Origin of the sequence: Flavobacterium sp. JAS, assembly GCF_020991455.1 — a bacterium.
GTDB lineage: Bacteria > Bacteroidota > Bacteroidia > Flavobacteriales > Flavobacteriaceae > Flavobacterium.
In genome coordinates, this window is sequence record NZ_JAJMOX010000002.1 from 346030 (window position 1) to 461372 (window position 115343).

The window sequence follows — 115343 nt, forward strand, 5'->3', positions numbered from 1 at the left end:
AAAACCGGGTTATATTAAAAATGTATCCATTAAAAACGTAAAAGCACAAATCCCTTTTGGGCGTCCGGATATTGATTATGATTTACGCGGCCCGGAAGTAGATTATTTTCATAATCCTTTTCCAGCGTCGATTGCCGGAATTCCGGGACATTCTATCGAAAATGTAACGTTAGAAAACATTGAAATTACGTATCCCGGAAGAGCCTCTAAAGGAATGGCATATTTGCCTTTAAGCAGATTAAAAGACATACTCGAAAATATAAAAGGATATCCGGAATTTACCATGTTTGGAGAACTGCCTTCCTGGGGATTTTATGTTCGTCACGTAAACGGAATCGAAATGAAGAATATAAAACTAATTCTTGAAAAAGAAGATTTTCGTCCGGCCTTTGTTTTTGATGATGTAACCAAATTAGTTATGAAAGACATTGATGTTCCATCAGATAAAACAAATCAAATTATTTTTAAAGACGTCCCATCACCCAATCTTGATTCAGCAGCTTTAAAAAGAAAGAACGAACCACAACAAAACACATTTGAACTGCCCGTTAAGTAATTGATATTCGAAGCAGATTTATTAAAATTTTAAATAAAAAAAGAAAATCAATGATGAAGAAGCCTATACTTACTTTGATTATTTTTTGCCTGTCACTTAGTGTAGCAGCGCAAAAAATATATGACGTTAAAAAATATGGTGCTAAAGGAGACGGAAAAACCAATGATGCTATTGCGATTCAAAAAGCAATCGATGCTTGCAGTATTACTGGCGGGCAAGTACTAATACCAGCGCCCTTTACATTTCTCACGGGACCTTTTAATGTAAAATCGAATGTGGATTTGCACATTGAAGGCGGTGCCAGAATTTTAGCAAGTCCAGATGAAAAATTATATGCAGAAAGTGCTTTTCGTGAAAATAAAGGAGAAGGTACAATCTGGATTGGAGGTAAAAATATTGAGAATTTTACTATCAGTGGAAATGGTAAAATTGACGGAAACGGTATTTCGTTTATGGGAGCCGAAGAAGAAGATGCTTATGTGTTAAAACCCTTTAATGTATTAGATCCGCGTCCGCATGTTTTAACTATTATAGGAGGAAAAAATATCCGAATAAAAGATGTTCATATCGGGAATTCGGCCTATTGGACCATTCATCTGGTGGGTTGTAATGATGTTGTCATTAGCGGAATTACATTGTTAAACAGCTTAAAAGTTCGTAACAGCGATGGTATTGACTTAGATCATTCAAAAAATGTTCGTATAAGCGACTGTTATATCGAAAGTGGAGACGATTGCATTTGTCTAAAAAACAGACGAGAATTTGAAGAGTTTGGCGCCTGCGAAAACATAACTGTTACAAATTGCACCATGACCAGCAGCAGTTGCGCCATCAAGATTGGTTCAGAAAACATGGATGCAATCAGGCAAGTGGTATTCAATAATTGTATTATTAAAAATAGCAATCGTGGGGTAGGAATTCAAAATAGGGATGAAGGAACGGTGAGCGACGTTATTTTTTCTAACATGATTATCGAAGGACGTTTGACATCTGATACCTGGTGGGGAAAAGCTGAACCTATTTATGTAACGGCTTATAGTCGTGCAAGCGGAAACCATAAAGATGCAAACTGGCGTTTTCCAAAAGGAGCAACCGAAGGGAAAGTGGGCGCAATAAGTAATATTTATTTTTCTAATATTCAATGTACGAGTGAAAATGGAGTATATGTTAGTGCAGAATCAAAAGATAAAATAAACAACGTTGTCTTTGATAATGTTAGTGTTTTTATTGATAAAACAACCAGCAATCAGGGAGGTGTTTATGATCGACGTCCGTCTAAATTAGAAGGTTTTGTTAAAGGAAGTACTTCAGGCTTTTATTTTGATAATGCGCAACGAATAAAAGTACAAAGCTGTTCAGTGTTATGGGGAAAAAACAAACCAGATTATTTTGCCTACGCCATAGAAAGTAAAAACGTAGATGCATTGATAATAAGTAATTTGGAAGGGCAATCGGCTTTTCCGGATGAATTAGAAGCAGTAAAAAAATGATATTGATATGAAAAACAAACCGGTTTCTATTAAGAATATTGCTGATGAACTAAAGATTTCCATAACAACGGTTTCTTTTGTATTGAATGGAAAAGCAAAAGAAAAACACATTTCTAAAGAGTTAACGCAAAGGGTTTTAGATTATGCAAAACAAATAAACTACAGACCAAATCAAATTGCACAAAGCCTTAGAACAGGGAAATCAAAAATTTTGGTTTTTATGGTAGAAGATATTTCAAATAGTTTCTTTTCTAAATTAGCTCGAATTTTTGAAGATATTTCATTTGATAAAGGATATAAAGTCATTTTTTGCAGCAACGAAAATAACGATGAAAAATCAAAAGAATTGATTGAATTATTTAATTTTCGTCAAGTTGATGGGTTTATTATTGTCCCTTCTTCAGGAATAAAGGAAACTATAGAAAGCTTAATAAAAGATAATAAACCGGTTATTTTATTAGATCGTTTTTTTGAAGGTTTAGATTGTAATAGTGTTAGTATAGATAATCAACAGGCTTCTTATGATGCAACCTTACATTTGGTAAATAATCAATTTAAGAATATTGGTTTTGTGACTACAGATTCCAATCAAACGCAAATGAAAGATCGATTGTCAGGATATCATAGAGCAATTGATGATAGAGGTTTGAAATCAAACGTTTTACAAATCCCTTACAATGAAATTTTTAAAGGAAAAGGAAAAAAGCATATTGAAAAATTTCTGAATGATCATAATCACTTGGATGCTATTTTTTTTGGAACCAATTATCTTGCACAAAACGGATTAGAAGTTTTTAAAGAAAGTAGTCGTAATTTATTAAATGAATTTGGCATTGTTGCATTCGATGATAATGATATGTTTAAGCTATGTTCAACTTCAATTAGTTGTGTTGCCCAGCCGCTATTCGAAATTAGTTCTAAACTAATGGAATTGATGTTTCTGCTTTTGAAGAAAAATGAGATTGGAGAAAATACTCAAAAAATAGTGCTAAAAACAGAACTTATTATTCGGGAGTCTTCATTAAGGAGACAGCCTTAACTTATTGTGGCAAATAAAAGAGCAACTCCATGATAATTTGTGCACCGATTCTGCCACTGTAACTTTGGGCGTTTTTATAAAGATTGAAAAATGCCTTAAAAGCAAAAAACCTGCGAATCCTAGGATTTGCAGGTTTTACCACGTTTTTTGCGGGTTTTTGAAAAGATTGAAAAAGTGACCTTTTTACTTCTTTTACCCTTTTGGTGGGGAGAGCAGGATTCGAACCTTAAGCTGGGAACCTGCATATTTCCTACGTTTTTATTTTTTTCGACCTAGTGTGCCCCGATGTTGCCACAAAACTTGAAACGCTAATTTGTAGTTTCTTCTGAGTGACTAACTTGTTTAAAATGAATGTTATAATTCGTGTTTTTAAAAACCAAAAGTATGCAATTCTTTTTGTAAAAGGAAAAAAATTAACAGCCTTAAGTTTTTGTGACAAAAAAGGTATCCATTCCATTATTGAAAATAAATTTAACAGCGTCAAATTTTTGCTATTGGAGATTAAGGATTTTTTTTACTTTTTTCGATGCATTTCTAGAGAAAGAACTTAACTTCTATGGCAAAAAAGGTAGCAACTTTAATAAATCATTTTAAGTACTTAAAATCTTATAATATGAGGTTATTTTAATAAATCAGAAGGATAATAATAATTACTCACTTTTATTGGAAATTCATCATTTTTCAGCATTTGTGTATATACCCTCCCTGCAGCTACTGTAGCTCCGGTATTTTCCTTGCTCGGATAAGTCATACTGGAACTATGAGAAAAACCTACCATATGGGCCATTTCGTGTATGGTGATAAAAGAAGGATCCACAGTTAAATAATCATGTAAAACATGATTGGCCACACCATAGGTAGAACCACCTCCTAATCCTGAAACATTAACAACAACTCCACAATTCATCATAGGCATATCAATCATTTTCTGTAGAGCCGCCTTTTTTTGATCCACAGTCATTAGCATACCATCATTATCGTAAATGGGTTCATCAGCAAATGCCTTCATTGTATTATCTGAGACGATAAGGTAAGCCATATTAATTATAAAACCTGAAAATCTCCTGATGTCTTTTGCATCAATATTTTCTTTCCAGTTGTTATTTGGGTCATCACTTGGATCAAAGTCATGGTATTTTATTTTCCATTTTAATTTAGCCAACGATTTAAGTTTTTTTATCAATTCCGTTTCACCAGTAAAATCAAATGATACTTTACTAATGGGAATTCCAGTTACTTTATACTGGGTAAGATTAACTTCATTATTGTTGGTATCAAGGAAAGCTGTGGTACCCTCCATAAAAGGATACTTTATCTCCTGTACAGCATGAGCCCTGATTTTATTTATTTTCAAAAGTTTTATAGGCTTTGCCTGACCTTCAATTGTTAATAGAATAGTTGCACTTTCTATATCAACAGGTGCAAAGTTGGCTATTTCTATCGTCGTTTCATTAATCGCCTTTACTCGTAACACTTTTCCTACCTCATAACGTCTGGATTCAGATGTCATTGTTTCGAGTGGCTCGCCGTCCTTAAACATGAGCTTTGAGTTACTGTCGCTGTCAAATGAATAGGCAACTGTTGAAACAGAAGAAATATTATCTTTTTCACAACTAAAAAATACAATGCAAAGTGTAAGCATTAATAAGACATTTTTTTTCATAGTAATAAATTTGGGTTTAAATAATTATTTTTTACTCTTTTAAAGTTAAGATTCCGAAAGATGAAGCAATATGAAAATTTGGTGTTTCCGTATTAGGATTTACCCACGTTATCCAGACCGGTTCATAGCTGTCGTTTTTGTTAGGAGAATATTTTGCTCGAAAAATTCCTGTTTCTATTTTGTTGTTTTTGATTAATTTAAAATCTTTTAAGGATTGAATAGAAATTGAACCTTCGACGGTGAAAGAATCCTCATTTACAGAAGATTTAACCAGTATGTCACCTTTTGGCCAATTCCAGTTAAAATCGAAATTCTTGTTTGGATAAGCAATAAAATCCATTATTCGGGCCTCCGAATCTATTTCCAGACAATAGTAGGGATTTAGGGTATTGTCAGGTCTAAAAAAAAGCTCGACTCTGTCTGAATTATTAATGCTCTCAAAGCTGTCATTCTGTTTTTCTATGTGAATTGATGTGTCAAAAACAGTAAAGGAAAAAAATAATTTTTCAGTATCCCAAAGCGCCTTGAATGTGATTTTTGATGATTTTTCACTATCCCATGGAGAAGAGAAATCAGTTAATGTTAGAGCCTTATTCCATAAATTATCATCTTCTTTTCCAGTGATAATCAATTGATTTTTTTCGATTAAATTTACCGTGTATTCTTTTGTTTCAGGAATCATTCTATCTTGTATTTATTATTCGTTTACTACTGGTTTACATTTTTTTACTTTGCGATTTTAAAACTTTTGTATTAAAAAAAGATCTTATTTTAAACCAGTGATTTTTTGGGTCACACTACTTCCTGTATTGACTCCGGTTGGCATTTGAAAAGTCATTTGAGATATTTTATGGTGTTTTGATACATTCACATTAATTTCTTTCGGATTCTCTGACTCGCAGTACGGATTGGCAACTGAAATTTCGTTTGTTTTTTCTTTCCAAATTAAAGCGCAAGGTTTATCTACAGTAATTGATTCTCCTTCTGAAATTTTAAGTGTTCCCGGTTGATAAAACATTATCTCAACAATATTCAGGTTTTGGTGTCTGATAGCCTGAATTTGTTCATTGTTTGATAGAACCGAAACAGGAATTTTTTTTGAATATTTCGCGGCCTCTTTAGACGATTGAAGACTCGGTTTTACAAGGTAAGCGTAACTTTTATTCGCTGGATTAATCCCATGATTTATATTAGCGCTAAACAAATTCGAATCATTTGCCAAAATATAATTTGAATTGGGTTCGAGATTAAAATACCCAATGTTTCCATTCAATATCCAATCCGGATCTATGATTGTTGTTGAAGTATTTAGATCTGCAATTTCTCCCTTTACAGAATATTGTGCTTTACCACTTGAATTGCATTGATTTAAAGTAGTATAAACGGGAGCTTTTCCATTAGTTTGATTAATTCCTGCACCCAGACAAACGAACTCGTCATCGAAGTAAAACCATGATTTATGGGCCGTAATTCCGTGACGTTCCAGGATCATTCCACACGCTCCATAAGTATTGTCGCTTACTCCACCAGCATATGAATTTCCGTTTCCGGCATTTTCACCCCAATTCGGAATAGGCAAGGGAGCAATATCTTGTTCGGCAGTGATTCCGGGAAATTGTCTGTTGTTAAAAACTTTAAAGTATTGACCATTGTATTCTTTTCCTGTTACGAAAATATAATTTGTACCATTGCCAGAATAATAATTATACTCTCCATCACCGTTTCCTGCTTCGGCACCTACAGTTCGGGTAGAGGACATGCGGGTGCTGGACATGTAATTTTCGCGGCGATTTATCATGTAGTCAAAGCGCCAGAACATTCGGTTTCCGCTTAAACTGTTTTCGCCTTTTATTCTGTCGTAAACCTTTTTTATTTCGGCTTTTCGTGGCGTATTGAGATTTAAAAATCGTTTGGTCATACTTTCAAATTGAGCACAGTACTTGTCAGAACTATTGAATCTTCCAGCCTGATTTGGGTCGTAATTCTTGCTAAAAAAAATCCACTGTATTCCTTTAATATAAAAGTCCTCAAGCAACGAAATGCCTGGAGAATTGTATGCTGTATTATTGCAGAATTCAAGATAATAAAGTGCAGAATTTATATACTCTTTACCGTAATTGCCTAAATACAATTGTCTTCCATTTCCGGAATGCTGCCCATACATATAATCTGCCTCAATGCCCTCTTGTTTGTGCATAGAAAGTAGATTTGTCATTTTTGCTTTATAATCAAGCATTTGTTCCTTGTTTTCTGTCATTACTGAGGCTGCCATTGCGCCCATAATGATGTCACATCCGTTTGCTCCGGTCATCCTTTCGGCATTGGCATTTTCATAACTCCAGCGCAGGTATTTTATAGTATTGTCAAACAGGATTTTGTCTGCTTTTAGCTCATCACGCATTAGTATTACACTTTTAGTAACTTCTTTAGGATAAGCGATGTATCGAAACCACCAGTTACTTGGGCTTTGGTTTGTTTCTATCCAAAATTTTAGACCTAAAAGATATTTTGCTTTGACATCGGGGTTGCTAAAATACTTGTTTTGAGGATTTTTATAGGCTGCCGCCAAAGTTGCCAGCATGATTGGATGGCTTCTTGGAGAGTCATCTTTTGTTTTATAATCGATACCGTCGAAACTTCCATCCGAAGTCATTTTTTTTAATATTGTTTCGACAGAACTTGCACTGGGATTTGACAAATACTCGTTATACATTCGGTTGTAAATTGTAATAAAATCGGATGTATTAGCGGCAACAGTATTTGTAAAAACGATAAAGAAAATGAGCCACAGTTTGATTTTTTTCATAAAATTAGATGTGTATATTTTAATTTATTCATTAGTAATATATTGTAAAAAAACGTTGAAAAGGATTTATAGTCTAAATTAACTTATAAAATGGTTTAAATTTTAGGTAAAATAGTTTAAGAATATCTGTTTTCAAAAATGATTTTTAAAACTTCACAATCGGATTGACGAAGAAAAGTTCCTTATTAATAGAGCAATGATTAAGTAAAATAGTTGTACTTAACCATTGCTTTAATTTATTTATAAAAATCAATTTTTCAATTGCAATTGTTACTTTATTTCTTGATGAATTTATAAGTTTTATTTACTCTGTTTATCTGTAAAAGGTAGGTGCCAGTAGGTAAAGTACCCACATAAATTGTACTTGTTACATTCTTAAATTCCCGAACAATTTCTCCTGCTAAATTTAGGATAAGAATGTTTAGTTTCTCATTTTGCTCGGGAGTTATAATATTCAAATAATCTGTTGCAGGATTTGGATACAAACGAATTTCTTCCGTATTAAATTCAGGTAAATCATTTGTTTTTGTATTTAAAGTGCTTGCGTTATCATTAATAGTTGATTTTTGCTCATTCAGTCCAACAGCAGTAGTTGACCAGGTACCAATTTCTTGATACGTTGCAGTAGTTGTACGTGCAACATTAGTTCCTGCATTACCTGCAGATGGATCAAGTAAAAAGCCACTACGGAGATTGAAAAAGCTTCCGGCAGGTCCTTCAGGTGTTGATTTGGACATTCTGCTAAAGCCTTTAGTGGTGCTATTCACTGAATCTGCATTATACCAGAACTTTACTCCAAAGTCACTACCACTTCCTGCACGACGAACAGAAATTTTTAATTGTAATAAATCATTTGGTGTATAAACAACATTGCTAACATTCAATGGTACAAGAAATTTTGTGCTATTGTTCATTGTGTTTCCTGAAACTTGTTGTGCTAATAATGTCCCGGATCCAATTAAAGAACCATTGAGATACAATTCTGCAAGCAGGTCAATTTTACGGCCATTATTGTCACTATTGGTCACTCCTACAAAAAGGGTTATATCTCCAAATGAACTTGTACGATATTGTACTGTCATTGTTTGATCTACAGCTGAGGCAGCATCATAAATGTTGTTTCCTTCTTGTGCAGCTGTAATTGTGCTAGTACCTTTACCGACAATAGTTACTGTGCTGCCGCTAATTGTTGCCACGGCAGTATTAGAACTGGTATAAGTAATGGGTAAACCAGATGAAGCTGTAGCTGTTAAATCAAATGCAGAATCGCTGGCCGTTTTTGTTGGTATTGCATCAAAACTAATAGTTTGGGAGACAGGGTTTACGGTTAGTATTTGTTCGACGACTGGTGCAACGCCATAAATGTCATTACCCACTTGAGAAGCCTTTATAGTACTGGTGCCCTTACCAACAATAGTTACGGTATTACCACTTATTGTTGCCACGGCAGTATTAGAACTGGTATAACTAACCAATAAGCCAGATGAAGCGGCAGCTGTTAAATCAAATGCTGAATTATTAGCTGTTTTTGTAGGGATTGCATCAAAACTAATGGTTTGTGGGGTAAGCTCCACGGTTAATGTTTGTTCTACCGTTGTCGCAGCGGCATAAGTATCATCACCAACTTGAGAAGCTGCGATAATACTGGTTCCTTTACCAACAATAGTTACGGTATTACCACTTATTGTAGCCACGGAAGTATTAGAACTGACATAGCTCACTGGTAAACCTGATGAAGCTGCAGCAGTTAAATTAAATGCCGGATCAGAAGTTGTTTTTGTCGGTATTGTATCAAACGTAATGGTCTGTGGAGTGAGAACGCGTGATAACGAAATTTCTACCGGTAATCCATCTACAGTTGTAAAAGTAATTGTGGTTTGGCCGTTTGCTGTACCTGTAATACTTGCATTAGCATTAGGTTGTGAAATTTGCCAGTTTGTGCCTTTTATTGTAATATTTATTTGTTTGCTTACAGATGGAGTATATTCTCTATAAGCAAATCCCAAATTAGGATTGTTTACTGCTATTTTAAGGTTTTTTTGTGTCGAATCATATTGTGACATCACTAAACAAGGATAATCTGCACCTGTTAATTGACCCGAATTGTCAATTCCTGAAAGTGCTTCAAAGAAAGCATACCCAAAAATAGAATTCGAAGTTGGGGTTGGTTTGTATTCTACGATGTGAGCACTATTATCTTTGCGGTGTACCGTATAAGGTTTGTTACCAGCAGTTATCTGACTGTCTAAATTGGTCATGTCTGTGCTTGTGGCTTGAGGTATACAAACATATTCGTATCCTTTGTTTGAAGGAGCAGTTCCATGATCAATATATCCTATAGCATAGTTTCCTATTGGATTAGAAGAGATATTTTGTGAAGCGATTGGTATATTGTGTTGTGGAGTTTGTTGGTCTGCTCTTGTTAATTTAATAGTTCCGCTTCCTGCTAATACATAAAAACCGGTACTGAAGTTGTCCACAATCCAGTGGTTGTTAGTGTCTGCATAGGAATTGTCATAGGAGCTTCCCTGCAATAAATTGCTATCTACGTTTACGTCTTCTTTTCCTGTTGTTGCCTTACGTTGATACAAGGTTGTCAATGTGTTATTTGTTGCATCGTTATTACCGATATTAGAACCAAGACAAATCAACATGTTGTCAAATGTAAATACGGATTTTTTGAAAATAAAAGTTGGGTTATGGTTATCTACAGCTGAATAGGTATTGGGACCCCACGCTCTACCTTGTGCCTCCTGAAAATCCATGGCAAACATTCCGTAAGTACCATGAATTGCTTTTAGATAGTTACTGTTTTTATTTATAAAACTCAAAGAGCCCACAAATTTTTTCTGTTGTCTTTCGTCTATACTGGTTTTCTCGGCATGAAGTTTATCCCATGGAAGTCTGATAACCGTGGTACCAGGGGTATAATTCCAGTTCCAGGTAGTTACATCATATCCGTTTCCTGTGAGGGCATCCCCAGGATAAACAATATTAACGGCGCCGTAACTTTGATAACGTCCAAAACGGTTTGCATCTGCATAAGTCTCTGTGCCAAACATATTGTCATTGAATCCCTTACATATTGCCAGCCATCCGTTTTTACGGTAAATGCCTGCCATACTATGATTGAACTGGAAATATCCTTCGTTGAATGGAGCTACAGTACTATTGTCAAATTGTGATGTATAGTTATTGGTTGGTCCCCATACGCGATTATAAAAGGTAGCCATAACAGGATCTGATTTACCAGTTCCCAGAATACTTCCTCCCGCCACCGCCATATTACGGAAATCATATCTGCTAATGGTGGTAGCGACTTCTTCGGGTTTTCTTCCTGTCATAGTCAGGAATCGGGTAGTTGCATCATTGGTAAACATAAGTTGGGACATAAGTGCGTCTCTATAGCGTAGATAACCTGCAGTACTTACTTCAAAGGAAGTTCCTTTCAAATCATATATTATATTTGCTGCATAGCTAAAATCATACGTATAGGATGGATAGGATGCCCAATGATGAAATCCTGAACCGTCCGGTTTCATCCCATCATAAGTTCCTGGGGTATAGGTAGTAAAATTATCCATCATACGTTTAAATGCCGTCATGTAACGGAAACGCTCATCGGCAGAGTCTATCCATTTTACATAGGCCATAGTAACAACTCCAGAGTTTCCTACGTGATCTATATTAATGCCTCCCACATAGTTTGATTCCCAAATGTGGTCAAAATCATTTTGTTGATACAGTACGTTTTCGAACAAGCTTTTTACGTATGAGTTGTCTTTGATACTAGGTATAAGTATGGCAGGTTGTGCAAAATTTCTATAGGAATATTGGTTAAGGTCTATAGGTAATGTTCCTTTACATACACGGTCTGATACCAGCCACACCGTGTTAAGGGCTTTGGTGTATATATTGTTTGTGTCTTCTGGATGGAACTTAAGATATTGAGCAAAGGTTTTTAAAAATGACACCTGATCATAGCTAGTAACATTTACCGTCGAAGTGATGTTATATCCGTTTACTGTGATACCAAGTGCATTATAACTTGCGATGGCGCTGTTAAGTGCAGTAGTTGTTGGTTCTGTAGTACCCAGATAAGAATCGGAATAACGTTGGTATATGGTTTCTATTTCTGTTTCTACCGTTTCGTTAGAGGGAACCAGTGGCAGGTCAGGAGTTAGGTTAAGAGAGCATTGAGGTGTTGGTGGCGGTGATGTTAATACCTGATATTGTACTTTCCCGGTAGGATAGCTCACAGCAGCGGTATAGCCATTTGGAGTTTGAATTGTAGAAAAGCTTCCAGTAAAGCTTCCGGTATATGTTTCAAAATAAAATGAATCATTAGCAGAAGGACCATACGAGTTTGTGAGATCAACTTTTAGTGTTGTTGAGGTTCCTATATTAGTGTTTCCAGTTACGCTTAATTGATCATAATCGGTACCGGGAGTTGTTGCTCCTTTAGTTTGTACACGCATAGTTCCATTGTCATTCAATGTAAAATTAGCGCTTATCGATAGGATTCTCGTGGTTTTATCACCGGTGTTAGTGCCAAATTGCAATGAATTTACTGTAAGATTTCCGTTTACATATACGTTTCCTGCCGCTGTTGCTAAGAAAGCGTTATCAATATTAAGTTGATTAAGTACCGCCGCGGAAGGGTCAAAATTAATTACAGTTGTATTGTTTGCATCGCTAGAAAGTAATCCTGTAGTTCCCGATATAGTAAGAGTAGAGGAGGTAGCACCTTTTAGTAAATTGTATAGATTTACTCCTCCTTGCTTGATGGAAGATACCTGAAGGTTAAAACCGGCAAGATCAAGGATAACAGGATTGGCTTGTGTGGCATTTACGAATAAAACAGGACTGTAGAACTTGCAGTTTCCTGACAATGCACGACTTTTCGAAAGTACGAGACCAATACTTTGACTGGCTTTATTGATGACACCTGTATTGAGTTGGGTTAGATTGATGGTTTTTCCAATGCCTCCCAAATATACGCCTCTAGTACTGGCATTATCATGAATTGCTGTTGTTCCAACGACATCTCCGTTTGCGTTGAAAAAATTACTTCCAGATGTTGGTTGTAATGTTTTTATCGTTCCGTTCCAGGTAAGGAGGCCGTTAATATTGATCGTACTAGCCGTCGCATTATTGTTATGGATGATTTTTCCTCCTGTATTAATGGTTAAAGCAGTAATGTTTATACTAGCAGTAATGGTGGCTGTACCGCCATTTAAAACAATGAGGTTGTCTGTTGCGGCAATGGTTACTGTTGTTAATCCGGTAATTCCGTCCGGATTGGTAGTCCAGTTGGCATTAACCGCTCCAGTATTTCCTGCCAGTGTTGCGGCTGCCGATGCGGTGTAATAATCCGTAGCAAAGGCTCTTGGAATGAAGCTGCAGAAAAGCAGCAACATACAAAAGAGATGTAGTTTTGTTTTCATAATTATTTTGTTAGATAGTTAATTGTGGTTTTATACAAAGCTATTTTTATATAGATTCTTATAGGGGAATAATATTCCTTTTTTAGGTTAAAAACTTCCTTATTTAGCTGGTTTATAGCTGGTTTTTCTGTTTTATTTATTTTTGTGAGGTTCGCTTCTCATCAAAAAACGGAGATTAATTTTTAATCTTATTATAATTTCAAGTAGAGGAATTATAAATGACAGAAAAACAAAAAAACCGTCTCAGTTTGAAACGGTTTTTTTGGGTATCAGGGAATTGCTTTAGGAGATAACTTAAAAATGAAAGTTGTTTTAAAGCAAATACTCTAATAAAATCAATGTCTTCCTAAAAAGATAATATTTAAATTACAATTCTATTTTCTTAAACGTAGGAACTAAAAAGTGCATAATACTCCATCCTAATAAGTATGCAGCGCCACAAATAATAAACATGATAAAATAACCTGTTCCTATTTGACCGATACTTTCATAATATACAAATAGTTTTTTCTGAACCAATGCCGATAATAAGATACCGCCCAAACCTCCAAACATTCCTCCAATTCCTGTTACTGAGCCAATAGCTCTATTAGGAAACATATCAGATACAGTGGTAAAAATATTAGCACTCCATGCCTGATGTGCAGCAGCAGCTATTCCGATAACAATTATGGCATACCACATATTGATGTTGCCTAAATACTGTGAAAAAATCACAGGAGTTACACAAAAAGCGTAGATTAACATACTGGTTTTTCGTGCTTTAAATACTGGCATTCCTTTGTTTATTAAATTCATAGGTAACCATCCTCCACAAATACTGCCAAAACTCGCAATTGCATATACCAGGGCAACCGGTAAAGCAACCTGAGTACCTTTTAAACCGTATTGTTTATCAAGGAAATCAGGCAGCCAAAATAAGTAAAACCACCAAATAGGGTCGGTTAATAGTTTTCCTATTGCAAACGCCCAAGTTTGTTTGTATTGGATTAAAACTTTCCAGGAGATTGGTTCTAATACTTCTTTTTCTGCAGAATCTACTTCTTTTGTTGTACCGGATTCTCCTGTTTCAGGTTGTGTTATATAATTGTATTCTGCCTGAGCAAGTCTTTTTTGTTTTGAGGGAATTTCATAATAAATAAACCATAGGACCAGCCACACAAAACCGATGGCTCCAGTGATGACAAAAGCCCATTGCCAACCCCAGTTTTCAGCAATAAAAGGTACCGAAATAGGCGCAACAATTGCTCCAATATTACTGCCAGAGTTAAAAATTCCAGTAGCAAGAGCACGTTCTTTTTTAGGAAACCACTCTGCCACAGTTTTAATCGCTGCCGGGAAGTTACCTGCTTCAGTTACCCCAAGAAAGATTCGGGCAACGCTGAAACCCATTGTGCCTGTTGCCAAAGCGTGTGCAATTGCCGAGATACTCCATAAGCATGTTGATAATGCGTAACCAATTTTTGTCCCTAATTTATCAATAACTTTTCCGGCGAAAAGCATACCAAAGGCGTACGAAAATTTAAAGGCAATTTCAATATTGGTATAATTTATTACAGCGTCTTCATCACTCCATTGAAATGCAGCCGTGAGATACGGTTTAAGTAAGCTAATAACTGCTCTGTCTAAATAATTTACAGTAGTTGCAAAAAAGATTAAGGCACAAATAGTCCATCTGTATTTGCCTATGTTTTGATTAGTCATTATTTTTTTATTTAATTTATTCTTAGCTGTTTTGGAATAAAGAAATTGCTGTTTAATTTATCTGCAAGATTGAATTAGCAGATTGGCTTTCTTTATATAATCTGTCAGGGCTTCAAAATTGCCTTCATTAATTAAGTTGGTTTGCAATAGTTTGCTTCCCATACCTACAGCAACAACTCCGGCTCCAAACCAGGATTTTAGATTTTTTTCTTCAGGTTCAACACCTCCGGTTGGCATAAAGAGCAGATCAGGAAAAATGTCTTTTATCGTTTGAATATAAGAAGGTCCCACCAGGTTTCCCGGGAAAATTTTCACTAAAGAGGCTCCCAAAAGTTCGGCCTCATGAATTTCAGTTGGCGTTAGACAACCAGGTATCCAAGCTAGATTTTGTTCCCGAACGATTGCAGCTACTTCGGCAGAAACAATAGGGCTAACGATAAAATCAGCTCCCGCATCCAGGAATCTTTTTGCAGTTTCAGCCGTTTTTATGGTGCCGATACCCAATAATAAATCAGGCATTTCTTGTTGCGTTACTGTTTTTAATGCCTGAAAGTTAATTAAAGCATTTTCTCCGCGATTGGTATATTCCAAAATACGAACTCCGGCTGAATACAAAGAGCGCAAAATAGCTATACTTACCTCTTTATCTTCATGGTAGTACAAAGGCAATAATCCCGACTCTGTGATTTGTTTAATGACATTTTCTTTTTTATTCATTTTGATCTATTAATTGTTGGATTTCTTCTACGCTGGATGTAGTGGCATCGCCCATTATAAATAATTTTTGGTAGGCTGCTCTTGCAGCAAATTCAACTATTTGTTGGGGTTTGTTTTTTTGCAATATTCCATAAATAAGCCCTGCCATAAAACAATCACCAGTTCCCACTTTGTCTACCGTTTTTGCTGCAAACAAAGTTTCACTTTTATAGATGTTTTTTTCTTGATATAAAGTCGTAAAATATTTTACACCTTCAAGTTTATTAAAACGAAAAGTGTTGGCAATGGTATGACAATTAGGATATTTTGCCGAGATTTCTTTTGAAGTGTTTTTGGCTTGCTCCACTAAATCAGTGTCGCTTCCCGAAGCTATTAATTGTTGGTTTATGGTAATGCCTAACATCTTTTCGGCAGCCCAGATATTACCCATTATAACATGGGCATAAGTTGCCAGTTTAGGAATTACTGCTATAGGTTCGACACCATATTTCCATAGTTTTTCCCTGAAATTTAAATCCAAAGAAATTGTTATTCCTTTTTTAGAAGCTACAATCAACGCTTCCTCACAAAGTTTTGCAATGTCAGGATTTAGCGCAGGTGATATGGCGGTAAAATGAAACCATGACACACCTTCAAAAATTTCTTCCCAATTGATGGTGGATGGTTTTAATTCTGAAAATGAAGAATATTTCCGGTCATATATCACACCAGCATTTTTTACATCCGAACCCTGACTCAAATAATAGGACCCAATTCTTTCTCCGGATTTAATAACAGAACTTGTGTCTACTCCCATTTTTTTATAATAATCCAAAATTGTATTCGATAAAAAGTTATCGGGCAAGGCGGTGCAGTAGGCTACAGGCGTATTCCATTTGGCTAAAGCCAAAGCTACATTACTTTCTGCGCCTCCAATGTAGGCGCTCATATCCTGTTGATGCGGGAAATTTTCCCCCATGCTATATCTCAAAAGTATTTCTCCAAAACAAAGTACTTTTCCCATAATCAAAACATTTTTAATTAAAGACCGCCAAACTATCGAGTTTGGCGGTCTTGTTTTTTATAAGATATTAATCCTCGTTTGATGGTTTTCCAATTGTAGCAAGTATTCCTCCATCAACATAAAGAATATGTCCGTTTACAAAATCACTGGCTTTTGAAGACAAGAAGATTGCCGCACCTTGCAAATCATTTGGATCACCCCAACGAGCTGCAGGAGTTCTGCTGATAATAAAATCATTAAACGGATGTCCATCTACTCTAATAGGAGCCGTTTGGCTGGTAGCAAAATATCCAGGACCAATTCCGTTAGTCTGAATGTTAAATTTAGCCCACTCAGTAGCCATATTTTTAGTTAGCATTTTAAGTCCTCCTTTTGCGGCAGCATAAGCACTTACAGAATCTCTACCCAATTCGCTCATCATAGAGCAAATGTTTATGATTTTTCCTCCGCCACGCTGAATCATTCCTTTGGCAACATTTTTTGAAACAATAAAAGGACTAATTAAGTCTACATTTATTACCGCTGCAAAATCTTCAACTTCCATTTCAATAATTGGAGTTCTTTTTATAATTCCGGCGTTGTTAATTAGAATATCGATTGGACCAACTTCGGCTTCGATTTTGTTTATGTTTTCAATTACAGCAGCTTCATCGGTTACATCAAATATGTATCCATAGGCTTGAATTCCTTCCGCTTTATATTCTGCGACAGCATTGGCAACCGCCTCTGTTGATGAACGATCATTTACTACAATTTTGGCACCTGCATGCCCAAGTCCTTTAGCCATCGCCATTCCCAGACCGTGTACTCCGCCTGTTACAAGCGCTGTTTTTCCAGTTAAATCAAATAAGTTTATTGACATTTTTTTTGTTTTTATTAATAGTTATTCTATTTTTTTAAAAAATTGTTTTATTTCTTGCTACTACCCAAAATTTAAAATAATGAGTATTATTTTACCGTTACAACTAAAGGCTCGTTTATCTGCTGATAAAAATTATTCAAATAGTCCTGCCATTGTTTTGCATTGGTAATTTTTCCTGCTTTATCCCAGGCTGCACCGGCGTAATAAAGGATTGGAACATTATTTCTCACTTGGGTTTTGGCCAAAATTTGCATGTTGTTTACCATCATATTGCTTACAGGTGTGGTTAATATGATTCCAACACCAGTTGTGCCGTCCTGACCATGAGTTGGCTCCCAGTAACTCGTAATACCTTGTTGTTCGTTTAATGTGATAGTACCGTTTTCAGGTCTTTTGATTATTCCTACGACAACCGGTAATGGTTTTTCGCTGTCAAAAGAATAAACATTCTCGATTCTGTTAAGTTGAGAACCAGCATCCAGAGAAATTGTTTTTGTGGCTTTAACGTTTATTCCCCCTGCATTCCAGGTAACAAATGTTAATTGAAAAGTGCTGCGTAAAGGCCCGTTGTCAAGAACTTTCCATTCACGATAATTTGCAGAATAATAAATAGAATCGTTTACATAAGGCGCCATATTTCCTGCGCCCAATGAAAAACCTACGTGATAATAATCCATTCCATCTCCGTGATCTATATGATATTCATTTCGCTTATATCTTTCGTTGATTATGAGTTTATCGGTACGTTTAACCCACACATCCAAACCATAGGCATCCTCTTTTGATTTTTCTATTGCTTTACCGTAAGTACGAAAAGCAATTTTGTCATTTTCCCACGCAAAATCATCTTTGCGTTCCGGCACATAACGGCAATACGTTTTTGCAGCGAAAGCTTCTGGTTTTCCTTTTTGTATTAGAAGATTCAACGATGATTTGGCTTTGACATCAACTTGTACCAGCAAATTTTGAATTGTAGGAAGTCCGCAATGTTCTAATTGAAAAGGAATTTGCTTTTTGGTCGCGGCATTAAGAACTACAAAATTGGAAGTATCTATTTGAGGAAAATTTGATAGAACAGTTTTCCACGAAATAGCTACTACAGCTGCTTTTCGTTCTAGAGCAGAATTGTTTTGGATGGAAAAAGTTACTTTTGTTTGTGCTAAAATGCTTAATGGTAATAAAATAACAAGACAAATAAAGCGTTTTATAGTTTTCATGATGATTTTATTTTAAGTCGTTAATTGCACAATGATCCATATCTCCGTAATCTAAATTTTCGCCCGCCATACCCCAAATAAAAGTATAGTTAGAAGTTCCTGCGCCCGAGTGGATAGACCAATTTGGAGAGATTACAGCCTGTTCGTCCTGCATCCAAATGTGTCTGGTTTCCTGTGGTTCTCCCATGAAGTGACAAACACTCTGATTTTCAGGAATCTCAAAATAGAAATAAGCTTCCATGCGTCTGTCGTGGGTATGAGCCGGCATGGTGTTCCATACGCTGCCTATTTTTAGTTCGGTCATTCCCATTTGAACCTGACAAGTATGTACAACACTGTTGACAATTAATTTGTTAATGATACGATGATTGGCTGTTTCTAATGATCCTAGTTCAACAACTTCTGCATCAGCTTTTGTTATTTTTTTTGATGGGTAAGCACAGTGAGCAGGTGCAGAGTTTAAATAGAATTTTGCAGGATTGTTACTGTCTGTCGATTCAAAGAAAATTTCTTTAATTCCTTTTCCAAGATACAAGGCTTCTTTATATCCAATTTCAAATTTTTCACTATCAGCGATTACAATTCCTTTTCCACCTACATTTATAATACCGATTTCTCTTCTTTCGAGGAAATATTTGGCTTTAAGATTCTCAGGATTGGGCATTGCTAATTTGTGTTGTACTGGCATTGCTCCACCAACTATAAATCGGTCAAAATGAGATAAGGTGAGATTAACCTGATCGCTAGTAAAAAGGTTTTCTATTAAAAAATTTTCGCGTAATGTTTCAGTATTCATTTGTTTTGCTTCATTTGGACTTACTGCAAAACGGCTTTCAAAATTAGAGTTCATAAATTTATTTTTTATATTTTTAGTGTTTCAGTTTAGGCTATTAACATTCCTAAAACCTTTGAAACATAAGTTTTTTGAATCCTCATCTGGATAATTCCAGGTATTACTTCTGCCTGCTTTTATTGATCAATTGGTAGGTACTTCTGGATCTTGCCAATCTCTCCCCAAAGAGTAGTAAAGACCCAGTTTTATACCCCCATTTTTACATGCTGCGGCTAATTCTTTGATTGGGTCACGGGCAAATTTTGTTTTCTGTACAATATTATAATCACTGATCTATTTCAGTCTTTTTATCTTGAGGATACAGAATAATAGAACATAAAAGAAAAAGAGTGACAATGATTTTTCTTTTTTCATTTGTAAAGTTTTATTGTTTAGTCTAGTATAAATTTGTCTCCGGTTTTTTGTAACCATTGATTTAAAACAGGCTTTAACTTTATTACCATTTCATGGTTTGGATTGTAAATGTTATGCATTTCAAAAGGGTCTGCTTTCAAATCAAACAGAACATATTCTGCTTTTTCTTTTTTTCTCACATAAGCAAATTTGTAATCAGTGGTGCGAATCCCTCTAAACCCGGAATTAATTTTTGCATTATTACTTAAAATTGCACCCAGTATAAATTGCTCTGAAGGTTTTGCTCCAGTTCCATTAAGGTAATATTGGGCGTAACTTTTGCCGTCTATTTCTTTTGGAGTTTTGTCTTTTAGTCCCATTAAATCCAAAAGAGTAGGGTAGATGTCCGGAATGCTTCCTAAAAATTGATTGTCTTTGCGGGGTAAAATATGCCCTTTCCAATACACGATAAACGGAATTCTTAAAGACTCTTCGTAAATATTATTTTTTGAAGTTTCATTGTGTTTACCTAAACAGTTTCCGTGATCAGACATGATAAGTACAATGGTGTTGTCGTCTAATTTTTGATCTTTTAGTCCTTGAATGATTCTGCCAATTTGATCATCGACTCCAGTTACATTGGCATAATAGTAACGAACGTCTTTTCTGTAATCATCTCCATATTTTGTTCCCGCAGCCGGAATGTTCGGATCTTTTATCAACGATTCCAAAGGCACATCTTTGTATAAATCATAATAATTTTGAGGAACCAATTGATATTCGGAGTGGGGTGGATTCATCGAAACAACCAATGAAAAAGGAGCACCTGCCTTGCGAAGTTTTCCATCTTGATTTTTCAGGTAAGCCAAAGCTTTGTCGGCTTCGTGTATAGGTCCCCATTGGTTTACATATTGAAAATTATCTCTTGTGGCATTGGTGTCCCAATACATAGGTTTATTGTGTACATCGTAGGTTCCGTAAGCATACCAATAATCAAAACCATGTCTTCTCTCTGGCGAAGTCCATTCGTTCCATGCCATATCTCCAATGTTGTTTGAAGTTGGAACATAAGGTTTATATGGAGAATCCAGATGCCATTTTCCAATGTAACCATTAGAATATCCGTTGGCTTTTAAAACATCCGACCAGCAAACGGCCTCTTTTTGTAATTCTACACCATCCGGCGCTGACTTTGAATTGACATTGCTGTAAACATGATTTTTAATTGGGTATTGTCCTGTCATAAGCATGGCTCTTGCCGGAGAACACACAGGAAAATTACTTACCATTTGTTCCAGAACTAAGCTCTCTTTGGCAAATTTGTCCAGCTGAGGTGTTTTTACAGGTTCTTTCCCTTCAAAACCAACTGCCTGACCTCGCCATTGATCTGCTATGATAACCAATAAATTGGGTTTTGTTTTTTGTTTAAGTGCAGTTTGGGCATTGGTTAAAGTACCTATTATTAGTACTCCAAACACCATTATTGAGCGGTTAAATGTAGTTTTCATTTTAATGGTTTTATCTATTTGAAAATTAGCATTAAAGTGTTTTAAGCCATTCAGGTAGTTTTTTTAGTCTTAGCTGTAATTGAGCTTCATAAAGAGAAACGGGTTCTACAGATTGACCAAAAGATTCTGACTGACCTAACTGCTCCATTTTAAAAGTTGTACCCTTGCTTGTATAGCCCACAATTATGGGATTAGGCATTTTAAACCATTCGTACACTTTTGATGGAGGCCAAAATTCGAAATCTTTTTTAGGTTCGTTGGTTTGTTTATAATTCCAAAGTACTAAACCCTGCATGTGATTGGGCATGTTTTCTAATGCTCCGCCCGCTCGGTCATTGAGCAAACCGCCTTCAACGCCATCAAGCAATGTATTTCTTGGCTGGCTTGAATGTGATTCAAAACATGTCGTAGACGGATAAGTACATTTCCAAATTACAGTATTCATAGATCCGTGTGAAGAACCAAAGGAATGCCATTGTGACGCCTCGTCTACACAATTAGCAATGAGCACATTGGTAGAGCCGTTAGAGTTTATAGCCTGATGTCCTGCATTACCGTCAATTTTACAATTTAAGACTGATATGTTAGCACTTTGCGCAATTGTTGCCGCGGAACTGCAATCTGTAAAACGACAATTTTTCATCCATGAATTGGTACTTCTTCTAAAATTAAACATGCTAAAACCGCTATCGTCTTTCCAGGAACGATGATGCACAAATTTTTCTTTCCAGTTACCAACAAATGCGATATCTTCTATTCCAACTTCTTCACTGTTGGCGAATTTATAAACGTCCCATTTGTATTTTGGATCTACTCTATAAGAGATCGGTGCGTACAGAATTAGTTTCTTGTTTTTTATCTTTTTAATTTGATAAAAAACTTTAACATCAATTCCTTTCTCAAGAAGATAAGTCCATTCGGGTTCAACTTTATTATCTTTTAATTCTGATGCAATTAAGTCTTTATCGTTGTTTAATAATCTTAAAACAATCCAATCTCCTTCGTTTAGTCCTTCAGTTGTATTTAATTTTAAGGTAAAATCACCAATAGCTGCTGCTGCAGTAACTTGTCCTATTTTTTTATCAGAACCGCCGCTGTCAAAAATAAATAATGGTGGAACAGTCCACATTTTAGCAGGATCAGCAGGCGGAAGGACGTTTTTCATATATAGCTCAGTTCCATTTGAATCAGAGCCGCTTCCTCTGAAAACAATGTGCCCCTTTTTTGAAATTATAGAAGTAGGGGCATCATCATTTTCATTCACCAAAAACCTCCCTTTCGGGAAAAAAACAATTCCGGAACCATTTTCATTTGCTGCTTCAATGGCTTTTTGTATGGCTATTTTATCTGAAATAGTATCATTGGGCTTTGCGCCAAAAGAAGTAACATCAAAAACTTTATAATTAGTAACATTAGGAATTCCTTTTTCTCCCTGATGATAACCAACATAAGAGAAATCAGGCAGGGCTTTCCTGTTTTTTTTATAGTCCTGAAATATTTTGGATTCTTTTTGAGCAGAAACAGACGTAATAGCCAACAAAATCAAAATAATAATTAACCCTTTTTGAAGCTGTATTTTATTGTAATTGTTCATTTTAATAGATTTTAATTAAGATATCAAACATTACTTTTATCTTTTAACAAAAATGTATTTAACACATAGAAACCTAAAGTTAGAGAATATGTTTCTATGTGTTGAAAATCAATATGCTATAAGTTTATAAATACCATTTCTTGTATCGTAATAATGCCTCTAAAAAATAATAATCAGCATAAGTAAGGGGTACATCTATCTCGCTGTCATGTGGAATTGATCCCACACTATGCATTAAAATATAGCCGCCATTAGTTCCTGCTTCAGCTCTGTATTTGGGAGTTGATAATGATTTTAAAATAGTTTCGGCCACACTTACATATTCCTTTTTTTCTTTTCCGGACGTATATTGTCCAAGTTCTAATAATGCTGATGCATATACTGAGGCTGCCGAAACATCTCGCAATGCATTTGGGATTCCTGGTGCATCAAAGTCCCAATATGGAATCTTGTCACTGGGTAAATTTGGATTGTTCAATATAAATTTAGCAACACCTTGCGCTTGTTTTAAATAAGTTGGATTTTTAGTAAATCGATACATCATGGTATAACCATATAGAGCCCATCCTTGCCCGCGGCTCCAGGCACTTTCATCTGCAGCTCCCTGAGCAGTAACTTTTTTAAGAACTTCTCCTGTGTCCAGATTGTAATCCAGTACATGATAACTGCTGTAATCAGGTCTGAAATGATTTTTGATAGTAGTGTTGGCGTGGGCTTCTGCAATATTGGCAAAAGACTTATCGTGGCTGTTTTTACTAGACCATTCCAACATTTCAAGATTCATCATATTGTCGATGATTACCGGTCCCATGAAATTTTTCTTTTTTAATCCGCCATCTGTAATTTCCCATGATTGAATTACTTTGGCATTTGGACGGTAACGCGTCGACAATGATTTTGATGACTCAATAATTACATCTTTATAGGCAGGATCTTTTAAAAGACGATAAGCATTACCATAACTGCAATACATCATAAAGCCTAAATCATGGTTTTTAGTGAATGTTTTAACCGGTTCCAAAATCGCAAGACGTTTTTTTGCAGTGCTTAAAATTATTGGGTCCTTGGTGTATTCATAGATATATAATAAAGTTCCCGGATAAAAACCGCTGCACCACCAGTAAACATCACTGCTAACATTATGATTTTTCTCAAATGTTTTTGGCATAGAGTCCAAAGGAGTGTTTTTTTCTAAAAGCTGATATTGTTTTTGGGCAAATTCAAAGTTTTCTGAAATTAATTTTTTCATGGCTGTATTATTCTTTGATTTTTGAGCCAAAGCATAAAGACTAGAAAAGCATAGGAAGATAAGAATGAGTTTTTTCATTTTTTAAGGCATTAGATTGTATTTCGCCGAAAGTATATTGTTTCGAACGAGAGAGAAAAAATTATAAATAACCCGGGTAAGGGAGGTGTTACCCGGGCTTTTTTGAGGATTACCAACCTTTATTCTGTACCATCAGGGTGTTTGATGCTATTTCTAAAGAAGGAATAGGATATAGCACATTTTTTTCAGAAACGTTTTTTCCTCCTAAGCCTCCATACTGCTGATTTCCAGAAGTCAATGGGCCGGTTGTAGGAGCTGCTGCCATATCTGTAGCTACTGCATTCATAGTAGTAACAAATTTATTCCAGCGGATTAAATCTGAACGACGTGTTCCTTCAAAACATAATTCACGCATACGCTCATCTTCAATAAACAACTGAAAAGAAGCCTTAGAAGCTGCTGCTGTTGTTGTTGCTGCATCTGATAATGGATAAGGTGCTGAAACATTAGTTTGTCCGTAACCTCTGCGGCGTACTTTGTTGACAGCCTCAACAGCATTAGGAGTTGGTCCGTTTACCTGATTTTCAGCTTCTGCATACATTAAGAGCACATCGGCATATCTCAAAACCGGATAATTGATTGTTGTATAATTTTTATTTTTTGGAGTCAGCGTTTCATATTCTCTTCTCCATTTTGCACAATCTCTGCCATATTGAATTGTTTTGGCAAGTGCGGCTCTGGCTCCGGTACTGTTATTAAGGGTATAAGTTGTTAATACCCAGTCACGACGCAAGTCATTTCCTGTTGGGTCATAACTTCTGAATAATTTTCCTGTTCCTTTTAAGAAACCATAACAATGTCCCATTGAAGCTACCAGAGGACTGGTAGCAGCTGGTGAAAATGTAATACCAATATCATTTCCTAAACGACCACCTTCAACATTCCCATCAGTACGATTTCCTGTAAACTCAATTTCCCACATAGACTCGTTTGTGTCATAAGCATCCTCACCTGCATTTATAAATATTTGACGGTATGCATTATTACTAACATTAGTAGCAATTGATGGGTTAAAAGTATTATAGTAAGTTGCAGGTTGTCCAGTTGGTGCAGTAGTCTTAAAACTAACATTTAATTGATGTTGTCCTGAATCGATTACTTTCTTAGACCAGGCTAATGCATCTGCATATTTTGGAGTATCCATCAAAGGATAACCTGCCATTTGCAAACATACCCTTGCAAGGATTCCCTGAACTACTGTTTTATAAATACGGCTTGCAGTTAATGGTTTAGTTGGACTAACTTTTGCTTCGGCCTCTGTCATATCTTTCAATATTTGAGCATAAATCTCAGCAGAAGGTGTTTTGGCTAACGATGCCTGATTTGGGCTTGTGGTTGGTGTCAATCTTAATGGCACATCACCAAATTTGCTTACCAATAAAAAGTAATAATACCCTCTTAAAAACAATGCTTCACCTAATATAACTTGTCGTTTATCCTGGTCCATTTTTGGCAAATCGATATGTGCTATCAAATCATTAGCCCTGTTAATTCCGTTATAGAGTTCGTACCACATATTCGAAACGTTTGCATCAGTGGCATCAAAGCTATAAACAGATGCTCCTGATACTTGAGTGTTTCGGGCATAATATCCTTCATCTGTACAAACTTCTAAGTTGAAAAATAGCTGATTGCCATATAAAGTTTCCTGACCTAATGGATCATATACTCCGGCTAAAGCCGAAGTTAAACCTGCTTCATCAGTATAATATTGCTCGATAGCAATTTTCTGAATAGGTTCTGTATCTAAAAAATTCTCACAAGAACTGGTGGTAAAGGCCGCCAATACTAATAATATATATATCTTTTTCATTTTTAAAGTAAATTAATGTTGTTAAAAAGTAATGTTTGTAGCAAAAAATACAGTACGAGCACGAGGATAAGCAGAGAAATCGAACCCTGGAGTTAGTGCAGAGTTGTAAGTGTTTACCTCTGGATCTGTTCCGGAATATTTCGTCCAAGTGAATATATTCTGTGCTGACAGTGCAAATCTTAATGATTTAAGGTGCATTTTTTTAACAAACTTTTGGTCGAAATTATAACCTATCGCAGCTGATTTTAATCTCAAATAAGAGCCATCTTCAACATAATAAGAGGAGTATCCAACTGCAGATCCAACCAAACCTCTTGTTCTGAAAACATCCGAATTTGGATTTGATGCAGACCAACGATCTTCATAGCTTGCAAATTGGTTTAAACCTTCCTGACCTTTTTGATTTCCTTCAAATAGAATGCGATTTGCATTTAAAATATCGTTACCATACGACCATTGGAAAAAGATGTTTAAGTCAAAATTTTTGTAAGTGAAATTATTGCTAAATCCACCCGTATGAACCGGCAAACCATTCCCAATTTTAGTATAATCACTTTTGTTTATAGTTCCGTCACCATTTTGATCTTTGTATTTAACATCACCTGGCTGAATATTTGCTCTTGTATTTCCATTAGTGGCGATTTCCGGTTTTAAAGCATAAACAGTTGCACCACTGCCATTAACTGAAGTATTAAAATCATCATATTTATAAGTTCCTGAATATTCAAAACCATACATATCACCTAAAGATTCTCCTTTTTTTGCAACATAAGTACTAACAGTATTCCAGTTAAAATCCCAAGGAATAATAGTTTCTAATTTGTCTTGTCCTTCGGCTAAGGCTAAGAGTTCATTTTTATTGAAAGCAATATTAAAACTGCTGGTCCATGTAAAATTATCAGTAACAATATTTTTAGTTACTAAACTTAATTCCAAACCTCTATTTCGTACACTACCAATGTTTTTATATGCTGTAGTGAATCCTGTAGATAAAGGAAGTTGTGCTTTAAGTAATAAATCTTTAGTTGTTTTTTGATAAACATCTGCAGTGAAAGTAATTCTTTGATTAAAGAAACCTAAATCAATACCTGCATCAACCTGCTCTGTAGTTTCCCACTTCAGGTCAGAGTTTCCAAGTTTTGTAGCTGCAACTCCAACAACATAATTCTTGTCAAAAGTATAGGTGCCAAATAAAGGATTTGCCGGATTGTAGTAGGTGGTAAGATAATCAAAATCTCCTACACGGTTGTTACCGGTTTGTCCATAACTCAAACGTATTTTACCCTCTGATAATTTTTTAAAATTTTTCAGGAATTTTTCTTCATTAAATTTCCAGGAAACTGCAGCCGACGGGAAATATCCCCAATGGTTTTTAGAAGGAAATTTAGAAGATCCATCTGCTCTGAAAGAAGCTGTAACCATATATTTAGAATCATAATTATAATTTACTCTGCCTAAAAATGAGCTCATTGTCCAAACTGATTCACTTGGATCTATCCTTAGTTGAGTCCCCTGATCGAACCCATCAAACATCAAGTCTTCGTTTGTTAACTGATTGGCAGCTCTACCGTTAGACCAGGTTTTTTGTTTTTGAGCAGTAAATCCTCCTAAAGCAGTAAGTTTCGATTTTGCCCCCAATTGTTTATCCCAGGTAAGGGTATTTTCATTCAGCCAATTGTTGTAATTGTTGTGCATCATTTTTCCGTTTACCCCATTTGGATTACCAGGACGTCCGTAAGCTGTTTTTGAGTTATAGAACTCATCTTTATTGGAATGATTTTCAATAAAACCATATGTAGTTCTAAATTTTAAATCTTTGGTAAATTGATATTCAAGATATCCATTGGCAGCAATATTTTTAGTAGTGGTTACATTATAAGTATTCTCAAGATTTAAAACAGGATTTACTCTGTAATCATTAGCTGTATCAATATTTGGATCCATAAAAATATCCTCAGGATTCCCAACGTTAGGTGTGTACGGACGAGATCCCCAAACAGAAGTCATAAGGTTAGAAGTACCACTACCACCAGAAATTGTTTGGGTAGGATCAAGACCTGTTTGTTTCAGGTAGCTATAATTTGAGTTAACCCCGATTTTTAACTTATTAGTAATTTTATAATCAACATTTGCACGACCTTGGTATCTTAAGTAATTTGAATTTAATAATATACCATCCTGATCAGTATATGATCCGGATAATGAGTATCTTAATTTCTTGGTTCCTCCGGAAACAGAAATATCATTATTTTGAAACAAAGCAGTACGGGTAACCAAATCCTGCCAATCTGTACTTCCTACATTTCTATAATCTTCAAGTGTTTTTCCCGGACCGGTAAGATAAATTTCAGTTGGAGTTTTTGTTTGTCCTTGTGCGCTGGTAAGATTAGGATTGTTTTCTAATTGATATTTTACGAATTCATACGTATTCATTACATCCATTTTGTTAGCAACATGCTGAATACCAATGGAGCTTGAAAAAGCAAAAACAGGTTTTCCTTCTTTACCTTTTTTAGTTTGAATAACAATAACACCATTTGCTCCTCTGGAACCATAAATAGCGGTAGCCGATGCATCTTTTAAAACCTCAATAGACTCTATATCACTTGGATTGATTATGTTATTATTTGGATCTTCAATTAAGAAACCATCAATCACATACAATGGGCTATTTGCTTGTGTAACAGAGTTGTTTCCTCTAATTACGATATTAGTGCCAGAACCTGGTCTACCATCTGATGAGGTTACCTGAACTCCGGCAACACGACCCGCTAAAGCTTCGTCGAAAGAACGAACAGGAGATTTCTTAAAATCAGACATAGATACACTTGAAACAGATCCGGTTAAATCTTTTCTTTTTACAGATCCGTATCCTATGACAACAATCTCATCCAGATTACTGGTTGTAGACTTTAAAGTAACATTTAATGAGGTTTTATTTCCCACTGTAACTGTAGCTGTTTCAAAACCCATATAAGAAAAAGTTAATTGATCTTTTGAATCGGCTTTGATTTTATATTGACCGCTATAATCAGTTACTGTGGCTTCCTTGGTTCCTTTTACAAGGATAGTAACACCAGGAAGGGGATCTTTTTTATCATCCTGTACAATACCGGATATCATTTTGCTTTGCGCCTGAGCAAAAACTGGAGCTATTAGTACGAACATACCAACAAATAAATGTCTAAGCGCTTTATTAAAAGGCTGGTATTTCAAATTCAGTTTTTTCATAATTAATTCTGAGTTATTGGTTAAAAGTTAGTTTAGTTTACACACATTTAAAAAATTATAAAAACAGAAAAAAGGCAACAAATGAAATATCAATTATTAAAAAGTACACTATAATTGTATACAAGTTATAGAAAAACTGCTTAAGTTGTTTAATAAAATGTTAACGGTAGTGTTTTGCTAAATCACTTAATTACTGCTGTTTATTGATTTCAAATTTATTTCGAAATCGTTTTCTTTAAGGAGATAATCCTCCTTTTGATGAGGAAAATATTCCTTTTAGTACCTTTTTCGGCTTAAAAAGCCTTTATTGTTTTGTTTTTAATATCTTTTGTTTATTGACTTATTATTTTTGTTTCCTTTCCGGAGTTTTTGTTATTTGTAACAACTTCGAAGCCAGCATTTCTGTCTTTACAGGTATATAGTTTGCTAAATTGTTTTCTTCTTTTGGATCTTTGCTTAAATCATAGAGTTGAGGCGTTTGTTGCAGCCCCGATGCTACATTTTTATTAACCAGCCATTGCGGAGCGATTTTGCTTTGTGGCGCAATGTATTTCCAATTATCTTCTCTAATACTCATGGTAAAAGCTTCTTCTATCATATAGGTGCGTCCTTTATTGCTTTTTCCCATTAATACATCAAGCATATCGAAACTATCTACGGCTGTCTCTTTATTTTGGATTTTTACCCCAATTAATTTTGCAAATGAGGCAAATAAATCCACCTGACTCAATAACGCCTCGCTTTTAGCAGGCTTTATTTTATTTGGCCAATACATGATCGTTGGTACGCGTGTACCTGCTTCGTAAGCACTGTATTTTCCTCCTTTAAATTGTCCCGAAGGTTTGTGACTGCCTATATTTGTGACTGATTTATCTGCATAGCCATCATCTAAAACAGGTCCGTTATCACTACTAAAAAAGATAATAGTGTTTTTTTCTATGCTTAATTCTTTGAGTTTTTTTACAATCTGACCCGTCATCCAATCCATTTGTACAATTGCATCACCGCGAGGGCCCATATTTGTTTTACCCACAAATCTTGCATTTGGAGCTCTGGGTACATGAATATCAGGTAAAGAAAAATATAGAAAAAATGATTTATCCCTTTGTTTGCTTATAAAATCCGTAGCTTTTTTGGCTAACACATTTGCAAACTCTTCGTCTTTCCAATACGCTTTATGTCCACCGCTCATAAAACCAATTCGGCTTATTCCATTTATTAAAGTGCCGCTGTGTTGAGGATCAGCCCATAATTTTAAAATCTCTTCATTTTCTAAACCAATAGGATCGGTTCCAATTCTCTTATCATAACTAACTGTTATAGGATCATTTGGATCCAGATTAGCAACTTTATGGTTTTCAACAAATACGGTAGGTACTCTGTCTGGAGTTGCCGGAATTATGAAACTATAATCGAATCCAAGTTCTAATGGTCCGGGTTTAATCTCCGTATTCCAGTCCAGATTGCCATTTCCCAGGCCTAAATTCCATTTGCCGATAACTGCTGTGGTATAACCACCCTTTTTAAAGATATCAGCTATGGTTTCTTGTTCTGGTTTTATAATTAAGGGTGCATCTCCGTTTAGTATATTAACATTGTTTCTAAAAGCATAACTTCCTGTAAGTAGAGCAAACCTTGATGAGGTACAGGTCGAAGCAGCACAATGTGCATCCGTAAACTGTATACCACCAGTAGCTAAAGAATCTACATTTGGGGTTGTTACTGCTGTTGCTCCATAACAGCTTAAATCACCATAACCTAAATCGTCAACATAAATAAAAACGACATTAGGTTTTTTAGCAGTTTCATTTTTCTTTACATGCGAACATGAGGAGAATGCCATTACCGATAATGTATAATATGTAAGATATATTCTTCTCATGTTGCACTTTCTATATGGACTTGCCAATATTCAAAAATCTATACTTGTCACTGTTTCTGATTTCAAATCTAGTACGACATCGTTTTCGGAAGAGGTAATTTTCTCCTTTTTTAGGTTAAAATCTTCCTTTTGACTTGATTTAGGGCTTCTGAGGCTGTTTTTTCATGAATTCTCTTGTTTAATTTTGCATCATAAAAAGAGAAGGAGTAAATTTGTACTTGTTAAAATTTATTCTTTCTCAAAATTATTTGAGAATATCATATTTATAAAGTCTTAAAAAAACACATAAAACAATTAAAATATTAATTAAATAAATTTTATTGTTTCCAGACTTGCAGATTTTCTATTACTTTTGACAGCCATTTATAATCAAATTGATGAATTTGTAATGGTATTATTTAACAATTACCCCGCACTTCGTAATTGCAAATTTGGTCACTACAGCAGTATCTTAGGTACTACATTTTATAAACCTTAAAAATCATTTAATGACTTTTAGAAATCGTAACCTGGTGTTTCTGTTTTTGGGGATTTGTTTCCTGAGTTTATTGTTTTCCGCTTCAAAAGGCTTTGCGCAATCTAAGCCATTATCATTTAATCGCCTGGATGTTAGTAATGGTCTTTCTAATAACTCGGTTTTATCTATCAACCAAGATTCAACAGGATACATCTGGTTGGGAACGAAATATGGTTTAAACCGTTTTGATGGCCGAACATTTAAAATTTTCAAAAAGGATCCTGAAAGCAAAACCAGTATATCTTCAAATGGTTTTATCAGAAAGCTAACATTAGATAACCATAATAATTTGTGGGTTGCATCTAGCGGATTGGATTTGTACCATCCCGAAGATAATTCCTTTGAATCTTTTATACCACAAGGCGAAGATATTTTAAAGGTATTACAAGACGCTAAGGGTAATTTATGGATAGGGTCGTTAACACAGCTTAAATTTAAAGCTGCAAATAGTAAAAAAATCATTCCTATTCAAATAGCAAAAGGCACTAGCTTACAAGTTTCCGAACTTTTTGAAGACAATAAAAAGCATATTTGGGTTGGAACCTCTGCGGGTTTATTTGAATTATTCTTCGCACACAAAAAACTAGTTGTAAAAAGACATTTTGGCTCCTTGTTTAAAAATGGTGCTACTGCCGATCAAATTACCAGTATTGTACAGGATGAAAGTTTAAAATACTGGATTGGTACAAAAAGCAACGGTATTTATGTTTTTGATAAAAAAACATCAGAGCTAAGTCATTTTATAAAAAATAGTAATGACAAAAATTCATTGGTAAATAATAATGTCCGTAAAATTATATGCCATAAAAATGGATCACTCTGGATAGGAACTCAGGATGGTTTGTCTATTTTGAATCCCTACACTCATCTCTTTATCAATTACCAACACGATTCTACAAATCCACACAGCTTAAGCCAAAACTCGATTCATGACATTTTTCAGGATAAAGATGGTTCTGTTTGGATAGGTACATTTTTTGGAGGAGTTAATGTGGTTTATTCTGTAAATACACCTTTCACTATTTACCAAAATAATACCGAAAAAAACAGTATCAGCAGCAATGTAATTAGTGCAATTCTTGAAGACAACAAAAATAATTTGTGGTTAGGTACAGAAGCTGGAGGATTAAATTATTTTAACAGGAGTAACCAACAATTTAGCTCCTATAAAAACAGTATTACCAATAAAAATAGTTTAAGCTCTAATTTAGTTAAAGCCATTGCCATTGATAAAGACCAAAACTTATGGATAGGTACGGCTTTAGGAGGTTTAAATTTTTTTAACCCCAAAACTTCCGATTTTACGGTTTATAAACGGAATACCAAGAGCAGCAATAGTATCGCTTCAGATAATATTAACTGCTTAATGCTTAGTAAGCAAAATAAATTATTTATAGGAACAGAAATAGGCCTTAATATTTATGATATTGCGCTGCAAAAATTTAGCTTTTACGCCACTAATGCAAATAAAGTATTTGTGGAAAAACAAATTACCACATTATTTGAAGACAAAAAAGGTATTGTTTGGATAGGCACACCTATTGGGATTCATATTTACAAAGGCTCAAAACTGCTTTATAAAAAAATCAAAGACAGCACAAACAAACCATTTAATTACAATGTTAACTGCTTTCATGAAGATAGTCAGGGTAATATGTGGGTTGGCACTTATCATAGCGGTTTAGCGATACTTAATTTAAAAGATAATACTTTTAAAATTTTCAATATTAGTGATGGCTTACCCAGCGATAATATATTGGGTATTACAGAAGATAACGATACCAATTTATGGATAAGCACCGATAATGGTCTGGTAAAATACAATCGTGGTTTAAATGCTTTCAGAAGTTTTAATATTCTAGATGGACTACCTGATATTCAGTTTAATACCAATTCTTTTTTAAAAGACAGTCAGGGAAGAATGTTTTTTGGAACCTATAATGGCTTAGTTAGTTTTTTGCCTAATAACATAGAGAAAAATACTGCAGCACCGGATGTCGTGCTGTCAAACCTTAAATTATTTAATATACCTGTTAGAATTAATGATGAAACGGGGCTTTTAAACCAAGATATTAATGTTACCAATACCTTAACTTTTAATCATAATCAAAATATTTTTACCATTGAATTTTCGGCATTAAACTTCATAAAATCAAGTAAAAATAAGTACGCATACAAACTTGATGGTTTTGAAAAAAGCTGGAATTATGTAGATATTCCAACAGCAACCTATACTAATTTACCAGCGGGGAAATATCAATTTATGATCAAAGCCGCTAATAATGATGGTATTTGGAACAAGAATTCAAAGAAAATTAATATAGAGGTGCTTCCACCGCTCTGGAAAACCTGGTGGGCTTATTTAATCTATTTTATAACAACTTCTGTAATAGCTTACTATATCATTCAGTTTTTTAATGCCAGAGCAACCCTTAAGCAAGAGCTTTATTTAGAGCAATTAGAAGCTGAGCATCAGCAAAAAAGCTATCAAATGAAGTTGGATTTTTTTACTAATGTGTCGCATGAAATCAGGACACCATTAACCCTTATTTTAGGGCCTATTGAAAAATTAGAGCAACTAACAACAACAAACACACCAGCTAATAAATATGCGCTGAGTATAAAAAAGAATACAGAACGCCTGTATCGATTGGTAAATGAATTATTAGATTTCAGAAAAGCAGATTCAGGGAACTTACGCATGTATTTCTTCGAAGAAAATATTGTGAGTTCTTTAAAAGAAATCTTTGATTATTTTCAAACGCTTGCCGAATCAAAAAATATTCAATACACTTTTAAAAGCAGTCATCCTCAAATTTTGGTTTATTTTGATAAGGACCAAATGGAAAAAGTGTTTTTTAACTTGCTTTCAAATGCTTTCAAGTTTACTCAAAACCAAGGTAAAATATCCTTGGAAATTGTCTTAAAAAACCAACAGGTAAAGATTACTGTAACAGATAACGGCAAAGGAATCGCAATCGATAATATTGACGATATTTTCAATAACTTTTATCAGGCAGATCAAAGTATGGGTACAGGTATTGGTTTGGCACTTTCAAAAAACTTGATAGAACTTCATAAAGGTAAAATAAAAGTAAAAAGTAAACCAAGTAAAGCAAACAAAACAGGAAAAACCACTTTTACAGTAGCATTGCCACTGGGGAAAAAACATTTAAATGAGATTGATATTGTTTCTGCGTCAGAGATTGAAAGCCCAATTTATCAGGAAGTTGACGATTATACACCTGAAGGTTTAATTGACAACCCTGAAGTTATTAGTAATAAAAACAAAGAGGCGCATATTTTAATTGTGGAAGATAACGATGAAGTTAGGGATTTTATCAAGCAATCTTTAGAAAATCAATATAATGTTCATGTAAGTGAAAATGGGTTAGAGGGTTGGAAAAATGCTATTCAGACCCTTCCGGATTTAATTATTAGCGATGTAATGATGCCTATAATGGATGGTTTGGAACTTTGCAGAAAATTAAAAACAGATGTCCGTACTTCTCATATACCTGTAATTATGCTGACAGCTAAGTCGGCTCCAATACATCAGATACATGGTCTGCAACATGGTGCTGATGCCTATGTTACCAAACCTTTTAGTGATCAGATTTTGCAATTGAATATACGTAACCTCTTGTCTTTAAAAGGGGCAATGCAAAAAAAGTACAGCGAACAATTACTAAAATTACCGATTATAACAAGTACAGAAGCATCGCAGGATGAAAAATTCTTGCAGAAACTGCATCAGATCATCGAAAACAATATTGCCAATACCAATTTAGATCTAGCCTTTATTACTTCGGAAATTGGAATGAGTAAATCTGTTTTGTACAAGAAATTTAGTGCTCTTACTAACTTGTCCTTAAATGAATTTATTAAAACGCAACGTTTAAAACATGCTGTCGAGTTTTTTCAAAAAGGAGAAACTTCTATTGTATCGGTTGCTATACAAGTTGGTTTTAATGATGCCAAATATTTTAGTCGCGAATTCAAAAAGATGTATGGCATTACTCCTAATGATTATATTAAAAATAAAGGGGAGGGTTTAATTTAATCCTCCTGTGTTGTGCATTGACGGTTTTGCCACAAAACTTTTGAGTGTTTTTACAAAGATTGAAAAGTGTCTTAAAAATAAAAAAACTGCCGATCTTAGGATTTGCAGGTTTACGGGTTTTTGAAAATAAAAAAAAGTCCTAATTTTCATTAGGACTTTTAGTGGGGAGAGCAGGATTCGAACCTGCGAAGTTCACACAGCAGATTTACAGTCTGCCCTCGTTGGCCGCTTGAGTATCTCCCCGATCTCAGCATTGATGCGCTTTGTTGTTCTAAGCGGTTGCAAATATAGGAACGTTTTTCATGTTTACAAACAAAAAAGGAACTTAATTTTAAGTTATTTTTAAATTAATTTTTAATTCGTTGGAATTGAATAAAATAAAAAATACCCAATTGAAATGTTTTTTCAATTTATTTTAAAATATAAGATTATTCTTAGGCGCGTTGTTCGATTTTTGTTTTCTGTTTTTAGCCTCTTGCGCCTTGAAGAGCCAATTTTACTGATGTATTACGCATAAAGTTTATTCGATATATTTCAAGGTCGTTTTGAAATATATAAGCTTCTCTAAAAAAAATAATTTAGAGGCTTGTATTGAGAATGTATGTTATGGTGTAAAACAAAAAAAATCTCCACTAGGGAGATTTTTTGTTTTATTCTGAAAATTGGTCTTATTTGGCCAAAAGTTCTAATATTTTTGCTCTTAATTCAGGGCCTCTTAAGTCTTGTGCAACTACTTTTCCTGTTGCATCAAGTATAAAGGTTGCTGGAATAGATTGAACACCGTATTGAGCCGCAATTGGCTCTTCCCAAAATTTTAGGTTTGAAACTTGTGTCCAGGTTAAACCATCTTTAGCGATAGCTTCTTTCCAGGCTGCTGCTTCTTTATCTAAAGAAACACCAACAATATTTAATCCTTTTGAGTGTAGTTCTTTATAAATGGCTACAACATTAGGATTTTCCTTTCTGCATGGTCCGCACCATGAAGCCCAAAAGTCTACAATAGTTACTTTACCTAAACTTTCTTTAAGTGAAACTACTTTTCCTTGTGGATTAGGAGCTGAAAAATCTGATCTTCATTTAGCGCTACCAACAGGAGGAGCTGACGCACCAACTGCAGGCATTTTTGCTTGACCTATTTTAGTTTTAATGTCTTTTCCAGGAGTAGTATTTTTTACAGACTCATCTAAAGCATTGTATAAACTTTCAGTTTTTTTGATATCAGCACTTGGATCAGCTATCATACTTTGAATAATCAAAGCAGAGATATATGATTTTGGGTGACTTTCAGCATAAGCTAAATATTTCTTTTTAGAGTTTGCCTGAACTTCAGTTTGAATTTCCATGTATTGTTTCATCAAACCATTGATAACTGCTGTATCTTGAGCTTGTTGAGCAGCTTGCATTTTTTGAGTATTTTTTTTCTGGAAATCAATTAAACTTTTTTGAGTTTTTGTTAGATCTTCATTGAATTTTACATACTCATCATTGTTGTAAGTTCCAGAAACTTTAGATTTATGGATACTGTCTTTATCAATTGCAACGGTGATTTCTCCAGTTTCTAAGATAAAAGGTAGAGGTGCATTAGAACCTTGAACAATTAATGCGTGAAAAGCTGGTTCAGTTACTTTTCCTTTTATTTCGAATTTTCCGTTTTCAACTTTTACTGTATCAAGAGCTACCGTCATTTTTGTTGTTGGATCTTGACCTTGAAGAATGATAGTTTTTCCGTTTTCGATTCCTTTAGCAGTTCCGGTAATTAGATATTCTCCGTCTTTAACTTTGCTGCATGACATAATCGCTACAGAAGCGGTAAGTAAAAAAAGTATTTTTTTCATTTATAAAATAATTAGTTAATTGATTTGTGCAACAAAAGTATCTAAAAATCTAAAACTTAAAGAATTTTGTAACCTAAAATTTTGTTATAGTTTTTTTGGCTCTAATAAGCCTGTAGTCAGCGTGTTTACTGGCTTATTTTGGTTTAAAACTCTCACTTGTATTATTATTATGAATCTAAATAATCATTTTTTTAATTTTTAGGCATAAAAAAAGCACTCTGTTTCCAGAATGCTTGTAAGTATATTATAGTATAAAACTATTCTTGATTTGTTTTCTTTCTCCAAGTAAAAGAGTTCAAAATGTGTCTTTTTGCGAATCTTCCAGGAGAGTCAGCATTTACCATTTTCACGTAAGTAGCTTTAGGAACACTAATGTATTCGTAAACACTTCCGTTAGAGAAATCAATAATTAAACGACCTTCAACAAATTTATAATCAGTAATTGTTGCAGTTGAGATAGTCTCAGTATATTCAGGTAAATTAGCTTTAATTGTTTCAGGATTAATACTTACCAAAAAGTGATAAGCCTCAATAATAGCTTTACTTTTTTCTTCTGCAGCTTTTAAACCAGCATCATCACCTTGAAATTTATCAGGATGAGATTCTTTCATCGCATTACGGTAAATGGTTTTTAAATCTTTTAACTCTGCGGTTTTCTCTACGTTTAGTAACTTACGGTATTCAACTATTTTTTTCATAAATAAAAGGTAACTTCTTGTCTATTAGTTTGAAATGAGTGTTTTTTACTTCAAAACGACAATTTTTTTGCAAAGGTACACTTTTTTTTAACTTTTTACTTTTGATAGAAAAAATATTCGGAAAATTTGTAAAATGTTAGAAGTTAGATCTTAAAGGTTTAAAAATTCTATCTGGATTGTAGCGAACTAATTTAACGGCAAAGCGCGCAAAGTTTTTCACCTATTAAGTAATTCATAAAAACGCAAAGCTCGCAAAGCTTAGTATTGAACCAGCTTTGCGAACTTTGTAGAAAAACTTTCGCTCATTTCAACCTGAGACAAAGAAAATCTGAAACAAACCTTACTTATCCTCAGGTTTCTGATTCGCTTTATGAAAGTTTTTTGATTTTTTTGGATATTTATCGTAGCTAATATCGCTTGGATTCTCAATTACAGATTTAATGGTAATTAATTCGCCTACAGTATGGTTTGTATGTGCGATTTTATAATCTAAAAGATACTCACCACAGAAATAATTATTGTTTTCATCCTTCTCCATGATCCCGGTATAAACTCCTTTTTGCAGCATTTTTTCTTGTGAACCTTTAGACATGACTTTATTTATTTAAAATTGATGGTACAAAGTTAATCAATTTATCTTTGTTTTAGGGAGTTCGGGACAATCTCAGTATATTTGCACATGCAAAAAAACTTCAAACCACATCCTAATTCGTTCAAAAATACTTTTTGTGTATTTCATGAAGTACTCTCAAATGAGATTGAAGGTTTAAAGAAACAGTTTGAAAGCAAAGCCGGAAGTACTTATTATTATACAGAAGCGGGAATGTACAGGGTTTCGAATCATTGGGGAAGATTAGCCAATAGCAAATGGCGTTTAGTAACAATGGAACCCGAAACTCCGTCAAAAACAAAAACAGGTTTTGCTCCCTGGAATGAATTTTACCCTGATAATGCCGAAGAAAAACTATATTATATAGAAGCCGATTTTGACAGAAATATGGTAACGTATCAGCACAAAAAAAATCCGAATTACGATCAGAAAGCAATTCTAAGAACTAGTTTTGAAACCACAAAACGGATTAAACAAATCAGGAATTTGCAACAATTGACTTCCTGGGCAAAACATTTTGATTATGATGATATTGCCGATTTGCGAAAGCAGATTATTACTGAATTGATTTACACAGAGAAAACTTTAGACGAAATTAAAAGAGAAATATAATGGGACGCAACAACGAGAGGAATATCAAAAAGCACAACGACAAATTGCACAAAGCCCAAAATAAAGTAAAGCAGGCTGAAATTGCACGTAAAGAAAAGCTAAAAGAAATTATCAAGAAGTTTAACGAGGACAAAGCGCAGGAATAAAAAGATTTCAAGTTTTTTTAGTTTCATGTTTCAAGTTATGCTCAGCAACTTGAAACCTGAAACTTGAAACAAAAATAACAATACATATAGATATGAAATTCGAAGATTTAAAAGTAAGTGTGCAGGAAATTATTGATCTAATTGCTGCAAAAAACGACAGAGAAGCCAATAATAAATTGCTTGAAGTAAATGAAATATTAGACGAGATGCTGGATCACGCCGAAGAAGATGAAGATTTAAGAGAAATTAGTCGTTATCAGGTATTATTGAATCAATTGCATGTTAAGATTAATGGCGAAGAGCAAGTAGATGGAGAGTAAAAAATGCTTTTGCGATACGGGTTTATTGTTTGAAAATTGCTGCGGATTGTATCTTAAAAACAATCAAAAAGCGCCAACAGCATTGGCTTTGATGCGTTCGAGATATTCGGCATACGCCACTTATAATGCTGATTATCTTTTGCAAACGACTCATGTTTCTGAAAGGCAATATTATTCAAAAGCCGAAATCCTGAAATGGGCAACAAGCAATAAATGGCAAAAATTAGAGATTTTGAGTTTTACCGAAAATACGGTAGAATTTAAAGCCCATTTTTTAGATGCAAATCAAAAACCGCAAACGCATTACGAATTTTCTACTTTTAAATTCGAAGATAATGCGTGGTACTATCTTGATGGAAAGTTTGAATAATTGATAGGTTTTTTCGCTAATTCAACTCTTTTTGTTTCAATATTTTAACTAAAAATTAATAAACGTTTCTTTTTTCGTAATTCTAAAATAGTGTAATTTTAGAATTATGAAAAACGAATTTAAAAAAGGTTTTTATTTTAAGTCGTACGAAGCCCCATTTCAGTCTCCGTTTGAAAAACTTTTTGGCATTTTTAAAGAGTTAATCACCCATACTTCGGGTGATTTTGATGAAGCTATAGACTGGCTTCGGGAGTTAGATAAAGAATATAAACTTACGGATGAGAACTACACAATCGATGATTTTATCGAAGATTTAAAAAAGAAAGGTTACATAAAAGACGAAGTCAAACCCGATGGAAGCGGAGGCTTTGGAATCACTGCTAAAACAGAACGTGCCATCAGGCAGCAAGCTTTAGATCAAATTTTCGGAAATTTAAAACGTTCGGGAAACGGAAATCACAAAATCAAACATGCCGGAAATGGCGATGAACACACAGGAGAATTCCGCGAGTTTAATTTTGGAGACGGTTTAGAACGAATTTCGCTGACAGAAAGTTTACGAAATGCACAAATCAATAACGGTGTAGAGAGTTTCATGCTCACCGAAAATGATTTGGTTGTCGAAGAAACACAATACAAAGCTCAAATGAGTACTGTTTTGATGATCGACATCAGTCATAGTATGATTTTATACGGCGAAGACCGAATCACGCCTGCCAAAAAAGTTGCAATGGCTTTGGCCGAATTAATCACAACTCGTTATCCAAAAGACACACTTGATATTTTAGTTTTCGGAAACGATGCCTGGACGATCCCAATTAAGGATTTGCCGTATTTGCAAGTTGGTCCATATCATACCAATACAGTTGCGGGACTTCAATTAGCAATGGATATTTTGCGTAGAAAGCGAAATACCAACAAGCAAATTTTCATGATTACCGACGGAAAACCGAGTTGCGTTCGCGAGCGTGACGGTTCCTATTATATGAATAGTAACGGACTTGATGAATATATCGTTGATAAATGTTATACACAAGCACAACAAGCCAGAAAATTACACATTCCGATAACGACATTTATGATTGCAAATGACCCTTATTTGCAACGTTTTGTCAATCATTTTACAGAAGCAAATCAAGGAAAAGCATTTTATACCGGACTTAAAGGTTTGGGTGAAATGATTTTTGAAGATTATGAAACGAATAGGAAGAAGAGGGTTCGTTAATTTAGGTTCAAAGTTGCAAAGGTTCATAGGGACAAAGGTTTTTACGTTATGTCCCGTGGATGAATTTTATACATAATGTATATTGTAGAGACACACAGCAGTGCGCCTCCCGCAAAGAAATGACACAATCATTGTCATTAAAAACAAATTAAATAATAAAACAGCTATTTCAATAAAAATGGAAATAAATACTATAAAAACATTAGGTCAATTAAAAGCCTCGGGATATAAAAGCATCAGTATCAAGGACGAATTACGAAATAACCTTCGTGAGAAAATCAAATCGGGAAAACCTGTTTTTGAAGGTGTTCATGGTTTCGAAAATACCGTGATTCCAGAATTAGAACGTGCTATTTTATCGCGTCATAACATCAATTTATTAGGACTTCGCGGACAGGCAAAAACACGTTTGGCGCGCAAAATGGTCGAATTATTAGACGAATATATTCCGTTTGTAACCGATTCTGAGATTAATGACGATCCGTTAAATCCGATTTCGCGTTTTGCCAGAGATATTATTGCCGAAAAAGGTGATGAAACTCCAATTTCATGGTTGCACAGAAACGAGCGTTTCTTCGAGAAATTAGCAACGCCAGATGTAACCGTTGCCGATTTAATCGGAGACGTTGATCCAATAAAAGCCGCAAATCTAAAATTATCTTACGCTGATGATCGTGTAATTCACTTTGGGATGATTCCAAGAGCGAACCGTTCTATTTTTGTCATCAACGAATTGCCGGATTTACAAGCCAGAATTCAGGTGGCGTTGTTTAATATTTTGCAGGAAGGGGATATTCAAATTAGAGGATTTAAATTGAGAATGCCACTAGATATGCAATTTATATTTACGGCAAATCCAGAAGATTATACCAATCGTGGTAGTATTGTAACGCCATTAAAAGACAGAATTGGTTCTCAAATCCTGACACATTATCCTCAGAGTGTTGCTATTGCCAGAACAATTACAGAGCAAGAAGCAAAACTGGATGAAACACAACACAAACTCGTTCATGTGCCAAGTTTGGCTAAAGATATCTTAGAGCAAATAAGTTTTGAAGCCCGTGAGAGCGAGTACATCGATAATAAAAGCGGTGTGAGTGCCAGAATGAGTATTACCGCTTTTGAGAATTTAATGAGCACCGCTGAACGCCGTGCTTTGAAAGCCGGAGTTGATAAAACTACTTTGCGTTTGTCTGATTTCATTGGAATCATTCCGGCCATTACCGGAAAAGTAGAATTGGTTTACGAAGGAGAGCAGGAGGGAGCCGCTGCAGTGGCGCAGAACTTAATTGGTTCAGCAATCAGAACTTTATTTCCAACGCTTTTGCCTAAGATTGAAAAATTGGAAAAACCAGGAGAAAAAACACCATATTCAGATTTGATTGAATGGTTTTTTGCCGAAAGCGGTTTCGAATTATTAGACGACGCTTCAGACGCTGAATACAAAAGCATTCTGGATGAAGTAACTCCGTTAGATGTTTTGTTAAAGAAATACCAGCCACAATTGGATAAAAACGACCAATATTTCTTCAAAGAATTTGTTTTATGGGGATTGGTTGAATATAAAAAACTAAGCAAAGATCGCTTTGCACAAGGGCATCAGTTTAAAGATATGTACGGAAGTTATATTAGTAAATTGTAATTTAAACGCCTTTTATGTCAAAACCCGACAGGTTTTTAAAATCTGTCGGGTTTTTTATTTATTGAAAACAAACCCATTACCATTTTAATTTCATCTACCTTGCTCCGTTGGCTGTATTTGCAGTTTTCCCAAACAAAAAATGGAAGATGGTTTCGAAGATTTGATTGCGAGTTATATTGAGAACAAAGTAGGAATATCAGAACATTTTTTAACCCCTGAATTGGCCAATCATTTAAAGCAGAATTTACTCGATTTAAACCAGAAAAGTTTATTGATGGCTGCCGGAATTGGTAATTCGGAGAAACTCAGTTATGATGGCGCGATTAGAAGTGATTCTATCTATTGGCTGGATAAAAAGCACAACAATGTCTTTGAAAATAAGTTTTTCGATAAAATCGATGCTTTTATATTGTATCTCAATGAAAGTTGTTACACCGGAATTACTGGTTATGAATTTCATTATTCCTTATACGAAACGGGTGATTTTTATTTGAAACATTTAGATCAGTTCAAAAATAATCCAAGCCGAAAGTATTCAATGATTAGTTATCTCAATAGTAATTGGAAAGAATCTGATGGAGGAGAACTTATGATTCATCAGGAAAACAACAATCAAAAAATCTCTCCAACACAGGGGAAAACGGTATTCTTTAAAAGTAATGAATTAGTTCATGAGGTTTTGGTTACACAAAATACCCGAATGAGTATTACAGGTTGGCTTAAGAGTGATTAAAATGTTTTTTTTGAAAGTGTAAAACGGATAAAGCTTATTTTTGCATTCAAAATTTAAACCTATGCTGTTTCTTGTTTTAAGTATTCTCTGTAGTGTAATTGTTGGCGTAATTTTCAAAATAACCCGAAAATATAACGGGAATCCAACTCAAATAGTCACCTTCAATTATGTATTTGCACTAACACTTTGCTATTTTACTTTTAGCCCGGATTTAACCCAAGTTAACCAGAAAGCACCTTGGAATTTATATATTGCAATTGGCGTTTTATTGCCTATAGTTTTTCTGTTTTTAGTAGCTTCTATAAAACATATGGGAATCGTAAAAACGGACGCAGCTCAACGATTATCCTTATTTATCCCAATTTTGGCGGCTTGGTTCATCTTCAAAGAAGAATTCAACTCTTATAAAGTAATCGGACTTGTAATTGGTTTTCTGGCGCTTTTATTGATCTTAAGAAAACAATCTGAAAACGCAGAGAACAAATGGATTTATCCTGCAGTGGTTTTACTGGGTTTTGGAATTATTGATATCCTTTTCAAGCAAATTGCTTTATATACTACTTTGCCTTATACGACATCTTTGTTTGTAGTTTTTTGTATTTCCTTGGGAGTTGCAGCTCTGATAAGTATTTATGAAATTGGAATTAAAAACGTCAAATTAGAGCCTAAAAATATTCTTTTTGGAGCTTTAGTCGGAATTTTTAATTTCGGAAATATTCTGTTTTACTTAAAAGCACATAAGGCTTTCGCCGAAAATCCATCGACTGTTTTTGCCGGAATGAACATGGGAGTTATTATCTTGGGAAGTCTTGTTGGATTACTTTTTTTTAAAGAAAAACTGTCCAAAATCAACTTTGCAGGTATCTTTTTAGCCTTAATTTCTATTATTTTGATTGTTATTTCACAATTTAACTAATTTTTTTTAGAAGCTTAAATCCTTAATTTACAGTTCTTTTTAGAATATGTTTGTATTCTTTGTAAAATAAACTCGACTAATTCTATAGAATTTATAAATATATTTATAAATTTGCAATAACAATGGAAAACTGTAGTCGATATATCATCCCGTTTATGTACAGCACAAAGATGTGCTGCATGATGAATCATGTGATGAAATGGCGTTAATAGAGAAAGTACACTTGTTAGTTATTTTTTTTTTAGCCTTTCATGCACCATGAAAGGCTTTTTTTAGAATTAGTAAAAAATTGAGGATATGAGATCAAATAGAAATACCAATATAATGATGCAATGTTGTCTAATTAAAATTCCATGTTGGCGAATGCAATAATTATGGATAAATAAATACTTTTTGAAAACGATTCTAAAAGTGTTTTAAATAGACAAAATTCTTAATCACACAAACCCAAATTAAAAGATATATATTATGAGTGCAGAAATTATAAAACAGAATCCCTTTCAATCTATGATTGATCGTTTTAATATCGCAGCGGATATTCTGAACCTTGATGAATCCATCAGGCAAAAATTGCAACGTCCGGAAAAACAAATCGTTGTTAATTTTGCCATTACTTTAGATAATGGAACAATTCAAAACTTTGAAGGATATCGCGTGATTCACAATACAGCATTAGGACCATCAAAAGGAGGAATCCGTTATGATACCTCGGTAAATCTGGATGAAGTAAAAGCCTTAGCAGCCTGGATGACCTGGAAATCAGCGGTAACAGGAATTCCCTTTGGAGGAGCAAAAGGCGGAATCATTTGTGACCCAAGAACACTTTCTAAAACAGAATTAGAAAAAATTACCAGAGCTTATACCAAAACATTAGCGGATATTTTTGGACCTGAAAAAGACGTTCCGGCGCCGGATATGGGAACAGGCCCAGATGAGATGGGATGGTTAATGGATGAGTTTTCAATAGTTCACGGCAAAACAATTCATGCCGTAGTGACTGGAAAACATTTACATTCCGGAGGCTCTTTAGGCAGAGTAGAAGCAACAGGAAGAGGCGTAAGTATTATTACATTACTGGCACTTCAAAAATTAAGACTAAGACCTGCCAGATCTACGGTGGCTATTCAGGGATTTGGAAATGTTGGATTGCATTCGGCTTTATTTTTATTCGAAAAAGGATTAAAAGTTGTGGCCGTAAGTGATGTTTCGGAAGCTTTCTATAATCCGGAAGGACTTAATATTCCGGAGTTGATTTTGTATTATAATCTCAATAATAAAAGCATAAAAGGATATCCGAACTCGGTTGCTATAAAACACGAAGATTTATTGCTTTTGGATGTTGATGTATTAATTCCTGCTGCAAAAGAAGATGTAATTACGCAAAAGAACGCAAATGATATTCGTGCCAAAATTATAGTTGAAGGTGCAAACGGACCAGTTTCATCAGATGCTGATAAAATATTGCATGATAATAATGTTTTGGTTATTCCTGATATTTTAGCAAATGCCGGGGGTGTTACCGTTTCGTATTTCGAATGGCTTCAGAATTCACTTTTAGAATCGTGGAGAATTCACCAAATCAATACACGTTTGGAAGATATTTTAGAAAAAGGTTTCGAAACCGTTTTTAGAATTGCACTTAAGCATAATGTGACGCCACGAATTGCAGCTTATATTATTGCTTTACAAAAAGTAGCCGATACGCAATCTGTTAAAGAAGTGGCATTGGAAGCTCCAAAGTACAGACAAAATTAGAATTGGCTTTCTAAAGGGATGAAGATAATTTTCATTGGTTATTATTCTGAAAAGATAAACGATAAGCAATGGAAATGTCTTTTTCTTAGTTTTAAAATGAATCGAATAAAAGTTTTTTAGAAATCAAAAAAAGTAATTTTTAAAAATGGAACATATTAATTTTCTTGCCTTTGCAATGCCTGCTTTTTTCTTGTTTTTATTTCTGGAATATAAATTGGCTCAACGAAAAGAAAGACCGGAAATTTTCAATTACGAAAGTTCTGTTTCAAATATTAGTATTGGTATTGCCGAAAGATTAATCAACTTATTTATTGCGGCCAGTTTTTATCAATTGTATTATTTTATATATAACAATTATCGAATTTTTGACATCCCAAGTAATGCTTTTGTGTGGATTGGATTAATTCTCGCCACAGATTTTGTTTGGTATTGGTACCACAGATTGGGGCACGAAGTCAATTTTTTCTGGGCAGCGCATATTGTGCATCATCATAGCGAAGAATTTAATTTTACGGCAGCAGCCAGAATTACGACTTTTCAGGCGATTGTCAGAACCGGATTTTGGTGTGTCTTGCCTTTTGTAGGTTTTCATCCCGCGATGGTAATTACAATGCTCATTGTTCATGGTGCGTATTCTTTTTTTACGCATACACAGCTTATAGGAAAGATAAAATGGTTGGAATATGTTTTTGTAACGCCCTCGGTTCATGGAATTCATCATGCTTCTGATGAGAAATATTTAGATAAAAACTACGGTGATATGTTCACTTTTTGGGATCGTATTTTTGGAACTTTCCAGGAAGAAGAAGAAAGACCCAAATATGGATTAACGCATCCGCTAAAAAGCTATAGTTTTTTGTGGCAACACTTTCATTATTACTTTGAAATTTATGAATTATGGAAACGCTCAAAAGGTTTTAAAGCCAGATGGAAAGCTGTTTTTGGAAGTCCCGCGCATATGGATCAGGATATTCGTCCAACATTAGAAAAACGCTTTTTACAGGATAAAGCTAATCCCCATCAAAGATTGAGGTTTAGGAATTACCTTTATATACAATTGGGAATCTCTACTTTGGTGTTAACTATTTTTACCTATTATTTTGACCTTTTAAGTGTTTTGGATAAGGTTTTTGTGCTTTCTATAATTTTGATAACACTTATTAATTGCGGCGCTTTATTAGAACAACGAAAATGGATGTATTATCTCGAGTATGCTCGTATTTTTATGATCACAACTTATTTTTTATACGAAGAAAATATGATAACATTTTTCTTTGTTCCGTTGGCAATTATGATTTTTGCCGAGCAATTATTCTCCCTGGGAAAAAGATATCAAAACGTGATACTTCAATTAGAAACTTCAGAATAAACTATAAAAAGAAAGCGCCACGAATTCACGAATTTTTCTTCATGCAGATGCAAAAATAATTCGTGAATTCGTGGCGTTTTTTTTCTTTTTTGCCATAGATTAAAATGATTTTTCTAATCTGTGTCAATCTGTTTTAACCCGTCCAATTCGTGGGCAAAAAATCATATAGTTTTAATTGCCATAATCTTCTCTTCAAAAGTATCTTTAAAATCTGATTTGCTTTTGATTCTGGTTTTATACGTATAAATTGTAGCTACAGAAAGTTCCAGAAATTCTGCCATTTGGCTGCTGTCCTGAATTCCTAATCGGTATAAAGCAAAAATGCGGAGTTCAGTATTTAAAAGTTCTCCTTTTTTGACAATACATTTGTGATCGTTCGGGAATAAATGGTTAAAATCATTCACAAAAGTAGGGAATAGCTTCAGGAAGATTTCATCAAATTGATGGAAAAGATTCTCGCGTTCTTCCTTTACATTATAACGTTTCAAACTTGCAATAACTTCATCTGTTTTCTTGGTGATGATTTTATGCAGCGTACTTTTCTGAATATGATCGATTTTATTAATAAAGGCCGAAGTTGCCTTGATAAAATACGTAATATATTCTTCTTTAATAGCATTTGCTTCGCTCAAACTGATATTCATTTCCTGAAGTTGTGCATAAGACGAAGCCATTATTTTTCGGGCTTTATTTCTTTCTTTTAATTGTTTGAAAATAATAATCGAAAACAAAACAATAATTAACGTCAAGATTGTTAATAGAATAATGATCTTTTCGAGTTTATCATTTTTGTCTTTTACATTATTCAGCTGTGCTTTTTCGATAATGGGTAATATAGAAGAGATTTCAATTTTACGATGTCTTGCATTATAAAACGTTGCATCATCCATAGCAATATTAATATACTCATTTGCTTTGTCGAGATAACCCATTTTAAAGAGTTCATTGGCAAGATTTCTAAGGGCAACGGTTTCTTTTGTCGCATTTTTAACATCGGCAATAGCGGCGAGTGCCAGATATTGAATGGCTTTTTTGGTATAACCTCTTTCGGAATAAATATAACCCAGACTAGAAGTTGCAATACCATAATAATCCGGCGGCAAATCATAATTATTAATCCAATAGCTAAACGCAAATTCGGCGCCACGCCAATCCTGCTGTTTTAAACGTTTTAAACTTTCGGCTGCCCAGTATTCATTGGTATTGGTACCGATGAGCTCCAATGCTTTTTTCAGGAAATGATTTCCTTGCTGTACATAATGGATATTAAAACGCTTATCACCATTATAATCGGACAGATCGTAATAGGCGCGGGCTTTGATGGAATAATATTCAAATTTGTGCTTTTGATCGAGTTTTTTGTCGTCAATGATATTTAAGGTATCTATAGCTTCTTTAAAAAGGCCCGAAGAAAGCAGTACAAAACCTTCTTTAATTCGGCTTTTGGCCAAATATTGTGGGTTTTTTAAAACGATGGCTTTTATTTTAGCTTCTTCAAGATAGTAATAAGCAGAGTCATATTTAAAGGATTTATACTCTTCAAATAATGCCATATAGGTATTGTACAACTGCTCGTTGTTTTGACTTACCGTAAATTTTGAAACATTTCTTTTTAATGCTTCAATTTTATGATATTTCTGTTTTAAGTACACCTCTTTTTTGAGTAGTACTTTATCTAATTCTTCTAGAACAGGATTTGTCTCTTTGGCTGTTAGAGAAAAACCCGCAATGAAAAAATATAGAATTAATATTCTTTGCATGGTTTGGGTTGGTTTAGGGGAATTTTTGGATTCTTTTTGAGCTAGTTCGTTTTTAATTCAAATTTAGTTTAAGAGTTGATGATTAGCAACTTTTAAAATGAGCAACTTCTTCTTAAAATACATCTAAAAAGGAAGTTAAGCACGAGAAAATGGTTTTGAAATGTTAAAAGCGGTTTAATAACTTGCAATTATACAATAAAAAGCTAATAAATATATGTATAGTTGAAAAAATATATAATTTAATTTCCATATTGTCATTTTTGCCATTGATTTTGTGCTTTTTTCATCTATACAGCATCTTGATTTTTGTAAATCTATTTAAAATTTAATCTATTGATTTTTAATAAGTTAGTATTTGTTTTCTCTGAATTTTATCTTGATTTTTCACGGATTTTTTTTTTTAGATTTATTTAACATCTAGTTTCGTGCTGTCCTTTTAAAGGGATAAAAAACTAACAAAAACCACAATTGTATGAGATGTAAAAGTATTTATTGGTTAGCTGTTATTATGTGTTTATTTGCCATTGGCTGTGACAATACAGATGACGGAAGCTACGTTGACCCGATTACCATTTATGAGAAAGTAAATGGAAACTGGGGATTAACAAATTTGAAAATGGTTGATGAATTTGCCAAGGCAAATAAGATCGAACCAAACGAACAAAACTTGAGTACCTGGTTTAACTACGAAGATTTTAAAATCAAATTTAACGTAGATGAAAATGAAAATCCTACAAGTTATGAAGTTACAGGCAATGTTCCTCCATTATTTGCTGCAAAAGGATTTTGGCAATTAAGCACAGCTTTTCAACAAACAACCGGAGGTGGTCCTGCAAAAATCTATTTGTATAGTGATGCTGGAAAAACTCAAAAAACAGATGAACTTGTATTGACTTCTGTTCCGGGTAAAAATGGAGAAATGGAGTTTCAATTGATACACTCCTCAGGAGGTAGCCCGTTCGTTTCTTATGTATTCAAATTAAATGCTATTAATTAAAAAGTAATATGAAAAAAATTATATATACAATTTTACTTGCCCTTTTGATGGCCCCTAATTTTATCAAAGCGCAAGAAGCTGCGGGATCTGTAGGTGCAATGTCATCGTTTCCGGTAGTGTACAAATATGATGAAAAAGTTACCTGGTATTTTGATCTTTCAGGAACCACATTTGCAGAAACCGAAGATCTTTATATCTGGATTTGGTCACCTTCTGAGCCAGATGCAGGAAACTGGGAAAACTCTTCAGATTTTGCAAAACTGCATTATGAAGGCAACAAAGTTTGGAGTTTTACTTTAACTCCAACAACCTATTTTTCTAAAACCCCGGATGAAATTGCAGCAAGCGCCGGATTTTGGTTTCGTTTAAAAAACAAAAATGGATCGAAACAAAGCGAGGTGGCAAATGTGCCATACACTGATTTTTCATCATTTTACACCGCAAATGAGCTGATCAGAGCTTATCCAACAAAACCAACACTTGATAAAGGAGTAAGTATTTTGTTTAATGCTAATCTGGCTCCGGGATTTGCAGGGGCAACAAGTGTACACATGCATAGCGGATTGAACGACTGGGATCTTAAACAAGAATACCAATCATGGTTACCGGATATTGTTGAAAAAACAAAACTGAAAGATCTAGGAAACGGTTTTTATAAAATGGATTTGGTTCCAAAAACATATTACAATGCGCCGGATGGTTACGAGATGAAAAATTTAGTTTTTCTGATGGTAAAAGACGATTGGGCAGGAACAATTCCGGATCAGGTTTTATACGCAGGAGCTTATGTACCACCACCGCCACCGGTTTTTGGATTTTTTCCATTACAAATCAGTCAGAAAGATTTTCTGGGTATGTCAAGAAAAAATAATGAATCTGGTGTAAACAAATTAATCTACACCATTACTGCCGGAAGTAAAATAATTACCGGAGAATTTACAGGTGGAACGGCTGAGATAAAGGGATTTGTCAATTTGGTTACAGAACTTAATGGTATTGCGAATTTAACTGAGATTCATGTTTTGGTAAAAGACAATAAAGACAAAACGATTTCGGATACGACGATGCCTCTTAAAACTTTAGACAAATAATTCACTATCAAATTAAAACATCAATTCTAATGAAGAATAGTAAAAATAAAAAAATAGTCCTACAGCAAATGTGGACTACTAAATCGCTGGTATTCATGATTTTCATGCTTTTTCTTTCGGCAGGAATGTTTGCTCAGGGAAAAAAACATGTGTCAGGAACCGTTTATGACAATACTGGAAATGTATTGCCTGGAGCTTCAGTTTTAGAAACTGGAACCAGAAATGCCACTACTACAGATTTTGACGGAAAATTTGTGCTGGATATAGCCCTAGGAGGTTCTATTGAAGTTTCTTTTATTGGATCAACCACTCAAAAAGTTCAAATTACTGAAACTACAAAAGCAAACATAGAGGTTCGTTTACAAAACGATGGTTATCAGCTTGCAGAGGTTCAGGTAGTTTCTGTTGGATATGGAACTCAAAAGAAATCAGATTTAACGGGTGCTATTTCTTCGCTTAAAGCGGATGATTTAGTAAAAGGAACAATCTCTTCTACAGAACAGGTTTTACAGGGAAAAGTTGCAGGATTGGCTATAATTCGTCCTTCGGGAGATCCTGCTGCGGGTTCTACAATACGATTGCGTGGAGGAACTTCGCTTACAGCAAGCAACAGCCCACTTATTGTTGTTGACGGTATTGCAGGTGTAGATATCAATGTGGTTCAACCATCAGATATTAAATCTATAGACGTATTAAAAGATGCTTCGGCGACAGCCATCTACGGATCAAGAGGAGCAAATGGAGTTATTATCATTACAACAAAATCAGGAACAAAAGGTGTTTCTGTAGTTTACGGCGGTTTATCAAGCATTGGGTATGTGGCAGACAATTTAGATCTTTTATCAGCAAATCAATGGAGAGGCTATGTTCGCAGTACTGGAAACAAAGATGCAATTGATTATGGCGGAAATACAAACTGGCAAAAAGCAATTGAGCAAACGGCAATTTCGCAATCACATACTTTGAGTATTAATTCAGGAAAAGCAGATAGCGGTTTTAGAACTTCACTTTCGTACTTGAACAATGAAGGAGTTATCAAAACTACAGGATTGGAAAGATTAAGCGGAAACGTAAGTGCTTACCAATATCTTGGAGATAACAAAGACGTGAAATTTGACATGGGTTTATTTGCCAATGTTGACAAATGGCATCCTTTGGATTATAGAATTTTTGAACGCTCTTATAATTTAAATCCAACAATTCCCGTATATGATGCTAACGGAAAGTTTACATCTGTAGCGGGAACTATCTACGAGAATCCTGTTGAGATTTTAACCAATAGAACAGTTGACAATGAAAGACACAGATTGTTAGGGTATTTTAAAACGGAGATTAAATTCCTGAATGATTTTACCGCTGTAGGTAATATTTCATACGAACATAACGCCGTAAAAGGAAGTACTTATAAACCAAGCTACGCCGTTATGGAAGGTATAACTGAAGATGGTTATGCTCAAAAAACATATGCAGAATATGCCAATGCGCAAGGTGAACTTTATGTGAATTACAATAAAGTAATTGACAAACACATCATTGGAGCTCTTGCAGGATATTCGTATTTAGAGAATATTTATGAAGGTTTTGGAGCGCAACGCAGCGGTTTTGTTACAGATGCTTTTAGCTACAACAATTTAGGAGCAGGTTACAATTATCGTTTGGGAGATGTGTATTCTTATAAAGGAAAATCAAATTTAGTGTCGTTTTACGCTCGTGCAAATTATTCTTATGACAGCAAATATTTGTTGACTGCAACAGTAAGACGTGATGGTTCAAGCCGTTTTGGAGACAACAATAAATGGGGAACTTTCCCATCTGCATCTGCGGCATGGAAAATTTCCAGCGAAGAGTTTATGAGTTCTACAAAAGGTTGGTTAGACAATTTGAAACTAAGAGTTGGTTATGGAGTTACGGGTAATCAGGACGGGATTGGTGAGTACAAGTCGCTTTCTATTTTAGGAGTTGGAAACGACAGTTACTACGATCCGGTTACAGGAACCTGGAGTTTGGCTTATTCTCCAAAACAAAACCCAAATCCTGATTTGAAATGGGAATCTACAAAACAATTAAACATTGGTATAGACTTTAGTTTATTTAATAGAATTACAGGCTCATTGGAATATTATTCTAAAAACACAGACGATTTATTATACACTTACGAAGTGCCGCAACCTCCTTATTTAGTGGGAACAATGCTAGCAAACGTTGGAGAGATGTCTAATAAAGGAGTGGAACTTACTTTGAATGCAGATATCATTAAAGGAGATAAATTTTCTTGGAATGCTAATTTAACATTAGGACACAACGTTCAGAAAATCGAAAAATTATCAAATCCAACGTATAAAACAGATGTTATCTACAGCGGATCATTACACGGATTAGCAGGTATGTCAGGACAATATTCTCAAATTATTGCCGAAAGGTATCCAGTTGGAACTTTCTGGGGATTCAGAAATGCGGGACTTGATGAAAATGGTAAAATTCAGTACTATAATGCAGCGGGAGCTGTAGTTGCTGAAAGTGCTTTGGTAGATGCTGATAAAACAGATTTAGGAAATATTCAACCGGATTTGACTATGGGTATTGGAATGAATTTTACTTACGGAAATTTTGATCTTGGTATTTCAGGATACGGAATGTTCGGTCAAAAAGCATTAAACGCTACAAACATGATGCTCAACGATCCTAACAGATTACCAACTTTCAACGTGCCGGATGATTTCTTAAACACAGGAATTACATCAGCTCCAAAATATTCAGATTACTGGATCGAAGATGCTTCATTCTTTAGACTTCAGACACTTTCAGTTGGCTATACAATGCCATTAAGATCTAAATCTTCGAAATTGAGAGTGTATCTTATGGGAGAAAATCTTTTTGTAATTACTAGTTACAAAGGAGTTGATCCCGAGATTGGTTTAAACGCTCAGGATGGCGCTGATCAAACAGGTTTAGCAGCGCCGGGAATCGATAAGTATAACAACTACCCGAGACCAACGACGATTTCTGTAGGATTAAATTTCACGTTTAATAATTAAGCGAATTAACTCAAAAATATAAAAAATGAAAATCAAAATAACAGCAGCACTATTCATTAGCATGCTTTTTACGATATCATGTACCAATTTAAATGAGGATTTATATGATAAGGTAGAAGATGGGAATTTTGGAAATACTCCAAAAGAAGTAGATGCATTAGTTGGTGGAGCCTATTCTTCATTAAGAGGATTTGCCGATGGAATATCCAATAACTATCCAACTTCTGAGTACGTATTTTTTTTAGAAGAAACGGTTTCAGATGAAGCTACAATTCCAACAAGAGGTACAAACTGGTATGATGGCGGGCAATATCAGGAAGCTCAAAAACATACCTGGAAACCGGACAATCGTTTGATTCTTTCGGCTTGGCGTTACAATTACACCGGAATCGCTAAAATCAATTCGATTATTTATCAGGTTGATAAATCGGCATTGACAGCTGCGGCGAAAGCTCCGATTTATGCCGAATTAAAAGCATTAAGAGCCTATTACTATTATAATCTTTTGGATTTATTTGGAAATGTACCAATTGTGACGGATTTTCAAGATACTTCTCTGCCATCAAATTCAACTAGAAAACAAGTATATGATTTCGTTGAAAAAGAATTGACAGATGCAATTCCGCATTTAACCGGAAATGTAGTGTATTCTAAAATGACAAAAAATGTTGCTTATTCTATATTGGCCAGATTGTATCTTAACTCTGAAGCTTTTATTGGAACAGCACGTTGGCAAGATTGTATCAGCATGTGTCAGAAGATTACAGGTTATACATTAACACCTGATTTCTTTGCCAATTTTGCTACAGAAAATCAAAAATCAACAGAGATTATTTTTGCTATTCCTTACGATTCAAAAGCAGGAACAGTAGGTAATTATATGAACTCAATGTCTTGTCATTACTTGCATAAATTGACAATCTCAGCATCAGGAAATGATTATCCATGGAGCGCAAACGGAATGTGTGCACAACCGGGAGTTTACTCCGCTTTTGCAGATACAGACAAAAGAAAGAAATGTATGGTTGCAGGCGATCAGATTAGTGTAGCAACAGGACAAGTTATTTTAATGGATAATGGAGAGCCATTAACCTACACAGAAGAAGTTACAAGTGTTGCCGATGCTAAAGAAAATCAAGGAGTCCGTTTAGGAAAATACGAAATGAAAGCTGGAGAACAATGGGAGCGCGATCATGATTTTGTTTTAATTCGTTATGCCGAAATCTTAATGATGCAAGCCGAATGTTACGTTCGTTTAGGATCTCCGGATTTAGCAAAACCATTTTTACAACAAGTAACAGCGCGTGCCGGAGAAGAAATGCCTGCAACAATAGATCTTCACTTTATCGATCAGGAATTGCTTAAGGAATTCACTTTTGAAGGAAGAAGAAGAACAGACAATATTCGTTTTGGAACATTCTTCGATCCATGGTGGGAAAAAGGACCAACGGAGAAATACAGAGCAATATTTCCAATTCCCAGTACGGTGATGACAACAAACAAAAACCTGGTTCAGAACCCTGGGTATCCTGTAAATTAGGTTCTGGAATGTCAGTCTTCCATGTTGGTTAGTCGTGGAAGGCTGACATATTCATATTTTTTTTAGCCAAAGACTTCAAAATCAAAGGCAAAAAAAAATAACCACAACAATCATAAAACAAATATTATCTCAATATGAAAAGATATATCACATTATTGTTTTTTGGGATCATGAACATTTTGGTTACCAGTTGCAGCAGCGGCGATGACAAAGGTCCAGATAAACCTACAGAACCAGAAACACTTGCACCTGTTGCCATTGAAAAAACAAACAGCACCAAAATTTACGTTCATTATATGCCTTGGTTTGAAACCAATGAAAGTAGTGCCGATAAAAAATGGGGATATCACTGGACAATGGCAAACAAAAATCCAAACATAGTAGGAGCAAACGGCCGCAGAGAAATCGCATCCTATTATTATCCACTAATTGGTCCATACCATTCGGGTGATAAAAATGTGATTGAAAATCATTTATTATTGATGAAATATTCTGGAATTGACGGAGTTTTGATCGATTGGTATGGTACTTATGATGTCAATGATTATAGAATGGTTAAAGAAAACACAGAGCAATTAATTGCAATGTTAAGCAAAGTTGGTCTGGAATACGCCATTGTTTATGAAGACAGAGTTACAAAAAATGTGGTTGATGCCGGAAAAGCAATCTCTGTAACCGCTGCCGCAAAAACCGACTTGGCGTACATGCAAAACAATTATTTTGACGATAAAAATTATATCAAAATAAACACAAAACCATTGTTGCTTAATTTTGGTCCAATAATATTGCAAACACCGGCCGAGTGGACAAACGTTTTTAATACCTTAACTACAAAACCTACTTTTTTAACCCTTTGGGATCAATCTGTAGATGCTGGAGACAATGCTTCGGGCGAATATGCGTGGGTATTTAAAAACAGCACTTATTTGACCAATTTTTATACCAATACAAAACCAAAACTTTCTGTTGCAATGGGAAGTGCTTATCCCGGTTTTAAAGATTTTTATGCCGAAGGTGGTGGTGGTTCCGCCATTGGCTGGACAATAGAACCAAACAATGGAGCCACACTTGATGAAACACTTTCTTTGGCTAAAAATGCAAACTTAAACTACCTGCAACTCATTACATGGAATGACTTTGGAGAAGGAACAATGTTCGAACCAACAGTAGAATTTGGATACAGTTATATCGAAAAAGTAAAAACATTTACCGGTGTAAAAAATACCCAAACGGTTTTTCCCGATATCAGTAAACTTTACAACCTGCGAGTAGAAAAAAAGGGTAGTGCCGATGCCCAGAAAAAATTAGATCAGGCTTTTAATTACTTTGTTTCAATGCAGCCCGCAAAAGCAAAAGAGTTAATAAATGAAATTAAATAAGAGTTGTAATTAATACAATTAAATAATGAAAAACATAAAATATAGATACTGTCTAATTGCTTTAGCGTCAATATTAATTTACGCTTGCACGGCTGGTACTAAAAAAACATACAAAATAAGTTCTCCGGGAAAAAACACCGAATTAGTTTTCGAATTAACCGCTTCAGGTCAGCCTGAATATCGTTTTACCTCTGGTGGAAAATCCGTAATAGAACCTTCTTTAATGGGATTTGAATTTCAGGGAGTCCCAAAAATGACCGAAGGTTTTGAAGTGGTTTCCACCCAAGAAAAAACGTCAGACGAAACTTGGGAACAACCTTGGGGAGAATTCAGAAAAGTAAGAGATCACCACAACGAGTTAATTGTTCATCTCAAAGAATCAAAAGGCGAGGAGCGTTTAGTAGATATTATTTTCAGGGTTTTTGACGATGGAGTTGGTTTTAGATACTTTTTTCCAAAACAGTCCCATTTAGGAAAAGTGAAAATCACTAATGAAATTACGCAATTCACCTTCAAATCTGAGAATGACGTTTGGTGGATTCCCGTGCACCGTGAAAACAGCTATTATGAAAGCACGTATCGCAAAACAGCAGTGAGCAAAACAGATACGATAAACACACCTGCAACTTTTGAAACAAAAGAGAAGTTGTATGTAGCCATTCACGAAGCCAATTTGACTGATTTTGCCTCAATGACACTTTTAAAAACAAATAATAAACAATACAAAAGCGAATTGGTGCCTTGGGCTGATGGTGTAAAAGTATATGCCCAAACTCCTTTTAATACACCTTGGAGAACTATTGTTGTGGGTAAAACTCCGGGAGAAGTGGCAACTTCGACTATTATGCTGAATTTGAATGATCCTTCAAAAGTTGAAGATCTTTCTTGGATTACACCTTCAAAATATATTGGAATCTGGTGGGGAATGCACCTAGAGAAATATACTTGGGGACAAGGACCAAAACATGGGGCGACAACTAAGAATACAAAAGAATACATTGATTTTGCTGCGAAAAACAATTTTGACGGCGTTCTGGTGGAAGGCTGGAATGAGGGCTGGGACGGCGACTGGACTGCCGATGGAGCTGCCTTTAGTTATACTAAAGCATATCCCGATTTTAATTTGGATGAAATTACAAAGTATGCCGCTATTAAAAATGTTCGTTTAATAGGACATCATGAAACGGCAGGTGCCACAAAAAATTATGAAAGCCAATTGGAAGATGCTTTTAAACTGTATCACAAAATGGGCGTGAATACCGTAAAAACGGGCTATGTAAATAAATATTTAGACAAAAAAGAATGGCACGACAGCCAGTACGGAGCGCGTCATTACAGAAAAGTAATGGAAACGGCTGCGAAATATCATATCATGATCGACAATCACGAACCTATAAAAGGAACGGGATTACAGCGTACATACCCGAACTTTATGTCTCAGGAAGGCGGACGTGGACAGGAATACAACGCTTGGTCTGTTGATGGCGGAAATACTCCGGAACATTTAACAACTTTACCTTTTACAAGAATGCTTTCTGGACCCTTTGATTACACACCAGGTAATTTCAATTTTGATTATAAAACGCCTTCAAGAGCGAGAGTTTTAACAACTTTGGCAAACCAATTAGCTTTATATGTAATCATTTACAGTCCGTTGCAAATGGCGTCTGACTTGCCTGAAAACTACGAAGGAAAACCTGAATTTGAGTTTGTAAAAGAAGTGCCTTGCAATTGGTCAGATACCAAAGTTCTGGATTCTAAAATTGGAGAATACACCACAATTGCCCGTAAAGACTGGGACGGCAAAAACTGGTATTTGGGATCTATCACCAATAGCGATTCCAGAGATCTTAAAGTTGGTTTATCTTTCCTGGATGCCGCAAAAGACTACGAAGCCGAAATTTATGCAGATGGAGCAGGAGCAAACTATAAAACAAATCCTTATCCGGTTGCAATTTCAAAACAAAAAGTAAATAGTAAAACAATACTGAATATTAAATTGGCAGCTGGAGGAGGAACAGCTATAAAATTTTCTCCAATCGAGAAATAAGTTAGTAAGGTTTATTTTGAATTAAGTTTGGTTTTGAGCAATGAACCCGATATCTTTTTGAAGGTATCGGGTTTGTTATTTTGGTTTTTTGCCATGTAAGTTCATGGGATGACAAGATTGTGGAAATTAAAAACTTATGATTTCCTATGGGAACTTATATGGTTTAATTATTTTTTAATGTTTATAAAACTTAACATGATTACCAAAAGCATAAACAGCGGTAATAGTTGGCCCGTTGTAGCCCCATTTCAGGTATCCGTTTAATCTTTCTCTGACGGTGTCTACTTTAAAGTTTAGACCAGTATAGCCTGCTGTTAAGCTGAAGTTTTTATGGACATTATAAGAAAGAGCTAAATTATAACTTACTATTCGGCCATCGATGTTGTCAATTTGTACTGCCAGATAATTTGCATTTACATACAAGCCAAAACGTTTTGCTAAAACAAATTCTCCCCAAATTCCAATATCTGGTAGCGGAGCAGTGAAATTGAAACTATCGTTATATTCTAAAACAGCCTGATTGGCGTCTACTCTCATACCTAAATCAGCAAAAAGTACGTGCGCACCAATTAATAAACCGGCTTCGTATTTTGGCTTAGACAAAAAAGCATAACCGTATGCAATTCTTGCAATCTGAACATCAAAAAGAGCAGTTACTCTTGTATTGATATTATAAGTATGCTCACCAAAATCAATTTGTCTTTCAAGAGTTTTAGTAGAACTTCTGTTCAAAGCAAAGAATTCAAAACCTAATCTGGATCTTCTGGAAATACGCCATTCAAATGTTCCCATAAAAGAAGAACTTGATTTTGAGAAACCTAAATCATCTTCGAGATCTATTTCTGTTCCGCGATTTCCGTTATTGGTTCCAACCTGAATTTGTGTATTATTAACAGGAAAAAAGGCTCCCGCAGTTACTTTAAAACGTCTACCGTGCCAAGGCAAATCTTCAGGGTCAGAGTTCTGGAATTCATCTGAATTACTGTTTTGTAAAACAGGCAAAGTGGTCTCTGCAGAGATTTCACCAGTATTTTGTGCATGAGCTGAAAACCAAAAAAGGAAAATAATCAATAAAGAAAATAATTTTTTCATGAGATTTATTATTAAATTTTGGTAGTTAATTTTAACACTTAAAGTTAACAAAAAAAATCATTCATTTTATTTTTTTGATTTTATTATTTTAATAATTCATCTGACAGTCAGTGTAGTATGTGTTTTTTAAAGCATAGAGGTACGTAGGGTCAGAGGTACAAAGGGACAAAAGTTTAATGTTTTTTAACATAATGATGCACAGCAGTGTCTCTAATTGGTGGCATGCCCAAATTATTGTTATAAAGGGGCATAGGTTTAAAGAGTTTTGCGTCTTGAAAAAGATTAAATGGCAGTTTAGACGCACAGCAGAGCACCTTTAGGGAAATGAAACTTAGAACCTTAGCAACTCAGAATCTTAGAATCTAAAAAATCTAAACTCTGTTATAATCTGCTTTCCAGTGTATGATTGCTTTTTTTATGGAGTCACCTGAGAGGTTGTTTTTGAGCGCATCTTCCAGAAGTGGTAAAAACTCATTGTCGGGGGCAAATCTAAAGGCAAATATTTGGTCGTCAGTGAATTTATATTCGATTTCTTCAAATCGTTTTCCGGTTAAGGTGAAGTAGCGATAACGGATTTCTAATTTGATAATTCGGTTTTGCAAAGTGAGTGCATAATGTTGGCGCAGCATATAGGCCAAGCAGAATAAAAACGCAAAACCAACACTAATAAACGACCAAATAAGACTGTCGTTTGTTGTAATTGCAAAATAAATACTGGCAATTAAAAACAAGGCCAGAGCTGGATAATAGACAAAATGATGTGGGGTGTAAAACCGTATATGATTGTAATAGGTTTGAATTTTCATAATTACTATGTTTTTGGTTTATACTTAAAAAAACAAAGCTACCCTAAAATAGAATAGCTTTCCTCAAAAATAAACTAACATAACCAATGTTTCCTCTATAATTAAACTTTTTACAGTTTTCTTAGTAATATCCGTATTTTGAAAGCCTCATTTTTCTCCTAAATTCATTCTTAACTGGCTTTTGTTTTGTTAGGGTAAAATTATTTTAGAAGAGGAAGTTTGGTGTTATATTTTAAGTCAGAAATGTTATATGATTTCAACTATGATTTATTGGCTATTTTAAAGTGAGGAAATAATCTTCCATTGGTCTAGTTTAGACTCAAATGTTATACTGGCGTTTGCCGGACTTGTAGAAGGCAGGGTGATAAGCTGATATGATTTTTCTAAAGACACATACTTTTTGAAGAAAGCCGCGGCTTTTTGTCCGTTGAATATAATGGCTTTTATGTTAGAATGTTGCTTTAAAAACGTTTCGAAATCATTTGCGATTTCGTTCTTGATTGCGCTGTCAAGGCTTCCAACTCGTTCACAATATTGAAGAACATCCCACAAGGCGATATTGTTTTTCTGCAAAAGTGCTTTTCTCATTTCATAATCTCTCGAGAAATCTTCTTGCAGAATTGTAAACATAAATTTCCAGAAATTATTTTGATTGTGTCCGTAATACTGATTTATTTCTAATGATTTTGTTCCAGGCATTGTACCTAGAATTAAAATCTTAGCATCATTATTAGTTATAGGCTGGAAAGAGAAACTTTTCATGTTTTTGAGTTAAAAAATATTTTGTTTGAGTTAAAGTAATCATTTATAGGTAATTATAAAACAAAAGCAGAGAATTATATAACATTTTTAAGGTAGGTAAGATCGAACTTTGAAATATGATTTTTGAATACAAGAATACTACTTCCTGAGCAAAAAACATCATGAGCGATTATAGAATTTTAAATATAGACAAAATGAAAATAGTTACTATACATACAGAGAAAATTCAAAATATATTTGAAGAATTAAATAACAGCTTTGACGGAAATATGACTTATGATTTAGAGGAATATAGGATTGAAGTGGACAGTCATTTTGCAAAAGGAACAATTATAGGCGCTTCTTTCAATGACACTATTTCATATATGCAATTTGATATGATCTTTTTGAAGAATGTTTGCATAGATTTTTTAAAGATTAAATCTTCGCCGGTTTATTTTGCTTATTGTTCAGAGGGAAATCTCTCGCATAGTTTTGGATTTATGGGCGATGAGAGAAAATTTAAAACTTTTCAAACTGCGATTGTAACTTCGAAACAAAATCAGGATAATGTTTTGTTTTTTGAAAAGGAAAAAAAAACAAGATTTACTTTAATCATTGTTGGAACTCGGGTTGGGGAACAAAATAAAATGAATTCTTTGAATCAAAAAGTCAAAGATATTTTTTTTGGGAATCACACTGCCAGGGATTTCTTTTATATCGGGACGTACAATTTAAAAATTGCCGAAAAAATTGAACAATTAAACGCTATCACACAAACCGGAATTGTTAGAAATTTACTAAAAGAAGGAATTTTAAGAATCATTCTGGCAATGGAGATTCAGCAATATATAGACGATTTAGGCGCTTTATCAAAAGATACAAATGGTTTGTCTCAAAAAGAAATGGAAGAAATCAAAGAACTTTCAGAAACCATAAAAGCCAATCCCGAGGAAACCTTTACGATTAAATCGTTGAGCAAAATGGCTGGATTATCTCCAAATAAACTACAAGAAGGTTTTAAAATGATTCACAACAGAACTGTAAACGATTACATCACGCACATGCGGGTTCTTAAAGCCGAAATTCTCATCAGAACCTCAGACCTGAATATTTCCGAAATTGTGTATTGCATTGGCTTCACAAGCAGAAGTTATTTCTCTAAAATCTTCAAGCAAAAATTCAATTGCAGTCCAAAAGAATATAAATTCAATCTGAATCCGCTTACTATTACGGCTTAGTTAAGTCTCTGAGTTGCTGAGGTTCTGAGTTGCTAAGTTTTTTTGATGTAAATATTTTTTAACAAAGTCCCCAGTACATAAGATAATTAAACAGTTTCAAAAAAAAACTTAGATTCTTAGTGACTTAGAACCTTAGTTTCTAAAAAATAACTATATTTGCATAACTGATTATGTAATTAATTATATATGGAATTTTTTGACAAAGTAGGTAAGGTGGCTTTAGGAAGCCGATTACGTTTAATGACAGCAATGATAACCGATGATGCTGCTAAAATATATGAATCGTATGGTATGAATTTTATGCCAAAATGGTTTCCGGTTTTTTATACACTTATAGAAGAAAGGGAAATAACCATTACAGAAATTGCTAACGAAATAGGACATTCGCAGCCATCAGTGAGCAAAATTATTCAGGAAATGATTGTTGCTGGTTTGGTCGAAGAGAATTTAAAAAGCAATGATAAACGTAGGAATATTGTTGATCTGACTAAACAGGGAAGGGAATTTTCGAAAGAATTAAAACTCCAACTCAAAGATGTCGAAGCTGCCGTTGATGGTTTAATTGCCGAATCAAGTCATAACCTTTGGGCTGCACTTGAGGAATGGGAATTTTTACTGAATCAGAAAAGTTTGTTTAAACGAGTAAACGAACAAAAAAAGTTACGTGAAAGCCAGGATGTGAAAATCGTACCATTTGAACCTAAGTATCAGGAAGCTTTCAGGGAATTAAATGTTGAATGGATTTCGACTTATTTCGAAATGGAAGAGGCTGACTATAAAGCTTTGGATAATCCGCAGGAATATATCCTGAATAAAGGCGGCAAAATTTATGTGGCTTTGTATCGTAACGAACCTGTTGGTGTTTGTGCATTGATAAAAACCAAGGATTCAGATTATGATTTTGAAATGGCAAAAATGGCTGTTTCACCAAAAGCACAAGGCAAAAACATTGGCTTCTTACTTGGTCAGGCAATTGTAAACGGTGCCAGAGAAGAAGGAGCAAAAAAAATATATCTGGAAAGTAATACAATCTTAAAACCGGCAATTAATTTATATTATAAACTGGGCTTCCAGAAAGTTTATGGCCTGGCAACACCTTATAAACGTTGTAATATTCAGATGGAGTTGGTTTTGAATTAAGCTGCTAAGGTTCTAAGTTGCTAAGGCGCTAAGAAAAAAACTTAGTAACTTAGAACCTCAAAAAAGAATCATCTCCCAAACCTATAATACTCCAAATCCTGATTTTTTTTATCGTCTATAGAATCAAGAATAGAATTCATTCCTAAAACACTAAAGGTGATTCCATTTCCTCCAAAACCCAGAACGTAATGTTCATTTTTTCTTGGATCCGGTTTTCCAAAATAAGGTAAACCATCTTTTGTTTCTCCAAAAGTTCCCGCCCAGGAATAATCTATCTTGAAATTGATAAGTGGAAATTTTCTTTTAAATTGTTTTAGCAAATACTGCTCTTTTTTAGGCAATAATTTATCGCGTTTATTGGCATCTTTAAATTCTTCATCACCCCCGCCAATGATAATGCGGTTGTCGGCCGTTGCCCTAAAATACAGATAAGGGTTTGAGGTATTCCAAAATATAGCATTTTTAAAAGCCGTTGGTAAATCAGGCAGACTCTCGGAGGTAATTACGTAAGTGCTTTTTAGATCTACTACTTTTTCAGTGAGTGTTTCGGTGCTTTCGTAACCGCTGCAATGTATGATGTGATCTGTTGTAATGGTAAATTTGTTTTCGGTACGAGCAACACATTTTTCTTTTTGATGTTCAATGCCAATAATATTGGTTCGGTCAAAAATCTGCATTCCGTTTTGGTGGCAGAAGTGCAATAAATCGTGTGCGAGTTTATACGGATCCATTACTGCGGCCGTTTTTGATTCAATTGCAGCCAGAGCATTTAATCCCATTTCTTTCAAATTAAATCGGCTTAACCAGGTCACGTCAAATTCGGATTGCTGGCGCGCTTCAAATTCGTGTTTCAGGAACGAAATGTCTTTTTTAAGCGAAGTAAAGTAGATACTTTTTTTGAATTCAAATTGGCAATCACTTTTTATGGTATCAATTATATTTCTTAAATCAAAAATGGCTTTTTTTCCATTTTTATAACTGTCAACAGCACAACCTTTCCCTCTTAATTCAATGAGTTTATGCAGTGCGACATCAATTTCATATTGAAGCAAAGCTGTACTTGCAGCAGTACTTCCGTTACAAATGTCACGACGATCAACAAGCACTATCTTTTTTCCTTCGTTAATTAATTTATAGGCAATTAAAGCTCCCGTTATTCCTCCGCCAATGATTAAAATCTCCGTATCAATATCTTTGTCAATTGACGGATAACTATTTAACATGGCGTTTTTTAAAGGCCAGAAAGTTTCGGTAGAGCGTAGTTTCATTTTTTAGTGATATTTCTGGTACGTGATTTAGTTCTGTTTTTGTCCTTACGCTCATGTTGTTCATGTGCTTCAGCGATAGAATGCGAATTTCTGATACTTTCGTCTTTTTTGGCAAGTTCACTCAGTCTGTGATAATACTTCTGAACGATAATCATTTCTTCCTCAGTCATACTTTCAATATCGACCAGGCTATTACTAGAATACTCGTTTGAGGCAACTAATTCATTTAGCTTTAGTTGAATAGCAAGAGAATCTTTGTTTTGTGCTTTCTGAATCAAAAAAACCATCAAAAAAGTAATAATTGTAGTTCCTGTATTAATAACCAATTGCCAGGTTTCGGAGTAATCAAAGAAAGGACCGGAAATTGCCCAGACTATAACGATCAAAAAAGCGCCAATAAAAGCAGGAGTGCTTCCGGCAGCTTTAGAAACGTTAGTAGCAAATCTTTCGAAAGCACTACTTTGTTTTGTTTTTTTAGTTTTCATTTGAGTTTAACTTTTTGTTTGCTTACTTTTTCTTCCCGAATAACTTTATTGTTTTTTTCGTCATACAGGGCATCATCAATTTTTTGGCCTGTTTTACTGAAAATTTTAATTTTTGGATCTTCATGTGTTCCGGTAATAACGATAGGAAAACCAATAATGCCAAATGGCGGCAATCCTAATCGCATTCGTAAATCTAAAAGCCCATCAAAACTTGTTGTTCCTTTTATCGTTGGCTTGAAACTAGCGACACTAAAGGTGAAAGGTTCTATATGAATTAAATTATTATCGATAGTTGAATTTATTTGAATTCCTTTCAGGTTAGGATCGTCCAGAGTTTTTTGTCCGGTTTTGGAACTAATTCCGTCAAATAATTTTAATCCTTTAACTTTTACATCACGAAGGTTTAATGTTCCCCCACCTTCAAGAGATTCATAAATTGGTCCCATATTTCCGTTTAAATCACCTTTGACTTTATAATCTACAGAAATAATTCCCTGTGCTTTTTCAGCGACAGTTACCATATTATGAAACATAGGAATTTCTTTGTAAGCTCTTTGAACGCTGAAGTCTTTGGCTGTAAAATGAGCATCAAAATGTGCGGATGTTGGCGATTCATCTTTATAAGAAGCATTGATTCCTAAGAGACAATCGATGATATTAAAAGTGGCATTTTCTAAATAAAAACCTTCTTTTGTAATGCCAACTTTACCATTAAGATTGTTTAAAACTAATCCGTTATATTCAACTTTGTCTGCATTTGCGGTTAGTGCTACATTTAAGTTTTTGGGCACAATGACAACACCGCTCATTTTTGGATGATCTTCTTTGGCGTATTCTACTTCCAGATTTCGATTGGTATTTTCGCCTTTTTTAAGGGCCATAAATTCATCAACATTTATCAGTTTAGATTTCATGTTGAAATTTCCACTCAAAGTTCCGTGTGATTCCAGGAAATAATTAATAGTATTTAGTAAATATCCGTTTATGGCAAAATCAGATTTTCCATAAGAAGCATCAAATTTTTCAAACCACATTTTCTCATTCTGAAAACGGAAATTTCCTTGTTTGATAAAGAAGGATTTGGGAAAAAGTTCTGAGGTTGCTTTGATGTTTTTTAATACAATTGTGCCTTTATTATCGAGTTTATCGTATTGTCCTTTTGTGGCATAATTTTGTTTTCCCTTAAGGGAAAGATCTGCTTTTGCATAACCGGTCACATCAAGTCCTTTTTTGGAGAAAACCTGATAAATACGACCAATATTCAATTCGCCTTTTATTTTTGCATTGTAAGCCAAATCACTAAAATCTGATAAAGTGGCGTTTACATACATCGGATTTCCTTCAAAAACAAAAGAAGCAGGAGCAACGGCAACAATCAAATCCTTAAATGTTCCGGCTTTGTTTAACACATTGGCAACAAAAGTAATATCGGTAATTGGGTTAGGATATGAGTCCGTTTTTAACCAGCCGTTATGCAGTGCAATTCCGCCAATCGTTTTAGGAAAAAGTTTTTTTGAAGTACTAAAAACACCTCTTGCCTGAATATTTATTTTCAGGATTCCTTTTAATTCAATAGTACTCAAACCTAATGCAGCGTCAACTGTTGCAAGATCTAATGCACCTTTTACACTGGCATCGACCGTCATTTCGTTAAAACCTTTACTATGTAAATAAGCGATAAAATAATCTTTTTCGCCTACTTTAAATTTAAAAGTTTTAAGATTAATTAAAAGTTTTTCGACGTCAAGCGAAGGTAAAATTGCATTGAGATTCATCTGAAAACCTGTTAATGGAGCAGGAGCATTTTGATAATTTATGGCACCTTTATCAATTTTCAGATTAAAAGCCAAATCCGGTTTTTGATTTTTGGCGACATTATAATCGCCTTTAAAAGTAAAAAGCAAATCACTATTTCCGGAGATTTCAGTTTCATCCATCCACGTTAAATATTCAGGAGGCATTACTGATAATAAATCTTTTACGGTTGTATTTTCAGATGCTGCTTTGATATTTATTTTATATCCGTCTCTTAAAATGGTAAGTAAACCCGTAAATTTTAGCGGAAGTTTATTGATTCTCAACTCATTTTTTTGAAGAATAAACGAAAGCGCATGTGTATTAATTCGGGTAATCAAATCAGCACGAACTTCTTTTTTTCTAAGATATGCCGTTCTATTATAATAAAAATCGACATTATCGATTCGGGCATCTGTATTTAAGTCAAAAATATCTTCGCTTAGATTTCCTCTTCCGACATAATTAAAGCCTTTTGCATCGATAAGAATTTTAGCGGATCGATCGTTGTATTTTACATGACAATCTTCTAAGTCTATTCGCTCTAACCGAATTGCAGTTCCTTGGTCAGGTTGATTTGGATCGTTTGGTTTTTTATCGCGATCTTCGGGAGCAACATAAATATTGTAATTGGCTTCTCCCTTTTGACTGACCATTATATTGATTAAAGCTTTAGAAACATATAGTTTATTAATCTTTACTTCGTTGTCAAAAATTAGCCTTTTAAGATTAATTCCAAAAGCAACTTGTTCTGCTTTTAGCAAAGTATCATTTCGAAATGGTGCCGAACCTGTAAGGGATAAATTGTCAAGCGAAACTGTTAGTGAAGGAAAATGTGTAAAAAATGATAATCTCGATTTCGAAAAGTCCATTTTGGTATCTAATCTTTCATTGGCAATTTTCTTTACTTCAGACGCAACAGTTCCTGGAAATAACAATGGAATCAAAAATAGTAATAGTAAGATACTCGCCACTGTGATTGCGGTTATTTTTAGAGTTCTAAGGGCTATATTTTTATAAGATACTGGCATATAGAAATCTTTTTAATTTTTGTAGTAATTTATTTATATAGATATATTATTTTAACAAATAGAATCATAGTTATGTAAAGGGATAAAGGCGTTTCACTCAATTATAAAGCACATAGCGTAACCACCATGTATTGAGTAATATTTTACATCTTACAATTCACATTTCACTAATTGCATTTCACGATTTAGCTTTTTCTGCGTCTTCTTCTTTTTGTTTTTCCTGTTTTTTATCGTCTTCTTTGGCTTTGTTTTCCTTAGCTTTTGCGTCTTTCTCTTCCTTTTTCTCTTCTTTAGCTTTTTGCTGTTCTTCTTTTTTTCTTTCCTTTTCTTTCTCTTTTTTCTTGAAGTATCCTCTAAACAAAAAGTTACTTTTGGCGGCTTGCATATTATCACTAAAACCTTTGGTTCCGCTTTCTAGATTTGATAACGTGTTCGTAACGCTGTTTGCCATTTTATCATCACGAACCAATCTTGCTAAAGCCCCGTTTCCGTTATTCATAGAATGACTAAAAATGGCCAGCTCTTGAGAAATTACCCCTACATTGTCGACGCTTTTTTTGATGCTTTTCATAAGATCTTGCATTTCAATTCCGTCAGCAGAAGCGATGGCTCCATTATCTTGGATGATTTTTTGGGATTTTACGCCGGGAGAAATAGTCAAAACTTTGTCACCCATTAATCCGTCAGAACCAATGCTGGCGCGTGCATCTGTTTTAATAAATTCGCGAACTTCATCTTTCAATACCATCGAAACCACAACCGATGAATCGTTTATTAACCTGATTTCTTCGATCGTTCCGACATTAATTCCTGAAAAACGAACTTTATTGCCCACTTCTAAACCACTAACGGTTTTAAATCGTGACGAGATGTGAAAGGTTGACCCAAATAGATTTTTTTGCTTTCCGATGAAGTAAAATGCCGTAATGAAAAGCAGTAAACCTACTGATACAAACATTCCTAATTTCCAAGTATATCCAGATTGCTTCTCCATGATTTCTAATATTTATTTTGCTTTATTTAAAAAATGAGCGTACCCATTGGTCTTCGTCTTTTTCCAGTTCTTGATAGGTTCCTTCGGCGTGTATTACGCCATCTTTCAAAACCATTATTCGATCGGCAGTTAATTTGGCGCAGGCCATATCATGGGTGATAATGATCGAAGTTGTTTTGCGTTTGTGTTTGATATCGAGAATCAATTCGCTTATTTCCCGAGAGGTTATTGTGTCTAATCCTGTGGTTGGTTCATCGTAGAGAATGATTTCGGGTTTAAGTATTAAAGTTCTGGCTAAGCCAATTCTTTTTTTCATTCCGCCCGAGAGTTCAGAGGGCATTTTGTCAATTGCGTCGCTCAATCCCACATTATCCAAGGCTTCAATTATTTCATTTTCGACTTCTCCAGGTGTCAAATCTCGTTTGTGTTTCTTTAAGGTAAATGCCAAATTTTCTCTCACCGACATTGAATCGTACAAAGCGCCACTTTGGAACAAAAATCCAATTCGGACTCTGATTTGATTCAGTTCAGATTTTTTTAGATTCAATATATTTTCGCCAAAAACTTTTATCTCGCCTTTGTCCGGTTCGATCAGACCCACAATACATTTTATCGCTACAGATTTTCCTGATCCGGAACGTCCTAAAATCACTAAATCTTCTCCTTTATTTACGGTAAGGTTTACGCCTTTTAAAACTTCATTATCAGCACCAAAAGTTTTGTGCAAATCTTTAATCTCAATGATCGCAGTTTTGCTTTTCTCTTTTGTTTTAAGTTCTATATTTTCTTTTTCTTTAATCATCTTAGAAGAATAAATCGGTTATTTGAACAGCGACCATATCCAGAATAAAAATGGCTAAAGATGCTGTTACAACTGCAGAGTTTGCTGCTTTACCCACGCTTTCGGTTCCGTTTGAGGCATTAAAACCTTTATAACATCCAATCATTCCAATAAAAAAACCAAAGAAGAATGTTTTAATGGTAGCGGGAATCAGATCCAGAAATTCTAATTTTTGCAGGATCTGGGTCAGATAACGATAAAAGTTTATATCACCATGAATATTAATACCAACATATCCGCCAATTATTCCAACGGCATCAGCAAAAAATACTAAAAGAGGAACCATTAAAGTACAGGCTAAAATGCGTGTTACAACTAAATAGTTATAGGGATTTATAGCCGAGACTTCCATGGCATCAATTTGCTCAGTTACTTTCATCGAACCTAATTCGGCGCCAATTCCGGACGAAATTTTTCCCGCACAAATCAAAGCTGTAATTACCGGTGCAATTTCTCTAATTAAAGAAAGTGCCACCATTCCAGGCAGCCACGATTCAGCCCCAAATTTGACTAAAGTTGGTCGTGATTGCAACGTCAATACCAAACCCATAATAAAACCGGTTATAGCCACAAGTGGGAGCGATTTATAACCTATCACATAACATTGTTTCAAGAACTCTTTTGCCTCGTAAGGAGGTATAAAAACTTCCTTAAAAAACTGCTTTGCAAACAAGGTTGCATTTCCAATTTCTGTGAATGTATTTTTTAGAGTGAGAATCAAAATACTATATTTTAAGTTAAATCTATTCCTTGAAAACCAGTTGTTTACTAAGTATTATTTCTTCTGATTGTTAAGTATAAATGTACTCAGGAAGTACGGAAAAAATCTTACACAACTTTTTTTGAAGTTTATATAATTAACATAGTAAGTACACAATAATCAGGATATTGTAACGTTTGGCGAAAAATGTTAAAAAAACAAGATTTGGTAAGATGACACACGGATGAGGCAGATTTAAACAGGTTTGGACTGATTTTGTTTTTTTGTGATTTCTGTTTACGGAAATTGATCGGAAAGGATAAAAACAAAAAATCCCTTCGTTAAAAGGGATTTTCTGGGTTTAATAGTATTTTGGTCAGTCTATTATCGTTTGATTCTTTATGAATTTATGGCAACACCACTTCTGTTTTTTAGTAACGGAATCACTTTAGATTCTGATAGTTTGAAGTTTTCCATTAATAATCGGGCCGTTAAGTAACATATTGTAGATTCGGCACCTTGATTTAAGTTTACATTTTCTTTTTCAAGTCCGTCATAACCTCCGCCACTTACCGGATTATACATGATCTGATTCAAATGATTTTTTCCTAAAAACCAGTTAAAGGCAATCTTCATTTTGTTTTTATATTCCGGAGTATGAAAAGCATTATAGAATGAATTTAAGGTTTGAATGGTATAAGAAACATCGATTGGCTGTTCTCCAAATTGATGCGGTTCTGAGTCTTTATGATACCAGCCATTATTTGAGATGACTTTGAAATCTTTATCGATGAACATTTTCGACATTAAGAAATCCAATGAATCTAAAGCTACTTTTTTATAAACAGGTTTGTTAGTCACTAAATAGGCATACAACATTGATTCGGGCAAAATACCGTTTGCGTAGGTTAGGTAATTTTCAAACCATTTCCAGTTTTCAGAAGCATGAGCTTCATAATTTGCAAGCAGTTTAGCATTGAGTTTATTGATAATTGCCGCTACATACAAATTGGGTACGGCCGAATGATAGAGATACAAACCTTTTGTTGCAAACCCAATAGAACGTGGCGATTGAATGTTTTCGGCCCATTTTAAGGAGTTTAATAAACATTTTGTAGCTTTTTTTGAAATTGTGTCCGGAAGAATAGCTGCATTTGAGATTACGGTTCCTAAAGCCCAAATTGCTCTTGCGTTTGAATCTTCGAGATTTACTTCGGCATTTTGCTCTATATGTTCACGATTTTCCTGATCGACATAATTGATAAAATTGCCTTTTGGTTTTTGACATCGCTCAATAAAATCCAAATAAATTAAAATATATGGAAGATCATCTTTGTCCTGCGTTAGTTTATAATGCATGCAAAAAGCAATCAATGCTCTGGCATTATCGTCTAATGTATAACCGGACGCAAGATCAGGAACTGAGATTTTGCTGAATTGAATAATACCCAAATCAGTTGTTAGTTTTTTGATATGTTTTAATTGAATTGCAGGATAGCTGAATTTAATTTCTGCGGGTTTTTCAATAAGATTTTTATATGTATTGATATGAATAATGGCTACGTTTTCCCAAGATGAAGCTCTGGTTTTTCTAAAGGCATTGATTCCCATTTCGTGTCTTAAATTCTCATCAGAGATTAATTTAAGTGTAGCTTTGGCAAATTGATCTGCGTTTCCAATATCAACCAGAAAGCCGCAATCTGAAGTTAAAACTTCCCGAGTATGCGGAATTTTTGAAGCTACCATTGGACAAGCACAGCTCATTGCATACGAAAATGTGCCGCTTACAGCCTGATTTGGATCTTTAGAGGTAAATAAATAAATATCAGTTGCTTTTAAATAATCCAGAAGTTCATTGGTATCAAGATATTGGTTTATAAATTGAACGTTGTCTTTTAGATTCAAATCTTTAACCATAGTTTCTAATTTGTCACGATAAGCATCAACACCGTCAACGATAAGATTTGGATGTGTTTTTCCGATAATTAAATACAAAACAGTCGGTTCTTTTTTGATGATTTTGGATAGTGCCTGTAAGCCGGTTTCGATATTTTTACCTTCACCCAAAAGTCCAAAAGTTGAAAGTACAAGACGATCCTGAAAACCAAATTTTTCTTTGGCCTGCGCCGGTGTCTCATAAATAACAATATGGGTACCGTGCGGAACACAGGTAATAATAGATTCCTGAATTCCATAATCGTTTGTGAGAATTTCTTTTGACTGATTGGTCATTACAAAAACCGAGTTGCTGTAGGATAAAAGCAATTTTACAAAAGTTCTTAATTCATTATTAGGATTGGGAATAACGCTGTGAAAAGTAAAGGTCACAGGTTTTTTTATTGCATTTAAAAACCCTAATAAATAGTCTCCATAATTTCCTTCAAATAAGCCAAATTCGTGTTGAATGTGAACTAATTTTACAGCAATATCTTTATTGATTTGTTCAGCAACACGAGCATATTCCTCTTTATTTGTAGTATTTAAAGTATAGGCTTGTGTTGGTTTTTCTTTAGGTTTATTAACCAATTCGCAAATTTCGCAAGTAATTGATTTACCATAAACATCAGTAATTCCTTTAACTGTATCTTGAGTATAAGTTGCTATACCACATTGAGTTGGTGGAAATGTAGATAGAAAAACTATTTTTGATTTATTTGATATCATTTTCATGGGGTACTGTTTTAGTTCGTTTAGTTAAAGTTCAATAAAACCACCACAATTTTTTTATCGGCGGTACCGTAATAAATTTTTTAAAAGATTCTTAAAAATAGCTGATCTCATATAATCATAGTTTTCATTATATATTTAGCTGGCTTATAATAGGTTTTGATAGGCTTTAAATTTTTTATCTAAAATTACTTTATCAATCAAATGACGATTAATCCAATCGATCAAAAAGTTAACTCAAAAGGATTTATATGGAAATTTTGAAACAAAAAGAGGGAATTATAAAATTAGTTTAAAAATTTGATTTATAGTTTATTGCGATAAAAATTTAACGTTTTGAGTTAAAAATTGTGATAAGGATAAAGGAACTTTGAGTAACAAACAAATTAGGCTTTAAGGAAGTCTTTATTATAAATTTAAAATTCAATATCATGTTACGTTGGACAGTCACATTTATAATTTTGGCTATAGTAGCCGGAATTTTTGGTTTTGGCGGAATTGCTGCCGGAGCCGCTAGTATTGCAAAAGTTTTATTCTTTATATTTTTGGTATTATTTGTTATTTCATTAGTAAGAGGAAGAACAAAAGTTTAGCAATAAGTTTTAATCAGGTAAAAAAAAAGCGAAACCAAATATCATGGTTTCGCTTTTTGGTTTCATGTTTTCTTTGTTTCAAGTTTTAAACTCTTGACAGAGGCCGAAACCTGAAAATACTATTTCTGCAAAGAATAATGTTTTCTGGTTATAAAAGCAATCGGAATTCCGATACAGAAAATCAGAATTAAGATCGATAGTATTAAAGGAAAATCTAAATGTTTTTCAGGCAATACCGGAAACACAACGGGCAAGACAACCAGATTCATAGCAATCCAGACAAAAATGCCGTAAAAGATTCCTGATAATAAGGTATTCTTTTTTAAGGAGGAGAAGTATGGATAAATTGTAAAATAGAATGCGGCAAAAATAAAAGCTATAAAGTAGTGCAATAACAATCCGTATAAGGCCATTTGTGCACCGCCACTGTAGGCTTCTTTTTTAAAGATTCCGCTTGCAATAGATTGCAGAATTTTTATTGGTGTTGTTTTTTGAAATAACAGGGCATAGAAAAAAAATGCAGCAAGAATATCCAATGTTCCAGCAATTAAACCCGATAAAAATATAGTTCCTGATTTTGATGTCATATATATGTTTTATGATTTGGCTACCTGTTTAAAAATATTGTTTAATTGTTTAGTATGTCTTTGAATATGAATAAGAGCAAAACTAATCCATTCGAAGATAGTAAATTTACCAAACCCAGGCAATTCAAAATCAAGACAAGTTAGGGTTAAATCCATAGTTTCTGCTGCATGTAACAAATCAGATTCTATATGATGGAAAGTCGAACTTAAAGAATCTTTATTATAATCAATGGCAGCAGGTTTTAAGAAATCAGGGGAATCCATTTTAATATCAAAATTCAAAAATAATGCCTTAATATCTTTGACTTTTTCATCGTATTTTCTATCAGTTTCTTGAGTTCTTCCCGAGAATAATTTGGGATAACCAGAGCAGGCAAGAATAAGATGCTGGGCAGTTTGTCCGGCGCTCCAACAATCATTGCCCGGAATAATATTAAATTCTTCCTGCGAAAATAAAAAGAGTATCGCATTTAGATTTTTAAATGTTTCAATTATATCTTTTTGAATTGCTTCTTTCATTTTTTTGATTTAGAAATTAGATTTGTTATTCGACAACAGATGTTATCCACCAAACATTTCCACAAGGATCTGTTACCCCGCATGTTCTTCCATAATCCTGAGTACTTAACCCCATTAAACTTATGGCCCCATTATCTAATGCTTTTTGATAGGTTTTGTCTGCATTAGGAACATAAACAAATAAGTTAGAGGTCTGTTCACTCCAGTCTTTAGTTTGATCAGTAACCATAATAGTACTTCCGTTAATGATAATTTCGGCATGCATAATGGTGCCGTCTTCGCGTAAAACTTCTGTACTTGTCTTTTCTGAATCGAAGACTCTCTGGGTAAATTCAATAAATTTTGAAGCTCCATTTAGAATTAAATAGGGCATTATAGTTTGATGATTAGCCGGTAAATTCATTTTGTAAAATTTGAGATTGATAGTATTTCAAAAATACAATAAAATATTTAAAATTTTGATAATCAATTATTTGTGTTCTTTGAGAAAGATTATAAAAGTACTTCGCAATGATAACCGTAAGAGTCAAGAAGTTCTATTATTTTTTGATTTGAAAAAGAAGAAGCATTAATTCGTAGAATTTTATCGCAATCTTCCAGATCAAAATTGATCACGCTATTAGGGAAATGCTCAAGAAGTTTCCCCACAATCATTTTAGATTGTTCCACTTCCTGAACATTTGTTTTAAAAACTTCTATCATCACTGTGAAAGTTTATAGGGCGATATTTTTATATCGCTCAATTTTATGATAATATATATAGGAAATCGCCAGAATCACTAAAAATATTAGTGGAAAAAACGATTGAAAATTAACTCCGTCAATTGCAAAATGGCTGATTGATGCAAATATAAAATCGAAACCAAATCCGGCGTAAGCCCATTCTTTTACGTTTTTTGGAATTGATGGAATCACCAAGACTAAAACTCCAAGAATTTTAAAAACAACCAAGGCATTTCCAAAATATTCAGGGTATCCTAAATGTCTGATTCCTTCTTTTGCCTCCTGACTTTGTGAAAATAATGCCGGCATTACGCCTTCGAACAAGAAAATAATAATTGTAGTAATCCAAAAAATGATTTTTGCTTTTTTCATGATTTTGTTATTTTTAAATAGTTATTAGTTAATGTATTACAAACTTACTAATCTTATTTTTCTGATAGAATACTTATTTACGACTATTTTAGGGGCATTTTGGACAAGATTGGGGGATTTTGGAATTTAGACTTTAGATTGGAGATTATAGAAGAAAGATTATAGAAGAAAGATTTTTTTTGCGATAAAGTAATCTCAAAGTACGTCCTTGCGAGGAACGAAGCAATCTCACTACTAAAAGTAACCAGTTGTCTGATCCAACAAGTGAAATTGCTTCGTTCCTCGCAAGGACAGAAATGCGTGAAAAACAAAAAAGGAAGAAAAATAAAAGAAATAATCAGCGAAAACCCGTTTAACCCGCGTCATCCGCGTGCCATAACTAAGCCTTTAAAATATAATTTTTAATCACAAACAAATCTTCAAAACCCAATCTGGTATAAATGTCCTTTCCCATTACTGAGGCTTGTAGTAAAGCATAATTAGCATTTAGATCTATAGAAAGATTAAGCGCAAATTTCATGATTTCTTCGGCGAAACCTTTTCTGCGCATTTCCGGGATTACACCAACGCCGTGAATTCCGATAGTATTCTGAGTTTGGAAAAGCATAAAAGTTCCTATTGGCTGATTTTCTAAAGAAACCAAATAGAAATGAACATCATTATGATTTTGAATCAGGATTTCTTTGCTAATCACGTAACCAAAAGCATTTGGATATAAATCTGTCCAAATTTTGGCATCTTGTTCTGTAGAAACTCTTTTAAAAGTAAGATTATGTTCAAGGGTGAATTTTGGATCTAATTTTAGCGCCATTGCTACTTGTTCGGTCTTAATTTCAAAACCATAAGCGTCTAAAATTTCATAAGATTTTGTTCCGAAGATATTCCAATACGGTAAAACCAAACCTGAATTATTCTGCATAGTTTTTATAATATCTGGTAAATCTTTTTTAGAAATATCACTGCGAAACCATAATTTATTAGGCCAGCCCGAATTTTCGATTTTACAATATTCTAGAGTTTCATTTTTATGATAAGATAGAAAAGGAGCGCCAACGGTTTTCCATAAACCGGTAAGATTGTTTATGTTGTCTTCGATTAAGTTTATATTTTTCATTTGGATATTAATTATGAGAATATAACACAAAGGTAGTTTTAGCTTTTATCAGAAACCTTTACATATGTTGATTTACAAATCTTTTTGAAGATCTTTTCTAATTCTACTTAATTGGGTTGGAGTAATCCCTAAATGTGAAGCAATATGCAACAGCGGAATTCTCTCTGAAATATCAGGATGTTTCGATAAAAGATGCAAATATCTTTCGGTCGCATTTTCCATAACTAATGAAATTTCGCGCTGTTCTTTTTCGATTACCCAGTTTTTCTCTAAATAGGCGATATAATAGTTTTTAAGATCATTGTTTTGGTCAATGAGTGTTCTGTATTTTTTGTAGTTAAGATTAATTAAAACAGCATCTTCGAGCGCTTCAATTGTAAAATTAGAAGGAGTTTGTTGCAATAAAGAAGCTTTTGAGCCTGCAAAATCCCCATCTAGAAAGATATTCTTGTTATAAATATTCCCGGCAGCATCCGTTATAAAAGCTCGCAAAGCACCTTTGGCTATAAAATGAATTTCTTTCGCAATTTGTCCGTTTCTCAAAAGTATTTCCCCTTTTTTGATCGATTGAAATTCGGCTATATTTTCGATTAATTGCCAGGAAGCTTCTGAAATAGGAGCATAGCTTTCGAATTTTAGTTTTAAATCGTTGAGGTATTTGGTTTGATTGATTGACATTTTATTCAAAGCTAATTCTTAAACTATTTTGTATTCTGGCTTTATAGCCTTTATAAGTTCCAGGTTTCCAATTATTATAATCTTTTTTTAAGGTTTTCAAAGCTAGATTAATTAAATCGTTTTTGTACTTCTCGTTGATGCCATTTTCATTTACCCAGTTAGATGCTTCTAAGTGAGTTATTGTTCCATCTTTTTCAACGATAAAACCAATGTCAATAAATAGATAATGGCTACTTTTTTTATTTACTGGTAAATCAGTTTTTATTGTTGTATCACTATCATTTTCTATTATAATATTTTGAGTCAATATTCTTGGTTTTTCTATATCTTTTAAATCATAAATACTTATGATTTTATTATTTAAGTTAATATTTTTAATTAATATTTTTTCGGCATCATTTTCTATTTCTGATTTATAATTTTCACCATATTTTGCTTTCATTTTTAAATCGATATATTCACGATAACATCCTTCTGTTTGTCCTTCATATTTTACACAACTAATATCCTGAATTCCTAATTTAAATTTTTTCTTTTTTAGAACTTCTTTAATTTCTTCTTCATAAGGTTTAAAATCACATCCAAAACAAATGGTTTGCACATAAACACCATCATATTTTGCGAGATCACTTTTTGCTCTATCAATTTCATTATTGCATAGACTATCAGATTTTGGTACATTCTGAATGTATTTGGTATAATCTAATCTTGGTGGTAGTCTGACTATGGTTGTATCTAAATTTAATTTATTAGTTGCTTCTTCATTTGATTTTTTCTCACAGCCAATTGCGAAGAGTAAAATGACAAAAAAAATGAAGTTGTATTTTTTCATAAAAGCTATTAATAAGAGAGTAATTCTTGTTAGTAAATATATGAAATTATAGAAACGATTTAAATAAAGAAATTCTCTATGTGGAGTTTCTGTACGTTTCTTCGACTTCGCTCAGGATGACATAAATTATGAGTAAAAAAATGAGAGCAATAAAACCCGTATAAATCCGCATTTTCGCATAGCGAATCCGTGTTATCCGCGTGCCATAATAAATAGTATAAAAAAAACGCTGCAAAACCTAAGTCTCACAGCGTTTTCATCTCAAAAAATAAATAATTAACGGGTATTATTTCCAACCACCGCCCAATGCACGATATAACTCGGTATTGGCAGAAAGTTGGGCTCTTTTTATGTCTGCCAGTTCTAACTCGCTTTGCAATAAATTGGATTGCGCAGATAGAACTTCAAGGTATTCAGCCATACCATTTTTGAATAACAAATTGGCATTTTTAATGGCTTGTTGCAACGTTTTTACACGTTCTTTCAAGAAAGATTCCTGTTGTTGTAATTTCTCTACTTTTACCAAAGCATCCGAAACTTCGCTAACGGCAACCAAAACAGATTGTCTGAAACTTAAAACCGCTTTTTCTCTTTCAGCAACAGCGATATTGTATTGTGTTCTTACTTTTTTATTGTTTAATAAAGGCTGAGTCAAACCTCCGGCAACGGTCCCGAACAATGAAGCCGGAATGTTAAACCAATTGCTTGTTTCGAAGGAGTTTACTCCGCCTTGAGCGGTAATTCTAAGGGCTGGATACAAATCAGCTTTTGAGATTCCTACGTTTGCGTTGGCAACTTTAAGGGCTAATTCGGCACTTTTTACATCTGGTCTTCTGCTTACTAATGAAGACGGAATCCCGATTGCACTGTTGTTTTTAACTTCAAGTGTGCTTAAACGAACGCTTCTTGTTTTTGAATTTGGAAAAGATCCTGTCAAAACGCTCAAAGCATTTTCCTGAATAGCAATATTTTGTTCTAACAACGGAATCAATTGCGCCGCGTTTAATTTCTGTGCTTCAGATTGTTGAATCGCTAATGAAGTTACCTGACCTGCATCGTATTTTAATTTGATAATGTTGGTTGTACTATCGTTGAGTTTCAAGTTTTGTTTTGCAATTTCTAATTGTGCATCCAACATCAAAAGATTATAATATCCTTTTGAAACATTAGCTACTATTGTAGTTTGCAATGCTTTTTTAACTTCTTCTGATTGAAGATAACCTGCAAAAGCTCCTTTTTTCTGATTTTTGATTTTCCCCCAAATGTCTGCTTCCCAAGAAAGTGTTGCTCCGGCAGAGTAATCGTCAATATGATTTTGACCTAAAGCCTGACCTAAATTCTTTCCTGTAAAACTATTGTCTGACGGATTGCTGCTACTTGCAGTTACTAATAAATTAACCTGAGGTACATTTCCCCATTTTGATTGTGTGAATCTGTATTGTGCAATTTCGATGTTTTTTTCGGCAATCTGCAAATCATTGTTCCTTGCTACCGCGCTATCGATGAGTTGAATAATATCTTTTTCGGTATAGAAGTTTTTCCACTCCACATCAGCAATACTCGTAGTATCTTTTGAAACCGATACACTCCTGAAATTTTCAGGAAATGCATCTTTTGGAGTTTCAATATCCTTGGAAACCTTACAGGATATTATTGTGGTGATCAAAATAGCGACCATCACGATTTTGGTTATATAATTTTTCATTTTATGTTTTGTCATTAAATTTCTGTACAAGTATCTTTTCTATTATCAAGATCTTTTGAGATTTTATAGGATATGTATCCAATGCCGGCAATAATGGCTATAAGGATTGTCGTTATATAATTTTCCATTCTTATTTTTCTTCGTTATGAATTACGGCTACTGGTTTTCCAGAAACCTTTTCTTGTAAATATTGGAATACGATAAATAAAACCGGGATGATTAACAACCCTAGAATTACTCCTGAAACCATACCTCCGGCGGCACCAATACTAATAGAGTGGTTACCTTGTGCTGAGGGTCCTGTGGCGCTCATCATCGGGATTAATCCCACAACAAAGGCTAGTGAGGTCATAATAATTGGTCTTAAACGTAGTTTGGCTGCATCTATCGATGCTTTGGCTAACGCCTGACCTGATTTTCGTTTTTGGACGGCAAACTCGACAATCAAAATCGCGTTCTTGGCGAGTAGTCCAATCAACATTACCAGTGCAACTTGTACATAAATGTTGTTTTCGATTCCGGTAAGGCCGATGGCAACAAATACTCCAAAAATACCTGCAGGAATTGATAAGATTACGGCCAATGGCAAAATGTAACTTTCATACTGTGCAGCAAGTAAGAAATAGACGAATATCAAACACAGTAAGAAAATCGTTGCTGATTGACCTCCAGAAGAAATCTCTTCGCGAGTTTGTCCTGAAAATTCAAAACTATAACCTGCAGGCAATTGTTGTGCAGCAACTTCTTCGATTGCTTTAATGGCATCTCCGGAACTGAATCCAGGTTTTGGAATTGCATTAATCGAAATCGAATTAAACAAGTTGTATCTCGAAGCGGTTTCTGAACCATAAATACGGCTTAGTTTTACCAGGGTATTTATTGGCACCATTTCGCCTGTTTTGTTTTTTACAAAAACTCTGTCAATTGATGACGGATCAGCTCTGTCAGCAATATCTGCCTGAACAACAACTCTGTAATATTTACCAAATCTATTAAAGTCTGACGCTTGTGCACTACCAAAATAGGTTTGCATGGTTTGTAAAATGTCTTTTACATTCACTCCTAATTGATTTGCTTTTTCATCGTTGATATCCAATTGTAATTGAGGATAATCGGCTTTGAAAGAGGTAAATGCTACTGCAATTTCCGGACGTTTCATCAATTCTCCGATGAAGTTTTGTGAAATTCCACTAAACTTATCCAGTTTTCCTCCTGTTTTATCCTGTAGCACTAAATCTAATGCTTCAACGTTACTAAATCCGGGAACGGTTGGGAAACTAAATACGAAGAAACTTCCGCCTGTAATAGCGCCTAATTTTCCTTGAACATCAGCCATTATTTTGTTGATGTCTTTAATTTCTCCACGCTCTTCATTTGGCTTAAGCAATACAAAGACAACTGCAGAAGAAGGACTTGTAGAGTTGGTCAATAAGTTGAAACCTGAAATTGCGGTTACAAATCGTGATGCATCTAAACCTCTTAAAGTATTTTCTGCCTGAGTCATTACTTTTTGAGTTCCGTCAAGAGATGTTCCTGAAGGAGTGTTTACTGCAATTGCAATAAATCCTTGATCTTCAGTTGGAATAAATCCTGCAGGAGTTGTTTTAACCATCACAATTGTTGCGAAAGTAATTAAAGCCAATCCACCTAAACTAACCCATTTGTTACGGATTAAGAATTTTAAACCTCCAACGTAACGGTTGGTTAAGGAATCAAAACTTTTATTGAATCCGTTGAAGAATTTTTCTTTAAACCCTTTTTTCTCATGAGAAGTATCTCCCTGATCACCGTGATTATCTTTTAAGAATAAGGCGGCTAGGGCAGGGCTTAATGTTAAGGCATTTACTGCCGAAATTACAATTGCAATTGCCATTGTAAAGGCAAACTGACGATAGAAAACTCCCGTAGAGCCTTCCATAAAACCAACCGGCAGGAATACAGCAGCCATTACCAGCGTAATCGAGATAATAGCACCCGTTATTTCGTGCATTGCTTCATGGGTTGCTACTTTTGGAGACAAGTGTTTATGCTCCATTTTAGCATGCACGGCCTCGACGACCACAATCGCATCATCTACCACAATACCAATCGCCAGAATTAATGCGAAAAGTGTTAGAAGGTTGATCGAGAATCCGAATAACTGCATGAAGAAGAACGTTCCTAAAATTGCTACAGGTACAGCAATAGCCGGGATTAATGTTGATCTGAAATCTTGCAGGAATATAAATACTACGATAAATACTAATATAAATGCTTCGATTAAAGTATGCTCAACTTGTTCTATAGATTGATCCAGAGATACTTTTGTACTATAGAAAATGTTATGTTTAATTCCTTTAGGGAAATCTTTTGAGGCTTTCACCATCAATTTGTTGATCGCAATCTGAATATCATTGGAGTTAGAACCTGCTAACTGAATTACACCAATTACAACTCCTTTTTTACCATTTAAACGTGTTAAACTGTTGTAGGAGTAAGCGCCAAGTTCGACTCTCGCAACATCTTTTAGGCGAAGTACTGAACCATCTGCATTAGAACGTATAGCAATATTTTCATATTCTTCTGGTTTGGTTAATTTTCCTTTGTATTTAATTACATATTCAAAAACTTCTGTACTTCTTTCTCCAAATTTACCCGGAGCAGCTTCCAAACTTTTGTCCTGGATCGCACTCATGATTTCGTTTGGCGTTATTTTGTAAGTCGACATTTGTGTTGGATTCAACCAAACACGCATAGAGTAATCTTTTACACCTCCAAAAATACTTGCCGATCCAACTCCGGGAATACGTTTGATCTCCGGAATAATATTGATCTGAGCATAATTGGCAACAAAAGTCTGATCGTATTTTGACTCATCATCGGTATACATACCAATGGCCATGATAAAACTATTTTGTTGTTTTGCAGTAGTTACACCTTGTTGTACAACCTCTGCCGGTAATTGGCTTGTTGCCTGAGCAACTCTGTTTTGAACGTTAACGGCCGCCTGATCTGCATTAGTTCCTAATTTAAAGAAAACTGTAATGGCAAGCGATCCGTCGTTACTGGCTGTAGAGCTCATGTAAGTCATGTTCTCAACACCGTTTATTGACTCTTCTAGTGATGGTGCCACAGAACGTAAAACCGTTTCTGCGTTTGCTCCCGGATAAACCGCCGTTACCAAAACCGATGGCGGCGCAATATCAGGAAACTGTTGTAAGGGCAACTTCGTAAGACCAAGTATACCTAATATTACCAATAAAATGGAAATAACGGTTGCCAGTACAGGTCTTTGTATAAATATTTTGAACATTTTCGTAAAAATTATTTTTTAGTAATTATTTGGGCAACTTTTGTATTTGATGCTTTTTCAGGCTGAATTACTTGTCCTTCCTGAAGTTTATCGATACCGCTTAATACAATTTGGTCACCAGATTTTACACCATCTTTAATTAAGTAGTTTGTACCACTTTTTCCAATAACGGTAATTGGCATTTTGTTTACTTTATTTTCTTTACCAACGGTGAAAACAAAAACTTTATCTTGCATTTCAACCGTAGCCGATTGTGGAACTAAAATCGCATCGTCATGTTGAAGACCTAAACGAATTTTTCCTGTGTTTCCTGAACGTAAAGTTCCGCCAGCATTTGGGAAAGTAGCTCTTAAAGTAATCGCTCCGGTAGTTTTATCAAATTGACCGTCTACCATATCAATTTTTCCAGTTTGAGTATAAGCGTTATTGTCTGCAAGGATTAAAGTTACTGGAGGTAATTTTTTTAGTTTATCACCAAGACTGCTTCCTGCATATTGTGCTTTAAAGTTGATAAAGTCAGTTTCACTTAAAGAGAAATAAGCAAAAACTTCATGAACATCAGATAAGTTAGTCAAAGGCTCAAGATCTGTAGCAGAAACTAAACTTCCTTGTTTTTTAGGCAATCTTCCAATGTAACCACTAACAGGGGCTGTTACATTTGTATATCCTAAATTAATTTTAGCAGATCCTACCATTGCTTTTGCTTGTTCGATATTTGCAGCAGCAATTTTTTGAGAAGCTTTAGCCGTTTTTAATTGATAATCAGAAACTACTTTGTTTTGTACAAGAGGCGTTAATTTATCAACTTCTAACTGAGCGTTAATTAAAGCTGCTTCGTAAGCATGAAGACTTGCCAAAGCATTGTTTAATTGCTCACGGAAAGGACGTTCGTTTATTTTAAATAAAGTTTGACCTTTAGATACGTAAGCACCTTCGTCTACAAAAACTCTTTCAAGGTTTCCACTTACCTGAGGGCGAATTTCAACATCAACTGTTCCTTGTATAGAGGCAGGATATTCAGCATCTGTAGTAGTGTTTTCGCTTGTGATGGCTAAAACAGGTAATAATGGCGGAGCCGGAGCTGCCGGAGCTTGTGATTTATCTGCACAACTGCTTAGCACGAGTGCCAGAATAAAACTGGTTATAATTACATTTTTCATCTTAATATTGGTTTTAATTTGTTGGACATTCTTTTGTATTAATTTCTGTGGTATTGTGGCATTTCCGGTGTTCATATTTAATTATATTAAATTATCTAACATTGTTAAGCTTTTAAGCGCAAAATTCTAAATAATGAGTTGTCCAATTCTATTTCAAAAATTGGCATTAAACTATTTATCACTGTTAAGTAAAATGAGAAAAAAAGACTTTCTAAAATTACTCTATTAAATTATTTATCACTGTTAAGTAAAACAATGTAAAAATACTTTATTATTAGCTATTAAATCATTTATCACTGTTAAGTAATAATGAAATTTTTTTATTGTATTGATTTTATGATACCACCAATGGCATCTTTCAGAATTTGTGCATTTATGGTTTCCATAATATCACTTTTGTTTATGATATTAATAGCAATCAAGCCGTGAATAACAGAAAAGAAAGTAAAATATTTTTGTTTTATTATATCTTCACTTGGGTTACTGTTTTTCATAATTTCAGCAATCACTGCAGTGAATAGTTTATAAGGTGCTTCGGCAGCAGAACATTTTTGAGAGCAGCAGTTCATTTGCACACCAAACATCACCTGATACATTTCGGTATCCGTAAAGGCAAAATCCCAATAAGCCATCCACATGGCTTCTAATTGATCTTCTGGTTTTTCAAATTTCGCTTTGGCAGCCTGAAGCTCTTTGGCTAATTTTAGAAAACCTTTACCAGTCAATTCATTTAAAATAGCATCTTTGTTCGAGAAGTATTCATAAATAATGGGAGCGGTGTATTCAATCTTATCAGCAATTTTTCGCATACTCAGACCTTGCCATCCTTCTTCTTTAACGATAGTATAAGCAGCCTCAAGAATGTTACTTCTTGTCTCTTCTTTTTGTCTTAAAATACGATCTTTACTTGCCATTTTTAATAAGTATTAAATAATCTAACACTGTTAGGCAAATGTATGGCGGTTTTTCTGATTATGAAATATTTTTGCCATAATATTTTCTTATTGTTGTATAGACAAGTGTTGAAAACCGTTGAAAGCCCTTATTTGTCTGGCACTTTAGTAGCTATTTATTTTTTAAGAAGCAGATCATTTTCGTGTTTCAAGACCATTTGTCCCGCTGTCCAATATATCTTTTATGGCAAACCCTGCCATAAAAGGATGCCATTTCCATCTGGGCTAAGCGATAAAATCTATTTTTCATTAGATTTTAAAACAAAAAATGTAAAATCCATCTTATTGATTATATTAAACCACGCGTTAAACCGGATTAAAATCCGGCCCTACAATATTGATCAAGCTTCCAGCTCTTTTTCAAAGCATTTAATGATCACGCAAATAGATTTTAAAATTCCGAAGGAATGACAAATATTGTAGAGCTGGACTTTAGTCCAGTTTAAATTAAATAATTTTTGCGTTTACACCATTATAAAACGGAGTTTCAATTCCGAATTTATTTGCATTTTCAATAACATAATCGACCAAGAATTTTTTCTCGGTTTGATTGTTGTTTTCAAAATCCAATTGTAAAGAGGATTTCGATTCAAACGGGAATTTAGTCAATAAATCTTTCGAAGTTTCAATATCTTCTTTTGTCAAAATGATATTGTTTTCGCTGGCAAGCGATCGAATTTCAATCATCATATTCTCGAGAATATACATTAAGTTTTGATCTTCCAAAAGTTGTCCAAAAGTAACTTTATAAGCAGAAGTTATTGCCGCAACAGGCGCAACGAATAGATATTTCTTCCACAATATTTGATTGATGTTCTCGACATAAGTAATATCCAAACCGCCATCTGCTAACCAATCAATTACTTGTTTATTATCTTTTCCTCCAACGAAAATTTTCCCCGGTCCACCAACATGCTGAATATGTCCGGGCTTTTTTACATTGGATGCTACATAAATGCAGCCTTCCATAATCTGACCAACTTCAGGTAAAGTTTCTCTGATAATCTCTTTAGCATTTACCACATTTTGCAAAGTAATTATAATCGTTTCAGCATTTATGCAATCTTTATAAGTGTTTAATATATCGCTTATAGAATAGGATTTAGAAGTAAGAATTAATACATCCAGAATTCCAATTTCTGTTGGATTATCAGATACTAAATCCGGAAATATTGTTTCTTTTTCACCTTTAGATTCAAATAATAAACCGTTGTTTTGTATGGCAGTTTTAGTTTCGCCTCTGCAAATAAAGATGATTTTGGCAGCACTGTTTTTATATTTTTTAGCCAGTGGAGCACCAACAAATCCGCCGATTCCACCAATCCCTAAAATTCCTATTTTTATTGTATCTGAGTTCATATTGTGTATTTGAGATTTTAATTTATAGATGCAAAGTAAATAGGTTCACGATCATTAATTGATGTAAAAATATAGGTTATATTTGTAAAAATTAAGGATTATGAAAGACACTTTTTTTATTTACAAAGATTTTGAGATTTATTCTGTCGAAGAATTAACATGGAAGAAAGAAGTGCACCGACATAATTTTTTCGAACTATTATATATTGAATACGGAACCGGAAATCATATCCTGAATTCGATTCCTCATAACTATAAAGAGCACGATATTTATTTGCTTACGCCAAAAGATTATCATTCGTTTAAAACATTAGAGCCTACAAAGTTTCATTGCCTTCGTTTTCTGCCTAATTTTTTTTCGAACAAAAAAGAAATTGAAGAAATTGAAAAGCTGTTTTATTACCACAATCAAACTAGTGGAAATTTGATTTTTCTCGAAGATGATAAAACTTTCTGCGAAATGGTTATTCTAAAAATTCTTGATGAAGTAGCCAAACCAAAAGGTCAAAACGAAATCATAATCAAAAGTTTGATGCTATCACTGATTCATATAATTAGAAGAAACGCCACACTATATGAAAGCGATGTAAATCTAAAAACTACTGAGGTTTTAAAGATTGATACTATTTTAAGTTACATTAGGTCGAATATTGCCAATCCGCATTTGCTAAAGAAAAAAGAAATGGCCAGTTATTTTAATGTTTCGATCAATTACATTGGCGAGTATTTTAAAACCCATCTAAACATTACTTTAAGAGATTATATCGAGCAAACGAAACTCAAAGTTGTAACAGAGAAACTAAGTAAAAGCAATCTGACTTTTTCAGAAATCAGTAATGATTTAGGTTTTATTGATAGCAGTCATTTTAATAAATTCATCATGCGCAGTACCGGAAGTTCACCTTCAGAATTTAAAAAATCATTAAGTATTTCTTAGTAGGAGTTGTTTTTACTACCAAGAAATACCTTTTGAATATTATTTTACAAAATCCATTTCTACATGCTCAATTCCCGCATCCAGGAAATAATTATCAGTTTGTCTGAATCCGTTTTTAATATAGAACGAACTTGCATTTACTTGTGCGTATAGATAAATTTTCTTTTCGGTTTTTAAATCGGCTAATATTTTTTGCAGAATTGCTTCACCAATTCGTTGTCCACGATAGCTACTCAATACTGCAATTCTCTCAATTTTAGCACCTTTTTCCATTTTTCTATATCGCGCAGCTCCAGCAGGTAAACCATCAACTGTTGCCAAATAATGAATCGCCTGATCATCATCCATAGATTCGCGTTCTTGGGATACGTTTTGTTCTTCTACAAAAACTTTTCTTCTGATGGTAAATGCAATTTCGATTTGCTTTGAATCTTCAATTCTTTCAATTTTAATCGTGTTTCCTAATGTGTTTTGGGGAGTATTGTTTTCCATTTGTTGTTTTTTTTGCATTTCAAACGCTATGAAGTTTAATAATATCAGTGCGTGAGAACAATTTTACGCAAATTTACGTAGTTAACTACATATATTCAAAACGAAATTTAAAATTTATGATTTATTTATATTCTTAAGCTTTCACTATAGAGCGTTTTTAATTTTTGGAGCAGAGCAATTTGGTTTTTTAAGAACAGTTGTCCGCTGTCCATTATATCTTTTTTAGGGCAAAGAAAAATTGCCCTAAAAAAAGATGCCTCCCGAAGTCTCGGAACCATCAGGGCTTGGTGAGAGCTTTAGTAATTTTAATAACCTTATATTAAAGCAATAAATTAAAAACGATAAAGATGTACAAAATCATAGTGTATTTGTACAATTCTAAGAATCGTCGTTGTGCGTATCTTTGTAATATAAGTTTAAATCAAAAGATAAAAAAGATGAAAGCAATAGGATTTAAAACCTCATTATCAATAGAAAAGGAAGATAGTTTTATTGAATTTGAAACTCCAAAACCAATTTCGGGACCACAGGATTTATTAGTTAAAATTCAGGCTGTTTCAGTGAATCCTGTAGATTTTAAAATACGCCAGAACAGCGCCAAAGATGCCGTTCTTGAAACACCAAAAATTATAGGTTGGGATGCCGTAGGAATTGTTGAAGCCATTGGCGAGAACGCAAGTTTGTTTAAAGCGGGCGATGAAGTTTTTTACGCCGGAGATCTTACCAAACAAGGCAGTAATGCCCAATATCAAATTATTGACGAACGAATTGTTGGCCATAAACCAAAGTCAATCTCTGTAGAACAAGCCGCTGCAATGCCATTAACAGGATTAACAGCCTGGGAAATATTATTCGATAGAATTCGTATCGATCCTGAAAAAGATAAAGGCAAAACTATTTTGATAATTGGCGGAGCAGGAGGAGTAGGATCAATTGCCATTCAGCTGGCTAAGAAAATTGCGGGATTAACTGTAATTGCCACAGCTTCACGTCCTGAATCTATCGAATGGTGTAAAGAACAAGGTGCTGATTTTGTCGTAAACCATAAAAATTTAATAGAAGAAGTTCGTAATGCAGGTTTTCAGCAGGTTGATTTTATTTTAGATTTTGTCGATGTAAATCAATATTGGGATGCGTTTGTAGAGTTGATAAAACCTCAGGGACATATTGGTTCTATAAGTGATCCTGTAGAAAGTGTAAATCTTCGTCAGTTAAAAGGTAAAAGCGCCAGTTTCCATTGGGAATTAATGTTTACGCGTTCTATGTTTCAAACAGAGGACATGATCGAGCAACATCATATTTTGAACCAATTAGCCAATTTACTGGATAACGGAACAATTCAATCTACCTTAAAAACAACATTGAATGGTTTTACGGCTGCAAATTTCAAAGAAGCACATCAGTTGTTAGAATCCGGAAAAACAATTGGTAAGATTGCGATTAAGTTTTAAAATAAAAAACGAACAAATGATAAAAGTCTTTAAAAACGTTGGTTCTTAAAGACTTTTATAATTTTAATCTAGTTATCATTACTTCAAAATAACCACTTCTTCGGGAATATTAAATAATAAAGTGCAGCCCGTTTTTGAGAACACAGAATGCGAACTTCCTGGTGGCATGTATAAATAATCCCCTTTTTTTAATTCATCTTTTCCAGAGCGAACCTCACCATCGAGAACAAAGATTTCTTCTCCGGCAGGATGAACGTGATTTGGATACGAAGCTCCGGGTTCGAATTTTAATAAAAACGTAGGGGGCCTTTTTGTTGCTTGATCAAAACGTAGAATTTTAACATAAATCCCTTCGGTTTTAATTCCTTCCTCTTTAAGAGGTTTCCAATCTATTTCGCTGCTTTTTGTGATTTGTCTTTCCATTTTTTCTGATTTTTAATTTGTTTTATTTTTCGAAATTATTTCATCTAAACTCCATCTGTATTTCTCTGTAGTTGCCAAAAGAAAAGCAGCCATAGAAAACACAAATACCGAATAATCCAGTGGATCTTTTACCCCAAAAGAATACGTCATGGCAAGGGCAAACACAAAAGTCAAAATTGCGGCCGCTACTGAAACTATTTTTGTTTGATAACCAATAAATAGGAGTAAACCCAAAAGTGATTCGGCAATAGTTGCAAGGATTGCGATTGTGGGAATAGCGTTTTTTGGAGCAAAAGAATTTACTTTTGCGGTATAATCCAGAAAGTTTTCCCAGCCTGAAGAATGACTTCCCCAGAATCCTAACCGACTTGAAACGGCCGATAGAAATCCTGTTGCTAAGGCAATTCGCAAAAGCAAAACTGCATAATCCTGATATCTTTTCATACACTAATTTGTTAGTAATTATTATGATACAAAGATGTTGCAAGTAGGCTTGCTAAAGAATAGAGAATCTTAGAAAAAGCATGTAATTATGAAGAAACTACTTTTTCTTTATACGATTTTGGAGAAGTATTGGTGTGTTTCTTAAAGAAGTTTGAGAAATAAAAAGGATCATTAAAACCTAAGGCATAACCAACTTCTTTTACCGATAGTTTCTCGTAGGTAAAAAGACGTTTAGCTTCAGAAATAATCAATCCAAAAATTACGTTTTGAGCTGTTTTATTGGTGTGTAATTTCGAAAGTTCGTTTAGTTTTGATTCGGTAGTTCCAATTAAAACCGCAATTTCGTTTACCGAAAGATTCTTTTGGAAATTTTTTAAAACTGCATCGAGAAAATGAAGAAACACAGCATCTGGTTTGTAGATTTCGTCGCCACGATTAATTTTGGTGCGATTGATTTCAATTAGTATTAATTCAATTCGGCTGTGAATTGAAATCTGATATTGGTAAGGAGTTTCAATGAGTTCTTTTTTAATCTCTTCTAATTGCTGTACTATAAGCTTTGGATTATCAACCCTAATCATTTCATTCATTGCAAAATGACAGAACAATCCGTTATGGAAAATTAATTCCATGTCGTTATCATCTTTGCAGAAGAAATCATAAGTAAATTCCAAAATATAGCCCTTTGCGTTTTGTATGTTTTGAAAATAATGAATCTGTCCCGAAGTGATGGTAATGACAGAATTTTCAGTCAATATAAATTCATTTTCATCTACAGAAATAGTCGTTGAACCCGAGGTGCAAAAGATTAAAACGTATTTTAAAACACGTCTGGGATTCTCTAAATCTGTAGCTTGGTCAAATGGTTTTATATCAATCATAATAAAAAAACTTAATCAAAAATAAGATTTTTTTGTGAATCTAGGAAGTTAGTTTTCAATGTTGATTTTTGAGAAGTTTTTTACTTTAGTTGTAAAGAGAATCTGTTGAGTTTTGTTGGATTAAAAAAAAACCGTAAAGTCAGAAGACTTTACGGAGTGGGTTATTTGATGTATTTTAAATTATTGGACTAATGATTCACCATTAGCTTTACATTATTTATTTGACCATTTGAGAGCGTTGCTTTAATGTAATAAATTCCTGTAGATAAATTACTTACATCATATTTGATTTCGTTTTTTAAGTCTTTATTTAATTGTTCATGAATTTTTTTCCCTGTTAAATCCCATAATTCAAATTTAGTAATTTCAAAATGATCAAGAGATTTGAGATTTACTAATTTATTTGCAGGATTTGGATAAAGAGTTATTCTTTTTAGATCACTACTTTCAGGATTGAAATGATCGGAGATACCTAACGAGGAATCTTTTATCTTAGTGATGTAAAGTTCATTTCCACTAAAATCATTATTCGCTTGAAGATATAAATGATTAGTAGTAGATCCTAATTCAGATATAGAATTATATCCTTCAAAATTTGGACCATTTACAACATTTATATCTAGATCTAGTGGTTTGCTCATATTGTTATTGATAAACCATATTTTATGAGGAAACATTTCGGCTAGATACAATAAATTGTTATTATAGCAAGTTAAATTTCTTATTGCTAAAAAATCTGCGGTATCTGATCCAGCTATTTTTTCAGTTATTTTACCATTAGTTCTCCACAATTCTTTTTCGGTTCTATAAAAGTCCTGAACAGGAAAATACAGATAATCTCCACATGCTAAAAACTCATTAATATTGAGATCAGGCATTATTGGATGATTTGCTCCATCAAATAATAAAATTGTACCAGCAATAGTTCCATCTGTTTTGTAAACGGCTTTTCTATAGCTATCAGGATTTCTGGCAACAAAATAGAGTTCATTATTAAAAGTTGTGGTGATTCGAATATCACTATCTATATTGTCTCCAAAAGATTTTAAATGTTTTGTTCCAGATGCAGTTCCATCAGAGACCCATAAATCATGTGGGCCATATGATGTGCCGGATGTTTCTGCAAAAAGGAATAATTTATTGTTGGCGGCTCTTAAAACTCTAATATCGTTTAAACTTATTATTTTAACAGTCCCGAATTGAGTTCCATCGGTTTTCCATAAACTTGAACCACTATTATCTTTAGCAATAAAATAGATTACATTATTTAGTAAAGTAAAGTTTCCGGGATAACTACCATCGTTTAAAGCTCCACTTTCTGCTTTTATATTTTTTATCATATAAGTCCCGGATTCCGTTCCATCACTTCTCCATAATTCAAAACCATTTATTCCATCATTAGCATTAAAATACAAAATGTCATTAATTACGGTAAATGACTGTTTGTCATTATAATTTTGCATGCTGCTGTTTTTACCTGGATTAATGTCTTTTACCATAACTGTACCACTTTCAGTTCCATCGCTTTTCCATAATTCGTAGCCATGAGTATCATCAACTGCACTAAAAAATAAAGTTCCATTTATTGCTTTCATTTCAGAAAGGTTATCAATGGCATCGTAACCTGGGTTTATATCTTTAACTAATTGAGTGCCAGAAATAGTCCCGTCGCTTTTATATAACTGATTTCCATATTCTTTCCCACGAGCTCTAAAAAATACATTCCCATTAACATCGGTAAATTTAGATGGGCTGCTGCTATTGGAATAATTAAGATCTGCAAAAAAAGATGTTCCAGCTACTGTTCCATCGGTACTCCATAGTTCAATTCCATTTGTTTCATTTTCACCAGTAAAAATTGTAATATTATTAATTGTGACAAAACTTTGTACGAATCCTGTGTTATTACTAGCTTTAACATTTGCCAACTCTAATGTACCATTTGCAGTGCCATCACTAGACCAAATTTTTCTTTCCGAATAATTAGTAGTGGATGCATAAAACAAAAGTTTATTGTTTATTTTATCAACATAAAAATTTTCTAGGCTTGACGATGCCCCCCCATTATTAATATCCTTTAATAAAATTGTGCCATTTGATGTCCCATCGGTTTTCCATATTTCGAAACCATGGATGTCATCGCTTGCAGTAAAGTAGATTTCATTATTAAATTTGATGAATATACTATTATATTGTATGCTGCTGTTCGTTGTGTTATTAATGTCACGAATCATAGAAGTTCCAGATTCTGTTCCGTCACTTTTCCATATTTCAGAACCATTAATTCCATCATTAGCTTCAAAGATTATCAAATTATTTAAGACAGCCCCTTTTAAAGAATACGAGCTGGAATTGAAACCTGTTTTTATATCTTTTACCATTACAGTTCCAGATTCAGTCCCATTACTTTTCCATAATTCAAAGCCTTTTATTCCGTCATTTGCGAAAAAATAAAAATTATCATTCATAATTAAGAACTGATTTATATTCGAGAATGAAGAATAATTTTGATTAATTTTAATTATCATTTTAGTTTCAGATTCAGTTCCATCCGTTTTCCATAATTGAAATCCATTTACTCCATCATTTGCTGTAAAATATAGATTATCTTTAAAAACAAATAAATTACCTGGGCTACTACTTCCATTAGGATTTATATCTTTTATTATGTGAGTCCCGGATTCCGTACCATCACTGGTCCATAGTTCAGATCCATTGGTGTCGGTAGTAGCGACAAAATATAATTTTCCATTAAAATTTAATAAACCTGCCGGTCCATAATACTCATCATTATTATTTGGTCTTATGTCTTTTACTATTACAGTTCCAGATTCAGTCCCGTCACTTTTCCATAGTTCGGTTCCATGTATACCATCAGAAGCAGTAAAGTATAGAATGTCATTAATGAAAACTAATGAGCTTGGGTTCGAAGAATTTTGCCCGGATTTAATATCCTTAATTAATCTTGTTCCTTCTTTTGTACCATCAGAGTACCATAATTCTTGGCCAAATTTTTTATAGTAACCATCTGTGGCTGTAAAATAAAATCCGGACTTAGCAGTTGTGAGATTCTGAGGATTACTATCTTCTTGGAAGTTTAGTTCTACTAAAGTAGCATCTATAGTTTGAGCAGTTGTAAAATTAAAAAGAGCGATGATAAGAATAAGAGTAAAATTGTATTTCATTTAGTTTTTTAAGTGTATTAAATGTTTTTGTTGTTTTTAATCTATTAAAATTTTTGTTTTAGATATTTTTTCAGCAAACGAATATATGAATTAAATGGATAGATTTATTGAAGTGTTAATTGATTAATCAAGTTTTATAAATGTTAGTTTTTTTCTAATTCTAGTTTGAAAGTTTTATAACCTTTGCAGAATTATTATTGTTTAACCCAATTTCACACTATAAAAAATGACGACACTTTATTTGCTATCGTCATTTTATAGAAATTTTTATTTATTTAGTCTTGTAATGTAAATCTGTGCTTAATATAACTTTGAAACGAAAATTTTTTAAATTTTCCACTAAAATGACTTCTAAATTGTACATACTTTTCTGTATTTCCGTTAAAGAGCATATAAAGGATTAATAATAGCAATAATTTTAGATTTTTAATTGTATATTGTCTCTTACAAATTATTTTCGAACTAAAGTTTCTAATAGTTTTTCTAAGTTATAGATTGACATTGTAAAACCTTCTTTGAAACCCATTTCAATCATTTTCTCCAAACGTTCAAGCGATTCGTTAAAAATGGTAATACTTACTTTTGTCACGCCATTTTGTTCGCTAAAAGTATGATCCCAATCAGAACCTGGCATTTCGCGATTTTCGTTTTCATCAGCAAAAGTGTTGTACATTTTAAAATTAGTTTTTGGCGTAATGGAAGTATATTCCTGAACCGACCAGCGCTCTTGTCCTTCGGGACTTACCATGGCGTAGAATCGTCGTCCGCCAACTTCAAAATTCATGTGCTTTGTTTTAGACGACCATGGTTTTGGTGCAACCCATTGATCCAGAAGTTCCGGTTTAGTAAATGCATCCCAAACCAGCGGTAGTTCTGCGGCAAATTCTCTTGTTATGAATACCGTTTTTGTGGCTTTGTCAACGGTAAAATCAAATTGCAAATCATTTTTCATTTGTTCTGTTTTTTCATTGTTAATAATAATTTATCAAGCTGATTAAATTTGGTTTCCCAAATTTTTCTAAATTGGTTAATCCATTTGTCGATCTCTTTCATTTTTTCAATTTCAAGTGAATAATAAATTTCTCTGCCCTGCTGTTCTTGTTTTACCAGATCGCATTCTACAAGTATACGAAGGTGTTTAGAAACAGATTGTCGGGTAGTATTAAAGTTCTCTGCAATGGCATTTGGAGTCATTGCCTGTACTGCGATTAAGGCAATAATGGACCGCCTTGTTGGGTCGGCTATTGCCTGAAAAATGTCTCGTCTCATAATGTTTTAGTTTTAATTACGAAGCCAATCGGTTGCAAATATACATGCAACTATTTGGTTTCGCAAATTTTTTGATGATTATTTTTAGAAATAATGCTATAAAGTTTCTAGTATACAGGGTTTTATAGTTGTTTTATTTCCGATTTAACGTCTTTGTGAGATTAATTCACAAGCTTTGAAACAATACTTATCGAGTCTATGCGACACTATAAAAACAAAAAAGGACGATACTTTAAAAGCATCGTCCTTAAGGCAAATTTTGATTTACATTTTAAAACCAAACCTAATTTTAAAATGTCGCATTTAATAATTGCGTACAGTTTTTGGTAAACTACTATAGATAGCTAAACGCAGGTTATTCGTTTATGATATCGCCTTCTTTAGTTTCTTCACTGGCAATTTTCACCAGTTTATCTTTAAGGTTTAAATCTCCGAAGATTTCAATTTTATCGTCAATTTCTCTTCCTTTTTTTACATCAACTCTTGTTGCTTTATGGTTTACTACTTTAATCACAAACATACCTTCGGCAGAACTCACCAAAGCCGATTTTGGAACTACAAATGTGCTGTCTTTTGCGTTAAGCGGTAAAAGAACTTCGGCTACCATTCCTGGGAGTAAATTTCCTTTTGTGTTGTGTACGTCCATTTCTACACGTTCAGAACGAAGTTTTAGATCTAAAGCTCCTGACATTCTTGTAATTGTAGCTTTGAAAGTTTCCGGTAATGATTTTACGTTAAAACTCATTTGGTCGCCATTGTGTAAATATCCAGTGTACAATTCCGGCACAGAAACTGCCAAACGCAATTTATCTTGTTGCTGAATGGTTAATAAAGGCAAATCTGAACCTTTTCCTGCCGGACCAACAAATGTTCCTAAATTGACATTTCTAGAGGCTACAACTCCGTCAAAAGGAGCACGGATTTCAAGATAACCTCTTATAATCGAGACTTCTTTGTGCGCCGCAATTGCAGCCTGGTATTGCGCGTAATCAGAGTTTTTCTTTCCGCTTGCCATTTCTAAATCATTTTTAGAAATAGTTCCTTCCACTTTGCTGGTTTCGTACAAACGGTTGTAAGTGCTTTTACTTGTTGCATAAATAGCTTCCATCGATTTTAATCTTGATTCGGCGCCAGCTAGTTGCGAGCTGATTTCAGGCGCTTCCAAAACAATCAAAAGCTGTCCTTTTTTTACTTTTGTACCAATATCTACTTTTAGTAATTTTACAAAACTGCTTACTTTAGCATATAAATCTACTTGTTGAAAACCAGTTAATTCAGCTGGTAAACGCAACTCTGTAGATAGTTTTTCTTTCTCTAAAAGAAACGTTTCTGTTTTAGGTTCTAGTTCAGCAACAGGAGCTTCTTCTTTCTTAGAATTACAACCGGTTAGAAAAAATACGGCTACAAACAATAATGCGGTCGATTGTATAATTTTATTTTTCATTTTTTGGATTTAATGATGAGATATAATGGATGCTTTCTTCGTCCTCAGGATCTAAAGAAACAGATTGTGTTGTTGTTTTTTCTTGTGCCCATGCAAAAATTAATGGCAGGATAAGCAATACTGCAAAGGTGGAGAATAATAATCCACCAATTACGGCTCTACCAAGGGGAGAAACCTGATCGCCACCTTCGCCATGACCAATTGCCATTGGCAACATTCCGGCAATCATCGCTACAGAAGTCATGATAATCGGACGAAGACGTAACGCCGCTGCTTCACGCGCCGATTCTAAGGCGTTTCCGTTTCGTTTTCGAAGCTGCTCAGCATTGGTAACCAATAAAACGGCATTGGCAATGGATACCCCAACCGACATAATGATCCCCATATAGGATTGTAAGTTTAGCGTCGAACCAGTAATTGTAAGCATTAATAAAGCTCCTAAAACTACGGCCGGAACGGTGGTTAAAATTACTAACGATACTTTGAACGACTGGAAATTAGCGGCTAACATTAAGAAGATTACAAAGATGGCAACCAATAAACCGACTTGTAAACTGCTTAATGTTTCTACCAATACTTTACTCATACCAATAGGAGTGATGAATAACCCACGCGGTAATTCTCCCAATGAGTTTATCGTTGCATCTACATCTTTTACTGCCGTCCCCAAATCGGTCTGGTTGATGTTTGCTGTAACGGTAATGTATGGCATAGCCCCTAAATTGTCATTTTCACCGCTTACATACGCTGGTGTAATTTTGGCAACGTCGCTCAAAACAGGACGAAGCGAGTTTTTTAATACCGGAATTTCTCCAATATCGGTTTTGCTTTTCATTTTGTTCAAAGGCACCTGTACCTGAACGTTGTATGATAATCCGGCTCTTTCGTCGACCCAGGTATTTTTCTCGGTATATCTTGAGGATGAGGTCGATGCTACAAGTGATCGTGATATGTCGTTCATGTCAACCCCTAGTTCGGCTGCGCGGGTTCTGTCGATATCAATATTCATGGCCGGATAATGAATTGGCTGACCAATTTGTACGTCTCTGAAATAAGAGATTTTCTTTAGTTTCTCAACAATTTGATTGGCATATAATTCATTTCGTTTTTTGTCTTTTCCGGCAATTCGAACTTCAATTGGAGTAGGTGATCCCTGACTTAGGACTTTATCTGTAAGTTCAATTGGCTCAAAAGAGAGTTTTACATCCGGAAGTGCTTTTTTAATTCGGGCTCTAAAGGCATCTTTAAAGTCATCCATATCTACGTGATATTCTTTTAAACTCACCTGAAACACCGCTTCATGCGAACCTGCCATGAACAAATAAATAGGGTTAATCGAGAACAGCGACGGGTGCTGACCCACATATACAGAAGAGATTCCGATATGTTCTTTACCCACCATTTTTTGCAATTCTTTCAAAACTACAATTGCTTTTTCTTCGGTACGTTCTAAACGAGTCCCATCAGGAGCACGCATTCTTAATTGAAACTGACTTGAGTTTACTTTGGGAAAAACATCTTTTCCAATGAAATTAATAAAGACAACCGCTAGAAGTGTAATTACAATTAGATACGTTAAACCTGCTGCTTTTTTATAAGGGAATAAACGATCCAGCGTTCGCATAAAACGAATTCTAAAACGCTCAAAAGCACCAATTTTTCCGTCGTTATTCGAATCTTCTTTTTCAATCATTACCTTTTTCTGTGTGATCAAATCTTTTTCAGATTCCGGCGTTAATCCGCAGGCGTTGAATTCTGCTTCGTCATCTGTAATGGTTGGAGCATGTTCGTGTTTCGGATGCGCTTTCATCAACCAGTTGGCCATTACGGGCACAAAAGTCTGAGACAGTAAAAACGAAATTACCATTGAAAAACCAATGGCTAAAGCCAAAGGTAAGAATAGTGCTCCGGGAATTCCGACCATGGTAAATGCCGGGGCAAATACAGCCAAAATACAAAGTAAGATCAATAATTTAGGCAAAGCAATTTCCTGACAAGCGTCCCAAATGGCCAGCGCCTTGGGTTTTCCCATGTCGAGATGCTGGTGAATGTTTTCGATTGTTACCGTACTCTCATCCACCAAAATTCCAATTGCCAAAGCCAATCCGCTTAAAGACATTAAGTTGATGGTTTGCCCGAATAATTTCAGAAATAAAACTCCCGAGATAATAGAAATAGGAATGGTTAAAATTACAATTAATGCTGCACGTCTGTCGCCAAGGAAAAGTAAAACCATTAATCCGGTTAAAACTGCTCCGATAATACCTTCGGTAATCAAACTCTTAACCGAATTAATTACATAAACCGATTGGTCAAATTCATAAGATAATTTTACGTCTTCAGGAAGTGTACTTTGAATTTTAGGAAGTTCCGCTTTTAATTTCTGGACCACATCCCAGGTCGATGCGTCTCCGGCTTTTGCAATACTAATATAAACCGAACGTTTTCCGTTTACCAAAGCATATCCAGCGGTAATATCAGCGCCGTCTTTTACAGTGGCAACATCGCCTAATTTTAAATTTTGAACGCTTCCTTTAAAGAGTGGAATATTTTCAAAATCTTTAACTTCTTTAATGGTGTTGTTGGTTGGGGTAATATAGTTGATATCGCCCATTCTAACATTTCCTGATGGAGCCGTTTGATTGTTGATACGAATGGCTTCTACAATTTGATCAGGAGTCATATTATGCGAACGCAATAAATCAGGATCTACGTTAACCTCAATAGTTCTTGGGCTTCCGCCAAAGGGAGCCGGAGAGAGTAAACCGGGAATCGAAGTAAACGAAGCACGAACATAAACGTTGGCCAAATCCTGCAATTCATTGTTTGATCTTATTTTACTGCTCAAAACCAATTGTCCAATTGGCAATGAAGAAGCATCAAAGCGAATAATAAATGGAGGCTGGGTTCCCGGAGGAAATGCCGCCTGAATCCTGTTCGAGAGTGAACTTAATTCGGCTGCAGCCTGCGCCATATTTGTGTTTTCATAATAGGTTAATTTCATGATCATTAACCCTTGGATATTTTTGGTTTCTACCGATTTTACACCGTTGGCAAAAGGTAAAATGTTGACGTAAGTCTTAGCAAAATAAGCCTCCATCTGGTCTGGTGTGTAACCTCCAAAAGGATGCGCAATATAGATAACCGGCAAGTTCATTTTAGGCAGGATATCTACCTTAATGTCCTTGATGGCACCAATTCCGAAGAAAAATAGACCCGCAACCAATACTAATATGGAGATGGGTTTGCGGAGTGCAAAACGTATTAAATTCATTAGGATCTATAATTAAAATTCATTTATAAATAAGTCAAAATTGCCCGTAGCGGCTACTTTTAGCAAATAGGATTGCCATACATTATTGTTGACAATATCACGGTCAATTTCGGCGCGATTTAGTGTATATAAGGTTTGGGTTATATCTGTTAAATCAGTCAGTCCGTTTTTGTACAAAGTTGATTTTTGTATGTACGCTCTTTTTGCAGCATCAACCTGAATTGGTGCTTCAGCAAAGTTGTCAAGGGTAATTTTTATTTTATCATCGGCCAATGCCAATTGTGACTTTAATTCTCTGTCAGCCTGATTGTATTCTTCTTGCAGACCTTGTGAAACAAATTTTTGAGCACTTACTTGTTTGCTTGCTCTAAAAGGAGTGGTAAGGTTCCAGCTAATTCCAATTCCGACTAAATAATTGGTACGATCCGGATTTACGCCATCCCAATAATTTCTGTTGAAAGAATTTTGATTGGTAACATAATCGCTATTAAACCCAGAAGCACGCGTTTGCAAAACACCAAAAGCGCTCATGGTTGGATAATAAAAACGCTTGTATAATTTCGTTTGTTGATTGCTGTAATCAATCTTCGTTTTATAATATTGAAGTAATGGATGCAGACTGTCTGAAGCGATTCCTGTCAGAATTTCTTTTGGAATTTGATTTACAAATAAAGTGTCTGTAACAAAATCCTGAGGAGCAACGCCCATCAAATCAACTAATTTGTTGTTTTGCTCTTTGACGAAATTCTTAGCCAGATTCAGCGCAATTTTAGCTTTAGAAACTTCCGCCGTAGCCAAAGTAGAATCTACGCCCGCCAACAATCCGTTTTTAACTCGTGCAACGGCAGTTTTCTTGAAAACCTCTGCACGGCTTAAATTCTTTTGCTGGGAAATTAGTAAACGCTGGCTTGCTAACAAGTTTAAATAAGCAGCAGAAATTTTAATTTCTTGTTGAAATTGTTCTTGTTTTAAATCGTTTTCTTTGGTTCGAACGTCGATTTTAGCCAAATTGATTTTCTCCTGAATTTTTCCGAAGGTGAAAAAATCCCAGTTCATATTGACTAAATACAATGCACCAAAGGCAGAGTTCCAGTTTTGTTCGGCTAGTGCAGGTCCGGAAGAAGCAGTTCCTAAACCATTAAAACCATAAAGAGCACCATTTTGCCCATTGATGGTTCCGTAATCTTGTTGCGCCGATAAATTAAGATTTGGCAGATAATCACGCTTGGATTGTTTGAGCGTTTCGCGCGATGCATTGGTGTAATTGCTTTTTGCCTTGATAGAACCGTAGTTTTCTAAACCTGTTTTAATAGCTTCTTTTAAAGACAAGGTTTGTGCATAACTACCGCTGGCAAAAATCAAGAAAACTAACAAAGTAATTTTTTTGAAGTACATAAAATTAGTGGTATGAATTTGATCTCCCAAAATTATTTCTCTTCTGCCGATAAAAGCCTTCTTAAATGATGTAATACGGTTATAAATGACCAATTGAATTTGTCATTTAATGGAAATAAAAACTAAAAATTTGTGGTTAATTTGTAAACTATTTAAGTTTTAAAAATGAATAAAAAATTCGATAACATACTAGACAACAAATGGTGGCAGGAAATTGCCGTTGTTGCCTTTTCATTTACAATCTATACATTAAAAAATGACTGGATGTTATTTAGTTCTTTTACATCCATTTTAATGGGCATTTTTTTCTACCTTATTCTCTATATGCATGCCCAATTCAACCGATTTTTTTTATTACCAATTCTTTTTAAAACCCAACGTCCTTTAACTTATATATTCTTAACGCTTTTTGGAGTATTTGTCTTTTCGCTCATCTTATATGAAATTACGAGGCTTGATATCTTTAGCAATTGCCGCTTGTATCAAAACTCGCATCAACGAAGTTATGTCTATCAATTGGCGAGTGTTTTAGGGACTTTGGTTTGTATTTTGAGCCCGATAATTGTTTTTAAATTCTATAGAATTAACAGAAAAAAAACCGAAGAAACGTTATTGTTTAACGAAATGCAGATGAATTCTTTGAAAGGACAACTCAATCCGCATTTTTTATTCAATACCTTTAATACACTTTACGGCATTAGTTTGGAGTTTCCTGAAAGAACGCCGGATTTGATTATGAAAGTTTCGCAATTAATGCGATATCAGCTCGAGAGTAATAGCAAAAAATGTGTATCGCTTGAAGACGAACTGGAGTTTATAAACAGTTATGTTCAGTTAGAGAAAGAACGTGTTGGTTATCGTTGTGAAATTACTTATGATTGCAAAATCGATAATGAAAATGCCTATAAGATTTCGCCAATGTTGTTGATTGCATTTATTGAAAATGCCTTTAAACACGGAACTTGCGCTATTGAAAAATGTTACGTTAGAATTTTTATTACCGTTGAAAAAGGACAATTACACCTTCATCTTGTAAATTCGATTCCGACTAAAAAAACAGATGTTGTTTCCACTAAAATAGGTTTAAAAAACACCATAGAACGCCTGAACCTGATTTACGGAAAAGACTACAAATTAGACATTCAGGACGATAAAAATACTTATATTGTAGATTTGAAATTGCAATTGAAAAAGTTTGTAGAATGAGAGAACCCAAAAAATGTATAATTGTAGATGATGAACCCGCAGCGCATTATGTGTTGGCGAATTATATCAAGCAAAATCCACAATTAGAGTTGGTTTTCCAAGGTTATAATGGCATCGAAGCAATGGATTACTTGCGGGATAATCCTGTTGATTTGATGTTTTTGGATATCAATATGCCAGAGATTTCAGGAATGGAGTTATTGAAGATTATTCCAACACATCCCAAAACGATTCTAACGACTGCTTATTCTGAATATGCACTTGAAAGTTATGATTATGGTGTGATAGATTATCTTTTGAAACCTATTTATTTTCCGAGATTCTTAAAAGCTGTTGACCGTTTTTTCGCTGCTGAAAGCGTAAAATTAAAAACAGAAGAAGCGATTGTAAATTCAGTTAGTGTTAAAGTCGATGGTTATTTTATGGACATCGAATTAGAGCAGCTTTTGTTTGCACAGAGTTTCGGAAATTATGTAAAAATACACACAATTAAGAGGACTTATCTGGCTTCGATAACCACAAGTGAATTAGAAAAATGCCTGCCAGAGAAGAATTTCATGCGTATTCATAAATCATATATAGTGGCGCTGGATAAAATTGATAGTACTGAAAAGGATTTTGTGATCATTAAAAATGAAAAGCTGCCAATAGGTATTACTTATAAGAGAGAATTGTCTGATAGATTAAAAAAATAAATTTATATTTAAAAGTTCTTTTTTCTTGTTAAAAATAATGTAATTTTAGTGAAATATTATTAATGTAAAATCGGACTTATGAAAAAAGCATTTTTAATTTTATTTCTTCTCTGCAGTTGCCTTTTAACAGCACAGAATCAAATTGCACCAAGTAGTGTAGTTACCCCACCAGAGAAAGTCTTGTTTACTTTTCAAAAAGAATATCCGGGAAAAGTTGCAGTCTGGGCGTTAAAATATGTTGGGGATGATGATGACGAAATCAGATATGAAGGAAAGTTTAAAACCAATGAAAATACAGAATCGTTAGCGGTTTATGATAATTTGGGAGTTTTAAAAGCTTTTGAAACACAAATTCCGCTAAGTATGCTTCCGCTAAAAGCTCAAGGGTATTTAAAGAAGAATTATCCGGCAAAAGCCATTCGTGAGGTTGCTATGGTTGTAGACGATAAAAACAAAATAACGTATGAAGTTGGAGTAGAAAAAGACTCAAAATTTTACGATGTTGTCTTTGATAAAAATGGCGGTTTTGACGTCATAGTTCAGAAAGATTAAAGAAGACTTACTAATTCAATATATTTGAAATGAGAAACCCGACCTGTTTATTTAAACTTGTCGGGTTTTGATTTATTTAGTATGTTGCAGGCATCCAAAAGCAGATAGATTTAACCTTTTTAAGAGAATTACCATTTAACTTTTTACAACTCGTAAGTATTATAACATCATTCCGCCAGAAACCTCTATGCGTTGCGCATTTACCCAACGCGCCTCTTGGGTGCATAAAAAAGCAACAACTCCGCCAATATCATCAGGTAAGCCAACTCTTGCTAAAGCGGTTAGAGAAGCTATCTGTTTGTTCATTTGCTCATTGTCACGAACAACTCCACCACCAAAATCAGTTTCGATTGCACCCGGAGCCACTACGTTTACTCTGATTTTTCTTTCGCCCAATTCCTTTGCCTGATATTTAGTCAACGTTTCAATAGCACCTTTCATAGAAGCATAAGCCGCATAACCTGGGAAAGAAAATCTCGCTAGACCAGTTGAAATATTGACAATTCCGCCGCCGTCATTCATTACATTAAGCGCTTTTTGCGTTAAAAAGAAAGGCCCTTTGAACTGAATATTAGTCAATTGATCAAACTCAGCTTCAGTTGTCCCAATGAATGAATTATGAATTCCGATTCCGGCATTGTTTACCAGAAAATCGAATTTATCGGTTTTAAAAGTGTCTTTTAAAGCCTCAGAAACACTTTTGAAAAAGCCATCAAATGTTCCCGAATCCGCAACGTTCAATTGAAGTGAAGCTGCTTTTTGTCCTAAACTTTCGATTTCTTTGACAACTGAATCAGCTTCTTCTTTTTTACTGTTGTAGGTAATAATTACATCGATTCCTTTTTTGGCAATTGCGATTGCCATATTTTTTCCTAAACCTCTGCTACCACCTGTAACAAGAGCTATTTTTGTATTTACTGCCATTTTAGTATGATCTTTATTGTTTGTTATCTGTGAAATGTTCGATGTGAGAATGTTAAATGTTAGATGTAAAAAGCAAAAAAGTAAGACATATTACTTCCCATATCTAACATTTCATATTTAAGAGTGCATTGCATTAAAATGATTTCTCAAATCTTCTGCGCTTGCATGTAATCTGGTTTCGCTGGTTCCGAAAGTAAGTTCATTTTTTGCGTCTTTTAATTGTTCAAAAATTGAAAGGATAAAATCACTCACACTTGGATGTGCGTCGTGTAAACCAATACCTCCAAGATCTGTGTTCAAGGCCGGAGGAATGATTTCGATTACTTCGATATTTTTCTCTTTTAATAAATGACGAAGTGTTAAGGTAAACGAACGGAAGAATGCTTTTGTAGCCGAATAAACCGGAACTTTTGCAAAAGGCGAAAATGCCAATCCCGATGTTACATTCATTACGGTAGTAAGCGATTTTAATTGAATAAATAATGAGGTTAAATGCAGTGGAGCTTCAATATTGGTAGCGATTTCGGTTTTTGCACTTTGGTAGAAATCAGCATCGTTAACCGAAACCCATTTTTGAATTCCTGCATTATTAATTAAAACATTCAAATCACTGTGATTTTCTGCAATCCATTTATAAAGCGCAACGCGTTGTGTTTCACTCGATAAGTCACATACTTTTGTAATTACAGTTGGAAACTTTGCTTTAACTTCTTGCAAAACAGATTCACGTCTGCCAACGATAATTACAGTATTGTTTTCTTGTATAAATCTTTCAGTAAGTCCAAGCCCGATACCGCTTGCGCCACCTGTTATTAAAATTTTGTTGTTTGATAAGTTCATCTTTTTCGATCTTTTAAATTGATAGTACAAAGGTAGGAGCGAAGTAGAAGTGGGGAGTTGTAAATATCAAACCGATGTTTGCAAAATTCAAATCACGAAAAAATAAATTCCAATTAATAAATTCCAAATTGAAAAATCTACAATCTAAAATTAACTTCGGAATGCTAAAGGCGTAAAGGAAGTTTGTTTTTTAAAGAAATTAGAGAAATGTGCCAATTCTTCAAAACCTAAAGAAAAAGCGATTTCAGAGATGTTCCAATCTGTTTGTTTTAAAAGGATTTTGGCCTCGTTAGTTAATCTGCTACTGATTAATTCGGTGGTTGTTTTTCCGGTGTTTTCTTTTAAAACTTTGTTTAAATGATTAACATGAACCGATAATCTTTCGGCAAAATCTTTGGCAGTTCTAAGCTCTAAACGTTGGTTTGGTGATTCTATTGGGAATTGCCTTTCTAGTAATTCAGCAAATAAAGAAGAAACTCTCGCAGCCGAATTATGTTTAGAATACAACGCCGTTATAGGCTGTAATTTTTGTCCAAAGTGAATTAATTCAGCAACATAATTCCGAATCAAATCATATTTATAAATATAATCGGAGTTGATTTCTTTTTGTATTTTGTTGAAAATCAATTCTGCTTCTGCAACTTCTTCATCGGTAAGCTGAAAAATAGGGTATCCGTCTGAAGCAAAAATAGGAAGTTCGTCCAGGTCAATTCCGCTTTTGTTTTTGGATAAAAATTCACTGGTAAACACACAAAACTGCCCAGACTGATTCATGTCTTGTGGCAGATAATTATAAGGAATTTTAGGTGTAGCAAATAAAAGCCCTTGTTTTTCAATTTCGATTATTTTATCGGCATATTCGGCTCTATTTTTACCCTTTATCAAACTTATTTTATAATAAGCCCGTCGGTCATAAGGCATATTAGGTTTCTCTTTTAGTCTTTCATAAAGTTCTTTTATATCAAAAACATTAAAGTGACCTATTTCTTTTTTGATGCCGTTGGGTAATAATGAACTTGGTTCGACAGTGGTACCTTTGGTGATATCTTCGTAAAATGAATCTAGTGATTTCATGAGAGAGGAATTGTAAAATTCAAATATACGAAAATTAAAAAGAATGTTTTTTTAGTTTCAGGTTTTCTTTGTTTCAGGTTTATAACGTTGTCTAAATTTAACCGCAAAGTGCGCTAGGATTTTAATTAAAGAATACTAGCTTATTTCTCAAAGTCGCAAGGACACAAAGTTTATTTTCTTTGCGCCTTAGCGAGATTAAATAAAAGCAACTTTGCGAACCTTGCATACAGCCCTGGCGTGCTTTGTGGTTAAAACAAACTTCCCTGAACAAGCTCAGGTTGAGGATTACTGCCAAAAGGAAAAGTATCAATTAAAAAAAACTGTTTCTTAATTGGATCAAATTCTCTTAGAACAATAGTATCACACAAAAAGTCCATATCGATTGTTGTAAAAAGTTTAGAAGCTATTTTAATACTTTCGGGCGTTAATCTTCGTCCGATAGAAATATGAGGGTCATTGCTTTTTGTTAGTTTTGAAAGTTGCAATGCATCCTGAGTTTTTTTCATGATGGGCTTTAAATTTGCTTTCGAATCTTCACTTGGAGCAATGAAAAAAGCGCCACTATCATAAGAATCATAATGATCTAAATATACCTGAAAAGGCATAAAAGTATCACAGATTTTAATGAGTTTCTGTTTGAATTTATCGATTTGAGATTCTTCAATTGTGAATTCGCAAATCGTGATATGTGCCACAGAATTCTTGCTGTTAAACCAACCAACTTTATCCGCTAAAAGTTCTTTCATTGTTTTGATCGAATCAATTGCAGCTTGCGAAGGATGAATCACAACGGAATATTTCTTTTCCATTTTTTAGATTGGTTTATTTGCTTAGAAAATAGTTTTACTTAACGTGTTGATCTATGTCTTTTTTGAAACGAATTTTCTTAGTAGTAAATAAATTAAAACAAGGAATAATATAATTCCTAAATAAAAAGATATAATAACTGCAAAATAAGATATATAATATATTAAAATTCCAAAAGGATTGTTATAAAGATCAAATTTATCGAGCAAAATAAATAAAAACCATGAAAGTAAAATCACGAACAGGCATCCTAAAAATAATTTGAATACACGCGTTATTTTCTTATCGTTCATCATTAATTACTGTTTTAAAATTGGGAGCGTAATAGAACTGTTTGTGTACCACTTTATTTTAAGAGGTTCTTTGGCGTCGGCGATTGTTTCAGAACTAACATCTTTACCGGAACCATAATTAACTTCCCAATTTGGATTTTTATTTGCACCCATTACAATTACAATTGAACTTCCTTTTTGTAGTTCTTTCGAAATGATAAAGGTTTGATTAATGTTGATCGTTTCAATTTTGTTTGGAGTCAATAATTGTCTTTTAGTTCTGTCTTTGGCAAGGCTGGCTCTTTGTATATTGTTGGTCAAAGCAAAATATTTACCATTAGCAGTTTTTTCGTAAAGCTGCACTTCCATATCGATATCTTTTTTGTTGGTGCTTATTTTTAAAGAAGCTTTTAATGAACCACTAATAATTAATGGTTCTGTGATAGGATCACTTTCAAAAACCAATAGCTGTTTTTCAGGTTTTAAAACAGAATCGATAACCCTTGGGAAACCATTTACATAATCATCAGTATAGATATTAATCTCAGAGCGATCTGTAAAATCAACAATCTGATCAAAAGAAGTCACTTTTTTGGAAGCTGTTTTTTGCAGTGAATATTTCTTATCGTTATTGGCCAGATAAAAAGTAAGATCCTGATTGTGCATTTTATCTAAAGAAGCAACGCTTTTCCATTTGTTTTTGCCCATGATTTCAAAATTTACTTTATCTTTTAAAATCTCCGGACGTTTAGCGTCTTTTAAAATATAATCAAACCATTGAAAAACAATCGCATTTATCGGAATTATAGCGGCTTCATCTATGGTGTATCCTCCTAATTCTTTTTTTGGAGATCTTTGCGATCCTCCGTGATCGTAAGGTCCAATGATTAGGTAATAATTGTCTGTTTTATTGTATTTCTGATATTGATTATAATAATACATTGCACCAAGCTGATCGTCATCGTAATATCCTGTCGTGCTTAAAATGGGAATATTTATATTGGCAAAAGCTTCTTTTTGAGGCGTCATATCTTGCCAATATTTATCATAAGCGGGATGATCTAACCATCTTTGAAACAGGGGTGAAGGATTACCTTCTATTTGATCTAAAGTTCTAAAACTACTTCCTGTTTTGTAATATTGGGCAAAAACTTCATCCCATTTTTTACTGTTTTGAAAATCATTGAAATCTGTTAATTTATTATTTGCTACAAAATGAATCCATCTTAAAGAGTAACTCATAAAGATACCATTTTGCATAGGAAAATCAATTCCTGCACCAACAGAAACCTGTGGTACAATTGTTTTTAAGGCAGGATGTACTTTTTTCATGGCACTCCATTGTGCAAATCCTAAATAACTTCCACCGTATAAACCTATTTTGCCATTACACCAGGATTGTTTACTTATCCAATCCAGAATATGATAAGCGTCATCGCCATCGTGTTCATAAGGTTCAATTTGATCATTACTTAAACGTTTACCTCTTGTATTAGCCACAAAACCTACATAACCCATATTGGCAATTTCTTTGCATTGACTTAATTCATTTCCGGCATAAATATTATATCTCATGACCACGGGTTGTGGCTCAGATACATTTTTCTTTTTAACCATAGTGCCAGAAACGGTGCTTCCGTTTGGTAATGTAATAATGATGTCTTTATCAATGATATAAGTGTCGGCCTCTATTTGTGCAATTATTTTGCTTGCAATAGAAAGTGTTTTGCTATATATAAAATATCGGGAATACTGTCTGCATAAAACTGCTGCATCTTCGATACTAATGCTATCATTTTCTTGAGCAACTTTTAATTTAGATTCGTAGTTGTTTTTTATTTCATCAAATTTTATTTCATAATAGCCTTCGGCCCAGGTTTTTCCATCGTTGTCTAAACTATTGTATAATTTGTAAAATTCAAAAGTATAGATGTTTTCAAAATCTGTTTTTGATTTTGGTTCTTTTGTAATTGTTCTGGCATAGGTTTTATAGATAAATCCCATCGGTCTGTTTACAATACTGTCACCCAATATTTCTTGTGAATAGGTGACAAAATTTTGTTGCATTGCTTTGTATTCTCCGGCAACAAATTGTATTCTTGCGTAGCTGTCTAAAAAAGTACCTTTATTATCGTTTTTGTAAACCGGTAATAGTTTTTTTGCTAATAAAGGCAAGCTTTTACTAAGTGTCAAGCTATCCTTATAGTTGCTTTTATCGAAATATATTTTTTGTGAAGTTCCTATTTGAAAGCAGAAACAGACTAATAGTGCAATGATACTTTTTTTCATGCCCGGAAATTTATTTTTGAGGTATTGGTTTAAATTTGTTTTCCCAAAAATACTATAAATTTCTTATTAATCGATCTGTCTTATTTTGAATTTAAATTCAAATAAAAAGGAATTGAATCTACGATTCTTTACAATTAGAATTTAAATTGTGCCGTTAAAGCTGCATAAAAATAATCTTTTCCTGTTCCAACTTCTTTTAAGAATGCTCCGGGATCAAACCAGCCAGTTTCTAATGTAAAGGATAGAAAAGCATTGGCAGTGTAATCTAAATTTGCAATTAATTGAGAACCGATAAAACGCTCAGTTGTATCTTTTCCCGAATACAATAATTGCATATTTGGCGCGTATAAGCCATCGCTTAAAGATTGTCTCCAGAAAATATCATAATCTAATCCGAGCCCTAATTTTTCAGTTAAAGTAAAATTAATCGAAGGATGAATATCAATTAAATTGGATGGACCAATTAAAGCGACTAATCCAAAATAAGCACCTCTTGGATATAAGGGATTAAAGGTTTGTAAATGATTATCATCTGAATGTTTATCTCCTGAGATAATTTCTGTTTTAAGTCCGATTTCGGGACTGAATTTTATATTTTCGAAAGTATAACAAGCAAAAGAGGAAAGTGTCCAGGCTGAGATTGTTTTCTGATTTAGGGTTCCGAATTGATATAATCCTTCGAAATCATATTTCCAGTTTCCTTTGTTTTTCCAAATTCTAGTTCCAATAGATTGTCTGTTTTCCTGGCCGATTGCATCGTCAAAAACGGCTCTTTTTTTCCATAAACCTAAATAATAGAAATCGATATTCTGAATAAATGGTACTTTATGAAGTACGGTATAATTTCCCCAGAATTGAGCATTTTCATTAAAACTATCATTAAAAGTTCCGGTTTTATTGGCAATTGGATGGGTGTAAAAAGCATCTGTTTGCCAGTTGTTGTTTTTATAAAATAATTTAAGGGCATCAAAAGCAAGTCGGCTGTTAGGACCTTCACGAACTGCTATTAAACGCTGCGAACCATATGACATTTCCTGTCTTCCGGAGCGTAATGTAAATCGTTGGTTTTGAGTTTTGATAAAATCAATATCTAAAAAAGCCTGATGAAAATCCAGTTGGTTTTCGTCAACGGGACTTGGATCAATCTTACTGTTGGCTAAACTGCTTTGCAATTCAACAAAAGTTCTGAAAATTCCCAAATGAACATCCCCATGAAGCAGATAACGGGAGAGTAAATATCCGTCGCCTTCATCCGAATCATCACCCCATTTATCATTTACCGTGTAGGTATATTGCAATCTTGCTTCACCGCCAATTGTAGCGTAATAGTTATCGTTTTTCCCTAAGGGAATATACTTGATTTTCTCGTACCAATTTCTGGTAGAATCCTTTAAATAGGTCAAATCATCGTCATATCGCAGCTTTTGAAAAACTGGTCTTTGCTGTGCATTTGCAGAAAAAATAATTCCCAAAAGCAACAATAATCGCAATGGCGTTTTCATAGCTTAGTTTTTTTGATATCCACCAAAATAGTTTACTGGGCTCCAATCCGGAATTGCTTTTGGAGTTGGCGCGGCAAATGTTCTAAAATCATTATCGGCATAAACAACTTTTCCGTTTACCACCGTAAGTTTCGATTCAATATTTAGGATTTTCTCTTCTGCGGTGTTGAAATAATCATCAGAAAGAATTGCAAAATCGGCAAGATTGTTTTCTTTTAGCATTCCACGATCTTTTTCTAAGTTAATTAATTGCGCGCTTCCGTAAGTGAATAGTTTTAAAGCCGTTGTTCTGTCCTGAATATTCTCGTCCAGCATGTATTTTGTACCGCCTAGTGTTTTCCCTGTTGTTAACCAATATAAACCAACCCACGGATTGTAACTGGCAACACGGGTTCCGTCGGTTCCCATTCCAACTTTGATTCCCATAGCAAGGATTTTCTTTAGCGGAACTGTATTTGCAGCTGCAGTTTTACCATATCTTTTGATAAAACTTTCTCCCTGATACGCCATTCTATGCTGAATTGCCAAACCTCCATTTAAAGCTTTTATGCGTTGTAAGTTTTCTACAGAAACGGTTTCTCCGTGATCGAAAAACCATAAAAGTCCATTTAGTGGTGTTTCTTTATTGATGTCTTCAATAACATTCAAAAAACGGCTAATACTTTCGTTATAAGTGGCATGAATTCTAAAAGGCCATTTGTTTTTAATCAATAATGATAAAACTTCTTTTAGCTGGCCTTCCATTGCCGGACTTAATTCTGGTCTTGGTTTATCGAAATTTTCAAAATCTCCTGCGCTCATCACCAAATTTTCTCCGGCACCTTGTGCATGATATTCTACTTTATCGGAATCATGATCGTCACAGCCCTCGCCAATTTCTACTGTGCTAACCCATTTTGAATAGTCATTTAATTCACTTCCGGCTTTTTGAGCAAATAAATAATACGGCATTCTAATTGTAAGTCCGTTGTCTTTGCACAAAGCGTTTGTTACGCCGTAGTCGCCTGGGAAGTTTTGAAATCCACCGCCGGCATCAATAATGGCTGTTACGCCAAGACGATTCATTTCGGTCATAAATTGCTTGGTTGAATTTACTTTTTCCTCAGGAGTTAATTCAGGTAATTTTGAAAGTGTTGAGTATAAAATAAAAGCATTTGGTTCCGCCACTAATAATCCCGTTGGGTTTCCGGCAGCATCTTTTTCTACAAGTCCGCCATTTGGATTTGGAGTATTAGCATCAATTTTTAAGGCTTCTAAACCAGCTTTATTCAAATAAGCGTGACCGTATAAATGAAGAACGAATGTAGGAACATCACCAGTTGCTTGGTTTATTTCTTCTAAAGTTGGTAGTCTTTTTTCTTCAAACTGATAGGCATTCCATCCGCCAACAACGCGAACCCATTGTCCTTTTGGTGTTCTTTGTGCTTGTTCTTTCAGCATTGCCAAAGCTCTTTTTAAGGAACGAACGCCGTCCCAGCGTAATTCGGTATTAAAGAATCTTCCGCCGCGGATTATATGCATGTGAGAATCAAATATTCCCGGAATAATCACTTTTCCTTTGGCATCGATTAGGGTTGTGTTTTTGTTTTTTA

At 34.3% G+C, this 115343-nt stretch carries 90 protein-coding genes, 1 tRNA gene and 1 pseudogene (2 of these 92 only partly in view); 29 read left to right on the top strand and 63 right to left on the bottom strand.

Annotation, left to right across the window (positions count from 1 at the left end):
- The 3 genes in view from LPB88_RS03505 to LPB88_RS03515 are tightly spaced (at most 50 nt apart) and all read left to right on the top strand, a layout consistent with a single transcriptional unit that may run on beyond the window.
- Positions 1 to 556, top strand: the final stretch of a protein-coding gene (locus LPB88_RS03505; RefSeq protein ID WP_230712455.1) for a glycoside hydrolase family 28 protein. It extends 1007 nt beyond the left edge of the window; only the last 556 of its 1563 coding nucleotides appear in the window; its start codon lies off the left edge, out of view; the stop codon is at positions 554 to 556.
- Positions 557 to 606: 50 nt separating this feature from the next.
- Entirely contained in the window at positions 607 to 2046 is a 1440-nt protein-coding gene (locus tag LPB88_RS03510) for a glycoside hydrolase family 28 protein (protein ID WP_230712457.1), read from the top strand.
- A gap of 7 nt (positions 2047 to 2053) precedes the next feature.
- A complete protein-coding gene (locus LPB88_RS03515; protein WP_255673675.1) occupies positions 2054 to 3085 on the top strand; it encodes a LacI family DNA-binding transcriptional regulator in 1032 nt (343 codons plus the stop codon).
- A 619-nt stretch (positions 3086 to 3704) separates the two neighbouring features.
- Here LPB88_RS03515 and LPB88_RS03520 read toward each other — a convergent pair.
- From LPB88_RS03520 to LPB88_RS03595, 17 genes are all read right to left on the bottom strand, one after another.
- On the bottom strand, positions 3705 to 4748 hold the full coding sequence (locus LPB88_RS03520) for a hypothetical protein (protein ID WP_230712461.1): 1044 nt from the start codon (positions 4746 to 4748) through the stop codon (positions 3705 to 3707).
- Positions 4749 to 4779: 31 nt separating this feature from the next.
- Positions 4780 to 5430, bottom strand: a complete 651-nt coding sequence (locus LPB88_RS03525) for a sugar-binding protein (protein WP_230712463.1) — start codon at positions 5428 to 5430, stop codon at positions 4780 to 4782.
- 84 nt (positions 5431 to 5514) lie between these two features.
- Positions 5515 to 7554, bottom strand: coding sequence for a polysaccharide lyase family 8 super-sandwich domain-containing protein (locus LPB88_RS03530; protein ID WP_230712465.1), 2040 nt, complete (start codon positions 7552 to 7554; stop codon positions 5515 to 5517).
- Between the two features lie 275 nt (positions 7555 to 7829).
- Complete coding sequence (locus tag LPB88_RS03535) at positions 7830 to 13001, bottom strand: polysaccharide lyase family 8 super-sandwich domain-containing protein (protein ID WP_230712467.1); 5172 nt, start codon at positions 12999 to 13001, stop codon at positions 7830 to 7832.
- A gap of 366 nt (positions 13002 to 13367) precedes the next feature.
- Complete coding sequence (locus LPB88_RS03540) at positions 13368 to 14705, bottom strand: MFS transporter (protein WP_230712469.1); 1338 nt, start codon at positions 14703 to 14705, stop codon at positions 13368 to 13370.
- Between the two features lie 57 nt (positions 14706 to 14762).
- A complete protein-coding gene (locus LPB88_RS03545; protein WP_230712471.1) occupies positions 14763 to 15422 on the bottom strand; it encodes a bifunctional 4-hydroxy-2-oxoglutarate aldolase/2-dehydro-3-deoxy-phosphogluconate aldolase in 660 nt (219 codons plus the stop codon).
- A complete protein-coding gene (locus tag LPB88_RS03550) occupies positions 15415 to 16425 on the bottom strand; it encodes a sugar kinase (RefSeq protein ID WP_230712473.1) in 1011 nt (336 codons plus the stop codon). The genes LPB88_RS03545 and LPB88_RS03550 overlap by 8 nt, the downstream gene beginning before the upstream one ends.
- Before the next feature lie 67 nt (positions 16426 to 16492).
- Positions 16493 to 17287 (bottom strand): gluconate 5-dehydrogenase, encoded by a 795-nt coding sequence (locus tag LPB88_RS03555; RefSeq protein ID WP_230712475.1) that lies wholly within the window; start codon positions 17285 to 17287, stop codon positions 16493 to 16495.
- Between the two features lie 86 nt (positions 17288 to 17373).
- Complete coding sequence (locus LPB88_RS03560) at positions 17374 to 18504, bottom strand: DUF4861 family protein (RefSeq protein ID WP_230712477.1); 1131 nt, start codon at positions 18502 to 18504, stop codon at positions 17374 to 17376.
- Between the two features lie 7 nt (positions 18505 to 18511).
- Positions 18512 to 19354 carry a 5-dehydro-4-deoxy-D-glucuronate isomerase gene (gene kduI, locus LPB88_RS03565; RefSeq protein ID WP_230712478.1) on the bottom strand — a complete coding sequence of 281 codons (843 nt, stop codon included), beginning with the start codon at positions 19352 to 19354 and terminating at the stop codon, positions 18512 to 18514.
- Positions 19355 to 19480: 126 nt separating this feature from the next.
- Positions 19481 to 19630, bottom strand: a complete 150-nt coding sequence (locus LPB88_RS23830; protein ID WP_370635816.1) for an alpha-L-fucosidase — start codon at positions 19628 to 19630, stop codon at positions 19481 to 19483.
- A gap of 98 nt (positions 19631 to 19728) precedes the next feature.
- Positions 19729 to 21198, bottom strand: a complete 1470-nt coding sequence (locus LPB88_RS03570; RefSeq protein WP_230712480.1) for a sulfatase — start codon at positions 21196 to 21198, stop codon at positions 19729 to 19731.
- A gap of 31 nt (positions 21199 to 21229) precedes the next feature.
- Entirely contained in the window at positions 21230 to 22792 is a 1563-nt protein-coding gene (locus LPB88_RS03575; RefSeq protein ID WP_230712482.1) for a DUF4955 domain-containing protein, read from the bottom strand.
- Between the two features lie 124 nt (positions 22793 to 22916).
- Positions 22917 to 24119: a glycoside hydrolase family 88 protein gene (locus LPB88_RS03580; protein WP_230712484.1), complete on the bottom strand. Its 1203-nt coding sequence runs from the start codon at positions 24117 to 24119 to the stop codon at positions 22917 to 22919.
- A 109-nt stretch (positions 24120 to 24228) separates the two neighbouring features.
- Complete coding sequence (locus tag LPB88_RS03585; RefSeq protein WP_230712486.1) at positions 24229 to 25932, bottom strand: RagB/SusD family nutrient uptake outer membrane protein; 1704 nt, start codon at positions 25930 to 25932, stop codon at positions 24229 to 24231.
- A gap of 21 nt (positions 25933 to 25953) precedes the next feature.
- The gene (locus tag LPB88_RS03590; RefSeq protein ID WP_230712488.1) at positions 25954 to 29163 is read right to left on the bottom strand and encodes a TonB-dependent receptor; all 3210 of its coding nucleotides are present in this window, start codon (positions 29161 to 29163) and stop codon (positions 25954 to 25956) included.
- A gap of 343 nt (positions 29164 to 29506) precedes the next feature.
- Entirely contained in the window at positions 29507 to 31045 is a 1539-nt protein-coding gene (locus LPB88_RS03595; protein ID WP_230712490.1) for an arylsulfatase, read from the bottom strand.
- A gap of 488 nt (positions 31046 to 31533) precedes the next feature.
- Here LPB88_RS03595 and LPB88_RS03600 point away from each other — a divergent pair, with 488 nt between their 5' ends.
- Positions 31534 to 35625: a two-component regulator propeller domain-containing protein gene (locus tag LPB88_RS03600; protein WP_230712492.1), complete on the top strand. Its 4092-nt coding sequence runs from the start codon at positions 31534 to 31536 to the stop codon at positions 35623 to 35625.
- 162 nt (positions 35626 to 35787) lie between these two features.
- On the opposite strand, the gene LPB88_RS03605 is transcribed toward LPB88_RS03600, so the two are convergent.
- Together LPB88_RS03605 and LPB88_RS03610 are read right to left on the bottom strand one after the other, a co-directional pair.
- A tRNA-Tyr gene (locus LPB88_RS03605) sits at positions 35788 to 35868 on the bottom strand.
- A 425-nt stretch (positions 35869 to 36293) separates the two neighbouring features.
- Positions 36294 to 36632: pseudogene (locus LPB88_RS03610) on the bottom strand (TlpA family protein disulfide reductase); the annotation flags it as partial.
- Between LPB88_RS03610 and LPB88_RS03615 the strand changes: the two are divergent.
- Complete coding sequence (locus LPB88_RS03615) at positions 36562 to 36756, top strand: hypothetical protein (protein WP_230712494.1); 195 nt, start codon at positions 36562 to 36564, stop codon at positions 36754 to 36756. The pseudogene LPB88_RS03610 and the gene LPB88_RS03615 sit on opposite strands and share 71 nt — an antisense overlap.
- Here the strand turns inward: LPB88_RS03615 and LPB88_RS03620 are convergent.
- From LPB88_RS03620 to LPB88_RS03630, 3 genes are all read right to left on the bottom strand, one after another.
- A complete protein-coding gene (locus tag LPB88_RS03620; RefSeq protein ID WP_230712496.1) occupies positions 36699 to 37460 on the bottom strand; it encodes a DUF4369 domain-containing protein in 762 nt (253 codons plus the stop codon). The genes LPB88_RS03615 and LPB88_RS03620 overlap by 58 nt on opposite strands.
- A 257-nt stretch (positions 37461 to 37717) precedes the next feature.
- Positions 37718 to 38158, bottom strand: coding sequence for a KTSC domain-containing protein (locus tag LPB88_RS03625; RefSeq protein WP_230712498.1), 441 nt, complete (start codon positions 38156 to 38158; stop codon positions 37718 to 37720).
- 340 nt (positions 38159 to 38498) lie between these two features.
- Positions 38499 to 38750 (bottom strand): hypothetical protein, encoded by a 252-nt coding sequence (locus LPB88_RS03630; RefSeq protein ID WP_089351659.1) that lies wholly within the window; start codon positions 38748 to 38750, stop codon positions 38499 to 38501.
- Positions 38751 to 38837: 87 nt separating this feature from the next.
- Between LPB88_RS03630 and LPB88_RS03635 the strand changes: the two genes are divergently transcribed.
- From LPB88_RS03635 to LPB88_RS03680, 10 genes are all read left to right on the top strand, one after another.
- The gene (locus tag LPB88_RS03635; RefSeq protein ID WP_230712500.1) at positions 38838 to 39380 is read left to right on the top strand and encodes a hypothetical protein; all 543 of its coding nucleotides are present in this window, start codon (positions 38838 to 38840) and stop codon (positions 39378 to 39380) included.
- Positions 39380 to 39526, top strand: a complete 147-nt coding sequence (locus tag LPB88_RS03640) for a hypothetical protein (RefSeq protein ID WP_089069566.1) — start codon at positions 39380 to 39382, stop codon at positions 39524 to 39526. The genes LPB88_RS03635 and LPB88_RS03640 overlap by 1 nt, the downstream gene beginning before the upstream one ends.
- Before the next feature lie 92 nt (positions 39527 to 39618).
- Positions 39619 to 39846 carry a hypothetical protein gene (locus LPB88_RS03645; RefSeq protein WP_230712502.1) on the top strand — a complete coding sequence of 76 codons (228 nt, stop codon included), beginning with the start codon at positions 39619 to 39621 and terminating at the stop codon, positions 39844 to 39846.
- A complete protein-coding gene (locus tag LPB88_RS03650) occupies positions 39836 to 40216 on the top strand; it encodes a YchJ family protein (protein WP_230712504.1) in 381 nt (126 codons plus the stop codon). Before LPB88_RS03645 ends, LPB88_RS03650 begins: the two co-directional genes overlap by 11 nt.
- A gap of 106 nt (positions 40217 to 40322) precedes the next feature.
- A complete protein-coding gene (locus LPB88_RS03655; RefSeq protein WP_230712506.1) occupies positions 40323 to 41441 on the top strand; it encodes a VWA domain-containing protein in 1119 nt (372 codons plus the stop codon).
- 178 nt (positions 41442 to 41619) lie between these two features.
- Complete coding sequence (locus LPB88_RS03660; RefSeq protein WP_110837729.1) at positions 41620 to 43083, top strand: AAA family ATPase; 1464 nt, start codon at positions 41620 to 41622, stop codon at positions 43081 to 43083.
- Positions 43084 to 43222: 139 nt separating this feature from the next.
- Positions 43223 to 43816: a 2OG-Fe(II) oxygenase family protein gene (locus LPB88_RS03665; RefSeq protein WP_110837728.1), complete on the top strand. Its 594-nt coding sequence runs from the start codon at positions 43223 to 43225 to the stop codon at positions 43814 to 43816.
- Between the two features lie 61 nt (positions 43817 to 43877).
- Positions 43878 to 44732, top strand: coding sequence for an EamA family transporter (locus LPB88_RS03670; protein ID WP_230712508.1), 855 nt, complete (start codon positions 43878 to 43880; stop codon positions 44730 to 44732).
- Positions 44733 to 45200: 468 nt separating this feature from the next.
- Complete coding sequence (locus LPB88_RS03675) at positions 45201 to 46487, top strand: Glu/Leu/Phe/Val dehydrogenase (RefSeq protein ID WP_230712510.1); 1287 nt, start codon at positions 45201 to 45203, stop codon at positions 46485 to 46487.
- A 145-nt stretch (positions 46488 to 46632) separates the two neighbouring features.
- Positions 46633 to 47856: a sterol desaturase family protein gene (locus tag LPB88_RS03680; protein WP_230712527.1), complete on the top strand. Its 1224-nt coding sequence runs from the start codon at positions 46633 to 46635 to the stop codon at positions 47854 to 47856.
- A 161-nt stretch (positions 47857 to 48017) separates the two neighbouring features.
- On the opposite strand, the gene LPB88_RS03685 is transcribed toward LPB88_RS03680, so the two are convergent.
- Positions 48018 to 49616, bottom strand: a complete 1599-nt coding sequence (locus LPB88_RS03685; protein WP_089351651.1) for a DUF6377 domain-containing protein — start codon at positions 49614 to 49616, stop codon at positions 48018 to 48020.
- Positions 49617 to 50088: 472 nt separating this feature from the next.
- Between LPB88_RS03685 and LPB88_RS03690 the strand changes: the two genes are divergently transcribed.
- From LPB88_RS03690 to LPB88_RS03715, 6 genes are all read left to right on the top strand, one after another.
- Entirely contained in the window at positions 50089 to 50613 is a 525-nt protein-coding gene (locus LPB88_RS03690; protein ID WP_230712535.1) for a DUF5004 domain-containing protein, read from the top strand.
- Between the two features lie 8 nt (positions 50614 to 50621).
- Entirely contained in the window at positions 50622 to 51704 is a 1083-nt protein-coding gene (locus tag LPB88_RS03695) for a hypothetical protein (protein ID WP_230712537.1), read from the top strand.
- A gap of 29 nt (positions 51705 to 51733) precedes the next feature.
- Complete coding sequence (locus tag LPB88_RS03700; protein ID WP_230712539.1) at positions 51734 to 54739, top strand: SusC/RagA family TonB-linked outer membrane protein; 3006 nt, start codon at positions 51734 to 51736, stop codon at positions 54737 to 54739.
- Positions 54740 to 54764: 25 nt separating this feature from the next.
- Positions 54765 to 56279 (top strand): RagB/SusD family nutrient uptake outer membrane protein, encoded by a 1515-nt coding sequence (locus LPB88_RS03705; protein WP_230712541.1) that lies wholly within the window; start codon positions 54765 to 54767, stop codon positions 56277 to 56279.
- 134 nt (positions 56280 to 56413) lie between these two features.
- Entirely contained in the window at positions 56414 to 57658 is a 1245-nt protein-coding gene (locus tag LPB88_RS03710; protein ID WP_230712543.1) for a glycoside hydrolase family 71/99-like protein, read from the top strand.
- A 25-nt stretch (positions 57659 to 57683) separates the two neighbouring features.
- Positions 57684 to 59708, top strand: coding sequence for a glycoside hydrolase family 97 protein (locus LPB88_RS03715; protein ID WP_230712545.1), 2025 nt, complete (start codon positions 57684 to 57686; stop codon positions 59706 to 59708).
- A 174-nt stretch (positions 59709 to 59882) separates the two neighbouring features.
- Here LPB88_RS03715 and LPB88_RS03720 read toward each other — a convergent pair whose 3' ends face one another.
- From LPB88_RS03720 to LPB88_RS03730, 3 genes are all read right to left on the bottom strand, one after another.
- Entirely contained in the window at positions 59883 to 60800 is a 918-nt protein-coding gene (locus LPB88_RS03720; protein WP_230712547.1) for a hypothetical protein, read from the bottom strand.
- A gap of 371 nt (positions 60801 to 61171) precedes the next feature.
- A complete protein-coding gene (locus LPB88_RS03725; RefSeq protein WP_230712549.1) occupies positions 61172 to 61606 on the bottom strand; it encodes a DUF6526 family protein in 435 nt (144 codons plus the stop codon).
- 279 nt (positions 61607 to 61885) lie between these two features.
- Positions 61886 to 62368, bottom strand: a complete 483-nt coding sequence (locus LPB88_RS03730; RefSeq protein WP_230712551.1) for a DNA-deoxyinosine glycosylase — start codon at positions 62366 to 62368, stop codon at positions 61886 to 61888.
- 194 nt (positions 62369 to 62562) lie between these two features.
- On the opposite strand from LPB88_RS03730, the gene LPB88_RS03735 reads away from it, so the two are divergent.
- Both LPB88_RS03735 and LPB88_RS03740 read left to right on the top strand, forming a co-directional pair.
- Positions 62563 to 63588: an AraC family transcriptional regulator gene (locus LPB88_RS03735; RefSeq protein WP_230712553.1), complete on the top strand. Its 1026-nt coding sequence runs from the start codon at positions 62563 to 62565 to the stop codon at positions 63586 to 63588.
- A 186-nt stretch (positions 63589 to 63774) separates the two neighbouring features.
- On the top strand, positions 63775 to 64728 hold the full coding sequence (locus LPB88_RS03740; protein ID WP_230712556.1) for a bifunctional helix-turn-helix transcriptional regulator/GNAT family N-acetyltransferase: 954 nt from the start codon (positions 63775 to 63777) through the stop codon (positions 64726 to 64728).
- 68 nt (positions 64729 to 64796) lie between these two features.
- On the opposite strand, the gene LPB88_RS03745 is transcribed toward LPB88_RS03740, so the two are convergent.
- The 7 genes from LPB88_RS03745 to LPB88_RS03775 all read right to left on the bottom strand — a co-directional run bounded on the left by LPB88_RS03745 (position 64797) and on the right by LPB88_RS03775 (position 74511).
- Positions 64797 to 65996, bottom strand: a complete 1200-nt coding sequence (locus LPB88_RS03745) for an FAD-binding oxidoreductase (protein WP_230712558.1) — start codon at positions 65994 to 65996, stop codon at positions 64797 to 64799.
- The gene (locus LPB88_RS03750) at positions 65993 to 66481 is read right to left on the bottom strand and encodes a low affinity iron permease family protein (protein ID WP_230712560.1); all 489 of its coding nucleotides are present in this window, start codon (positions 66479 to 66481) and stop codon (positions 65993 to 65995) included. The genes LPB88_RS03745 and LPB88_RS03750 overlap by 4 nt, the downstream gene beginning before the upstream one ends.
- Positions 66478 to 69306: an AsmA family protein gene (locus LPB88_RS03755; protein WP_230712562.1), complete on the bottom strand. Its 2829-nt coding sequence runs from the start codon at positions 69304 to 69306 to the stop codon at positions 66478 to 66480. Before LPB88_RS03755 ends, LPB88_RS03750 begins: the two co-directional genes overlap by 4 nt.
- 178 nt (positions 69307 to 69484) lie before the next feature.
- A complete protein-coding gene (locus tag LPB88_RS03760; protein WP_230712564.1) occupies positions 69485 to 70300 on the bottom strand; it encodes an MlaD family protein in 816 nt (271 codons plus the stop codon).
- Positions 70301 to 70322: 22 nt separating this feature from the next.
- Positions 70323 to 71102: an ABC transporter ATP-binding protein gene (locus LPB88_RS03765; RefSeq protein ID WP_230712566.1), complete on the bottom strand. Its 780-nt coding sequence runs from the start codon at positions 71100 to 71102 to the stop codon at positions 70323 to 70325.
- A 1-nt stretch (position 71103) separates the two neighbouring features.
- Positions 71104 to 71862, bottom strand: coding sequence for an ABC transporter permease (locus LPB88_RS03770; RefSeq protein WP_230712568.1), 759 nt, complete (start codon positions 71860 to 71862; stop codon positions 71104 to 71106).
- Between the two features lie 378 nt (positions 71863 to 72240).
- Positions 72241 to 74511, bottom strand: a complete 2271-nt coding sequence (locus tag LPB88_RS03775; protein WP_230712570.1) for a glycosyltransferase — start codon at positions 74509 to 74511, stop codon at positions 72241 to 72243.
- Positions 74512 to 74939: 428 nt separating this feature from the next.
- On the opposite strand from LPB88_RS03775, the gene LPB88_RS03780 reads away from it, so the two are divergent.
- On the top strand, positions 74940 to 75101 hold the full coding sequence (locus tag LPB88_RS03780; RefSeq protein ID WP_230712572.1) for a DUF1328 domain-containing protein: 162 nt from the start codon (positions 74940 to 74942) through the stop codon (positions 75099 to 75101).
- Between the two features lie 119 nt (positions 75102 to 75220).
- Here LPB88_RS03780 and LPB88_RS03785 read toward each other — a convergent pair whose 3' ends face one another.
- The 13 genes from LPB88_RS03785 to LPB88_RS03845 all read right to left on the bottom strand — a co-directional run bounded on the left by LPB88_RS03785 (position 75221) and on the right by LPB88_RS03845 (position 88395).
- Entirely contained in the window at positions 75221 to 75688 is a 468-nt protein-coding gene (locus LPB88_RS03785) for a DUF1440 domain-containing protein (protein WP_230712574.1), read from the bottom strand.
- A gap of 9 nt (positions 75689 to 75697) precedes the next feature.
- Positions 75698 to 76207: a DinB family protein gene (locus tag LPB88_RS03790; RefSeq protein ID WP_230712580.1), complete on the bottom strand. Its 510-nt coding sequence runs from the start codon at positions 76205 to 76207 to the stop codon at positions 75698 to 75700.
- A gap of 25 nt (positions 76208 to 76232) precedes the next feature.
- Complete coding sequence (locus LPB88_RS03795) at positions 76233 to 76610, bottom strand: VOC family protein (RefSeq protein WP_230712582.1); 378 nt, start codon at positions 76608 to 76610, stop codon at positions 76233 to 76235.
- Between the two features lie 89 nt (positions 76611 to 76699).
- On the bottom strand, positions 76700 to 76909 hold the full coding sequence (locus tag LPB88_RS03800; protein WP_230712584.1) for a hypothetical protein: 210 nt from the start codon (positions 76907 to 76909) through the stop codon (positions 76700 to 76702).
- 12 nt (positions 76910 to 76921) lie between these two features.
- A complete protein-coding gene (locus LPB88_RS03805) occupies positions 76922 to 77302 on the bottom strand; it encodes a DoxX family protein (protein ID WP_230712586.1) in 381 nt (126 codons plus the stop codon).
- 379 nt (positions 77303 to 77681) lie between these two features.
- Positions 77682 to 78416 (bottom strand): GNAT family N-acetyltransferase, encoded by a 735-nt coding sequence (locus tag LPB88_RS03810; protein WP_230712588.1) that lies wholly within the window; start codon positions 78414 to 78416, stop codon positions 77682 to 77684.
- A 72-nt stretch (positions 78417 to 78488) separates the two neighbouring features.
- Positions 78489 to 79094, bottom strand: a complete 606-nt coding sequence (locus tag LPB88_RS03815) for a Crp/Fnr family transcriptional regulator (protein WP_230712590.1) — start codon at positions 79092 to 79094, stop codon at positions 78489 to 78491.
- Between the two features lies 1 nt (position 79095).
- A complete protein-coding gene (locus LPB88_RS03820; protein WP_230712592.1) occupies positions 79096 to 79926 on the bottom strand; it encodes a hypothetical protein in 831 nt (276 codons plus the stop codon).
- Between the two features lie 286 nt (positions 79927 to 80212).
- Entirely contained in the window at positions 80213 to 81631 is a 1419-nt protein-coding gene (locus LPB88_RS03825) for a TolC family protein (RefSeq protein ID WP_230712594.1), read from the bottom strand.
- 130 nt (positions 81632 to 81761) lie between these two features.
- Positions 81762 to 84923 carry an efflux RND transporter permease subunit gene (locus tag LPB88_RS03830; RefSeq protein ID WP_230712596.1) on the bottom strand — a complete coding sequence of 1054 codons (3162 nt, stop codon included), beginning with the start codon at positions 84921 to 84923 and terminating at the stop codon, positions 81762 to 81764.
- Positions 84924 to 84934: 11 nt separating this feature from the next.
- Positions 84935 to 86158 (bottom strand): efflux RND transporter periplasmic adaptor subunit, encoded by a 1224-nt coding sequence (locus LPB88_RS03835; RefSeq protein WP_230712598.1) that lies wholly within the window; start codon positions 86156 to 86158, stop codon positions 84935 to 84937.
- A 245-nt stretch (positions 86159 to 86403) separates the two neighbouring features.
- Complete coding sequence (locus tag LPB88_RS03840) at positions 86404 to 86997, bottom strand: TetR/AcrR family transcriptional regulator (protein WP_230712600.1); 594 nt, start codon at positions 86995 to 86997, stop codon at positions 86404 to 86406.
- Positions 86998 to 87483: 486 nt separating this feature from the next.
- Complete coding sequence (locus tag LPB88_RS03845) at positions 87484 to 88395, bottom strand: ketopantoate reductase family protein (RefSeq protein ID WP_230712602.1); 912 nt, start codon at positions 88393 to 88395, stop codon at positions 87484 to 87486.
- Positions 88396 to 88495: 100 nt separating this feature from the next.
- Between LPB88_RS03845 and LPB88_RS03850 the strand changes: the two genes are divergently transcribed.
- Complete coding sequence (locus LPB88_RS03850; RefSeq protein WP_230712603.1) at positions 88496 to 89332, top strand: AraC family transcriptional regulator; 837 nt, start codon at positions 88496 to 88498, stop codon at positions 89330 to 89332.
- 39 nt (positions 89333 to 89371) lie between these two features.
- On the opposite strand, the gene LPB88_RS03855 is transcribed toward LPB88_RS03850, so the two are convergent.
- Positions 89372 to 89824 carry a GNAT family N-acetyltransferase gene (locus LPB88_RS03855; protein WP_230712605.1) on the bottom strand — a complete coding sequence of 151 codons (453 nt, stop codon included), beginning with the start codon at positions 89822 to 89824 and terminating at the stop codon, positions 89372 to 89374.
- A 437-nt stretch (positions 89825 to 90261) separates the two neighbouring features.
- Between LPB88_RS03855 and LPB88_RS03860 the strand changes: the two genes are divergently transcribed.
- Positions 90262 to 91275, top strand: coding sequence for a zinc-binding alcohol dehydrogenase family protein (locus LPB88_RS03860; protein WP_230712607.1), 1014 nt, complete (start codon positions 90262 to 90264; stop codon positions 91273 to 91275).
- Between the two features lie 78 nt (positions 91276 to 91353).
- Here the strand turns inward: LPB88_RS03860 and LPB88_RS03865 are convergent, their stop codons facing one another.
- The 9 genes from LPB88_RS03865 to LPB88_RS03905 all read right to left on the bottom strand — a co-directional run bounded on the left by LPB88_RS03865 (position 91354) and on the right by LPB88_RS03905 (position 103590).
- Positions 91354 to 91698, bottom strand: coding sequence for a cupin domain-containing protein (locus tag LPB88_RS03865; protein WP_230712609.1), 345 nt, complete (start codon positions 91696 to 91698; stop codon positions 91354 to 91356).
- Between the two features lie 12 nt (positions 91699 to 91710).
- Positions 91711 to 92142 carry a DoxX family protein gene (locus LPB88_RS03870; RefSeq protein ID WP_230712611.1) on the bottom strand — a complete coding sequence of 144 codons (432 nt, stop codon included), beginning with the start codon at positions 92140 to 92142 and terminating at the stop codon, positions 91711 to 91713.
- Between the two features lie 86 nt (positions 92143 to 92228).
- Complete coding sequence (locus LPB88_RS03875; RefSeq protein ID WP_230712613.1) at positions 92229 to 93023, bottom strand: AraC family transcriptional regulator; 795 nt, start codon at positions 93021 to 93023, stop codon at positions 92229 to 92231.
- A gap of 188 nt (positions 93024 to 93211) precedes the next feature.
- Entirely contained in the window at positions 93212 to 96208 is a 2997-nt protein-coding gene (locus tag LPB88_RS03880; RefSeq protein ID WP_230712615.1) for an ELWxxDGT repeat protein, read from the bottom strand.
- A 451-nt stretch (positions 96209 to 96659) separates the two neighbouring features.
- The gene (locus LPB88_RS03885) at positions 96660 to 97160 is read right to left on the bottom strand and encodes an SRPBCC domain-containing protein (protein WP_230712616.1); all 501 of its coding nucleotides are present in this window, start codon (positions 97158 to 97160) and stop codon (positions 96660 to 96662) included.
- The gene (locus LPB88_RS03890; protein ID WP_230712618.1) at positions 97157 to 97477 is read right to left on the bottom strand and encodes a helix-turn-helix transcriptional regulator; all 321 of its coding nucleotides are present in this window, start codon (positions 97475 to 97477) and stop codon (positions 97157 to 97159) included. The genes LPB88_RS03885 and LPB88_RS03890 overlap by 4 nt, the downstream gene beginning before the upstream one ends.
- Before the next feature lie 355 nt (positions 97478 to 97832).
- Positions 97833 to 98921: an efflux RND transporter periplasmic adaptor subunit gene (locus LPB88_RS03895; RefSeq protein WP_230712620.1), complete on the bottom strand. Its 1089-nt coding sequence runs from the start codon at positions 98919 to 98921 to the stop codon at positions 97833 to 97835.
- A complete protein-coding gene (locus LPB88_RS03900) occupies positions 98911 to 102195 on the bottom strand; it encodes an efflux RND transporter permease subunit (protein ID WP_230712622.1) in 3285 nt (1094 codons plus the stop codon). Before LPB88_RS03900 ends, LPB88_RS03895 begins: the two co-directional genes overlap by 11 nt.
- A gap of 12 nt (positions 102196 to 102207) precedes the next feature.
- Complete coding sequence (locus tag LPB88_RS03905) at positions 102208 to 103590, bottom strand: TolC family protein (RefSeq protein WP_230712625.1); 1383 nt, start codon at positions 103588 to 103590, stop codon at positions 102208 to 102210.
- Positions 103591 to 103755: 165 nt separating this feature from the next.
- Here LPB88_RS03905 and LPB88_RS03910 point away from each other — a divergent pair, with 165 nt between their 5' ends.
- The 3 genes from LPB88_RS03910 (at position 103756) to LPB88_RS03920 (ending at position 106043) form a co-directional block, all read left to right on the top strand.
- Entirely contained in the window at positions 103756 to 104796 is a 1041-nt protein-coding gene (locus LPB88_RS03910; protein ID WP_230712627.1) for a sensor histidine kinase, read from the top strand.
- Entirely contained in the window at positions 104793 to 105491 is a 699-nt protein-coding gene (locus tag LPB88_RS03915) for a LytTR family DNA-binding domain-containing protein (protein ID WP_230712628.1), read from the top strand. Before LPB88_RS03910 ends, LPB88_RS03915 begins: the two co-directional genes overlap by 4 nt.
- A 78-nt stretch (positions 105492 to 105569) precedes the next feature.
- Positions 105570 to 106043: a hypothetical protein gene (locus LPB88_RS03920; protein ID WP_230712630.1), complete on the top strand. Its 474-nt coding sequence runs from the start codon at positions 105570 to 105572 to the stop codon at positions 106041 to 106043.
- Positions 106044 to 106202: 159 nt separating this feature from the next.
- Here the strand turns inward: LPB88_RS03920 and LPB88_RS03925 are convergent, their stop codons facing one another.
- From LPB88_RS03925 to LPB88_RS03955, 7 genes are all read right to left on the bottom strand, one after another.
- Positions 106203 to 106967: an SDR family NAD(P)-dependent oxidoreductase gene (locus LPB88_RS03925; RefSeq protein ID WP_230712632.1), complete on the bottom strand. Its 765-nt coding sequence runs from the start codon at positions 106965 to 106967 to the stop codon at positions 106203 to 106205.
- A 117-nt stretch (positions 106968 to 107084) separates the two neighbouring features.
- A complete protein-coding gene (locus LPB88_RS03930; RefSeq protein ID WP_230712634.1) occupies positions 107085 to 107807 on the bottom strand; it encodes an SDR family oxidoreductase in 723 nt (240 codons plus the stop codon).
- Between the two features lie 150 nt (positions 107808 to 107957).
- A complete protein-coding gene (locus LPB88_RS03935; protein ID WP_230712636.1) occupies positions 107958 to 108881 on the bottom strand; it encodes an AraC family transcriptional regulator in 924 nt (307 codons plus the stop codon).
- A 248-nt stretch (positions 108882 to 109129) separates the two neighbouring features.
- Positions 109130 to 109690 (bottom strand): 2'-5' RNA ligase family protein, encoded by a 561-nt coding sequence (locus tag LPB88_RS03940; RefSeq protein WP_230712638.1) that lies wholly within the window; start codon positions 109688 to 109690, stop codon positions 109130 to 109132.
- A gap of 297 nt (positions 109691 to 109987) precedes the next feature.
- Positions 109988 to 112249: a CocE/NonD family hydrolase gene (locus tag LPB88_RS03945; RefSeq protein WP_230712640.1), complete on the bottom strand. Its 2262-nt coding sequence runs from the start codon at positions 112247 to 112249 to the stop codon at positions 109988 to 109990.
- A gap of 134 nt (positions 112250 to 112383) precedes the next feature.
- Complete coding sequence (locus LPB88_RS03950) at positions 112384 to 113751, bottom strand: alginate export family protein (protein WP_230712642.1); 1368 nt, start codon at positions 113749 to 113751, stop codon at positions 112384 to 112386.
- Between the two features lie 3 nt (positions 113752 to 113754).
- Positions 113755 to 115343 carry the 3' portion of an amidohydrolase gene (locus tag LPB88_RS03955; protein ID WP_230712644.1) on the bottom strand. The gene runs 196 nt beyond the window's last position, so 1589 of the gene's 1785 nt are visible here — the last part of the coding sequence; the start codon falls outside the window, past its right edge; its stop codon occupies positions 113755 to 113757.

What these genes read in the sequence shown, in the direction of transcription:
- LPB88_RS03510 (WP_230712457.1), top strand. Translation starts at nt 607, where the DNA reads ATGATGAAGAAGCCTATACTTACTTTGATTATTTTTTGCCTGTCACTT.
- LPB88_RS03515 (WP_255673675.1), top strand. Translation starts at nt 2,054, where the DNA reads ATGAAAAACAAACCGGTTTCTATTAAGAATATTGCTGATGAACTAAAG.
- LPB88_RS03520 (WP_230712461.1), bottom strand. Translation starts at nt 4,748, where the DNA reads ATGAAAAAAAATGTCTTATTAATGCTTACACTTTGCATTGTATTTTTT.
- LPB88_RS03525 (WP_230712463.1), bottom strand. Translation starts at nt 5,430, where the DNA reads ATGATTCCTGAAACAAAAGAATACACGGTAAATTTAATCGAAAAAAAT.
- LPB88_RS03530 (WP_230712465.1), bottom strand. Translation starts at nt 7,554, where the DNA reads ATGAAAAAAATCAAACTGTGGCTCATTTTCTTTATCGTTTTTACAAAT.
- LPB88_RS03535 (WP_230712467.1), bottom strand. Translation starts at nt 13,001, where the DNA reads ATGAAAACAAAACTACATCTCTTTTGTATGTTGCTGCTTTTCTGCAGC.
- LPB88_RS03540 (WP_230712469.1), bottom strand. Translation starts at nt 14,705, where the DNA reads ATGACTAATCAAAACATAGGCAAATACAGATGGACTATTTGTGCCTTA.
- LPB88_RS03545 (WP_230712471.1), bottom strand. Translation starts at nt 15,422, where the DNA reads ATGAATAAAAAAGAAAATGTCATTAAACAAATCACAGAGTCGGGATTA.
- LPB88_RS03550 (WP_230712473.1), bottom strand. Translation starts at nt 16,425, where the DNA reads ATGGGAAAAGTACTTTGTTTTGGAGAAATACTTTTGAGATATAGCATG.
- LPB88_RS03555 (WP_230712475.1), bottom strand. Translation starts at nt 17,287, where the DNA reads ATGTCAATAAACTTATTTGATTTAACTGGAAAAACAGCGCTTGTAACA.
- LPB88_RS03560 (WP_230712477.1), bottom strand. Translation starts at nt 18,504, where the DNA reads ATGAAAACTATAAAACGCTTTATTTGTCTTGTTATTTTATTACCATTA.
- kduI (WP_230712478.1), bottom strand. Translation starts at nt 19,354, where the DNA reads ATGAACTCTAATTTTGAAAGCCGTTTTGCAGTAAGTCCAAATGAAGCA.
- LPB88_RS03570 (WP_230712480.1), bottom strand. Translation starts at nt 21,198, where the DNA reads ATGAAAACTACATTTAACCGCTCAATAATGGTGTTTGGAGTACTAATA.
- LPB88_RS03575 (WP_230712482.1), bottom strand. Translation starts at nt 22,792, where the DNA reads ATGAACAATTACAATAAAATACAGCTTCAAAAAGGGTTAATTATTATT.
- LPB88_RS03580 (WP_230712484.1), bottom strand. Translation starts at nt 24,119, where the DNA reads ATGAAAAAACTCATTCTTATCTTCCTATGCTTTTCTAGTCTTTATGCT.
- LPB88_RS03585 (WP_230712486.1), bottom strand. Translation starts at nt 25,932, where the DNA reads ATGAAAAAGATATATATATTATTAGTATTGGCGGCCTTTACCACCAGT.
- LPB88_RS03590 (WP_230712488.1), bottom strand. Translation starts at nt 29,163, where the DNA reads ATGAAAAAACTGAATTTGAAATACCAGCCTTTTAATAAAGCGCTTAGA.
- LPB88_RS03595 (WP_230712490.1), bottom strand. Translation starts at nt 31,045, where the DNA reads ATGAGAAGAATATATCTTACATATTATACATTATCGGTAATGGCATTC.
- LPB88_RS03600 (WP_230712492.1), top strand. Translation starts at nt 31,534, where the DNA reads ATGACTTTTAGAAATCGTAACCTGGTGTTTCTGTTTTTGGGGATTTGT.
- LPB88_RS03615 (WP_230712494.1), top strand. Translation starts at nt 36,562, where the DNA reads ATGGCTACAACATTAGGATTTTCCTTTCTGCATGGTCCGCACCATGAA.
- LPB88_RS03620 (WP_230712496.1), bottom strand. Translation starts at nt 37,460, where the DNA reads ATGAAAAAAATACTTTTTTTACTTACCGCTTCTGTAGCGATTATGTCA.
- LPB88_RS03625 (WP_230712498.1), bottom strand. Translation starts at nt 38,158, where the DNA reads ATGAAAAAAATAGTTGAATACCGTAAGTTACTAAACGTAGAGAAAACC.
- LPB88_RS03630 (WP_089351659.1), bottom strand. Translation starts at nt 38,750, where the DNA reads ATGTCTAAAGGTTCACAAGAAAAAATGCTGCAAAAAGGAGTTTATACC.
- LPB88_RS03635 (WP_230712500.1), top strand. Translation starts at nt 38,838, where the DNA reads ATGCAAAAAAACTTCAAACCACATCCTAATTCGTTCAAAAATACTTTT.
- LPB88_RS03640 (WP_089069566.1), top strand. Translation starts at nt 39,380, where the DNA reads ATGGGACGCAACAACGAGAGGAATATCAAAAAGCACAACGACAAATTG.
- LPB88_RS03645 (WP_230712502.1), top strand. Translation starts at nt 39,619, where the DNA reads ATGAAATTCGAAGATTTAAAAGTAAGTGTGCAGGAAATTATTGATCTA.
- LPB88_RS03650 (WP_230712504.1), top strand. Translation starts at nt 39,836, where the DNA reads ATGGAGAGTAAAAAATGCTTTTGCGATACGGGTTTATTGTTTGAAAAT.
- LPB88_RS03655 (WP_230712506.1), top strand. Translation starts at nt 40,323, where the DNA reads ATGAAAAACGAATTTAAAAAAGGTTTTTATTTTAAGTCGTACGAAGCC.
- LPB88_RS03660 (WP_110837729.1), top strand. Translation starts at nt 41,620, where the DNA reads ATGGAAATAAATACTATAAAAACATTAGGTCAATTAAAAGCCTCGGGA.
- LPB88_RS03665 (WP_110837728.1), top strand. Translation starts at nt 43,223, where the DNA reads ATGGAAGATGGTTTCGAAGATTTGATTGCGAGTTATATTGAGAACAAA.
- LPB88_RS03670 (WP_230712508.1), top strand. Translation starts at nt 43,878, where the DNA reads ATGCTGTTTCTTGTTTTAAGTATTCTCTGTAGTGTAATTGTTGGCGTA.
- LPB88_RS03675 (WP_230712510.1), top strand. Translation starts at nt 45,201, where the DNA reads ATGAGTGCAGAAATTATAAAACAGAATCCCTTTCAATCTATGATTGAT.
- LPB88_RS03680 (WP_230712527.1), top strand. Translation starts at nt 46,633, where the DNA reads ATGGAACATATTAATTTTCTTGCCTTTGCAATGCCTGCTTTTTTCTTG.
- LPB88_RS03685 (WP_089351651.1), bottom strand. Translation starts at nt 49,616, where the DNA reads ATGCAAAGAATATTAATTCTATATTTTTTCATTGCGGGTTTTTCTCTA.
- LPB88_RS03690 (WP_230712535.1), top strand. Translation starts at nt 50,089, where the DNA reads ATGAGATGTAAAAGTATTTATTGGTTAGCTGTTATTATGTGTTTATTT.
- LPB88_RS03695 (WP_230712537.1), top strand. Translation starts at nt 50,622, where the DNA reads ATGAAAAAAATTATATATACAATTTTACTTGCCCTTTTGATGGCCCCT.
- LPB88_RS03700 (WP_230712539.1), top strand. Translation starts at nt 51,734, where the DNA reads ATGAAGAATAGTAAAAATAAAAAAATAGTCCTACAGCAAATGTGGACT.
- LPB88_RS03705 (WP_230712541.1), top strand. Translation starts at nt 54,765, where the DNA reads ATGAAAATCAAAATAACAGCAGCACTATTCATTAGCATGCTTTTTACG.
- LPB88_RS03710 (WP_230712543.1), top strand. Translation starts at nt 56,414, where the DNA reads ATGAAAAGATATATCACATTATTGTTTTTTGGGATCATGAACATTTTG.
- LPB88_RS03715 (WP_230712545.1), top strand. Translation starts at nt 57,684, where the DNA reads ATGAAAAACATAAAATATAGATACTGTCTAATTGCTTTAGCGTCAATA.
- LPB88_RS03720 (WP_230712547.1), bottom strand. Translation starts at nt 60,800, where the DNA reads ATGAAAAAATTATTTTCTTTATTGATTATTTTCCTTTTTTGGTTTTCA.
- LPB88_RS03725 (WP_230712549.1), bottom strand. Translation starts at nt 61,606, where the DNA reads ATGAAAATTCAAACCTATTACAATCATATACGGTTTTACACCCCACAT.
- LPB88_RS03730 (WP_230712551.1), bottom strand. Translation starts at nt 62,368, where the DNA reads ATGAAAAGTTTCTCTTTCCAGCCTATAACTAATAATGATGCTAAGATT.
- LPB88_RS03735 (WP_230712553.1), top strand. Translation starts at nt 62,563, where the DNA reads ATGAAAATAGTTACTATACATACAGAGAAAATTCAAAATATATTTGAA.
- LPB88_RS03740 (WP_230712556.1), top strand. Translation starts at nt 63,775, where the DNA reads ATGGAATTTTTTGACAAAGTAGGTAAGGTGGCTTTAGGAAGCCGATTA.
- LPB88_RS03745 (WP_230712558.1), bottom strand. Translation starts at nt 65,996, where the DNA reads ATGAAACTACGCTCTACCGAAACTTTCTGGCCTTTAAAAAACGCCATG.
- LPB88_RS03750 (WP_230712560.1), bottom strand. Translation starts at nt 66,481, where the DNA reads ATGAAAACTAAAAAAACAAAACAAAGTAGTGCTTTCGAAAGATTTGCT.
- LPB88_RS03755 (WP_230712562.1), bottom strand. Translation starts at nt 69,306, where the DNA reads ATGCCAGTATCTTATAAAAATATAGCCCTTAGAACTCTAAAAATAACC.
- LPB88_RS03760 (WP_230712564.1), bottom strand. Translation starts at nt 70,300, where the DNA reads ATGGAGAAGCAATCTGGATATACTTGGAAATTAGGAATGTTTGTATCA.
- LPB88_RS03765 (WP_230712566.1), bottom strand. Translation starts at nt 71,102, where the DNA reads ATGATTAAAGAAAAAGAAAATATAGAACTTAAAACAAAAGAGAAAAGC.
- LPB88_RS03775 (WP_230712570.1), bottom strand. Translation starts at nt 74,511, where the DNA reads ATGAAAATGATATCAAATAAATCAAAAATAGTTTTTCTATCTACATTT.
- LPB88_RS03780 (WP_230712572.1), top strand. Translation starts at nt 74,940, where the DNA reads ATGTTACGTTGGACAGTCACATTTATAATTTTGGCTATAGTAGCCGGA.
- LPB88_RS03785 (WP_230712574.1), bottom strand. Translation starts at nt 75,688, where the DNA reads ATGACATCAAAATCAGGAACTATATTTTTATCGGGTTTAATTGCTGGA.
- LPB88_RS03790 (WP_230712580.1), bottom strand. Translation starts at nt 76,207, where the DNA reads ATGAAAGAAGCAATTCAAAAAGATATAATTGAAACATTTAAAAATCTA.
- LPB88_RS03795 (WP_230712582.1), bottom strand. Translation starts at nt 76,610, where the DNA reads ATGAATTTACCGGCTAATCATCAAACTATAATGCCCTATTTAATTCTA.
- LPB88_RS03800 (WP_230712584.1), bottom strand. Translation starts at nt 76,909, where the DNA reads ATGATAGAAGTTTTTAAAACAAATGTTCAGGAAGTGGAACAATCTAAA.
- LPB88_RS03805 (WP_230712586.1), bottom strand. Translation starts at nt 77,302, where the DNA reads ATGAAAAAAGCAAAAATCATTTTTTGGATTACTACAATTATTATTTTC.
- LPB88_RS03810 (WP_230712588.1), bottom strand. Translation starts at nt 78,416, where the DNA reads ATGAAAAATATAAACTTAATCGAAGACAACATAAACAATCTTACCGGT.
- LPB88_RS03815 (WP_230712590.1), bottom strand. Translation starts at nt 79,094, where the DNA reads ATGTCAATCAATCAAACCAAATACCTCAACGATTTAAAACTAAAATTC.
- LPB88_RS03820 (WP_230712592.1), bottom strand. Translation starts at nt 79,926, where the DNA reads ATGAAAAAATACAACTTCATTTTTTTTGTCATTTTACTCTTCGCAATT.
- LPB88_RS03825 (WP_230712594.1), bottom strand. Translation starts at nt 81,631, where the DNA reads ATGAAAAATTATATAACCAAAATCGTGATGGTCGCTATTTTGATCACC.
- LPB88_RS03830 (WP_230712596.1), bottom strand. Translation starts at nt 84,923, where the DNA reads ATGTTCAAAATATTTATACAAAGACCTGTACTGGCAACCGTTATTTCC.
- LPB88_RS03835 (WP_230712598.1), bottom strand. Translation starts at nt 86,158, where the DNA reads ATGAACACCGGAAATGCCACAATACCACAGAAATTAATACAAAAGAAT.
- LPB88_RS03840 (WP_230712600.1), bottom strand. Translation starts at nt 86,997, where the DNA reads ATGGCAAGTAAAGATCGTATTTTAAGACAAAAAGAAGAGACAAGAAGT.
- LPB88_RS03845 (WP_230712602.1), bottom strand. Translation starts at nt 88,395, where the DNA reads ATGAACTCAGATACAATAAAAATAGGAATTTTAGGGATTGGTGGAATC.
- LPB88_RS03850 (WP_230712603.1), top strand. Translation starts at nt 88,496, where the DNA reads ATGAAAGACACTTTTTTTATTTACAAAGATTTTGAGATTTATTCTGTC.
- LPB88_RS03855 (WP_230712605.1), bottom strand. Translation starts at nt 89,824, where the DNA reads ATGGAAAACAATACTCCCCAAAACACATTAGGAAACACGATTAAAATT.
- LPB88_RS03860 (WP_230712607.1), top strand. Translation starts at nt 90,262, where the DNA reads ATGAAAGCAATAGGATTTAAAACCTCATTATCAATAGAAAAGGAAGAT.
- LPB88_RS03865 (WP_230712609.1), bottom strand. Translation starts at nt 91,698, where the DNA reads ATGGAAAGACAAATCACAAAAAGCAGCGAAATAGATTGGAAACCTCTT.
- LPB88_RS03870 (WP_230712611.1), bottom strand. Translation starts at nt 92,142, where the DNA reads ATGAAAAGATATCAGGATTATGCAGTTTTGCTTTTGCGAATTGCCTTA.
- LPB88_RS03875 (WP_230712613.1), bottom strand. Translation starts at nt 93,023, where the DNA reads ATGATTGATATAAAACCATTTGACCAAGCTACAGATTTAGAGAATCCC.
- LPB88_RS03880 (WP_230712615.1), bottom strand. Translation starts at nt 96,208, where the DNA reads ATGAAATACAATTTTACTCTTATTCTTATCATCGCTCTTTTTAATTTT.
- LPB88_RS03885 (WP_230712616.1), bottom strand. Translation starts at nt 97,160, where the DNA reads ATGAAAAATGATTTGCAATTTGATTTTACCGTTGACAAAGCCACAAAA.
- LPB88_RS03890 (WP_230712618.1), bottom strand. Translation starts at nt 97,477, where the DNA reads ATGAGACGAGACATTTTTCAGGCAATAGCCGACCCAACAAGGCGGTCC.
- LPB88_RS03895 (WP_230712620.1), bottom strand. Translation starts at nt 98,921, where the DNA reads ATGAAAAATAAAATTATACAATCGACCGCATTATTGTTTGTAGCCGTA.
- LPB88_RS03900 (WP_230712622.1), bottom strand. Translation starts at nt 102,195, where the DNA reads ATGAATTTAATACGTTTTGCACTCCGCAAACCCATCTCCATATTAGTA.
- LPB88_RS03905 (WP_230712625.1), bottom strand. Translation starts at nt 103,590, where the DNA reads ATGTACTTCAAAAAAATTACTTTGTTAGTTTTCTTGATTTTTGCCAGC.
- LPB88_RS03910 (WP_230712627.1), top strand. Translation starts at nt 103,756, where the DNA reads ATGAATAAAAAATTCGATAACATACTAGACAACAAATGGTGGCAGGAA.
- LPB88_RS03915 (WP_230712628.1), top strand. Translation starts at nt 104,793, where the DNA reads ATGAGAGAACCCAAAAAATGTATAATTGTAGATGATGAACCCGCAGCG.
- LPB88_RS03920 (WP_230712630.1), top strand. Translation starts at nt 105,570, where the DNA reads ATGAAAAAAGCATTTTTAATTTTATTTCTTCTCTGCAGTTGCCTTTTA.
- LPB88_RS03925 (WP_230712632.1), bottom strand. Translation starts at nt 106,967, where the DNA reads ATGGCAGTAAATACAAAAATAGCTCTTGTTACAGGTGGTAGCAGAGGT.
- LPB88_RS03930 (WP_230712634.1), bottom strand. Translation starts at nt 107,807, where the DNA reads ATGAACTTATCAAACAACAAAATTTTAATAACAGGTGGCGCAAGCGGT.
- LPB88_RS03935 (WP_230712636.1), bottom strand. Translation starts at nt 108,881, where the DNA reads ATGAAATCACTAGATTCATTTTACGAAGATATCACCAAAGGTACCACT.
- LPB88_RS03940 (WP_230712638.1), bottom strand. Translation starts at nt 109,690, where the DNA reads ATGGAAAAGAAATATTCCGTTGTGATTCATCCTTCGCAAGCTGCAATT.
- LPB88_RS03945 (WP_230712640.1), bottom strand. Translation starts at nt 112,249, where the DNA reads ATGAAAAAAAGTATCATTGCACTATTAGTCTGTTTCTGCTTTCAAATA.
- LPB88_RS03950 (WP_230712642.1), bottom strand. Translation starts at nt 113,751, where the DNA reads ATGAAAACGCCATTGCGATTATTGTTGCTTTTGGGAATTATTTTTTCT.